100 protein-coding genes (2 of these 100 running past the window's edge) are annotated in these 115343 nt (G+C 43.3%); 19 read left to right on the top strand and 81 right to left on the bottom strand.

What is annotated here, in order from left to right; all coding sequences use genetic code 11:
- From ACFSMW_RS10455 to ACFSMW_RS10405, 11 genes are all read right to left on the bottom strand, one after another.
- On the bottom strand, positions 1-540 hold the beginning of the coding sequence (locus ACFSMW_RS10455; RefSeq protein ID WP_390355413.1) for a sensor histidine kinase. 867 nt of this gene lie to the left of the window's left edge; only the first 540 of its 1407 coding nucleotides appear in the window; its start codon is at positions 538-540; its stop codon lies beyond the left edge, outside the window.
- A 21-nt stretch (positions 541-561) separates the two neighbouring features.
- Complete coding sequence (locus ACFSMW_RS10450; protein ID WP_390355412.1) at positions 562-1155, bottom strand: DUF6305 family protein; 594 nt, start codon at positions 1153-1155, stop codon at positions 562-564.
- Positions 1156-1292: 137 nt separating this feature from the next.
- A complete protein-coding gene (nikC, locus tag ACFSMW_RS10445; protein ID WP_390355456.1) occupies positions 1293-2174 on the bottom strand; it encodes a nickel transporter permease in 882 nt (293 codons plus the stop codon).
- A gap of 90 nt (positions 2175-2264) precedes the next feature.
- On the bottom strand, positions 2265-3269 hold the full coding sequence (locus tag ACFSMW_RS10440; protein WP_390355410.1) for an ABC transporter permease: 1005 nt from the start codon (positions 3267-3269) through the stop codon (positions 2265-2267).
- 176 nt (positions 3270-3445) lie between these two features.
- Complete coding sequence (locus ACFSMW_RS10435; protein WP_390355409.1) at positions 3446-5071, bottom strand: ABC transporter substrate-binding protein; 1626 nt, start codon at positions 5069-5071, stop codon at positions 3446-3448.
- 244 nt (positions 5072-5315) lie between these two features.
- A complete protein-coding gene (locus ACFSMW_RS10430; protein ID WP_390355408.1) occupies positions 5316-6308 on the bottom strand; it encodes an ABC transporter ATP-binding protein in 993 nt (330 codons plus the stop codon).
- Entirely contained in the window at positions 6305-7303 is a 999-nt protein-coding gene (locus ACFSMW_RS10425; protein WP_390355407.1) for an ABC transporter ATP-binding protein, read from the bottom strand. Before ACFSMW_RS10425 ends, ACFSMW_RS10430 begins: the two co-directional genes overlap by 4 nt.
- Before the next feature lie 168 nt (positions 7304-7471).
- On the bottom strand, positions 7472-7672 hold the full coding sequence (tatA, locus tag ACFSMW_RS10420) for a twin-arginine translocase TatA/TatE family subunit (protein ID WP_390355405.1): 201 nt from the start codon (positions 7670-7672) through the stop codon (positions 7472-7474).
- 29 nt (positions 7673-7701) lie between these two features.
- Entirely contained in the window at positions 7702-9441 is a 1740-nt protein-coding gene (locus ACFSMW_RS10415) for a GMC family oxidoreductase (RefSeq protein WP_390355403.1), read from the bottom strand.
- Positions 9442-9462: 21 nt separating this feature from the next.
- Positions 9463-10212 (bottom strand): gluconate 2-dehydrogenase subunit 3 family protein, encoded by a 750-nt coding sequence (locus tag ACFSMW_RS10410; RefSeq protein WP_390355402.1) that lies wholly within the window; start codon positions 10210-10212, stop codon positions 9463-9465.
- A gap of 185 nt (positions 10213-10397) precedes the next feature.
- On the bottom strand, positions 10398-10988 hold the full coding sequence (locus ACFSMW_RS10405; RefSeq protein WP_390355400.1) for a hypothetical protein: 591 nt from the start codon (positions 10986-10988) through the stop codon (positions 10398-10400).
- Positions 10989-11282: 294 nt separating this feature from the next.
- Here ACFSMW_RS10405 and ACFSMW_RS10400 point away from each other — a divergent pair, with 294 nt between their 5' ends.
- Entirely contained in the window at positions 11283-12401 is a 1119-nt protein-coding gene (locus ACFSMW_RS10400) for a hypothetical protein (RefSeq protein WP_390355398.1), read from the top strand.
- Positions 12402-12730: 329 nt separating this feature from the next.
- Here ACFSMW_RS10400 and ACFSMW_RS10395 read toward each other — a convergent pair whose 3' ends face one another.
- From ACFSMW_RS10395 to ACFSMW_RS10385, 3 genes are all read right to left on the bottom strand, one after another.
- A complete protein-coding gene (locus ACFSMW_RS10395) occupies positions 12731-13357 on the bottom strand; it encodes an SGNH/GDSL hydrolase family protein (protein ID WP_390355397.1) in 627 nt (208 codons plus the stop codon).
- Between the two features lie 62 nt (positions 13358-13419).
- The gene (locus tag ACFSMW_RS10390; RefSeq protein WP_390355395.1) at positions 13420-14136 is read right to left on the bottom strand and encodes a glycerophosphodiester phosphodiesterase; all 717 of its coding nucleotides are present in this window, start codon (positions 14134-14136) and stop codon (positions 13420-13422) included.
- A gap of 90 nt (positions 14137-14226) precedes the next feature.
- On the bottom strand, positions 14227-14964 hold the full coding sequence (locus tag ACFSMW_RS10385; protein WP_390355393.1) for a Cof-type HAD-IIB family hydrolase: 738 nt from the start codon (positions 14962-14964) through the stop codon (positions 14227-14229).
- A 98-nt stretch (positions 14965-15062) separates the two neighbouring features.
- On the opposite strand from ACFSMW_RS10385, the gene ACFSMW_RS10380 reads away from it, so the two are divergent.
- Positions 15063-15647: a glycerol-3-phosphate responsive antiterminator gene (locus tag ACFSMW_RS10380; RefSeq protein ID WP_390355392.1), complete on the top strand. Its 585-nt coding sequence runs from the start codon at positions 15063-15065 to the stop codon at positions 15645-15647.
- Between the two features lie 122 nt (positions 15648-15769).
- On the opposite strand, the gene ACFSMW_RS10375 is transcribed toward ACFSMW_RS10380, so the two are convergent.
- The 11 genes from ACFSMW_RS10375 to ACFSMW_RS10325 form a co-directional block, all read right to left on the bottom strand.
- Positions 15770-16579: an HAD-IIA family hydrolase gene (locus ACFSMW_RS10375; protein WP_390355390.1), complete on the bottom strand. Its 810-nt coding sequence runs from the start codon at positions 16577-16579 to the stop codon at positions 15770-15772.
- Positions 16563-17339 carry a sugar phosphate isomerase/epimerase family protein gene (locus ACFSMW_RS10370; protein WP_390355389.1) on the bottom strand — a complete coding sequence of 259 codons (777 nt, stop codon included), beginning with the start codon at positions 17337-17339 and terminating at the stop codon, positions 16563-16565. Before ACFSMW_RS10370 ends, ACFSMW_RS10375 begins: the two co-directional genes overlap by 17 nt.
- A 128-nt stretch (positions 17340-17467) precedes the next feature.
- The gene (locus ACFSMW_RS10365; RefSeq protein ID WP_390355388.1) at positions 17468-18790 is read right to left on the bottom strand and encodes an ABC transporter substrate-binding protein; all 1323 of its coding nucleotides are present in this window, start codon (positions 18788-18790) and stop codon (positions 17468-17470) included.
- Positions 18791-18806: 16 nt separating this feature from the next.
- Positions 18807-19616, bottom strand: a complete 810-nt coding sequence (locus ACFSMW_RS10360; RefSeq protein ID WP_390355386.1) for a carbohydrate ABC transporter permease — start codon at positions 19614-19616, stop codon at positions 18807-18809.
- Positions 19613-20533 carry a carbohydrate ABC transporter permease gene (locus ACFSMW_RS10355; RefSeq protein ID WP_390355385.1) on the bottom strand — a complete coding sequence of 307 codons (921 nt, stop codon included), beginning with the start codon at positions 20531-20533 and terminating at the stop codon, positions 19613-19615. Before ACFSMW_RS10355 ends, ACFSMW_RS10360 begins: the two co-directional genes overlap by 4 nt.
- Positions 20534-20914: 381 nt before the next feature.
- Complete coding sequence (locus ACFSMW_RS10350) at positions 20915-22525, bottom strand: Na/Pi cotransporter family protein (protein WP_390355384.1); 1611 nt, start codon at positions 22523-22525, stop codon at positions 20915-20917.
- Positions 22526-22540: 15 nt separating this feature from the next.
- The gene (locus ACFSMW_RS10345) at positions 22541-23182 is read right to left on the bottom strand and encodes a phosphate signaling complex PhoU family protein (RefSeq protein WP_390355383.1); all 642 of its coding nucleotides are present in this window, start codon (positions 23180-23182) and stop codon (positions 22541-22543) included.
- 425 nt (positions 23183-23607) lie between these two features.
- Positions 23608-23742: a YvrJ family protein gene (locus ACFSMW_RS10340; RefSeq protein ID WP_390355454.1), complete on the bottom strand. Its 135-nt coding sequence runs from the start codon at positions 23740-23742 to the stop codon at positions 23608-23610.
- A gap of 166 nt (positions 23743-23908) precedes the next feature.
- Positions 23909-24124, bottom strand: coding sequence for a DUF2922 domain-containing protein (locus ACFSMW_RS10335; RefSeq protein WP_390355382.1), 216 nt, complete (start codon positions 24122-24124; stop codon positions 23909-23911).
- Between the two features lie 65 nt (positions 24125-24189).
- A complete protein-coding gene (locus ACFSMW_RS10330) occupies positions 24190-24408 on the bottom strand; it encodes a DUF1659 domain-containing protein (RefSeq protein WP_390355380.1) in 219 nt (72 codons plus the stop codon).
- 165 nt (positions 24409-24573) lie between these two features.
- Positions 24574-25305 (bottom strand): WecB/TagA/CpsF family glycosyltransferase, encoded by a 732-nt coding sequence (locus ACFSMW_RS10325; RefSeq protein ID WP_390355378.1) that lies wholly within the window; start codon positions 25303-25305, stop codon positions 24574-24576.
- Positions 25306-25643: 338 nt separating this feature from the next.
- On the opposite strand from ACFSMW_RS10325, the gene ACFSMW_RS10320 reads away from it, so the two are divergent.
- Positions 25644-26852 carry an LCP family protein gene (locus ACFSMW_RS10320; RefSeq protein WP_390355377.1) on the top strand — a complete coding sequence of 403 codons (1209 nt, stop codon included), beginning with the start codon at positions 25644-25646 and terminating at the stop codon, positions 26850-26852.
- A 105-nt stretch (positions 26853-26957) separates the two neighbouring features.
- Here ACFSMW_RS10320 and ACFSMW_RS10315 read toward each other — a convergent pair whose 3' ends face one another.
- The 4 genes from ACFSMW_RS10315 to ACFSMW_RS10300 all read right to left on the bottom strand — a co-directional run bounded on the left by ACFSMW_RS10315 (position 26958) and on the right by ACFSMW_RS10300 (position 31281).
- Complete coding sequence (locus tag ACFSMW_RS10315; RefSeq protein WP_390355375.1) at positions 26958-27728, bottom strand: sugar phosphate isomerase/epimerase family protein; 771 nt, start codon at positions 27726-27728, stop codon at positions 26958-26960.
- A gap of 4 nt (positions 27729-27732) precedes the next feature.
- Positions 27733-29067: an MFS transporter gene (locus tag ACFSMW_RS10310; RefSeq protein ID WP_390355373.1), complete on the bottom strand. Its 1335-nt coding sequence runs from the start codon at positions 29065-29067 to the stop codon at positions 27733-27735.
- Positions 29068-29351: 284 nt separating this feature from the next.
- Complete coding sequence (locus ACFSMW_RS10305; protein ID WP_390355371.1) at positions 29352-30032, bottom strand: uracil-DNA glycosylase; 681 nt, start codon at positions 30030-30032, stop codon at positions 29352-29354.
- A 193-nt stretch (positions 30033-30225) separates the two neighbouring features.
- Positions 30226-31281, bottom strand: a complete 1056-nt coding sequence (locus ACFSMW_RS10300) for a glycosyltransferase family 4 protein (RefSeq protein WP_390355369.1) — start codon at positions 31279-31281, stop codon at positions 30226-30228.
- Positions 31282-31630: 349 nt separating this feature from the next.
- On the opposite strand from ACFSMW_RS10300, the gene ACFSMW_RS10295 reads away from it, so the two are divergent.
- From ACFSMW_RS10295 to ACFSMW_RS10280, 4 genes are all read left to right on the top strand, one after another.
- Entirely contained in the window at positions 31631-32704 is a 1074-nt protein-coding gene (locus ACFSMW_RS10295) for a glycosyltransferase family 2 protein (protein WP_390355367.1), read from the top strand.
- A gap of 331 nt (positions 32705-33035) precedes the next feature.
- Complete coding sequence (locus ACFSMW_RS10290) at positions 33036-34928, top strand: DUF5693 family protein (protein ID WP_390355365.1); 1893 nt, start codon at positions 33036-33038, stop codon at positions 34926-34928.
- A 5-nt stretch (positions 34929-34933) separates the two neighbouring features.
- The gene (gene csaB / locus ACFSMW_RS10285; protein ID WP_390355363.1) at positions 34934-36016 is read left to right on the top strand and encodes a polysaccharide pyruvyl transferase CsaB; all 1083 of its coding nucleotides are present in this window, start codon (positions 34934-34936) and stop codon (positions 36014-36016) included.
- A gap of 280 nt (positions 36017-36296) precedes the next feature.
- Entirely contained in the window at positions 36297-38048 is a 1752-nt protein-coding gene (locus ACFSMW_RS10280; RefSeq protein ID WP_390355361.1) for a glycoside hydrolase family 26 protein, read from the top strand.
- Positions 38049-38121: 73 nt separating this feature from the next.
- Here ACFSMW_RS10280 and ACFSMW_RS10275 read toward each other — a convergent pair whose 3' ends face one another.
- The 6 genes from ACFSMW_RS10275 to ACFSMW_RS10250 form a co-directional block, all read right to left on the bottom strand.
- Entirely contained in the window at positions 38122-39147 is a 1026-nt protein-coding gene (locus ACFSMW_RS10275; protein WP_390355359.1) for a LacI family DNA-binding transcriptional regulator, read from the bottom strand.
- Positions 39148-39294: 147 nt separating this feature from the next.
- Positions 39295-40716, bottom strand: coding sequence for a C4-dicarboxylate transporter DcuC (dcuC, locus tag ACFSMW_RS10270; protein WP_390355357.1), 1422 nt, complete (start codon positions 40714-40716; stop codon positions 39295-39297).
- A 17-nt stretch (positions 40717-40733) separates the two neighbouring features.
- Positions 40734-41654, bottom strand: a complete 921-nt coding sequence (rihC, locus tag ACFSMW_RS10265; RefSeq protein ID WP_390355355.1) for a ribonucleoside hydrolase RihC — start codon at positions 41652-41654, stop codon at positions 40734-40736.
- Between the two features lie 12 nt (positions 41655-41666).
- A complete protein-coding gene (gene rbsK, locus ACFSMW_RS10260; RefSeq protein ID WP_390355353.1) occupies positions 41667-42572 on the bottom strand; it encodes a ribokinase in 906 nt (301 codons plus the stop codon).
- A 267-nt stretch (positions 42573-42839) separates the two neighbouring features.
- Positions 42840-44369: a sodium:solute symporter family protein gene (locus ACFSMW_RS10255; protein WP_390355351.1), complete on the bottom strand. Its 1530-nt coding sequence runs from the start codon at positions 44367-44369 to the stop codon at positions 42840-42842.
- Positions 44370-44488: 119 nt separating this feature from the next.
- Positions 44489-45358 (bottom strand): N-acetylneuraminate lyase, encoded by an 870-nt coding sequence (locus tag ACFSMW_RS10250; protein ID WP_390355349.1) that lies wholly within the window; start codon positions 45356-45358, stop codon positions 44489-44491.
- A gap of 302 nt (positions 45359-45660) precedes the next feature.
- Here ACFSMW_RS10250 and ACFSMW_RS10245 point away from each other — a divergent pair, with 302 nt between their 5' ends.
- Genes ACFSMW_RS10245 through ACFSMW_RS10235 form a run of 3 tightly spaced genes read left to right on the top strand, consistent with a single transcriptional unit; the run spans position 45661 to position 47899 of the window.
- Positions 45661-46377 carry a FadR/GntR family transcriptional regulator gene (locus ACFSMW_RS10245; protein WP_390355348.1) on the top strand — a complete coding sequence of 239 codons (717 nt, stop codon included), beginning with the start codon at positions 45661-45663 and terminating at the stop codon, positions 46375-46377.
- Positions 46355-47026, top strand: a complete 672-nt coding sequence (locus ACFSMW_RS10240; protein ID WP_390355346.1) for a FadR/GntR family transcriptional regulator — start codon at positions 46355-46357, stop codon at positions 47024-47026. The genes ACFSMW_RS10245 and ACFSMW_RS10240 overlap by 23 nt, the downstream gene beginning before the upstream one ends.
- Positions 47027-47035: 9 nt before the next feature.
- Entirely contained in the window at positions 47036-47899 is an 864-nt protein-coding gene (locus tag ACFSMW_RS10235; RefSeq protein ID WP_390355344.1) for an ROK family protein, read from the top strand.
- A 96-nt stretch (positions 47900-47995) separates the two neighbouring features.
- Here ACFSMW_RS10235 and ACFSMW_RS10230 read toward each other — a convergent pair whose 3' ends face one another.
- The 7 genes from ACFSMW_RS10230 to ACFSMW_RS10200 form a co-directional block, all read right to left on the bottom strand.
- Complete coding sequence (locus ACFSMW_RS10230) at positions 47996-48433, bottom strand: YhcH/YjgK/YiaL family protein (RefSeq protein ID WP_390355452.1); 438 nt, start codon at positions 48431-48433, stop codon at positions 47996-47998.
- On the bottom strand, positions 48414-49550 hold the full coding sequence (locus ACFSMW_RS10225) for a Gfo/Idh/MocA family protein (protein WP_390355342.1): 1137 nt from the start codon (positions 49548-49550) through the stop codon (positions 48414-48416). The genes ACFSMW_RS10230 and ACFSMW_RS10225 overlap by 20 nt, the downstream gene beginning before the upstream one ends.
- 30 nt (positions 49551-49580) lie before the next feature.
- A complete protein-coding gene (locus ACFSMW_RS10220) occupies positions 49581-50408 on the bottom strand; it encodes a carbohydrate ABC transporter permease (RefSeq protein ID WP_390355340.1) in 828 nt (275 codons plus the stop codon).
- Complete coding sequence (locus ACFSMW_RS10215; RefSeq protein WP_390355339.1) at positions 50408-51307, bottom strand: carbohydrate ABC transporter permease; 900 nt, start codon at positions 51305-51307, stop codon at positions 50408-50410. Before ACFSMW_RS10215 ends, ACFSMW_RS10220 begins: the two co-directional genes overlap by 1 nt.
- An 11-nt stretch (positions 51308-51318) precedes the next feature.
- On the bottom strand, positions 51319-52650 hold the full coding sequence (locus tag ACFSMW_RS10210) for an ABC transporter substrate-binding protein (protein WP_390355337.1): 1332 nt from the start codon (positions 52648-52650) through the stop codon (positions 51319-51321).
- 110 nt (positions 52651-52760) lie between these two features.
- Positions 52761-53579 (bottom strand): AraC family transcriptional regulator, encoded by an 819-nt coding sequence (locus ACFSMW_RS10205; RefSeq protein ID WP_390355335.1) that lies wholly within the window; start codon positions 53577-53579, stop codon positions 52761-52763.
- Positions 53580-53704: 125 nt separating this feature from the next.
- Entirely contained in the window at positions 53705-54502 is a 798-nt protein-coding gene (locus ACFSMW_RS10200; RefSeq protein ID WP_390355333.1) for a MurR/RpiR family transcriptional regulator, read from the bottom strand.
- A 106-nt stretch (positions 54503-54608) separates the two neighbouring features.
- Between ACFSMW_RS10200 and ptsG the strand changes: the two genes are divergently transcribed.
- Positions 54609-56159, top strand: coding sequence for a glucose-specific PTS transporter subunit IIBC (gene ptsG / locus ACFSMW_RS10195; RefSeq protein ID WP_390355331.1), 1551 nt, complete (start codon positions 54609-54611; stop codon positions 56157-56159).
- A gap of 97 nt (positions 56160-56256) precedes the next feature.
- Positions 56257-56925 carry an N-acetylmannosamine-6-phosphate 2-epimerase gene (locus tag ACFSMW_RS10190; RefSeq protein ID WP_390355330.1) on the top strand — a complete coding sequence of 223 codons (669 nt, stop codon included), beginning with the start codon at positions 56257-56259 and terminating at the stop codon, positions 56923-56925.
- 29 nt (positions 56926-56954) lie between these two features.
- On the opposite strand, the gene ACFSMW_RS10185 is transcribed toward ACFSMW_RS10190, so the two are convergent.
- The 7 genes from ACFSMW_RS10185 to ACFSMW_RS10155 all read right to left on the bottom strand — a co-directional run bounded on the left by ACFSMW_RS10185 (position 56955) and on the right by ACFSMW_RS10155 (position 62797).
- Positions 56955-57077, bottom strand: a complete 123-nt coding sequence (locus ACFSMW_RS10185; protein ID WP_390355328.1) for a hypothetical protein — start codon at positions 57075-57077, stop codon at positions 56955-56957.
- A gap of 11 nt (positions 57078-57088) precedes the next feature.
- The gene (locus ACFSMW_RS10180; RefSeq protein WP_390355327.1) at positions 57089-57616 is read right to left on the bottom strand and encodes a hypothetical protein; all 528 of its coding nucleotides are present in this window, start codon (positions 57614-57616) and stop codon (positions 57089-57091) included.
- Positions 57617-57857: 241 nt separating this feature from the next.
- Complete coding sequence (locus tag ACFSMW_RS10175) at positions 57858-59093, bottom strand: sensor histidine kinase (protein ID WP_390355325.1); 1236 nt, start codon at positions 59091-59093, stop codon at positions 57858-57860.
- A gap of 1 nt (position 59094) precedes the next feature.
- Entirely contained in the window at positions 59095-59775 is a 681-nt protein-coding gene (locus ACFSMW_RS10170; RefSeq protein ID WP_390355450.1) for a response regulator transcription factor, read from the bottom strand.
- A 132-nt stretch (positions 59776-59907) separates the two neighbouring features.
- Complete coding sequence (locus ACFSMW_RS10165; protein WP_390355324.1) at positions 59908-61074, bottom strand: ABC transporter permease; 1167 nt, start codon at positions 61072-61074, stop codon at positions 59908-59910.
- Positions 61065-61763, bottom strand: a complete 699-nt coding sequence (locus ACFSMW_RS10160) for an ABC transporter ATP-binding protein (protein ID WP_390355323.1) — start codon at positions 61761-61763, stop codon at positions 61065-61067. Before ACFSMW_RS10160 ends, ACFSMW_RS10165 begins: the two co-directional genes overlap by 10 nt.
- Entirely contained in the window at positions 61763-62797 is a 1035-nt protein-coding gene (locus ACFSMW_RS10155) for an efflux RND transporter periplasmic adaptor subunit (RefSeq protein ID WP_390355322.1), read from the bottom strand. Before ACFSMW_RS10155 ends, ACFSMW_RS10160 begins: the two co-directional genes overlap by 1 nt.
- Positions 62798-63012: 215 nt before the next feature.
- On the opposite strand from ACFSMW_RS10155, the gene ACFSMW_RS10150 reads away from it, so the two are divergent.
- On the top strand, positions 63013-63378 hold the full coding sequence (locus tag ACFSMW_RS10150; RefSeq protein ID WP_390355321.1) for a hypothetical protein: 366 nt from the start codon (positions 63013-63015) through the stop codon (positions 63376-63378).
- Positions 63379-63577: 199 nt separating this feature from the next.
- Here the strand turns inward: ACFSMW_RS10150 and ACFSMW_RS10145 are convergent, their stop codons facing one another.
- The 3 genes from ACFSMW_RS10145 to ACFSMW_RS10135 all read right to left on the bottom strand — a co-directional run bounded on the left by ACFSMW_RS10145 (position 63578) and on the right by ACFSMW_RS10135 (position 69678).
- The gene (locus ACFSMW_RS10145) at positions 63578-66223 is read right to left on the bottom strand and encodes a sialidase domain-containing protein (RefSeq protein ID WP_390355320.1); all 2646 of its coding nucleotides are present in this window, start codon (positions 66221-66223) and stop codon (positions 63578-63580) included.
- A 397-nt stretch (positions 66224-66620) separates the two neighbouring features.
- Entirely contained in the window at positions 66621-68018 is a 1398-nt protein-coding gene (gene uxaC / locus ACFSMW_RS10140) for a glucuronate isomerase (protein ID WP_390355449.1), read from the bottom strand.
- Between the two features lie 166 nt (positions 68019-68184).
- Positions 68185-69678, bottom strand: a complete 1494-nt coding sequence (locus ACFSMW_RS10135) for a tagaturonate epimerase family protein (RefSeq protein WP_390355319.1) — start codon at positions 69676-69678, stop codon at positions 68185-68187.
- A 275-nt stretch (positions 69679-69953) separates the two neighbouring features.
- Between ACFSMW_RS10135 and ACFSMW_RS10130 the strand changes: the two genes are divergently transcribed.
- The 3 genes from ACFSMW_RS10130 to ACFSMW_RS10120 all read left to right on the top strand — a co-directional run bounded on the left by ACFSMW_RS10130 (position 69954) and on the right by ACFSMW_RS10120 (position 73375).
- Entirely contained in the window at positions 69954-70952 is a 999-nt protein-coding gene (locus ACFSMW_RS10130; protein ID WP_390355317.1) for a LacI family DNA-binding transcriptional regulator, read from the top strand.
- A 138-nt stretch (positions 70953-71090) separates the two neighbouring features.
- On the top strand, positions 71091-72287 hold the full coding sequence (locus tag ACFSMW_RS10125; RefSeq protein WP_390355315.1) for an ROK family protein: 1197 nt from the start codon (positions 71091-71093) through the stop codon (positions 72285-72287).
- Positions 72284-73375 carry a Gfo/Idh/MocA family protein gene (locus ACFSMW_RS10120; RefSeq protein WP_390355313.1) on the top strand — a complete coding sequence of 364 codons (1092 nt, stop codon included), beginning with the start codon at positions 72284-72286 and terminating at the stop codon, positions 73373-73375. The genes ACFSMW_RS10125 and ACFSMW_RS10120 overlap by 4 nt, the downstream gene beginning before the upstream one ends.
- Before the next feature lie 63 nt (positions 73376-73438).
- Here the strand turns inward: ACFSMW_RS10120 and ACFSMW_RS10115 are convergent, their stop codons facing one another.
- The 13 genes from ACFSMW_RS10115 to ACFSMW_RS10055 all read right to left on the bottom strand — a co-directional run bounded on the left by ACFSMW_RS10115 (position 73439) and on the right by ACFSMW_RS10055 (position 90176).
- On the bottom strand, positions 73439-74896 hold the full coding sequence (locus ACFSMW_RS10115) for a hypothetical protein (RefSeq protein ID WP_390355312.1): 1458 nt from the start codon (positions 74894-74896) through the stop codon (positions 73439-73441).
- A 114-nt stretch (positions 74897-75010) separates the two neighbouring features.
- Positions 75011-75844: an ATP-dependent sacrificial sulfur transferase LarE gene (gene larE, locus ACFSMW_RS10110; protein ID WP_390355310.1), complete on the bottom strand. Its 834-nt coding sequence runs from the start codon at positions 75842-75844 to the stop codon at positions 75011-75013.
- A 43-nt stretch (positions 75845-75887) separates the two neighbouring features.
- Positions 75888-77357 carry a gluconokinase gene (locus tag ACFSMW_RS10105; protein ID WP_390355308.1) on the bottom strand — a complete coding sequence of 490 codons (1470 nt, stop codon included), beginning with the start codon at positions 77355-77357 and terminating at the stop codon, positions 75888-75890.
- A 51-nt stretch (positions 77358-77408) separates the two neighbouring features.
- Entirely contained in the window at positions 77409-78179 is a 771-nt protein-coding gene (locus ACFSMW_RS10100; RefSeq protein ID WP_390355448.1) for an SDR family oxidoreductase, read from the bottom strand.
- 583 nt (positions 78180-78762) lie between these two features.
- Complete coding sequence (locus ACFSMW_RS10095; RefSeq protein WP_390355307.1) at positions 78763-80667, bottom strand: glycoside hydrolase family 28 protein; 1905 nt, start codon at positions 80665-80667, stop codon at positions 78763-78765.
- 333 nt (positions 80668-81000) lie between these two features.
- Positions 81001-82284 carry a TRAP transporter large permease gene (locus ACFSMW_RS10090; protein ID WP_390355305.1) on the bottom strand — a complete coding sequence of 428 codons (1284 nt, stop codon included), beginning with the start codon at positions 82282-82284 and terminating at the stop codon, positions 81001-81003.
- Positions 82285-82287: 3 nt separating this feature from the next.
- On the bottom strand, positions 82288-82785 hold the full coding sequence (locus ACFSMW_RS10085; RefSeq protein ID WP_390355304.1) for a TRAP transporter small permease: 498 nt from the start codon (positions 82783-82785) through the stop codon (positions 82288-82290).
- A 56-nt stretch (positions 82786-82841) separates the two neighbouring features.
- On the bottom strand, positions 82842-83855 hold the full coding sequence (locus tag ACFSMW_RS10080) for a TRAP transporter substrate-binding protein (RefSeq protein WP_390355303.1): 1014 nt from the start codon (positions 83853-83855) through the stop codon (positions 82842-82844).
- Between the two features lie 162 nt (positions 83856-84017).
- Positions 84018-85016 (bottom strand): Gfo/Idh/MocA family protein, encoded by a 999-nt coding sequence (locus ACFSMW_RS10075; protein WP_390355301.1) that lies wholly within the window; start codon positions 85014-85016, stop codon positions 84018-84020.
- An 87-nt stretch (positions 85017-85103) separates the two neighbouring features.
- Entirely contained in the window at positions 85104-85934 is an 831-nt protein-coding gene (larE, locus tag ACFSMW_RS10070) for an ATP-dependent sacrificial sulfur transferase LarE (protein WP_390355299.1), read from the bottom strand.
- Between the two features lie 672 nt (positions 85935-86606).
- On the bottom strand, positions 86607-87869 hold the full coding sequence (gene larA, locus ACFSMW_RS10065; RefSeq protein ID WP_390355297.1) for a nickel-dependent lactate racemase: 1263 nt from the start codon (positions 87867-87869) through the stop codon (positions 86607-86609).
- 14 nt (positions 87870-87883) lie between these two features.
- Positions 87884-89020, bottom strand: a complete 1137-nt coding sequence (locus ACFSMW_RS10060) for a 2-keto-3-deoxygluconate permease (RefSeq protein ID WP_390355295.1) — start codon at positions 89018-89020, stop codon at positions 87884-87886.
- Entirely contained in the window at positions 89004-90176 is a 1173-nt protein-coding gene (locus tag ACFSMW_RS10055; RefSeq protein ID WP_390355293.1) for a glycerate kinase, read from the bottom strand. The genes ACFSMW_RS10060 and ACFSMW_RS10055 overlap by 17 nt, the downstream gene beginning before the upstream one ends.
- A 266-nt stretch (positions 90177-90442) precedes the next feature.
- Between ACFSMW_RS10055 and ACFSMW_RS10050 the strand changes: the two genes are divergently transcribed.
- Positions 90443-91567, top strand: a complete 1125-nt coding sequence (locus ACFSMW_RS10050) for a CdaR family transcriptional regulator (protein WP_390355291.1) — start codon at positions 90443-90445, stop codon at positions 91565-91567.
- A gap of 48 nt (positions 91568-91615) precedes the next feature.
- On the opposite strand, the gene larC2 is transcribed toward ACFSMW_RS10050, so the two are convergent.
- From larC2 to hutG, 10 genes are all read right to left on the bottom strand, one after another.
- Positions 91616-92083, bottom strand: coding sequence for a nickel pincer cofactor biosynthesis protein LarC2 (larC2, locus tag ACFSMW_RS10045; RefSeq protein WP_390355289.1), 468 nt, complete (start codon positions 92081-92083; stop codon positions 91616-91618).
- Between the two features lie 19 nt (positions 92084-92102).
- Complete coding sequence (larB, locus tag ACFSMW_RS10040; protein ID WP_390355287.1) at positions 92103-92855, bottom strand: nickel pincer cofactor biosynthesis protein LarB; 753 nt, start codon at positions 92853-92855, stop codon at positions 92103-92105.
- A 38-nt stretch (positions 92856-92893) separates the two neighbouring features.
- Entirely contained in the window at positions 92894-94168 is a 1275-nt protein-coding gene (locus ACFSMW_RS10035; RefSeq protein ID WP_390355285.1) for a nickel pincer cofactor-dependent isomerase, group 22, read from the bottom strand.
- Positions 94169-94305: 137 nt separating this feature from the next.
- A complete protein-coding gene (locus ACFSMW_RS10030; protein WP_390355283.1) occupies positions 94306-95226 on the bottom strand; it encodes an AEC family transporter in 921 nt (306 codons plus the stop codon).
- A 53-nt stretch (positions 95227-95279) separates the two neighbouring features.
- The gene (gene larC, locus ACFSMW_RS10025) at positions 95280-96188 is read right to left on the bottom strand and encodes a nickel pincer cofactor biosynthesis protein LarC (RefSeq protein ID WP_390355281.1); all 909 of its coding nucleotides are present in this window, start codon (positions 96186-96188) and stop codon (positions 95280-95282) included.
- Positions 96189-96305: 117 nt separating this feature from the next.
- Positions 96306-97709, bottom strand: a complete 1404-nt coding sequence (gene uxaC, locus ACFSMW_RS10020) for a glucuronate isomerase (RefSeq protein ID WP_390355279.1) — start codon at positions 97707-97709, stop codon at positions 96306-96308.
- A gap of 424 nt (positions 97710-98133) precedes the next feature.
- The gene (locus ACFSMW_RS10015; protein ID WP_390355447.1) at positions 98134-99447 is read right to left on the bottom strand and encodes a YjiH family protein; all 1314 of its coding nucleotides are present in this window, start codon (positions 99445-99447) and stop codon (positions 98134-98136) included.
- A gap of 31 nt (positions 99448-99478) precedes the next feature.
- The gene (hutI, locus tag ACFSMW_RS10010; protein WP_390355277.1) at positions 99479-100771 is read right to left on the bottom strand and encodes an imidazolonepropionase; all 1293 of its coding nucleotides are present in this window, start codon (positions 100769-100771) and stop codon (positions 99479-99481) included.
- Complete coding sequence (gene hutU / locus ACFSMW_RS10005) at positions 100768-102450, bottom strand: urocanate hydratase (RefSeq protein WP_390355275.1); 1683 nt, start codon at positions 102448-102450, stop codon at positions 100768-100770. The genes hutI and hutU overlap by 4 nt, the downstream gene beginning before the upstream one ends.
- Positions 102451-102483: 33 nt before the next feature.
- Positions 102484-103428 (bottom strand): formimidoylglutamase, encoded by a 945-nt coding sequence (hutG, locus tag ACFSMW_RS10000; RefSeq protein WP_390355273.1) that lies wholly within the window; start codon positions 103426-103428, stop codon positions 102484-102486.
- Positions 103429-103549: 121 nt separating this feature from the next.
- Between hutG and ACFSMW_RS09995 the strand changes: the two genes are divergently transcribed.
- On the top strand, positions 103550-104437 hold the full coding sequence (locus ACFSMW_RS09995; RefSeq protein WP_390355271.1) for a LysR family transcriptional regulator: 888 nt from the start codon (positions 103550-103552) through the stop codon (positions 104435-104437).
- Between the two features lie 177 nt (positions 104438-104614).
- Here the strand turns inward: ACFSMW_RS09995 and ACFSMW_RS09990 are convergent, their stop codons facing one another.
- From ACFSMW_RS09990 to ACFSMW_RS09975, 4 genes are all read right to left on the bottom strand, one after another.
- Complete coding sequence (locus ACFSMW_RS09990; RefSeq protein WP_390355269.1) at positions 104615-105064, bottom strand: YkvA family protein; 450 nt, start codon at positions 105062-105064, stop codon at positions 104615-104617.
- A 300-nt stretch (positions 105065-105364) separates the two neighbouring features.
- Entirely contained in the window at positions 105365-105532 is a 168-nt protein-coding gene (locus tag ACFSMW_RS09985) for a hypothetical protein (RefSeq protein WP_390355267.1), read from the bottom strand.
- Between the two features lie 218 nt (positions 105533-105750).
- Positions 105751-108144 carry a transglycosylase domain-containing protein gene (locus ACFSMW_RS09980; protein ID WP_390355265.1) on the bottom strand — a complete coding sequence of 798 codons (2394 nt, stop codon included), beginning with the start codon at positions 108142-108144 and terminating at the stop codon, positions 105751-105753.
- Between the two features lie 674 nt (positions 108145-108818).
- Positions 108819-110012 (bottom strand): ElyC/SanA/YdcF family protein, encoded by a 1194-nt coding sequence (locus tag ACFSMW_RS09975; protein ID WP_390355263.1) that lies wholly within the window; start codon positions 110010-110012, stop codon positions 108819-108821.
- 419 nt (positions 110013-110431) lie between these two features.
- Between ACFSMW_RS09975 and ACFSMW_RS09970 the strand changes: the two genes are divergently transcribed.
- On the top strand, positions 110432-113239 hold the full coding sequence (locus tag ACFSMW_RS09970) for a penicillin acylase family protein (protein ID WP_390355261.1): 2808 nt from the start codon (positions 110432-110434) through the stop codon (positions 113237-113239).
- Positions 113240-113523: 284 nt separating this feature from the next.
- Here ACFSMW_RS09970 and ACFSMW_RS09965 read toward each other — a convergent pair whose 3' ends face one another.
- Entirely contained in the window at positions 113524-114609 is a 1086-nt protein-coding gene (locus ACFSMW_RS09965) for a Gfo/Idh/MocA family protein (RefSeq protein WP_390355259.1), read from the bottom strand.
- 160 nt (positions 114610-114769) lie between these two features.
- Positions 114770-115343: the 3' end of an MFS transporter gene (locus ACFSMW_RS09960; protein ID WP_390355257.1), read on the bottom strand. It continues 794 nt past the right edge of the window; only the last 574 of its 1368 coding nucleotides appear in the window; its start codon lies off the right edge, out of view — the gene reads right to left on this strand; the stop codon is at positions 114770-114772.

The following is a 115343-nucleotide window of genomic DNA, read 5'->3' as shown; positions in this document are numbered from 1 at the left end:
TTTGATCGCCGCCGCAATATCATCAGAGCCAAAACCAAAAGGTGTCACCAGCGGGACAAGCTGCAGCCATTGGATGGCGCTCAGCAATAACAGAAGCACGACTGTGAAAATGGCCATGTAATTTTTTTCCCGCGGAAGGTATATGTGAACAAAACTGCTCAGCCCGATGATCAAAAAGTGGGCAGCAAATGAAAAATTTTCATGATACAATTCTTGGAAAGCGAGCATACCAAACGTTGTCAGCAGCATGTAACAAAATATAAAAACACTTTCGCTCAGTTTATAGCAAATACTCTTCACAAACACATATGCGCCGCCATACATGAGAAAAAAAATCAGTACATATTTGGCGATATACGAAAAAGAAATGACAAGCATCAACCCGCTGTCCTTCGTCTCAATGCTTTTTTGCAGATTTTCCATGATGTAGGCGGTCCATCCTGGAACCCAAACTGGAACAAGTTCACCGCAAAGCCAAATCAAAATACCGGCCGCCCCGAGCAAAAACTGTTTCGAAAGCAGTCTGGCTTCCTTTGCCATGCAGCCACCCCCTGAGGCCTTTTATCGAAACGCAGCATTAAATGGAATTTTAAAACGGTCACGCTCTGATACGAGTGTTACCGGTGTATGAAAATCCGCCAGCACTTTCTGGTATTCCCCTACATCTTTCATCGTTTTCAGGCCGATGAAATAGTCCGTGCTTGCCGCAATCTCCTGAAACATGGCGAATGTTTGCCTGTCATTACGGTAATCCCCGGAAATATGGACCGCAATCAGCGGTAATCTTGTCCGCTTTGCCTCTTTGGCAATCGCACGAATCCTTGTGAGCTCTTCCTGGTAATCATGCGTGGTATACCGTAATCCGTTGGCACTATATCCTAGTACGATGACAACACTCTCATAATCATATAAATCCGAATCTAATGCACGCGGACGGTAATCGGCCTGTAAATTCAGCGATTCGGCTATGGAGTGGACAATGACGCCGTCTGTGGCCTGCCCGGCAGACGTGATAAGAATTTTTTCTTTGCCAATGGGAGCAGGGAGATTAGGGTAGGCACTGACATGCTGATTTTGTCTGGCCGGCGAGGAATTTACGAGCATCAGAATGAGCAATATGGAAAAACAAACACCAAGCGGGATGAATTTTTGCACTCGTCCTCCCCCTTTACAATGACGTTTAAAAAGCAATTATGTATAAGTCCGATACAAGCGAAAAAGGCAAAGCCGCGTACAGGCTTTACCTCATTTTACTACATTATGCACTTTTATGAAAATTAATTCTAAACTAATTATTGTTTTAATCTTGGATCCAGTGCATCGCGAAGCCCGTCTCCAAATAAATTGAAGCCGAGTACGACAAGAAAAATCGCGATTCCTGGGAAGGTGATAACCCATGGTGCCGTTTGCAATGCAGATCTGCCATCACTTAGCATGGCGCCCCATTCTGGTGATGGCGGCTGTGCGCCCAGCCCAAGGAAGCTCAATCCTGCCGCATCTAAAATAGCTGTTCCGATCCCAAGCGTAGCCTGGACAATGATCGGTGCCACACAATTCGGCAGAACATGCTGACCCAAAATCCGTGCATTTTTCGCCCCGATCGCTCTTGCCGCTTCGATGTATTCTGTTTCCTTCACAGACAGCACTGCCCCTCTGACGATCCTGGCAAACTGCGGGATACCGACTATCCCGACTGCAATCATCGCGTTGCGCAAGCTTGGCCCCAGCACTGCAACCAATGCAATGGCTAACAGGATGCTTGGAAAAGCCATCATGATATCGATGATACGCATGATGATTTGATCCAGCCAGCGGCCGAAAAATCCGGCAATCCCGCCAAGCAGCACTCCGATCACAAGTGAAATGCCGACTGAAATCAGTCCGATTTGTATGGAAATACGCGTTCCGTAGACAATTCTGCTGAAAATATCGCGCCCGAGTTCATCCGTCCCCAGGATGTGCTTTCCAGATGGCGATTGATAACGATCCACAATCGACTGGGCAGTCGGATCCTGTGTAGCGATCAGCGGCGCAAACAATGCCGTGACCAATAATATGACAATGATCAGCAGGCCGATGAACGATGTTTTGCTTTTCACGATTCTGAGCAAAGAATCGATCCACATTTTCTTCGCTTTCATTTCATGCTTTTCCGGCTTTGCAACAGGTGCCATATCCTGTACTGGTTCTGGCTGAAGTGCCATGATCATTCACGTCCTTTCTGTGTTTCATTTTCGTCAAAAGGTCTTCCTTCGCACACGTGCTTAATCGTACTTGATGCGTGGATCGACATATTTGTATAGAATGTCTGTCAGCAAATTTACCAGGACGAAAATGACCGCAATAACCAAAATCGCACTCTGCACAATCGGATAGTCACGCCCAAGCACTGCCAGATAAACATATCTGCCTACTCCCGGCCAAGAGAAAATCGTTTCCGTCAGTACGGCTCCCCCCATCAACAGGCCGAATTGCAGACCGATGACCGTCAAAACCGGCAGAAAAGCATTTTTCAAAGCGTGCTGGAAAACGACCAGGCCTTTCTTCAAACCCTTTGCATTCGCTGTACGAATATAATCCTGGCGCATGACCTCCAGCATACTGGATCGTGTCATCCTGGCGATGATCGCCATCGGAATCGTCGCCAATGCAATGCCAGGCATAAGTAAATGGGAAAATGCATCTTTAAATGCAGCCCAATTTCCAGTTAATATGCTGTCAAGCAAATAAAAATTCGTAATACTGTGCAATGAAACGCCCGAGGTCAGCCGCCCTGACGGAGGCAGGATGTTGAATTTCACCGAAAAGATCCAAATCATCATCAAACCAAGCCAGAAAATCGGTATGGAAACCCCGAACAACGCCCCGGTCATACTGAGATTATCAAACCAGGAATACTGTTTGACGGCCGCAATCACACCGGCCAAAACCCCGATGACCACTGCGAGAATCATGGCGAATATCGCCAGTTCCATCGTCGCAGGCAGTTTGTCAAGCAGTTGTGTAGCAATGTTTTCCTTCTTCTGAATCGACGTTCCCAAATCTCCCTGCAGCACGTCCCCTAAAAATTTGCCGTATTGCACCATAAACGGATCGTTCAGCCCTAATTCTTCACGCAATAATTCAAGCTGCTGCTCTGATGCCTTTTCACCGAGCATGCTTCTCGCAGGGTCGCCCGGAATCATATGGATGAGGGAAAATGTGATGAGGGAAACACCAAGCAATACGGGAATCAACATCGCCAGTCTGCGAATAATGTATTTTAGCATGGGTATCAGTCCTCTTGAATGAATTTATAAAAACGGTATGTAACGGCAGGGACGAAATTGTCCGCCCCCGCCACAAAATATCAGATAAAAGAACTTGCCTTTGACTAAGCTGCACTCACATCAAGTACACTATCCGCTATGCGGGTAACGGCACTTTCACCTGGTCGTTGATCCGTCTATTCCACATCGACCAGATTCAATGCTTCACTTCCAGTCGGGTGCGGCTGGTAGTTGCTTACATTTTTATTCGCTGCAAGCGGTGGTGTCGTATGGGCAATCGGCAGCCAAGGTGCATCATCATGAATGATTTCCTGAGCTTTCATGTAATAATCTGTCCGTTTGTCCTGATCCATTTCCACTTGTGCCTTTTTGAAAAGATCATGGACTTCATCGTTTTTATAGAAAGCGATATTTCCAGCTGAACCCATTTTGGCATTATCTTTATCAAGCAGCACATACATAAAGTTATCCGGGTCGCCATTGTCACCTGTCCAGCCAAGGAAAGCCATATCATGCTTGCCATGTTCGGTTAATTCCAGATGCGTGTCCCAATCACTCTCCACAATTTTGACGTTGATATTGACCTTTTTCAGCATTTCCTGAATTGCCTGCGCCGTCACTTTCGGCTGGGGCATATAATCCCGCGGGTTGGAGAAAATATTTAATTTCACATCGAATCCATCAGGATATCCTGCCTCCGCTAGAAGTGCTTTTGCCTTATCCGGGTCAAAGTCATAATCTTTCACATCGTCATTGTAACCCCAGAGCGATGGCGGGAGCGGGTTCTTTGCAGCTTTACCAACTCCTTCGAATAATGTGATCAACTGCTTCTTATCCACCGCCATATTGATCGCCTGGCGGACTTTTTTCTCAGCCATCGGGCCGTCTTTATCCGTATTCATTGCCATGTAAGCAACGTTCATCGATGGTCTGCGAATAATTTGCAGATTATCATCGCCTTCAACAGTTTGAATATCCTGCGGGTTCAACCCGTTCATCAAGTCGATTGTGCCAGCCTGCAATTCCATGAAACGTGCACCATTATCCGGAATCGTTTTGAAAACGACCTGATCAAGCTTTGCAACGTCTCCAAAGTAATCGCCATTTTTCTTCAACGTGATTTTGTCGTCCGGTACCCACTCTTCAAACACAAAAGGTCCCGTACCGACTGGATTTTTGAAATAATCATCCCCATACTTTTCAATCGCTTTCGGACTGGCGATTCCAAATGGCGACATCGCCAGCGTATACAGGAATGGCGCATTTGGCTCGGACAAAGTGAATGTCACTTCATATTTATCTGTTGCCTCTACTTTGTCGATGATCCCTTTGAGATTGTCCTCTGTAGCGCCGAACATGTATCCATAATAAATAAAGTCCGCTGAAGTAGCCCAGCGCTCGAAATTATATACGACATCTTCTGCAGTGAAATCATTGCCGTCATGGAATTTCACATCATCGCGCAGCTTGAAGGTCCACTTCTTGCCATCGTCAGAGACATTCCACTCCGTTGCCAATGAAGGCTGCACCTCCGTGTCCTCTTGCTTGTATTTCACAAGGGTGTCATAAATCTGGATGGTCACGTTCAGTGACTCACCGTCTGTAACTTTGGACGGATCCAGCTGAATGGAGTCCGTGCCACGTCCGAAAACCAATGTCTTGTCTCCGGAGGCCCCGCTTCCTTCGGCTTCCGCTTTGTCCTTATTGTCCCCTTTGCTGCCAGTATCATTGCTGCAAGCTGCGACAACAAAAAGCAAAGAACAGAAAATCGCTAATAAACTTAGCCATGTCTTCTTTTTCAACTCGTTTCCCCCTCGTTCGTGTTTTAAGCATGATAAAAAAGCAGATATCCAATATTGAATATTCAAATATATGTGGCTGCAAATGGTTATTCTTTCGCCAGCCTGCCCCCGTCACCTCCTTTAGGTAAAACTCGCATGTTCCTCGCCAAGGTCTCTGTTTCTTTGTCAAAGTGGCTGTTTTTGGCCATTGTGAGGCGCTTCTTCTCCAGAAGTTGCAATCTTGTTTCTTCGGGGCTCCCTGATATCAGACCATCTCTGCAACAGCCACTTCTTTTGCAAAGTGACATGCGGCCATTTGGCCGCCCTCACTGACTGGCTTCAGCACTGGTCTTTCCATTCGGCAAATTTCCGCTGCAAATGGGCAGCGTGTATGGAATTTACAGCCTGTCGGCGGGTTTTGCGGCGATGGCAAATCGCCCTTCAGGATGATACGTTCCTTCTTTTGCTCCGCTCCGGCTTCCGGCACGGCTGAAAGCAATGCCTGTGTGTATGGGTGTTTCGGGTTTTGATACAGCTCGTTGGCTTCACCGATTTCGACCAGTTCACCCAAATACATGACCGCCACCCGGTCGCTGATATGGTGGACAACGCTCAAATCATGGGCGATGAAAACATAAGTGAGATCGAACTCCTTCTGCAGATCTTCCATCAGATTGATCACCTGTGCCTGGATGGATACATCGAGTGCAGAAACCGGTTCATCACAGATGACCAGCTCTGGTTCCAGAGCCAACGACCTTGCTATGCCGATGCGCTGTCTTTGCCCGCCGCTGAATTCATGCGGATATCGCTGTTTATGAGAAGCATTCAACCCGACGACATCCATCAGCTGCTGCAATTTTTTACGCCGCTCCGCTTTTGGGATTCCGAAGATCTTCATCGGTTCTGTGATGATGTTTGCAATCGTTTTGCGTGGATTGAGTGATGCGTATGGATCCTGGAATATCAATTGCATCTGCCGGCGCAGCTTCCTTAGCTTTTCACCCTTGAAATTCGTGATGTCTTCCCCATTGAACAGGATGCTTCCAGCGGTCGGCTCCAGCAGCTTCAATATGGCCCTTCCTGTTGTCGATTTCCCACACCCGCTTTCTCCGACAAGACCTAGCGTCTCTCCTTTTCGAACAGTGAAGGATACACCATCCACTGCTTTCAACACTGGTTTTTCTTTGGTGAACAATTTATCGCTTTTCACTGGAAAATGCATTTTCAAGTCCTTTACTTCTAATAATGGCTTCATGTCGTAACCGCCTTCGTAGATTCGATGTCTTCATATAAAAGACAACGGACCTGATGATTGTCGCCCACTTTCCGCATCTTGGGATCCTGGGTCAAACAGCTTTCCATCGCTTTGCTGCACCGGGGTGCGAAGCTGCATCCCTGTGGCAAATGCCGCAAATCCGGCGGCTGTCCTTCGATTGCTTGCAGCTTTTTCTTATCCGGTGTGATTTTCGGGATGGAATGAAGCAGTCCTTCGGTGTACGGATGCTTGCTATTTGTAAAGATTTCTTTGGCATGGGTGAACTCAGCCGGCTTCCCGGCATACATCACCATCACATCGTCACACACTTCAGCAACAACGCCCAGATCGTGGGTAATCATGATTGTCGCCATATTCAATTCCCTTTGCATGTTCTTGAACAATTCAAGGATTTGCGCCTGGATCGTCACATCCAGGGCGGTTGTTGGTTCATCGGCGATCAGCAGAGATGGGCTGCAGGATAATGCCATAGCAATCATCACGCGCTGCCGCATCCCCCCGCTGAATTCATGTGGATACGTCCGCAGCCGTTTAGCAGGGTCCGGGATGCCGACAAGATTCAGAAGCTCTATTGCCCGTGTTCTTGCCTGCTTTTTCGTCATTGTTTCATGGGTCATGATCGTTTCCACCATCTGTTTTTCCACCGTAAATACGGGGTTTAAAGAGGTCATTGGATCCTGAAATACCATGGAAATTTCTTTTCCACGTATTTTGCGCATTTCTTTTTCTTTTTTATGTAACAGGTTTTCACCCTTGAATAAAATCTCCCCATCGACGATTTTCCCTGGCGGAGAAGGAATCAGCCCCATGATGGACATCGCGGTGATACTTTTGCCCGATCCGGATTCGCCCACGATACCTAGCGTTTGGCCGGCATCGATTTTGAAATTGACTCCGTCCACAGCCTTCACGACACCCGCTTTCGAAAAGAAATGTGTGCAAAGGTTACGTACCTCCAGCAAAGGTGTAGCCATGAAATCCCCCCTTCATTATTTTCCAATTTAGTGATTATTGTACATTATACATATATTCTGTTTAATTTGAAGTTTTTCTCATATTTCTCTAAAAAAAAGAACTTCTTCTTTTTTGAAGAAATTCTTTTCAAAGTCGTCTTATACTAAATGTATACTAAAGCTTTTTTTCTATAACTGATTGTCATGCTTGGTTTCACTTGCCTTTTCTCCGGTTTCATGGTCATTCATCATATCATTCGTTGATTTTTTAAATGATGCAAGCGTCTCTCCGAAAGCTTTACCTATTTCAGGGAGCTTTTTAGGGCCAAAGATAATCAAAGCTAACGCCAAAATAAGAATCAACCCGGGAATTCCTATATTAGACAACATATGATGACCTCCTTTTCATCTGCCAGATATCAAACCAATTGCTTCGTACGTTTAGCCTCAGTCAGCTGACCACCTTTATCCAAATATTTTTCGATGCCCTCTGCAGCGCGGTAAGACAATGCGCCAACGGTACCGGTCGGATTATATCCGCCATTGTGAGCGAATGCAGATGCTCCGACGACAAATAAATTGTCCATATCCCACATTTGCAGATAATTATTTACTGCAGAGGTCTCCGGATTATCACCCATGATTACACCTCCAGTATTATGAGTTGACTGGTATGGCGTGATATCATAGTGATCACTCATTGTTTTTTCCTCGACCTTATCTGCTCCCATTTTCTTTAAAATTTTGCCAGCTTGTTTAGAAATATATTTATGCAACTCTCGATCCTGGTCCGTAAAGTCATATGTCATTTGCAGCAGTGGAACACCGTACGCATCCTTGTATGTCTTGTCCAGACTCAGATAATTGTACCGATGCGGCATGGAAGCACCTTGTGCGCCGACAGACAGGGAACGATTAAAATATTTTAGAGATTGCTTTTTGAATTCTTTTCCCCATTTTGGTGTGCCTTTTGGAACCGGATTATTGCCAATCGGTCTTCTTCCAGTCTGCGTGATAGACAGCGAGCCACCATGAATGAATTTCAAATCCTTGTGATCGAAATTATCGCCATTAAAATCATCTACTGTTGCTCCGAGTGAACCTGCACCCATGAATGTGTTGAATTTTTCATGATCAAAAAATCCTGTTGCACCTGCTGTAATTTGATAGCAATAGTTTTTTCCGACAACACCTTTTTTAGTCTTGGGATCATAGGGCTCTCCGATATTGGAATGTAAAAGCAAGCGTGTATTATTCAGAACAAAACTCGTCAAGACGACTACATCTGCAGGCTGCTCGTACGTCTCACCGGTTTTTACATCAATATATTTGACGCCGGTAGCCTTTTTGCCATCATGAAGGATTTCTACGACATTCGCATCCGTTCTCAGTTCGAACTTTCCGGTCTTTTGTGCCGTCGGAATCACCGTAATGTTTGGTGATACTTTTGCGCCATATTCACATCCGAATCGTTCACAGAAACCACAATACTGACAGGCATTGATTTGCTGGCCGTCAGGGTTCTTGTAGGATTCCGACAAGTTGGCTGAAGGCATTTGGAAAGGATGAAGTTTCATGTCTTTGGCTGCCTTTTTGAAGCGGTCCAAAATGGGAGTGCTTTTCATAGGCGGGGTCGGATACTTATGTTTGCGCGGTGCTCCCAAAGGATTATCTTCACCACTGATGCCCGATGTCAATTCATATTTGTAGAAATAGGGTTCTAACTCATCGTAAGTAATGCCCCAATCCTGCAGCATATAATCCTTGCCTAGTTTATCTTTTCCGTATTTCTTCTCTGTTTCCGTCTTTATTTGAAAATCATAGGGGAGGAAACGCCACGTCTGGCCATTCCAGTGGATTCCAGCACCGCCGACACCGGTTCCAGGCAGAAACGATCCGAGTTGCCGCATTGGCAGCGCCCGTTCATCAGGGCTGTTGCGGAAAGTGACCGTTTCTTTGGATAAGTCCTGCATCAGGCCGTAGCGCATGGCATATCGATATTCATCATGAATCATCTGGAAATCTTCCGTTGAACGATCTTCCCCGCGCTCCAAACCGACTACCTTCTTGCCTTTTTTTGTTAATTCAGCTGCAATAATGCCCGCTGTCCACCCGACACCTATCGTGACCACATCCACTTTGTCCATTTTTTTAGCCATTTGCCTTTCCTCCTTGTCAGTTTATTGATGTTCGTTCAATGCTTTCGGCTCCATCTTTATAAAATCTTTACTTTCTATCTTATCGGTATAACTCATTTGGCTGCCAGGAAATTCCTTCATCTTCCATCCCTGCATGTCGATATTTCCGCCATATAAAGGATCAGAATAAACGCCTGCAAGTGTCGCACTCAACAATAGATTGAAGAAAAAGGACGATTGGACACCTTTCATTTTCACTTTATCTTTCTCAAAGGCTTCGAGGATTTTATCTTGTTGATCCGTATCCAAATCGATAAAAGATGATTGATAGTCCTTCTGGCTTTGCTTTTCCAGCGATTTTATCCCCTCCATGAAAACTTCGTGCCGTTTCAAAGAAGTTTGGTAACCCTGAAAATTTGTCCCTGGATGAAAGGGCGCCTGCATGTATTCCTGTGTATTGTTTCCATATGAACCTGCAAGCTGGTGGTCGATAAAATAAGGAACTCCAAGTTCTTCCGCTCCAGGTCCGTTCTCATCTTTCGGATAAATGCGTTCGGTTGCTTTGCTAAGTACTTTAAAATCTTTCTGCTTTGTGAAATACATCAATGCCTGATTGTAATTAGGGCCTGCTTTCGTTACTGGGGCGGATGTCTGCTGAGAGCCGCCATCAAGGTTAACGCCAAATATCGAGCCGATAAGGCCTCCGCCAACCACTCCACCTGCTACATAAGCGGAATTTTTCAAAAACTTACGGCGAGACATGTCTACATCCTGGTTCTTGTTTTCTGCCATGATAAGTATCCTCCCTCCATTTATTCCACAGGTTTGTACATATACGTCGTAGTGTTCATGGTGACAAGGTATATTTTCCCTTCCAGTAACGTAGTAAACATGTTATACCAAATTTTTCCACAGAATTTCATTAAAATAAAAAAAGAACTTCTTCACCCGCGAAGAAATTCTTTTCAAAATATAAATTATGTTGTTTTTCTCAACTGTAAATACTGCCGGAAAAAAGTAAACATCATATAAATGGAAAGCAATCCGAGCAAAAACAGTCCGAACACGATCAGATGCTGCCAGTATGCGGTATGTTTCCATGATAGATGGTATATGTCGTAAACGAGCACAGGTGTGACAAAAATGAACAGCCAGAAGAAATCTATTTTCCCCGCTTTATCTCCCGCCCGTTTCGGCCGGTAAGATATCATCGCAATGATAAATGCGATATAACCAATGACGGCTGTTGCCAGCAGCACGGTTCCGTTCATATGGAGTCCATAACGGGCCTGCTTCCAGGCAGCGGCCAAAAACAGCAGCATGCCGACAAACCCGCAAAAACTGCTAAACAATTTTTTGTTTGTTTGGGTGGAACCCGCGTCACGCCATGACAGCACAATTGCCCATACATGGATGATCACAATGAATGGCAGCATTACCCAAAATGCTCGTTTCATAAATGGATCTATCATCATCGGTATAAAGCCTAACAAGTCAATGACAAGAGCGAACAACCAGATCGTCGACTTCGGATTGAGCGTGAACGTGAATGTTTGGAATTTTTTCATAGAATTATAGTTAACTCCTTTTAAAAACAAAGTAAAAAACGAATACCCCATTGTTTACCACAACAAAACTTCTATACAGACTATACAAAAAAACACTAGTAAAATCCAATCAAAAGAGCGGTGGAAAACTTTACCTCCAAGTACAAACATAGTAGATTTTCAGCCTTGCACCCATATCTGCAGGTAATAATAAGCCGTTCGTTGCCCCCTCATCATCATTTTTATCGATTATATAGTTGGCAGGGAAAACTGACATTCACTGCTGCCAACATAAAACGAGAGAGGAAGGATTACATGGCAAATCCAGAACAAATCACCCAACAGCAAGTTACGGTAAAAAGGGAGAGGCAGCTGCAGTATGAACGTTATTTTCAATATGCAAAAATGGGGCCCGTCATTCCCGGGCTGCATCAGGATCTTGTACCACAGGGTATTACCTATATGGCGGAAAATGATTGGCTGATCATGTCTTTTTATCGCACAAGCAACCAAGCAAGTGTCCTGGCGATTGTAGAGGCGGCATCAGGAAATTATGTAAAGGCCGTGCATTTGCAAAACGAAGATAACACGCCGTATCATGGACACGCTGGCGGAGTCGCTGTCAGCAGCCAATTTTTATTCGTGACCTCAGATCACACATTGTTCTACGCACCGCTGGATGCGCTGGTAAATGCTGAAAATGAGACATCTGTCCAGTTCACGGGCAGTTTGCCGATGGAAACACGCGGCTCATTCACCAAAGTAGCAGATGGCGTCCTTTGGGTAGGTGAATTTGCTTTCAGCGGTTCATACCTCACAAGAGAAAAACATCATCTTTATAATAGAAATAATGTGCTTTACCAAGGATGGATGATGGGATACGAGCTGGATCCGGCAACAGGCTTCATTCCGGTAAATACACCTTTGGACGATGACGGACAATACGTACCGGATTATATTTTATCGATTCCTTATCGTATCCAGGGAATGTCCATTTCGCAAAAGGACATTGTTTTGAGCCAATCCTACGGCAGAACAGCCGACAGCCATCTGTTCATTTACAACAATCCATTGGGGGCGCCCCCCCATCAGTATGTGGCACTCGGCGGCAGACAAGTGCCTGTCTGGTTTCTCGATAATACCATCCAGAAAGATACGCTGCTTGCCCCGCCAATGTCGGAATCTATCGTTCTCAAAAACAATGACTTATATATTCTCTATGAATCGGCGGCAGACCAATATGTGCATGACTGCAGCTACCCGCTCGACAGGCTTGGCGTCATTGACATGAATCGACTGGACGAAGCAGACAGTGATGATAATTGTGACGAGATACCAAGAAAGCATGCAGGCAAACATATCCTGATCGGTAATAAAAAAATTGGCAAACAAATCATCAACCATATCCAAAACATGCATGATCTGAATATGTAAAGGAAGCAATGGTTGGCCGCTGCCGCCGCGCTCAGGGACTGCTTGACCTATGAACCACGCTGCATGGGGTTAATGCCATATCGAGCTGGGTCATACGGTCGATGAAACACTCTTCACAAGCTTGATCGTCATACTCTGTGGGTCATACGGCCGATGAATCATTCTTCACAAGCATTATCGCCATACGCTGTGGGTCATCCACCTTATAGCTTATAGAGCGCGCATCGTGAGAACCATTTAAACAGCCAAAAAAAGCCAGAGGGTCTCTTTTACACTGCACCCCCAATTGTTAGACAAACAACAATTGGGTTGCAGTACAGTCCCTCTAGCTATACTTTCAATGCTTCCAGCCAGGCAGCGGCCATTAGCTGCCTCCCGCTGTCGTTCATATGTACACCATCTGTTGTCAACCGCTGATTGGGATATCTTTGCAAATGACTGGTAAAGATATGATGCAGCGGTACAAGCGCCGTTTCATAGGCCAAACTCATTTTTTTCACAATAGCTACGTAATCCTGCAACAGTCTGTTCCCTTTGGTATCGGCATCTTCCCCGATAATCGTCGGTTCCATGAGAATCACTTTGGTATTTGGCCGGTCCTGCAGTGATGTTAACAAGGCATGATAGATTTCCTCGAATTTTCCTGGGTCAATTTGTTCCATTTCAGGGCGGTCGAGCTGCCGCCACACATCATTGACCCCAATGGAAATCGACACCACCTCTACCTGCTGTTCCAGTATGTCCGCCTGCCAGCGTTCCTGCAGATCTGTTATCCGGTTTCCACTGATCCCTTTGTTGATGATTTTTAGAGTATTATCCGGGTACTTCGCCTGTAAATAATCATGAATGATTCGTACATATCCTTCACCAAGCATATTTTCATCTTGGAAACGCCCATCTTCTGTGATACTGTCTCCAATGAAAACGATGCTTTCACCCATCTCTCGTACTGGCAATGTCACCCCTCCTCACTCTGCATTCTTATCGTCTTCCAGTGGGGAAGTTGTATTCCAGGCCGCTACAGAGCTTTCATCTCCGCTGGAAAATTCGTGATCAACCCGTCTACTCCCATATTTCGGTATTGCTCTGCCCACTGGCGGTTGTTGACGGTGTAGGCATTGACTTTGATGCCACGCTGATGTGCTTTTGTGATCATATCTTCTGTGATGTAAAAATGGTTCGGGTGGATACTATACGTCGGAACACCTGTGTTTGCAATATAATCAAACAGGTTAATCAAGTTCATATGGAAAATGAAACCGATCTTCGCACTCTGGTCTAGTTCATATAAACGCTTCAGGCTGAAGTGGTCGAAAGAAGAATACATGACCCTGTCTTGCATATTGTACTTATAAACCAGTTCTAATGTATTCACTTCCAAATTCATCGGCATATCGGGGCCATTTTTTGTCTCTATATTCAGCCGGATCGGCTCATGCTGGACCAGTTGGAGCACTTCCTCAAATGTTGGTATTCTTTCCCCTTTGAAATCGGAAGAAAACCAGGAACCGAAATCATATTTTTTCAATTCATCCACCGTCAATTCATGGATAAAAGCCTTGCCATTGCTCGTTCGTTTTATTGTTGCGTCATGGCAAACGACCGGAATACCATCTTTGGAAAGTCTCACATCCAGCTCGATAAAGTCCGCCGCTGCCTCCACAGCTCCGCGAAATGATGCCATTGTGTTTTCCGGACAATATGCCGAGTTTCCTCTATGCGCCATGATATCCATACGCTATCCCTGCTTTCTGTCAAAGTTTGAAACAAAGACTGTAAGCGCCGCAGACTTTGTTAATGCCAGGCCTTCAAAACAACCTGGCCATTACCGCAAAAGGTATTTGTCAATCGCCTTGGCGACACCAGCTTTATTGTTTGTATCTGTTACAGCATCTGCAATTTCTTTCAGTTTCACATCCGCATTTCCCATCGCGATGCCCGCTCCCGCCGATTGTATCAAACTGAAATCATTCAGATTGTCTCCAATAGCCATTACTTCTTTCATCTCATAACCAAACCGCCTGCAGATTTTCTCCACACCATACCTCTTCGTTATTCCTCTTAAGGAAATCTCCAAATTCGTCGGTGCAGAGCTGGTAATCTCGATATGATGCAAACTGCCAATCTGCTCTCGGATACGCGCGATTATTTTCGGATCGTGGTGGCGTATACCGAATTTCAACCAACTTCTATAGAACATAGCAGCGGTCCATTCACTGTCCTTTGTGAAGCTTTCCACACTGTATCCCCAAAAACGCGCACCGGCAGCCTGCGCAGCATCGTGAAGGAAAATGATATCTGCCTGACGGATAAAATTTCTGGCGAGCAGCACTTCTTTATCCTGCCATACCTCCGCCCCATTGGTCAAAACCATCGGTCCCTCCAGACCCGCTTCTGCCTGCAGATGCGCCACACGCTGCATCCCCCTGCCAGTCGTGAACATGACAGTGATGCCCGCTTCTGCGGCCTGTTTAATCGCTCGCTTGTTTGCCCGCGAGATTTGTTTGTCATCATTAAGCACTGTGCCGTCCAAATCAAGTGCCAAAAGCCGATAATTGTTCATGCAGCAATGTCCTTTCTGTATCAAACCGTCTTGACAGCAATCTTCACACTAGTATAATAAGTGAAACAACACGCAAAATTTGAAGGAGTACATAAGAAATGAACCCACTAAAATATGCTTTGAAAAAGAATCCCATCATCGTATCCCTTACAGAGCCTGATGATTTGGAAAAAGCGCTCGCAACCAACAGCAATATCATCATCCTTATCCAGGCAGACCTTTGCACGCTGGGAGAAACTGTCGAGCGTATCAAGGAAACGGATAAACTGATTTTCGTCCATATGGATTTGATCAAAGGCCTGAAGAGAGACGCATCGGGCATCCAATTTCTTGCTGACCATATTGGGATCGACGGCATCGTGACCACCCATTCCAACCTGATTCAGACAGCGAAGCAGCTTGGTCTGCTGACCATCCAGCGTGTTTTCATCCTGGATACCGCATCCATCAAACAGGGCGTCAAATCCATCAAGGCGTCCCAGCCCGATGGAGTCGAGATTCTTCCTGGTATCGCTGTACCGCATATCCAAAAGCAAATTAAGTCCGAAATTAAGCAGCTGATTATCGCCGCAGGCCTGATCAATTCTCATGAGGAACTGCAATACATTCTGGAAAATGGCGCCCAGGGCATATCCAGCAGTTCTTTTGAAGTTTGGCGCGCTGCATCGAAAATGGAATCATAACCGATACATGGGGGAAATGCGCATTATCCTTACTGACGTTTTCCCTCGCTGTTACGTCTGTTATTCTCTGATTCTATATTTGCAGCCAAATATTGCGAGGGAGCAGATTTGCAGAACCAGCTTTATTTCATTTCTGTTCGCACAGTGCCGACTGCATCACACAACACTTCCGGCAGTGCTTTGATCGATTCAATCATATAGTCCGGCTTATTATGTGATTCTGTCGGTATTTCTTCTTCATGCGCTCTGATCCATACTGTTTGCAAATTCGCCCTTTTGCCAAGCTGGATATCCGTATTGAGACGATCGCCGACTACTACACAAGATTCCGGAGCGACGCCCATCTGTTCCACCATCAATTCAGCAAGCAATTGGGATGGCTTGCCAAACACTTTTTCAAGCTTTCTTCCGGTTGCAGTTTCCAATGCCGCAATAATGGCCCCTGCATCCATCAGTCCCCCGTCCGGAGTCGGACAAACAGCATCCGGATTGGTAGCGATAAAATGAGCACCATTCTGGAGCGCGCGATAAGCGTTCATCATTTTTTCATAGGTCAGTGTCGTATCAAAACTGACAAGGACTGTATCGGCATGATCATGCTGCACCACGTCGACGTTCGCGTCTGCAAGCTCCCTTAACAGCTGTGATTCTCCAATTACAAACACACTGCCAAAATCCTGATGCTCTTTTAAATATTTCGCTGTCAGCTGTGCAGAAGTCACCACTTCATGTTGTTCAGCCGGCAGGTTCAGGCGATTCAGCTTTTCCAGATAAAAAGCCCTGCTGAACCGTGGGTTATTGGTTACAAACCTTACTTGCAAATGACGCTCGCGCACCCACTTCAGTGTCGCTTCTGCTCCTGGAATGGCATGATCACCCAAATACAAGGTGCCATCCAGATCAAATATGATTCCTTCAATCTTCCTCTTCATGCTGCTGCACCTCACTTGCCACATTTAAAATATCTTTCCATGTATAATGTGATGGATGGACTTCAAAGGTGAATGTCCCGCTGTATTGAATTTTTCGCAGCATCGCCAACAATTCCCGCAGGTATGATGTATCCTTTTCAGCCATCAGATGAAGATCGCTGACGCCATCATTTTCCGAGTAATGAACAGCATATAGGCGCTCTCCCAGCTGTGCGAGAGCCGACTTCAAATTTCCTCCCGCTATACGAAGATGACCGACATCCAGACAGGCATGCAACCCTGTTTTTCCTAATAAATATTGCCAATCAGCAAAGTTGGAGGCGACCACCCTCTGATCCGCCTCCGGTATCAGGTTTTCCAGGAGCAATGTCACTTGCGCTGCGGCTGCGGTCTTTTGCAGCTTGCTTAAACGTGCGGCCATTTTATCAAGCACGACATTCCAGTCTCTTTTCCCGGAGTCTTTCCCTCCATGCAGCACTGCATGTTCACAGCCGAATGTGCCCAACTTTTCCAGCAGCTGTGTCAACATCCCAACCGCCTTATCTGCTTTTTCATCATTGTCATCCGCCAGATTCAAATCCGAAAAGGGTAAATGACAGCCAGTTTTTAGTCCGATTGTGTTCGCTTTGGAGACCGTCTCGAAAATATTATCATGCTCACCCCAGACTTCGATGCCCACAAATCCGGCAGCCTTGATACGTTTCCATGTTTCTTCGTTTACATCCGGTCCAATTGACCACATGCTTAGCCACTTTTCCATAAAAATTGTTCCTCCAACTTTCTTTTATCTCACTTCTTCCAAAAGGTTCTTTTACTGAAAAAGACCGCAACTATCCCGTAAAGGAAGTTGCGGTCTCTCTATTCTCGACCTGATATGGATTTGGAATACTATTTCAGCAATTCATCAATTTTTTTCGCAGCACCTTCCAGTGCCTTTTTCCAATCATTGCCTTCATACACTTGCTCTTGGGCCGTTTCAATGATTGACCTGAATTGCTCGCCTTCATCAGATAAAGGACCACTCATTTCCGGGGTCGCGGACGTGTTGGAATTCACCTCGACAGCTGTTTTCATCTGAGGATACTTCTCATACGCTTTCTGCAATTCAGCCTCATCATTCGCTTTTTTAGTGACTGGGAAGTATCCTGTCGCAGCTGCCCACTCTGCCTGTACTTTAGGGCTGGCAGTATACTTGATGAATTCCCATGCGGCCTTCTGCTCTTTATCCGAAAGTTTGTTAGTAATGTACAGCGAGTTGCCTCCTACTGTCGCCCCATGCGGATCTACTCCTTCTGGCACAGGCAGTGGCGCTGTTCCTACTTCAAACGGCGCTTCGTCGACCATTTGTCTGACATTGGCAGAGGAGTCCAAATACATGGCAAGCTGACCCGCCAAAAACGGTGCGCGCGGATCCTCATAATTCGAACCATAGTTCTTGAAAGTACCCGCTTTGTTCATATCATCCAGCCATTTGAAAATCTTTTGGCCGCCTTCCTCTGCGACCAATGTTTTTGTTGGTTCGCCGCTGAAGCCATTGTCCTTATCCAGGTATAATTCCCCCTGATTGGCAAGCAGCTCTTCGAAATACCAGCCGATTGTAGCAAATGAAAAACCATAGTTTTTGGTTTTATCTTTTATTTTCTGGGATGCCTTTTCGATCTCTTCATACGTGGTAGGCGGATTTTCCGGGTCAAGCCCTACTTCCTTCAGCATATCCTTGTTGTACAGCATGATTGCATTGGACGAACTGAAAGGCATGGAATACAATTTGTCATCGATCGTATACCGATTGAGCACGTTCTCCTCAATGCCGGATGTATCAAATTTTTCTTTATCCATGACTTCTTGCAGCGGCTTTACAAAATCACTTTCAGCAAGGTATTTTCTATTCGTGCCTGAAGCTTGTAAAATAGCCGGCACTTCTTTATCTCCGACGGCGCGGATTTTTGTGATGGCGTCGGTGTAACCGCCTTGATAAACAGCATTCACATGTACAGAATCAGATTCTTTATTGAAATCATCTACAATCTTCTCAAAGTTTTTTCCGTTGTCACCGCTTAAAGAATGCCAAAGATCAATATTCGTTTTGTTTTTATCACCGCTATCCGCTGAACCGGAACCAGACGATGTATTTTTATTACTGCATCCCGCCAGCGAGAATGCCAATACGGATGTGAAAGCAACCAATAAAAACACTAATTTCTTCATCATATTTCACCCCTTTGATTTAACCTTTTACCGCTCCGGCCGTCAATCCTTCGCGAATGTACTTAATACCGATAAACAGTAACAGCAATGTCGGCAATAATGTCATCACGACTGCCGCCATGACCATATTCCATTGGGACGATCCTTCTTGGGCTATCAGCATCTTCAAACCGATTTGCACCGGCCGCACGCTATTGTCATTCGTCACAAGCAACGGCCATAAGTATTTATTCCATGTAGTCAAAAATCCGTAAACAGCCAAAGCGCTTAAAGACGATTTAGACAGCGGCAGTACGAATTTGAAGAAAAACTTCAACCTGGAACACCCATCCACCTGGGCTGACTCCCATAGTTCCTTCGGCAATGTCAGGAAATGCTGTCTTAATAAGAAGATACCGAATGGCAATGCAAAAAACGGAAACGTCAATCCTTGATAGGTGTTCACCCAATTCAAATGCAGGATTGTCAGGAAGTTAGGGATGATGGTGGCTTCCCACGGAATCAGCATTGTCGACAGGAATAAAAAGAAAATCAGATTCCTGCCTTTGAAAGGAATGAACACGAACGCATATGCCGACAGACTGCAGACCACTAATTGACCTACCATGACAAAGAACGACATCAAGAAACTGACCCATAAAAAATGCAGCAGCGGTATACTGTCCATCACCTCCTTATAAGCATCAAAGTTGAATTGGGAAGGAAAGATTTTACCTGCATATATATCCTTTGGAGACATGAAACTTGCTGAAATAGCATATAAAATCGGTGCGAATATCAACAGAGCAGAGATAATCAGCAGCACTGATATAAGTATTTTTTTCTTCATTGATAATGCACCTTCCTCTCCCCGATTTGGAACTGAATGATGGTTACAATCAGGATGACAATGAACAATACGATTGCTTGTGCACTGGCAAATCCGAAATGGCCATAACTGAATGCTTGCTGATAAATGGAATATACAATCAGATTGGTTGAATTATTCGGTCCCCCGCTTGTCAGCAAGTCAATTTGGCCGAAAGTCTGGAATGAACCGATCACCGCGATGATCAGTACAAAAAACAGCACTGGCGATAATAATGGAATCGTAATCTTGAACAATCTGGAGAAGTACCCTGCCCCATCGATCTTGGCACTCTCGTACATTTCTTCCGGGATGTTTTGTATACCGCCAAGCAAGATGATGAAATTGATCCCGATATGCATCCAAATCGTTGTAATCGCTATGGAAACCAATGCCATTTTGGAACTGGTCAGCCATTCGATCGGCTCTATTCCTGCCATCCCCAACAGGTTGTTGATCGCTCCTAAAGAAGGGTGGAACATGAATAGAAACACTGTCGCTCCCGCCGCGACTGAAACACCCAGGGTCGATGAAAATACGGTGCGGAAAAAGCCCATCCCCTTCATCTTTTCACTCGCTATAATCGCCAGGAACAAAGAAATGATCAACTCTCCTGGAACAACGTATAATACAAATAAAAACGTCGCTTTCATACTCTGTAAAAATTCCTGCGAGCTTAATAACTTCGCATAGTTATCCAACCCTATGAATCCCTCAGTCACTCCACCGCCTGTCACGTTGAAAAAACTGAAATACAATGTTTTCGCCATTGGATAAAACAGAAATACGAGCAGCAAAATCAAGGCTGGAGCTAAATAAAGCATCCCGATCCCAAATAATTTCCATTCTCTTTTTTGTCTTTTCTTTTTCAATGAAATATGACGATCTGTCGTCTCCATGCTGACACTCCTTCCCCCTCACAAGAACCTTATAAAGTTTGGCATCCGTTACAGGCTGGCAAATGCCACTGTTGCATTGGTGCATCAGGAGAAATTTCTTTCCCCTTCCTACTGCCAAGTATAATTGGATTGCTGCCAATTACTAGATAACCAGCCAAGTTTTTACACCGATTTTACAATCGATTGAAATTTGGCAATTTGACAGAAAGCATAAAAATCCACATAAATCTCCCTACCCAGGGAAACTTACGTGGATCTCTTATTCTCCATCCGAAATATGAAGTTAATTCTTATTAAACCAAATATTGAAAGCGTTGTCAACATGATTTTCATATTATGGCAAGTTTTTCAGGATATTTTAAACAAGTTCAGCCTTGATGCTCAAATCAGCCCCAGCACTGTCCGCGAGATATTCATCGCATGATGGTTGACTTGCAGCAGCTGGTTGACAATATCTAAATATACAGCACTGATATCAGGATTATTTTCTTTATGATTGATCAGACTATTGTAATGCTCGAACTTGATATCTTTTTCAAACTGATCAATGGTAGATTGATATTGTATATTCCCCTTCGCCATCTTTGTATCGTCATTATCGAAAGCATGCAGTGAATTTTCATACGTGGTTTGAATATGGCCCATCAGCTTCCGTAACGCTTCTACATCATCCTCATTGAACACGACATTTTTCTGGCTTACCTTGTCTGCCACACCGATGAAACGCACGACAGTGTCGCCAATATGCTCGATATCATTTAAGATATTCAGCAGCTTCACTTCACGGTTGGATTGCTCACTGGTCAAATCCCGCTGTCCCAGCTTAAGCAAATACTTTTGGATCTGGATATAAGATTGGTCGATCAAGTCCTCGACCTGCCGCAATGCACCTCCCTCATGCCTGCCATCCAGATAGTCAGACAGACGCTGAATCATATCCTCGTGCACTTTGTTGGCGAGCTTGGTTATTTCCATCTTGCTCGCATTCAACGCCTCATCCGGCACCTGCAGCATACTTTCACTCAATCGCACTGTATACACTGGCTCTTCTTCCAGCTTTGTCGGGAAAATTTTTTCAAATACCCTTGCAACCAACGGCAGCAGAGGGAAAAACAATGCCGCGATGATGATATTGAATAATGTATGGAAGTTGGCAATCTGCCGCTCTGCGTTGCCAGGCAGCAAGTCGACATAATGGGTGAGCCAGGGCAGCAGCACAAATGCCAGTATTGCTCCTGAACATTTGAATACGAAATTGAAAATGGCCAACTTCTTCCCTTCCAAATTGGTGGTCAAACTGGTGACGATCACGGGAATCGTCGATCCGACATTGGCTCCGATCACGAGCGGCAGTATCGCGTGTACGCTTAGGACCCCTGTCGAGACGAATGCGATGCCGATGACGATCATTGCAGCACTGCTATGAAACAGTACCGTCAAGACCATCGCAATCAATCCGAAAAGGAGGGGGTTTTTGGAAATAGACGTCAGGCTGTGTAAAAAGTGCGGATTTTCACTAAGCGGCTCTAAAGAAGAGGAAATCATATGAATCCCGAAAAAAATAAAGCCGATACTAAGCAAAAGCAAACCAATCACTTTCCAATTGCTCTGTTTGACAAAGATAATGAACACTGCTCCAAGAAAGATAAAGATAGATGAATAGACTGATATGTTGAATGTCAAAATCTGCACCGTGAGCGTTGTACCGATTGCCGAACCGAGAACTACCCCGAATGCTTGGGACAGGGTAATGGCTGAGCTTCCAACCAGACCGACGATCAAAATGGCTGTCACCGTGCTGCTTTGCAGGAAAAAGGTGGTGACAATCCCGCTGAATACGCCTTTCAATCTTGTATTCGTCAGCTTTGTCAGATACATTCTCATTTTGGAGGCGGCCAGCTGCTGCAGACCATTACTCAATAAGTGTGTGCCATATAGAAAAATTCCCAGGCCCCCAAGGAAACCCAGGATGCTTTGCAGTATGAATTCCATCGCAATATGTCCTTTCTATTCTTCCCGTTCTTCACATACTTCCAGATAAGTCCTTGCGACATTAACCAGATGGTCGCCAATCCGTTCCAGAAATCTGCTGATGATGATCGTTTTCAAATTACTTTCAGTAATATGTTCCTTTTCATTGATAAGATGGACAAGATTATTATAAGTTCCTTTGTTGAGCTTATTTACATGCCTATCCTGCTTGATGACATTTTGGAGAATTTGTTTGTCCTTATTGGCAATACCCTGCTTCACCCAGTCGATCATCTCTCCTTCAATGCGGAAAAATGTCTTGATCATCGGCTGCAATTCTTTCGTATCATCTACATCACTCAAAGTGACGATATTCGTCAGCTGATCGCCGATCCTTTCCAGCTCCCGGATGATCCTGTTCATTCCAAGCAGCCATTTTATTTCTTTCACGTCCAGCTGCTGCAAAGAAATAATTTCCAATATGGATTTTTCAATCCGTTCTTCATATTCATTGACATCACCTTCTGCTTTGAGAATCCAAGCTAGTTTTTCTTCTGTCGGCTGCTGTAAATATTCCGTATACAGCTCTGTCATTTGCATCAGGTTATGAAGTACCTTCAACACCCGTTTTTCAATCTTCATTCTTTTTTCCTCATAATAGTTATGTCTGGTCAACATGAAAATCACCTTCTTTTATATATTATTCATTGGAATTGTTTTCTTGCTGTCAAGCATGTCAGCAAAAACGGGCAACTAGATGCGCGCTCCTTTTTCCACAAACAATCTCCCATTATATGCAGCCATCGGCAGCATTATTATACGCTGCCAGAAAGCCCGGCAGTCTGCCGGGACTTTCACTGCAAAAGTTTCATAATAAAAAACCACAAAACTCTCCCGCAGGGCAATGTTTTGTGGATCTCAATTCTCCATACAATTTATTAAGTTAACAATCATTAAAACATATTTTGAAAGCGTTGTCAATGTCTTGATAGAATCATAAAATGATAAATATGATCCCCGGCTTTATACACAGCATTTAACATGCATTCTTCATGCAAAAAGCTTTCCGCCTTTAGGCAGAAAGCCGACTTTTGCAGCTATCATTATTTCAGTTTTTCAGGTAAAGCGTGAATGGATTCAATCAGTTGATTCAGCTTCCCCTCCACACGGTGCAGCAAGTAAAATGTCACCGCGATCGGAAAGCCGATATCCTTGATGATGGAGATCCATGCCTCGATTTCCATGATCATTCCCTCCTTGGCAGATGCTCCTTCTTGATGAAAGCGGCCAGCTTGAAAGAGCTGGCCGGTCTTACCGAAAAGATATGGGATCACTGCATATTAGCCTCGGTTCATTCCTTACATGAACCGCTGCTGCAAGATAAATCATTTGCTGGCTTGCCGGTTAAAACAATGCGATGTCTTCAGCAGTCGTTTCTACAATGCGGGCACTCTTCTTTCCTGTCAATGTCCCGCCGGAAGTGATCAAAGCGTTTTGCGCTATAATCGTATCCATCGCGTCGTTCACCGCTGCCGGGTCTGCCGGTTCAACAGGATTATCCACTGAAAAGGTCACGATTTTCTTGTCATCGTTTTCAAATTTGAGCTCCAGTTTTTTCATGACTCCCCCTCCTTTCCTGTGACATACAAAGCTGACCTGATTCAACCGTCACGCCTTGCTGTTTGTTATGCCTTGATTTCCGAGCTGTCATTTCGCACCACATTATACAATGGGCGCTGCTGCAAGCCGGCAAAAGCTTCTGCAGTTTCATACAGCTGTTCGGCAGTTGCTTCAAGACGAATATTGAAGTTTTTGCCTTTATAGACCGGCTTTCCAGTTTCTTCATCCTCCCCGTCATAAAAGACAAGGCGTAATGTTGAACGCATCACCTCTGATGCCGCCATGTGAATCACCTCCTCACCCTTATATTCGTATAGAACAGCGAGGAAGGGGCAGGTGAGGAACAGAAACAGATGGAACATACATGAACCTTAGCCTGACCAGGCGGCGCCACCCGCAAAAAAAGCTGAAATCCCAGCAAGGATTTCAGCTTTTTCTCCATACGTCATTTATTCCCTTTTGAAAAGGATCAAGAACATAAAAGTGAATACCTTCAATATCCGCTTCCAGCGGAATGGCTGCTTAAGCAGACGGTAAAACCATTCCAAATTCAAGTCGATCCAAAATTTAGGCGCCCGAGGCACCTCTCCCGTTAAGGTGTCGAAGCTTCCTCCAACGCCCATGAACAAACCTTTATCAAATATGTCCAGATACCTGGCGATCCACTGTTCCTGCCGCGGGAGTCCCAATGCAACAAAAATCAAATCGGGTTGGGCCCGTTTGATATCGGCGGCAATCCGCTCATCATCCAGGTCAAAAAAACCATGGTGATGACCTGCAATCACCAAATCAGGGAAATTTTTCGCTACAGTTTGAACTGTTTTTTCAGATACATCCTCCCTCGCTCCAAGGAAATAACAGCGCAGCCCTTTTTCATCCGCATAATCAAGCAGATCCACCATCAATTCAAACCCTGGAATCCTTTCCTGCAATGGCTGTTTTTTGATGGCTGAAGCTTTAACGATACCGATGCCGTCCGCGATGACATAGTCTGCAGACTGCACAATTTGTTTGTATTCCTCGTCTTCTCTTGTCTTCATGACGATTTCCGGATTGGCTGTGACAATGAAGGTCTTTTCCTGCTTTTGCAATGCCGGTTCCAAATGATCCTTCAGCAGTGCTTGTTTTGTCGTATTCAAAAATGCGATATCCATCATTTCGACTTTTTTCTTCAATTCCATATTTTGCAACCTTTCCAACGTTTGCGCCGCGTTTCAAGCTTATTATAATACGAAATTTTGACTATGGTATGTCACTAAACTTACAAAATTGTAATATAACTGGCATTTACGAATGAGCCTAAACATAGTAGAATAAAGTTTAGTCTATAGATAAATCAATCTTAAAAATGGTGGCATTCGCCATAGCTATATTGTATTTCCTTGCTTTACAGGAAGGTAAACCACCTTTCCTGCGAATAATCGTGCGTAATGCATCAGCTTTCTACACTAATTATAGTTAGAAGCCCATGCATACGCAAACCGGAACTGAATCCAACAAAACAGGGGAGAAATAAATAATGTCGAAAAATAACACACCGCGCCAGCCGCATACAAGACGTGTCAGAAAACGTAAATTGCGCAAGCGGGTCTTTTTCATTCTTGTTCCGCTTCTTGTATTTGTGGCAGCATTTTCTTATGCAACATATCTTTACATCAAAGCAGACTCCGTATTCTCTGAATCCTATGTCGATGACGGCAGAAAAAAGTCGGATTTGCGCGATAAAGAAGTCGATCCGGATTTTGACAATGTGTCCATCCTGATCATGGGAATTGATGAAAGCGAAAAAAGAAATAACGCTAAAGATGCACGGACTGATTCCATGATGGTCGCGACACTGAACAAAGATGACAAAAGCGTCAAACTGCTGAGCATCCCGCGAGATTCTTATGTGTATATCCCTGAAGTCGGCTACGAAACAAAAATCAATCATGCCCATAAATTCGGCGGTCCAAAAGCAGCGATGGAAACAACGGAGAATCTCCTTCATATTCCTATCGACTATTATGTCACCATTAACTTCGAAGCCTTCCTGGAAGTCGTAGATGCCATAGATGGTGTGGAAGTCGACGTACCATATGAAATGAAAGAACAGGACTCCAAGGATAAAGCAGATGCCATCCATTTGAAGCCCGGCAAGCAAACATTGAATGGCGAAGAAGCCTTGGCGTTCGCGCGTACAAGACATTATGACAATGATATTGAGCGCGGAAAGAGACAGCAGGAAATTCTGAAAGCTGTCATGAGCAAATCCGCCAGCCTGAAATCTGTTCTCAAATTCGATAACATTATCGAAGCAGTCGGAAAGAACATGAAAACGAATATGACATTCAGCGAAATGAAAAGCTTCATTTCCTATGGCACAAGCGGCAAAAAACTTTCCATCGACACCAACTCCCTTGCTGGAGAAGATTGGTGGACATACAATTCCGCTGGCAGCAGGGTATATTACTTCAAGCTGGATGATTTGAAATTGGAAGAAACAAGAAAAGAATTGCAGAAGCACCTGGAGATCAATCCAGATACAAGTAAATTCAATGATGGTCCGCAAACAAACGATGGCACTGAAGATGGTACAGACAATGGTCAAGGCGAAAATGGCCAAGATCCGAATAATAGCCAAGACCAGAATCAATACGACGGCCAGGACCAAAATCAATATAATGACCAAAACCAAAATGACGGACAATATGATGACGGCTCACAGACAGACGACGGGCAGTACTAAAAACTCCCTCCAAGGCCGACTATACCAAAACCGGCGAAGCGCTTGCTTCGCCGGTTTTGATGATTATCGTGTTTTGGGATGACGATGTCATGATGCCCCTTATCTTCATATCTCCATTTGCAGCAATTCTTGGACGGAAGTACTTTCCAAAATATCTTTCAGCGAGTATTTATATGGATTAAGTTCATATACGATTGGCCCCTGGTAGTCGATTTCGCGTAAGGCAGCCAACAGTTCTGCATGATTTTCCGGTATCAAATGCAAATCAGCGACAGCATCGTTAGCGGAATAATGGACAGATGCCAGACGTTCCCCCAAAAGGTTAATTGTTTCAGGCAGCGAATCCCCCATTACCGCCAAATGTCCTGTATCCAGGCAGGCTTGAATATCCGTCCCCTTCAGAAGACCGCACCATTCAGCAACGGTCGATGCTACAATATGCCCATAGTTAAGTTTATCCGGTATCAAATTCTCCAACAGTAATGTCACATGGTTTGCTTCAGCTATTTCACGAAGCTTTAGAAGCCTGTGTCTGACATTTTCCAAAGCAGCTTCCCGTTCTTCCGAAGACCATGCTTGCCCACCATGTATCACCGCATGCTCTCCGCCATATTCAGCCAGCTTTTCCAGCCACTGCTGGTTCACTTCTAGCATTCTGTCTCTCACACTATCATCCGGGGTTGCCAGATTCATATCATGAAATGGCAAATGCAGGCCGATTCTTAAATCACACTGCCTGGCAAATTCCAAATAATCGTCTGCACATACATGCTCTGCCCAGATCTCTACTCCGACAAACCCTGCATCTTTGATTTGGCGAAATGCTTTCAAGTCTGCTTCCTGTCCGATAGACCATAAGCTTAACCATTTTTCCATATGATCACGATCCTTTCGCATAATAATTGATGTCTTCCAATTTTCTTCCTTTCGTTTCCGGGGCCAGCGCAACTGAAATCACCAGTCCGCAAAATCCGATGACGGTAAAGAACCAAAGTGCTGAACTGTTCCCCCACCAAGCTACAAAATTCGGAAACACCAAAGTCCCAAGAATAGAGCCAATTCTGCTCACAGAAGTTGCGAAGCCTGCTGCCGAAGCTCTGATGCTTGTTGGAAACAATTCAGTCGGATAAACGAAATTCAAGATACCGCCACCCATATTGGCGAACAAAACAGCCGCACTGAACAGAATCACTAAAAAAGCCAATGTCGGATGCGGATTGAGCGCCAGCAGCAGCAAGCCGATTGTCAATCCTGAAAAGGAAGTGATGATCAGCGGACGTCTGCCCCAATTATCAACTAAATTCGAACCGATCAATGCCCCAATCAAGCCGAGAACACTGACCACTGAAGACGCTAAATATGTTTCCTGCAATGACCCCTTCGTAAATGCCGACAGCAATGTAGGCGTATACATCGAAATGCCGTAATAAGCAATCGCATAACAGAACCAGAAGCCACAAACAAAAAACGTTCGCTTGAATAAAGTGGAAGAAAACAGATAACGCAATGGGTATTTCTTTTCTGTATCTGGTTCAATCACTGTTCGATGACCAGTCAACTCATACATAATGTTTTCTGCTTCCTTTTCACGACCCTTGGAAACCAGCCATCTTGGCGATTCGGGCAGTCCAAGCCTGAAAATGAAAATGATGATAGCGAAGACAGCTCCTAACAAAATCATGTAGCGCCAAGCATTATCCCCCATTGGCAGCATGAGAATTCCGGAAATATATGCAACAACTGCTCCCACAAACCACATCATGCCTAAAAACGTCCCTGACTTCCCCCTGCTTTTTGTCGAGCTGAATTCAGACACCAATGTTGCAGAAATCGGATAGTCGGCTCCAATTCCCACACCAAGCAAGAATCGGAATATCACCAGCTGCCATACACCTGTAGAAAAAGCAGATAGCGCTGCGAATACGACAAATGCCAGCAAATCGACAATATACATCGCTTTTCTGCCAAATTTATCGGTCAAATTCCCAAGCCAGGAGGCTCCGATAAACGAACCGACGATTGCCGAGGCGACAATCATGCTTTGTTCGCCGGCAGTGACATCCCAGTTTTTCAGAATCAGCGGCATGGCGACGGCAATGATGGTCAAATCGAAACCATCCAAAAATGTTCCCCCAGCGGATACAAAAGCTACCTTGCGCTGAAACTTCTGCAATTTCTTTGCATCAGCAGGCGTGTCCAATTTGTCAAAACTCATTATTTTTCCTCCCTCGTTTGATCATTTCCCTTTGAAACAAAAAACCTCCAAAACCATGTGAAACCTGTTGTATAGACAGACTTATCACATCGTTTTGGAGGGTTCTCTCATTCTCTGACCCGTTCATATGAAATTGAATGCGTTTCCATAGGATAATCACATTATATTCTTACAACACGGACATGTCAAATAAAAAATCACCCATTCAAGTTGGCGTCACAGCATGGTATCGACCCAACTAGGCCAGTACCCTACTGCAAAATTATAGAAGTTTTTTCAGCTTATCACTTGTCAGGTAATCGCCAGTCGATTTCTGTCAATCCGTTCTCCTTCAAAATCCGATTTGTTTTGGAAAATGGTCTGCTGCCGAAAAATCCGCGATAGGCAGATAAAGGACTTGGATGAGGACTTTTGATAATCGCATGCTTATTCGTGTCGATCAGTTCCTGTTTTCGTTGCGCTGCCGCTCCCCATAGAATATAAACGACAGGTTCTTCTTTTTGATTCAGCGTGCGAATCACCGTATCAGTGAAAGTTTCCCAGCCTTTACCTTGATGCGAATGAGCTTGTCCCTTTCTCACCGTCAAGACAGTATTCAACAGCAGCACGCCCTGCTCTGCCCACCGGACGAGATGACCGTGGTTCGGTGGTGAAATACCAAGATCCTGTTCCAACTCTTTGAATATGTTTTGTAATGAAGGCGGAGCTGGCACCCCCGGCTGGACGGAAAAGCTGAGCCCATGCGCCTGGTTCGGTCCATGATATGGATCCTGCCCTAGTATGACGACCTTCACTTGATGAAATGGTGTGAAATGCAAGGCATTGAAAATATCGTACATCTCCGGATAGATTGTAAAATTGGCATATTCTTTTTTGAGAAATCCTCGCAGCCTCAGATAATAATCCTTATGGAATTCCTCTTCCAACAGATTTCTCCAGTCATTTTTCAGTATTTGTTTCCCCATGATTCCACTCCTTTACAAACTGTACCCACTTTCTTATCATAACAATCTGACCGTACCAAATAACAGTGTCATGTATTCCATTAATCCGCTCCTGGGCATCGCCGCTATTCGAGGGAAAAGTACAAATGGACAACCCCTCCAGTTAGACAGGTTGTCCATTGTTTCTACAAAATTATTTCCCGGGCAATTATTTTCAGTCTTTATGTTTTAAACCCTTCAGAAGGTTTGTCAGCGGCTTATAATTCGCACTAATCAATTCGAGGTTTTCCACCAATATCTGAATAGCGAACAGCGAAATGAAGAAGATGAGCACGGATCCCCATGTCGTTGTCATGGAAAACATGAAGGCTGCCAAACTGAACATGATGCTCAAACCATAAATGAAAAGCACTGTCTGTGTGTGGCTGAATCCCATTTTGACCAGCCGGTGATGCAAATGGCTGCTATCCGGGCTTGATATCGGTTTTTTATGCACTTTACGCCGTATCATGGCGATCACTGTATCCGCAATCGGCACACCCAAAATAAAAATTGGAATGACAAAAGAGATCAGTGTCACGTTCTTAAAACCGAGCAGCGATAATACTGCAATCATATAACCAAGAAACAGCGCACCCGTATCACCCATGAAAATTTTTGCTGGATGAAAATTGTAACGCAAAAATCCAACCGTAGCAAAAAATAAAATCAAGGCCATAGTGGCAACGTAAATATTTTGCATGACCATCGCCATCCCGGCTAATGTCAGCAAGGCAATAGCCGATACTCCGGCAGCAAGACCATCCAACCCATCAATCAGGTTGATGGCGTTCGTCACGCCCACAATCCATAATATCGTAATGACTGAACTGAATAATCCGAATTCCAATGTCCCGCCAAATGGCAGATTAATGAAGGATACTTGCAATCCGCCCCAGAAAACAACCAAAACAGCCGCAGCGATCTGGCCGGCCATCTTTATTTTCGGTGACAGATCCCACAGATCATCAATGACACCGATCGCTACAATAATAAAAGCTCCTGCAACAATCGCCAGATGATACTTGTTGTCCGGTTGCAAAATCAGTAATCCAATCAGGAAACTCGTAAAAATAGCCAGTCCTCCCAATGTCGGCACTGGATTTTTATGCACTTTACGGTAGTTCGGTTTGTCAGTAATATTATATTTTTTTATAAAATGTATCAGCATCGGCGTAACTAGCAGCGATGCAAGCAATGTCAAGAAGGCAAGAAAAGCAATCCTAAACATTTGCCGTTCACCTCTTTTTTTGCAAGAAGGAAATTAAATGCATTTCCATACTGCGTAAGTGCAACGAAGGCGAATGCCACGTTATCCGTGAGCACGATGAACTAAACTTATTAGTATGCCCAGTTAAACCATATTATACACATTATAAATCTTATTGGCGAATTTCTCTACAGAAAACTGTAAAGATTTGTCTGTCATTTGTATTATTTCTTGAAGCCTGGAATCTATGCAGCCGCTCTCCACCAAAGAAAAATTAACTTGAATTGATTCAAGTGGAGGAATAACGGTACCAGTTAGGAGGCAATGCTAGAAATGAAAATAGATGCAGGATAAGAAAGGGTGCTGTTATATGGGTAAAAATAATGCAACTGTCAGTCTCATCGTACCAATCTTCCATACAGCTTCTTTGGTAAATTGTATAGATAGTATTGTCAATCAGTCATATCGCGATCTGGAGATCATTCTTATCAATGGTTGCTTATCAGAAGAAAGCGTGATGATTTGCCAGACCTTTGCGGAAAAAGACACCCGTATTGTATTGCTTGAAGCTGAAACTCCTCACATTGTCTCCGCCTTAAACTACGGTCTGGCATATGCAAGTGGCGAATTCGTACAATTTGTCAGCGCAGAGGATTACATCGATGGGGAAATGACAGAGAAATTGGTTGCGAAGATGGATTGTGATACACAGTTGGTCTTATGCGGGTACCGGGAAATTGAATATAGGAATCGACGTTTTTTCACCGAAGAAACTATTCCTCAGACAGCAGGACGCTATCTAAAGCATGAATTTATGGAACGTATCGACTTGCTTCCTCACCAATTTTTGCTTTTCTCGCCGAATAATAAACTATATCGGAATGAAGTCATCCAGAACAATCAAATAAAATTCCCTGGTTCCCTTTATTTGGAGGCTACAGCATTTTTCAATCTGGCATATTGGGAAAAGACAGTGGGTATGCATGCCATTGCTGAACCGCTGTATCATTTTACGTCCTCAGCTTACGAATCTGGTCAAATCCCGCTTCACAGTCAATTTGAAAGCCGGCAAAAGCTGTATCAGCAAGTGGAAAATTTACTAAAGGCCAACAATACTTTTCACGGGAAAAATAAAGTATTGCTCCAGCGGATGCGGGCAAATTTTACACTGAGCATGCTCGATAGCTTGTTCGACCCTGCAAATACACTAGCAAGCATCCAAAAAAAAGGAATCATTTCGGAATGGTTAATGAATAGCGATATGCAACACAGCATGCAATATCCGAATAACAGCATGCAGGAAAAAGCTGTCGCCTCCATGTTGAAAACACACAATGTGCAAGGTATATATTCTTACTTTAAGACAAAGCACCTCCTAAAACGACCAATGTCACCGTTTTATCATTTATGGAAAAAGTCCCGATCTGCCCGCAAATTATCTTAGAAGCACTGCTCGCACCGGGAAATCTTCTTCCTGTCCAATATCCCGGATGGAAGTGGGCTGCCTTGGTAACACTAACCGTATACTTTCTTTTGTACATGGCAATCATCATTTTTCTCCTTTCATTTTTTGAAAAGAAGTGCTGAAAGATGCTGCTGGCTTTGATGGGGGCTTTCACGCTGTGTCCGCCTTTTGAAGCTTGGGCCTCAATTCATCCTATTTGCAGCAGAGATGGATGCCATATCTACTTTTGCGACTACCTTAAAAACATGAAAAATATCATTACGCAAGGGAGTCCTTGTTCCGGCTGGATAACGAAAGGCAGGTTGACGTATTGAAAAAGATTTGGCTTTGGGCGCTTGTTGTGCTCCTGCTGTTGGTAAGTATACCAGGACTTGTACATAGATGGACATTGGAAACAAAACACCATACATATGAATTGGTTATCCCCTATGAAGAACTCATGACTTCATTCCAGCGAACGGACATGGAACGAGTGCTTCAACAATTACGAAAAGCTGGAGTGAACACTGTCAGCTTTCAGCCACTATCACTTTCTGATCTCGAGCAGCAGCAACGGATATCTATTTACAGTAAGCAGCAGTTACTGGAAGCGCTCCGCTTCGGAAATAGCAGTTTGGATGAGATTAAGCTTCGCGATGGTTACTATGTGCCAATTCCTGAAAATTCCCAGGACGAGCAATGGATTCAGAACTATCTGCACCCGCAAAAATTACATATTGCTGACAATGATTTTTATTTTATCAGTGAACGTCTCAGGTATAACAAATCAACAGCCCTCGGTTATGATCCAACTGCAGTGCAAATGATCGAAGGAGCAGGGATGCAGCCTATCTTCAGAATGGATAATACCGTTTCAGCAAGCCGAAATCAGCAATTGATCAAACAGCTCCTGCACATGAAGCAGGATTTGCATACCGGGATTCTCTTTTCAGGAGAGGAAGTATCGGGCTATCCTGATCTGGAAACAATAGACACATATGCAAAGAAACTGTCCGCATCCGGTTTCCTTTTTTATACGATCGAGTTTGCGAAGCAAAAGGGCCTGACAGCCATTGCAAAAAGCACCAATTATGCTGTCATCCGCCAGCACAGTCTGGATTTGAATGCAGATACATTGGGAAACAATACAGACCGGGCCATCCGCGCCATCAAAGAGCGAAATATACGATCTCTCTTCATTCATATATCTGACGAATCGAAAAGCATAAACCAAGTTCTTGCGCAAACCGCCCAATTTTCCCGGAATCTCCAACAGGGTCTACCGGAGAAATTCGTCCTGGGTCATCCCACCCAGTATGCTCCGCTGGATGTTCCTTTATGGGCAAAAGCCGCAGTCATGCTGGCGGGTATATTATTTATTTTTCTTGTTACGGTGCATATACTCTGCCAAAAAAACCGTATCCTGCTCGCCGGATTGCTTTTGCTGTTAGCAATTGTCTATTTCTTAACTCAGCAAGTCGCATGGCTCAAAGCGTTCACCCTTCTCATTGCCATTGTTACACCAATAACTGCCACCATGTTTGCCTGGGATGGTGCACGCTCCATGCTCGCCATTTCATTCCGTTACCTCCAGGCTATTTGCGTGACGGTCATCGGCATCGTCATTGTGACCAGTCTTCTGAATAATAACGGATTCATTACCGGCTTCGAGCTTTTTAGAGGCGTCAAGCTGGTATATATCATCCCCATCCTGGCAGTGGCATACTTTGTTTGCAAAGCATTCCTGGCCAAACGTTCCGAAAGCAATTCCTTGATTCAGTTCCTGCATATGCCTGTTACCTTTTGGCATTTACTGGTAATTGGTTGTATGGCGGTCATTGGCCTTTATTATATTTCAAGAACCGGTAATGGAGGCAGTGTAAGCGGAATAGAGTTGTACATTCGGCAGGCGCTGGAAGAAATCCTTTATACACGCCCGCGAACGAAAGAAGTGTTGATCGGTTTTCCTGCGTTCATTGCTGCACTTTACGCGATCGGCAGCGGAAAAAAATGGGGGCGTGTACTGCTTATCCCAGCGAGCATCGGATTTTTATCGACCATAAACACGTTTACCCATTTTCATATTCCTTTATTTGTTTCGACACTGCGTTCGTTCTACGGGATTTTATTCGGATACATCGTCGGAGTGGTCATTATTTTCCTATGCAAATGGATCGGAAACTACTGGAACAAATACCAAGCTGCGAAATCCATTAAGAGGTGACTCACATGCACATCGTACTGTCAGGTTATTATGGCTTTGACAATGACGGAGATGAAGCCATTCTGTATGCCATCATCCAAGCATTGAAGCAATTCAAGCCAGATGCCCGTATCACTGTACTATCTAATGATCCGGAAGCCACCAGTAAATCATATGGTGTGCAAGCAGTGAACCGCTGGCGCCCGCGAGAAATTTATGCAGCAATCAGGCAATCGAATGGGCTTTTAAGCGGCGGAGGCAGTTTGCTTCAGGACCATACCGGAATCAGATCCATTCCATACTACACTGGCATCATGAAGGTCGCTCAGTGGTTGAAAAAACCTGTCTTTGTTTACGCACAGGGAATGGGACCGATTCAACGCCGACACAATCAGTGGATTGTAAAGCGCGTGTTGAACAACGCTTCGCAAGTCACCGTTCGTGATGCCGCCTCCATGAACCTATTGAAACAGCTTGGCGTCAGCCGGCCGATTCAAGTAGTGCCCGATCCAGTCATCGGTCTGGATTGCACCGCATTTAAAAACGAATGGCTCGAAATAAATCAGGTTGCAAGTCCCATCATTGCAGTGAGTGTCAGAGATTGGCCGGCCGCGATGGATTTCAAAAAGCGGATTGCCTTGTGCCTCGACCAGCTAGCCAATGACGGCAATACGATCATCTTTGTACCAATGCATGGAAAATTGGATGAAGCCGTTTCTGAACAAACCGCCACATTGATGGAGCAAAAAAGTTATCTGGTGCCAAGTTCTTTATCATTAAAGGAAAAGATTTCTATCATTGGCTGCGCAGATTTATTAATTGGCATCAGACTCCATGCTCTCATTTTTTCTGCCATTACAAACACGCCATTCGTAGCAATTTCCTATGACCCGAAAGTGGATTCCTTCGCCTCCATGTGCGACCAGCCCGTCATCGGCCACTTAGACCAAGATAATTGGTGCGACAAAAAACTATTGCAGAGTGTGAACCACATCATGAAAAACGCTGATCTGCAGAAAGAAAAGCTGGACAGCCGTATACGCAGCATGCAGAAACATGCTACCCACAGCTTCCAGCAAGCTGTTACAGAACTGTTCACTGGAACGTGACTCGTATGCGATTTGCGGCTGGGACAAGTATTTTTGTTCGAGTGACAAGTTAATTGCGCGAAGTGACAAGTAAAATGCACAATCTGACAAGTATGTGCTCCGAACTGACAAGTAACCTCCACTTGGTGACTAGTATTTGCGTCCAGGACAAGTATTTTCGCCCAAGTGACAAGTTAATTGTGCGAAGGCTCCAATTTGATTAGTATTCACGGCCTGCAGCAACAGCAACGGGCAACCACCTGCGGGTAACTTACATTAGGCACAGAAACAGAGGGATATCATGAAAAAAAGACATGCCATCATGCTTTTATTGATCATGACAGGCTGCTTGGTCTTCTTTTTCCTAAGTGGGCCGGCGATGATTGTCGACAGTCTGAAAAACAAGCTTCGTCCAACCGGCCAGAGTACTGGATTTTCCGATGATGTTGTATTCGATGGCAGCCATTATAAGCTCTCACACGCCCTTTTAGAAAAAAACGATACCGTTTATTTTTCGTTGCGAGATTTGGAAAACATCCTTTCCATCCATCGAGTAAAAAAAGGCGACACGCTTTCCATATCTTTTAAAGGCCGCAGCCTTACATATCAAAATGGTGAATTGGCAAATGTGCAATCGGATGAAATCCAACCGTATCTGGAAAAACATGGCACAATTTATCTTCCCGGCTCTCATTTGGAAAAATTCCTGGGGATCAACATCGATTTTTATTTGCATAAAAAAACACATACGGTTGCCTTATCCAGCCCGGAAGAACAGCAAAAACCGCCTATCGAACAAAATATCGGTGCAAGCTTGTTTTTACATAAGCGCGATGTGCCCCGCTCACCTTACGAACCGAGAAATGGCCTTTATGCAGGGGGGTATGTGTTACAGGATGAACATATTCAAACAAGCATGGAAAAGTTCAATTCGTTGACAGGGAAACAGCACGCCTCCTTTTTTAAATATGTCGGCTATGGCAAACCGTTTCCAAAAAAGTGGGTGGCGGGAGTCAAACAGGCAGGCGGGTTTCCGCAAATCGCTTGGGAGCCGAATAATGGATTGGACGAGGTGAAAGATGATGCGTATTTGCTGCAATTTGCCAAAGAAGCCGCAAAAGCTGATGTCCCTGTGCTGCTGCGTTATGCGAGTGAAATGAATGGTACGTGGACTTTTTATTCAGGTCACGCCAAGCAATACATTGAAAAGTGGCGGCTTGTCCACGAGGTAATGAAAGCAAACGCACCGAATGTCATGATGTTATGGAATGTGTTTACAATGCCAGAGAAAACCATCAAGGAATTTTACCCTGGAGATGAATATGTCGATTATGTCGGCGTCAATATTTATAATGTGGTTTACCACAATGACCAAGTGCAGGAGAAAGCGGATTTTGAGGATCCTTTGCATCTGCTTGATTATGTATACAATACTTTCAGTGCCAGAAAGCCGATTGTCATCGGAGAGTTCGGCGCGAGTAATTACACGACGACAGATGGCAGGCATCACACTAAGTTCGCTGAAGAAAAAATAAGCAGAATGTATCGTTTGTTGCCTAAGTTGTATCCACGGGTGAAATTCATTTATTACTTTGATGTCAATAATCTGGTGAACGCACCGGAAGGAAGAAAAATCAATAACTACGCCATAACAGAAAATAAACATATTTTAAATGCCTATGCTAATGCAGTGAAAGACCCTGCTTATCTGTCAACAATTGCGCAGAATGATAGGGTCAGTGATGCTGAAACCTTCACATACCGCGATTTCATGTTCCGTTATGAGGAGAAATTATATGTTGATGCCTCCTTTGTGAAGGACTATCTTGGAATGCAAACGGCAAAGGGCTCGGACAGCAGCCATTTGCAGCTCATCTATAACGGAAAGACAGCAAGTTTTCGCACTGAAAAACACCAAATCGACAAAGCAGCCTTTTTTGAAAAAAGAGCGCTGACCGGCCTCCCCATCATCGAAATTTTGGAAGCCTTCCATATAAAGTACGAACATAAAGATGGCGACCTTCACATATGGGAAGACACTTTAATTCAATAAAGAGACGGAGGGGGCAGTTCACTGTCCCTCGCCTCTTTATTGTGATAAGCATCACTGGTGGACTAACTTTTAATTACTGTCTTACTGTTAGTACACTGGTATTCTTAATTAGTTTTGGAATTAGGCAAATCTCCTCTGGAATTTTATTCTCTTTTTCTAATTGTGAAAATAACAATCTAACTGCATGATTACTTAGGCTGCACACATCCTGTTCAATTGCCGTAAGTTCAACTCCAAATATATAAGAATTAATCGTATTATCATAGCTGATAATGGATATGTCATTGGGAACCTGCATATTTTTTTCATATACCGCTTTTAATAAGCCCAAGGCCATCATGTCATTCGTTACAAACACAGCTGAAATATCCTGATTTAGTAGTTTTTTCCCTGCCCGGAAACCACTGTCCATTCGATAGTCCCCTTCAATGACAAATTCAGGGTTTATCTCACAATTATACTTTTCCATCGCACGGTAATAACCAGTCAATCTAGACTTCCCATTTAATGAATCGCTGCTGTTGGCAATACAAGCTATTTTTTGATGGCCACTTTCCAATAAATGCGAAACAGCAAGATTAGCTCCCTCTTCATTATCAAACCATACTTTATTGCAGGGATGCTCGGAAAATATCCGATCTATCATCACGTAAGGAAATTTCGCATTATCTAAATTTCGAAGTTGATTGATTAGTTCTGTATTATTTTCGTATGATTCGTCACTGGGAATCAAGAATAAGCCATCAATGGAACGTGACTTTAATAACTCAAGCAACTCTAAATCATGCTTATACTTATTATCCGAGTTGACGATAATCAACATATAGCCTTTTTGGCGACATCGTTCTTCAATATGCTTGGCAAGAGAAGAAAAAAAGATATTTTCAATATCGGGGATGAGCAGACCTATTGTTTTACTTTTTCTAGTAACCAAACTTCTGGCAATCTGGTTTGCAGCATAATTATATTCTTTGGCAATGCGTTTAATAGTCGCTTTTTTTTCTTCAGACACACGACACGGCCTGTCATTAAGCACAAGAGATACGGCACTTGGGGACACATCAGCCATTTTAGCTATATCTTTAATCGTTACTCGCATAATTCATATCCCGCTTTCCCTCAATCGATGTGATGTTCGTTTCATCTGTAAAATATACTTCTATTATCACATCATTTCTTACGTATTTGCAATATTATCGCAAAAAGATGAGCCGTGAAGAAAAACGGCTCATCTCAATCTTCATTATCATAGGTACATAATCATGGATAAAATAAACATGAATACGACACCAGCAAGCATTGGAACGGATGTCCTTTTAATAATTGCCAATGGGTCTATTTTTAAAGTGCCAGCGATAATCAATACAACCGCTGCTACCGGCGATACAGCTCGGAATAGCCCACCAGCTATTCCCATCGGTACAGAGAGGGCGATCGGGTTGATTCCAGCTGCAGCTGCTAGCGGCACAACAAGAGGTACCATGGCGAAAAACAAAGCGATGCCACTCCCACTTAGCAAAACAATCAGAGCCGTGAAAAGAACCATAAGCAATGGCAAAATAAAATTGAACCCATCTCCTTGAATATGTTGCATAGAAGCTTGCAACTGTTCAATTAATCCAATTGACTGTAATCCAGCTACAAATACAGAGGCCGCAACAATCAAGGCTACAATTGGAATAGCATTTCCCATACCTTTAAAAAAGGTTTCAGTATCAGCAAGCACTTTTTTATTGCCTTTGTTTCTGATCAATTCACAAATTATGGCCAAAACTAACGACACCAGAACTGAGATTTCTACACTGACTGTAACGGAAATACCCGTTGACAGTTCAAGTACAAACGAAATAAGCAACAAAATGATAGGAAAGATAGGCAAAATCGCATAAACCGTTTTGAACCATTTTCCCCCATGGATTTCCTTCACCTCTTTCAAATCAACGTTTTCAATCTCAGATTGAGTAAGTTGCTTTTTATCCATTCGTTTTTGCCAAAAATAATGCATCAATGCAATAAACAGCAAGGTTGGTATTGATACAATGGCATGGTAATCGAACACATAATTGGTGACCGTCATATTTGCAAATTGAGAGTGTTTAGCAAGTTCTCCAGCTATTGCTACATTGTCACTGCCCAGTGGAGTTGGGATAATTGTTGCAGATGTTGCAATAATAGCAGCTATGCTCAATGTCGACATTCCGGCCCTTTTCAAGACAGGATATAGCGTAGCCAGCAAAAGGATAGCCAATGTGGATGCACTAGGAATAACGACTGACAATAAATTCCCCAATAAAAACACGATGGGAACAAGAATATAAACCGACTTTATTTTTCCAATCGGTTTGGTCATCACTTGGACAGTCACATCGTTCGCACCGATGGAGGACATATAGGCAGTGTATCCACCAAGCATCAGTATGATAAGCCCTGAACTGGTTAACGTTGATTTAAATTGATCAACAATAACTTGAAGTGGATCGAATAAAGCCGAACCTGTTGATTGAAAATCTGTTACAGCAATTGTATTGCCCATTGCCAGACTAATAAACAGCAACACGACGCCCATAAGAAACAAAGCTATTTTTATGTCCATTTTTTTTATAAGCATGTAAACAACTACTACCACTGCCAAAATGGCGGAACCATACATGATAATATCGTGCAGCATAACAAGCACTCCCCTCTTTATTTACACTTCCCTATGCTTGCAACAAACCATTCTTTAAACTGGGCGGTATCAATATTTACTGCCACCTTAGCATTAGGCGCTTTTCCAAGGTATCCCTTTAAGTCAACGACTGTACAGCCTTTTGTCAAGGGACCATTTAATTCGATGTCGACATATGTTTCTGCGATTTCAAACATATCGGGATTAAGCAAATACCCTACTGCAGTACTGTCATACATTTTCAACCCTTTTCTCAAACTGCCGCCCCGATAATGCTGGAATAATTGGTAAATCATATCTCCAGTTTCATTCATACCCTTAATAATTCGACTGTCTTCCGGGTAAACAAGCGCTTTCAAACCAATGTCAAGTCCGACCATAACTAGTGGTATGTCAGAGTCAAAAACGATTTTAGCCGCTTCTGGATCCGCGAAAACATTGAATTCAGCCATCACCCCAGCATTGCCGCGCGCTGTCGATCCACCCATCATTACGATCTCTTTAATGTTATCGCTTACTTCTGGATGAAGCCTTATCAGCAACGCAATATTTGTGAGTGGCCCAATTGCTAAAATTGTAACAGGTTGTTCACTATTCATAATTTCTTTATACATTGCAGTAACTGCATGTTCCTTCAAAAGCAAACTTTCATCAGGCTCCTCAAAATCATAGCCCCCCATACCAGTTTCCCCATGGACATTGCTTGCATCTATTGCTTCTTTGATTAAAGGCCGATTGGCTCCAGCTGCTACAGGAACATCCATTTCAAAAAATCTCACTAATTTTAAAGCGTTATTTGTAACTTTTTCTAAGCTTACATTTCCCGCAACAGTTGTGATCAGACGCACTTCGAGCGTTTCATCGTGGAGTGCAATAGCAATTGCTACTGCATCATCAATTCCCGGATCCGTATCTATAATAACTGGTTTCTTCATCATCTGAACTCCTCCTTAGAATTTCTCTATGTCCTTTTTATACGGAATAGATTCCTGCGCACCTTGCTTCGTTATAGATAATGCCGCTGCCTTTGTTGCATATATCATCGCAGCTTTTATTTCCATATCGGCCGACAGTCCATAAGCCAATGACCCGATATACGTATCGCCCGCAGCAGTTGTATCAACAACGGTTGTCTGACTGCTCGGAATGAATAGATATTGATCACAATTACCATAGGTGCTTCCTCCGGCTCCCATCGTAATAATCACCGACCTTGTTCCTTTATCTATTAACAGCCGAATAGCCTTTTGGCAATCCTCCTCATTTTTCGGATAGATCCCTGTAAGCATTTCACTTTCCCATTGATTTACGATTAATAAATCTATACTTTTATAAATTTTTGCTGGGATTATTTTTGCTGGAGCAGGGTTGAAAATGGTAAAGAGTTTCTGTTGTTTTGCTTTGGTCATAGACTCTAAAACTACTTCGTAATCGTTTTCAAACTGTGTTAGAAAAATGTCATTCGTGTGTGATATTTTACGAATTGCCTCCTCAACGTGCTCTACTGTCACATCATGGTTAGCACCCGCACCTAGAATAATACGGTTATCCCCTTTATTGCGGATAATCATTGCTATTCCAGTTGATACATCTTTTTCTTTTAAGATAAAATCACAGTCTATTTTTTCTCGTTCCAAGGAGGTTGTAAGTTGTTTTCCAAAAACATCATCGCCTACACTGCCAATCATGTATGTATGTGCACCACTTCTTTGAGCTGCCACCGCTTGGTTAGCGCCTTTTCCTCCTGGAGAAATAAAAAATGCCCCCCCATCTATTGTTTCTCCGTTTCGTGGAATGTCATTTGCTTGAATGGATAAATCCATATTTAAGCTGCCAAACACGAGAATTTTTTTCATTGTTTTGCTCCTCTCGATGTTGGTAAAACGTTTTACCAGTTCATATTACACCCTGTTATTCAAATCGTCAATATCTTTTTTGTATCGAAAAACTTAAAAGACCATTTAGACTATGAAAGAAAATATGATATTTCATAGGGAATGCTTATTTAGATGACTAGAAGTACGTGCAGCCTTTCCCTCTATCACATAACAATTTCCACCAACCAAACTAAAAAAAGAGAAAAGAACCAGAGGTCTGTCCCTCTAGTTCTTTTCGACTCACTTTCAAGCGCCTTTATAATCTTTTCTGGCATCGCTTCTGATATATTCTTCATTCTTCGTATAAATCGTAAGCCCGTTGATATTTTTATTCGCATTCGGAAAGAACAGACTGATGATATACCCAAAGATGAATGAGCTGAAGAATGACACCATGCTGACAGCGAATGGAGTCAGACTTGTTTTTCCTACAAAATAAGAGGTTATAGCTGCCAGGACCAGACCAATCAAGACACCTGGTGTATTCGCACGCTTGGTGAAAATCCCCAGGGCGAAGATACCGGCAATCGGCACACCGAACAGTCCGGTAATTGCCAAGAATAAATTCCAAGTTTCCGCACGGTTGGTGGATACCAGATACAATGCAGCACCTACACCAAGAATACCGGCGATAATGATTGCCCAGCGTGCAAGCAGCACATCACTTTTTCCATGATCCTTGCCAAAGAAGCGCTGTTTGAAATCCGTAACGACACAAGCAGAAATACTGTTCAAGCTGGATGAGATCGTAGACTGGCAAGCAGCGAAAATGGCTGCAATCATCAACCCGGCAATACCGGCCGGCAGGCTTGTGACGATGAAATAAGGAACAACTGCAGATGTGTTGAATCCTTCCGGCAGCGCCTCTGCATGTGTGTAAAAACTGTACAAAACTGTACCCATGCCATAAAAAATCGGGATGGTGATCAATGCTAGAAAACCGTTTGTCCACAAGGATTTATTTGTTTCCTTGACGGAGCTTGTTGTCTGATAACGCTGCACGACATCCTGGCTTGCGGTATACTGGTGCAGGTTATTAAAAATGGAACCAAGGAAAATAATCGGAATCGCGGCCGCCGCAGTACCGAATTTCCAATTGTCAGCAGTGAAGAATTTGCCATCGCTGACAGCATCATTCACGACTGTAGAGAATCCGCCGTCGACAAGTGAAATACCAAGTATCAAGATTAAAAGCGCACCGCCTAAAAGGAGGATTCCCTGAATCACATCGCTCCAGATAACTCCTTCCATGCCGCCAAGGAAAGTATAAATGATACATAAAACGCCTACTGCGGCTGCAATTAAAACGGGATTGATATCAGAAACCGAAGTGATAGCAAGTGTCGGCAGATATACGACAATAGCAACCCTTCCGATATGGAACAGTATGAAAAGCAGACTGCTGATTGAACGCATGGAGACACCAAAACGCTCTTCCAAATATTCATACGCTGTCGTTACGTTCAACTTCCTGAAAAATGGTATATAGAAATAAATCAGCACAGGAATAATGGCGAAAATAGCTAAGTTTCCTGCAGCATAAGACCAGTCAGTCAAAAAAGCTTGCTCTGGTGTCGACATGAACGTGATTGCGCTAAGTGTTGTAGCATAAATACTGAATCCAGCAGCCCAGGCGGGTATTTTTCCCCCGGCGGTAAAAAAAGCATCTGTATCTTTTCCGGAGCGTTTGGTGAAATAAATACCCACTGCCAGCATTGCCAGCAAGTATATAATCAAAACAATCCAGTTTGCTGTACCAAGACCTACCTTTTCCAATGTAATTTCCCCCTTGTGTCATCTATTAAAGTGCTTACATTTTCTATAAAGCGTTTCCATTGATTCCAAAAAAATTTAACTGTATGCGGCATTCTGCTGGAGAATGCCGCCATGTTTACTTACAGATTGAAATCTGCAACCAGTTTTTTCACTTCTTCTATTTTACTGCTGTCAAAGCCGCTCATCGGCTTTTTGCATGTACCGGCATCAAAGCCTTTTTGATTGAGCACTTCTTTCAATGTTTGATACAGTCCCAGATCAAGTACTTTCTCGATCAAATCATTGGTCACATGCTGCACTTCGTAAGCTTCGTCTACTTTCCCTTCATGGCAAAGCGCCATGATTTGTTTTGCCCGTTTACCATTGATGTTATAGGTACTTCCGATAGCACCATCCACACCGGAAATCACACCGTAAATGAGCATTTCATCAAAACCGGAATAGATCAGTTTATTCGGATAGCGCTTCCGCAGACGTTCCAGCATGAAGAAGTTGCCATCTGTATATTTGACCCCAATGATTTTTTCATTTTGGAAAAGCTCATCGAATTGTGCCACATCCATCGATACGCCTGTCAATGCAGGAATGGCGTAAATGATCATATTATTATTTGTTTCTGCAATGATTGTTTCATAGTAATGCTTGATTTCTTCAAAACTGAATTTATAGTAAAACGGGGTCACAGCAGACAAGCTGTCATAACCAAGTGAAGTGGCATATTTACCAAGCTCCACAGCCTCATCCAAGTTGATCGACCCTACTTGTGCAATCAATTTGACCTTGCCTGCGTTTTCTTCACTGACAATTTGAAAGATCGTTTTCTTTTGTTCAGTCGACAGCATGAAATTCTCTCCGGAACTTCCGTTGACATACAAACCATCAACCTGCTGGACTTCTATATTTTGTCTGACAATGTCACGTAATCCTTGTTCTTTTATATTTCCTTTTTCATCAAAAGGTACGAGTAGTGCTGAAAAAAGCCCTTTCATAAATGTAGCCTCCTAAGTATTGATTAAGTGGACTAACAAAGATATAATATTGTCAGACCAATTTTGTTTACAAGTTCATCATAAAAGCGTTTTCCAAAAAAGTCAACTATTTTTTTATGCATTCGTTCCTTGCAAAATCCCCTGGATGAACATCAGTATCAGATAGCCAATGTGGATTTCAAATTGGTAGATGTTCGGGATTCACGCTTCCTGAAATTCACGATATCGAAAAGGGTTTCACGAAAACGATGGACGATATGATATGATGAAAACAGAGATGAATAGTGTGAGAGGTGATTCATTTGTCGATTCAAAAGGAGTCGCTAGTCGATATTGCCATCAAGCGGATCAAACAGCATATCGCGGCAAGCGATCTGAAACCTAATGACAAATATCTTTCCGAAAAAGAACTAGTCAGTCAGCTGCAGGTGAGCAGGACTGTCGTAAGGGAAGCGTTGATTTCTTTGCAATCTGTCGGGATATTGAAGATAAAGCCCGGCGGCGGTGTGTATATTGATAATCCGAACCTGGATGCAATCAAGGGGATTTTGAAGCATCATTATGATACACACGGCGTGAAAATAAGAGAATTGGTGGAAATCCGCAAAGTCGTCGAACTTGGGGCATTGCGTTTAATCATTGAGAAAGATGTGCCGGTGGACTTTCAGCAATTACAGGCAATCAACGATTCTTATTATCAAGCAGTTATCCATAATGGAGATACACGTAAAGCGGACCGTCTGTTCCATCAGTTTTTGATCAAAGCTACAAATAATGAGACATTTTATCATTTTAGCGAAATCATCCATGAATACTTTTCCCTTGCAAAGATGGACATGATACAAAACGAAGCATTGCTGCTTCCATCCCATGAACAGCACGAGGCGATTATCGATTCTCTGAAAGTAAAGGATCTCTATCAGGCACAGCAGACAATGATCCAGCATTTGGAACCGATTTTCGTATTCACCAATCAAATGGAGGCGGACACACAAGATGGAACCCATTCAATCAGTTGAAAGAAAATCCTTAAAACAAACCGTCATTCAAGAAATCAAACGATATATACTGGATGAACAGCTGCATGCCGGTGACAAACTGCCAACCGAACGGAAATTCACAGAAATGTTCGGTGTAAGCAGATCCGTCGTTCGCGAGGCATTAAGTTATCTGGAAAATACAGGTGTCATCCGTGTCCGGCAGGGGCAAGGCGCATTTCTGAATGAATCCAACATTGCGAATCTGCTGGATAACTTTTTCTTTCTTTGGCAAATCAACAGCGGAAATATCAGAGATATTTTAGGGCTGCGCGTCATATTTGAATCAAGCGCTATTGATGAAATCATCACCAAAGGCGACGCTGAAGCAGTGCAAACACTGAGAAAAATAGTCGATGAGAACTTGCAGGCAACTACATTGGAAGCATACAGAGAAGCAGATACTGCCTTTCATAAACAGCTTCTGCAAGCGACGAACAACCAGCTATTCATCCAGCTGACCAATATGATCACCAGTTATTTTTTTCAGGTGCAGCATATCCAGCTATCGCTAGAGGAATACCGCTCTTTGACAATGGAGCATGTCGCCATTGTTGATGCGCTGGAACAGCGGGATGCCGCAAAAGCAAAAGCACTGCTTACCAAACATATTAATAATGCAAAGGCGTAGGAGGACATTATGGCAAACTACCTTTCTATCGATATCGGCGGCACTTTTATCAAATATGCTCTGCTAAATGAAAAGCAGGAGCTGGTCAGCCGCCAAAAAACACCAACAAAAGAGAATATCGACCAAGCTATCGCCAAGCAGGTAGAAGCGATCGTCTCTGATTACAGCTCGCGCAACAAGCTAAGCGGTATCGGAATTAGCACCGCTGGAATCGTCAACCGTGATCAAGGAGAAATCGCTTATGCTGGCCCGACCATCAAAGATTATCGCGGAACGAATTTTAAAAAGACCCTGGCAGCATTTGATTTGCCCGTACACGTCGAGAATGACGTGAACGCTGCCCTGCTTGGAGAGCGTTGGAAAGGTGCGGCGGCTGGAGAAGATAACGTGTTTTGCATCACCCTTGGGACTGGAATCGGTGGTGCCTGGTTTGATGGTGGATTGTTGGATGGTGCCCATTTCCAAGCCAATTCAGTCGGTTATCTCCTGTATGAACGAGATACGCAGACCAATTTTGAAATGCGCGCCTCCACCTCCGCTTTGAATCATATGATCAATTCGAAATTCGGCAATGATATGACAGCGAAAGAAGTGTTTAAGCAGGCGAAACAAGGCGATGGTCCATGTGAAACGATCCTTTCTGATTGGACACGTGAAATTGCAGCTGGACTCGCGCAAATCATCTTGATCGCTGACCCGGGGTGCATTATCATTGGCGGTGGCGTATCCGCACAAGGTGCGTACCTGCTCGAATATATTCAAAAACACATTCCAGCGTTTTTACCAGAAGGTTTCATGAAAACAGACATTCGCATTGCCCAACTATACAACGACGCCGCACTGTACGGCGCCGTATATCCATTTTTTAAATGAGAAGGCAATCCTGAAACAAATTCAGAGGATTTGTTAAGAAGCGAAATAAAATAGACAGTCCTCACGCAAGCATTTCATGCTGAGAACTGTCTATTTTTATTTATTTTCCCATGGGATTTTATATACTATCTTTTCTGCTGTTTCACCTGCACCTGTCTCAGAGAATCCTACTTTATGCCCCTCATGTGGGAAAAATAATATAAATTCCCCTTCCTTTAACTGCCCGTTTATATAGTCTTTATTATTCCCTTTACCAAAACCGATATCCCTCTCTTGATGGAATGGTCCTAATTCTTCTAATCGATCTGTGAAGGTCATTGCAAACTGTTCTACCCCTTGTATCATGACATGCAAGTCGATATGCTTACGGTGCATTTCAAAATCTTTGTCTGATGCAAGCCGGAAGGTAATATGATTCTTTTGATAACCTTCTAATGTTTGAGGTTCAAACAGCTGGTCATGAATATCAGCTATTATTTCAGCGGGAATAACATCCTTATATAAAAATATATTATCAATGCGATCGTATATCATCTTTATCACTCAAAACTTCTTTTACATATACTTTTCTATCTTCATGAATAGATCTAGTCAGTGCATCCGCGGTAGCGATGGATGCCATTGCGGCTGTTCCATCAAGAAGAGGCTTGAATTCTTCCTCCGCTTCCCCACCTTGCAGAATGCTATGAAAATAATTCATTTCCATTTCGATAATACCTTGTAACCATAATGGTGGCTTCTTGTGAGGATTTCCATACATAATGGCTCCATCCGTCTCACTGCCGAGATAGATATTCGTTCTATCGTCATCTTCCTCTTTCGTGCGATGCAGCAAAAAGGTCTCCGTGTGATTTGAAGTCTTCAGTACAACTTTCACATCTTGCATGTCAATGAGAATAGCGCCCTTTTCACCTTGAATTTTAACAAAATGATCAGCCCATCTGAACGCCGAGCCATACTGTAGCGTTGCAAATCGATTTCCTTCAAATTCCAAAGTAATAAATAACATATCATCTTCATCACCAAAGCTTTCACCTTGGTGAGCAACATTACCTCCTACCATGGTAGCTTGTTTTGCCGGCCCCATAATAAATTGGATGAAATCTAATTCATGGATATGATGGTAAAGATGCCCGCCAGAAATGTCTCTCATCTTTTTCCAACTCACATCCTGTTGCGGTTCTTCCCAGCCATTTCTTTGCGCATGGCAAAATAGGACATCACCAATCACCCCATCATTTATCAGTTCCTTTGCCTTCCTGACGCCATTCATGAAGTTCATCACATGTCCAGCCATAAAAATAACACCATTTTCTCTTGCTGAATCAATCATTTCCTTACAATCCTTATAACTCAAAGCAATTGGCTTCTCACAAAAAATATGCTTTTTATTTTTAGCACTTTTGATAACAGGTTCTTTATGATACCCATTTGGTGAGGCTACTATCACCGCATCAATATCTGCGCGATCGCACAACGAATCGATGGAATGATCTACTGCACAATTCAATTCTGCGGACAATTTCAATGCATTTTTTCTTTCCGGATCGTATACGCTTTTGATTGTTGCACCCTCTACTTTACTTAACACTCTTCCTAATTCTGATCCAAAATACCCTGCACCAATAACACCGTAGTTTATATTTCTCATTTCAATTCTCCCTTTTTATGATTTTTGAATTTATTTAACTGACCCATCCGACAAACCTCCAGATATCTTTTTCTGTATAAACATAAAAACAATAATAGACGGCAATACGACAATTACGGAAGCAGCCATCATCTGTCCCCAATCCAGAACTTCTGACCCGGTTAAAGAGTATAAAGCAACTGATATCGGCATTTTCTCGGATGAGTTTATTAGTAACAATGCAAAAAGAAACTCATTCCATGTATTGATAAACGTATAGATGGCTGTTGCGACAATTCCTGGTGTCACAACAGGCAGGACCACTTGCAGAAATACACGTAATTTCCCCGCCCCGTCAACCTTTGCAGCCTCTTCAATTTCCAATGGTACAGTGTTGAAAAAACCAATTAACATCCAAATGGCATACGGAATGGAAAAAGATAAATAGGTGATTATAAGGCCTGTCCATGTATTGATCATCCCCACTTTAACGATGATGATTGTATACGGAATAGCCAATAAAATAGGCGGGAACATATACGTTGTAATTAACAGCTTTGTCATCTTTCTTCCTGCATTAGGGAAAAATCTTACCACACCATAAGCCCCCAAAGAGGAGACTATGATTGTAATAACGGTTGCAAAGCAAGACACGATAATACTGTTCCTGATATTTGTTCCAAAACTTAAACCATGCAATACTTGATAGTAGTAATCAAATGTAAACTCCTTTGGAAAAAACGATAGCGGACTATCGGCCATTTCTCCCGGGGATTTAAAAGACGATAGTATAATCCAAACAAGCGGGAAAATCGCAATTATTGACATTACTATCAGAAATACATATATACCAATCATGGAAAGTCTGCGCTTGTTCATTATCTATCCTCCCTTTCCCATCGATTCAGTAATTTAAAGTAGGCGAAACAAACGACAAGTAAGAAAAACAATAATAGAATAGTGATGGCAGAAGCGACACCTAGTTGCTTTAATCCCCAACCTGCATGATATGCGTATATTGGCAGTGTTGTAGTAAGATCTGATGGCCCGCCGCCAGTGATCAAAAATAATAAATCAAAGTTATTGAATACCCAAATTGTTCTTAAGACAACCAGTAAGCCTATAACACCCCGAATATGCCTCAACGTAATGTTTAAGAATGATTGCCACGGACTTGCTCCATCCATTAGGGCTGCTTCGTACTGTTCCTTAGGTATTGTTTTCAAAGCGGAAAGAATGTTGACCATAAAAAGCGGCGTTCCAAACCAAATGTTGATAAACACTACTGCTAAAAAAACAAAATGAGCATCAGCCAGGAAATTTATATTTGTCTGTGTAATCCCGATTTGTGTGAGTAAATTAGGGAGAAATCCGTACACATCGTTGAAAACCCACTTCCATGAAAATGCGATTACTATGGCAGGAAATGCCCATGGTATAATTAGTAGTACTCTGAAAAATCCTGAGAATCTCGGTATTTTGTTCAGTGCTAACGCGCCAAGGAATCCGAAAACCAATTGCCCTGCGATAGAAGTAGTTGTCCAAATGACGGAGTTTATGAATGCCTTATAAAAAGCAGGACTCGTTAAAACGAAGATAAAATTATCCAATCCTATGAAACGATAATCACTTTTAATCAGATTTTTGGATGTAAAACTATAGAATATGCTCGAAATAATTGGATACAACAAGAGTAGTACCACAATAACTACAGCCGGTAATATGAAGGCCAGTCCAGCTTTATCCATTTTTTTAATACTACCTGCAGCGTTTTTCACTTATTTCCCCCCTACTTCGTAGATATTTCAAATAAACGATTCAATTCCTTTTCCGCCTTCTCTGAAGCTTCCTTGACACTTTCATCTTTTAAGACAATATCTTGAAACATTTTTTCTATAATGCTTTGGCTGGTGAGTATACCAGATTCTATATTTGGTCCATTTTCCATTCCAATAGCAGTACCGTTATTAACAGACTTTTGGATGGTATCTATGGAAGATTTAAATTGTTGAATGATTGGGTTTTCCAGATATTTCGGATTCTTAGCCACGTCTTTCAAGGCAGGCAGCATACCGCCTGGAACAGCGTGGAGAAACTTAATGTAATCTTCCTCGCTATACAATTTTTCAATGAACGCTTTTGCTATTGCTTTCTTATTGCTATGTTTCCAGATAACAATGGGGATGTTCGACGTTTCGATACCACGATCTGGATCATTTTCATTGATTTTGGGGATTGGAGCAGCTGCAATATCGTCCACAAGATTTGGTGAGTTTGTTGCCACCCCATCTATTTGGAATCCGCTGTTAAAATCAAAAGCTGTTTTCCCCTGATAGAAAAGAGTCGCCTGATCCAGCACTTTAAAATTAATTGATCCCTGTGGAGAAGTTTTCTTGTACATATCAATCCAATATTTAATACCCTCTTGTGCTAAATCACTTGTCAGATCAACTTTTCCATCTTTTAGCAAGGTACCCCCACCGCTTCGCACATAAAAATTTAAAAATCGTGTAGCCATCATGTCACCTTGTCCCATCGGAACGGAAAGACCATAGACAGAGGGCGGATTATTTATTTTGTCTGCAGCCTCCATTAGTTCCTGCCAAGTAGCCGGAACATCAAGCCCGTTTTTTTTCAATAAGTCCTTTCTGTACCACATTACTTGTGCATGGGAATACAGCGGGACTGAATAATGTTTCTTGTTCTGTTCTCCTTCCCTTAGAGGGCCGTCATAGAATCGATTTCTGCCGATATCATCAATTACATCATCTACGGGAGCTAAGGCATGTGCATCAAGCATTTCTACTACGTGGTTAGGAAGAGCTGTACTTGCATCAGGAACTTGCCCCGCCTGAAGTCCAGTGGTCCACTTTGTATAAAATTCCGGCCATGCAAAAGTTTCGATATTTATTTTGACTTTTGGATTCTCTGTTACGAATTCTTTTGCAACATCCTCAATATATTGCTTCCTGGGTCCTTGCGTAAAGGAGTGCCAAAAGGTAATTTCGCCCTCCAGTTCTCCTTGGCTATTTATCCCTTCATTTCCTGAGTCTTTTTCATTGCTGCATCCGCTTATAAGTATAGAAAACAAAACAATAGATATAAAAATCTTACATTTCATACGTAACCCTCCCTATATAAAGCGTTTTCAATGATTTCAATTATAAATTACATACGTTTTGATTTATATAATATAAACCAACGAAAAATAGCACAAACCGCCGATTTGTGCTATTTTCTAATTTTGTTTCTATATTCTTTTGGTGTAAGCCCATAGGTTTTTTTAAAAATACGCGAGAAATAATTAGGTGATTCGTACCCTAGCATTAAAGCAATATCTGAGATTCGCTTGTTTGTTTTAATTAGTTCCTCGGATGCAATCTCCATTTTATTTTCATAAATAAAGGTCGAAGGTGATTTGCCTGTACTTTGTTTAAATAATAATCGAAATTGCGATATACTTAAATCAACCATTTTAGCTAAAAATTCTATACTTGGATTCATTCCAGGATTCGAGTTAACAAAATGAATCACCTGCATAATCCTATTATCCTGTTTGAAATTAATCGCTCCATCACTTAGTCTCCGCCCCTCTTCATTCTTGGAATGATTAAGCAGCAAACCGATCAAAGAATAAAGTTGCCCTAAAACAATATAGTTCTTCCCTTTTTCTTGAGAATTGAAAGCAGATAAAATTTCAAAAAATACTTCTCTCATATTATCATCAACAGCCTTAATCCTTAAAGATATCGGTAAGTGCTGATTTGAAAATCCTGTACCCATTTTTTCAGAGGAATTAAAGAAACGAATACTTAAAAACTCAAGCGTACCACCTAAAGCGTAACACTCAATGGAACTACCTTCCGGAAAATATATAATATCATCTTTCTCAATATTGAATGCTTTGTCATCCACCTTAAATCTAGCTTTTCCATTAGTAATGTATCTTAACATCGAATAGGGAATATCTCTTTCTATATAACTCCAGGGAGTTGAAAATTTATATGAGGCAATATAAAGAAAATCAAGATTTAAAATGAAAGATATCATGTTTGTACTTCTCACACCCCCATGCTTTCTAATTTCATCAAAGTTGATGACTCAGCACCATTCCACCTAATCCTTTATCTCCCTAGGAATCCGAGCAATATAATTGCTTTCATAATTTCTTCGTTTCAACCATATCTATTGATAGAATCAAGCGTTTTTTTCCTGTTTTCCATCCATTTGTCATTCTCCAGAAGTGTGTATGTGAGTATATCAAGCACAAATAGACTGGCGATTTGTGTATTAATGAACTTTTCATCATCCATATAAATATGACTGGAGATCAACACTACCTCATCAGCAATTCTTGTAAGCTCTGTTTCATCATAATTGGTGATCACTACCACTTTTGCCCCATTATCTTTTGCAATCCTTGCCGAATCAACCACTGACTGTGTCCGTCCAGTATATGAAAAACAAAAAAGCACGTCTTGGCTGTCCATCAAAGTACTTTTGATCAGCATCGCATGCGAATCGGTTATCGACTGCGAGTTAATGCCCATCCTTTCTGTCCTGCTATTGAATTCCTCCGCAATCACGCCAGAGTTTCCCATCCCGCAAAATATCACATTATTTGCATGTGACAGGATGGCAATGATTCGGGATATTTGCTTCTTTGTAATAAACTGTTTGGTCGATTTGATAATGGTTTCATAATAATAAAAAATGATATCCGAGATGTCTTTCTTTTCCTTTTCTTTCGGGACAGACGTGGCTAATGCATATTTCATCTGCTGAAAGTTTTCGAACTGCAGTTTTTTACAAAACCTGGTAATACCTGCCGGTGAAACATGTACTTCTTTCGATAAATCGGTGATAGATTTATGAATCGTAGTAGATTTATGAGCTAATAAATAAGCGATGATTTTTCGGTCATTTTCTGTCAGGAGAGAATTATATTTTTGTATCCGATTCTCTAAGTCCATTTTTTGCCCCCTCTGCGCGTTTTCCACTACATCATACCATAATTGACAAACTTGTAAGCGTTTGATACTATTTATATGAAAATAATTTTCAAAGAGAGGTGTAAATATGAAAAATCTTTTCGGAAAAGCGCAACAATTTGGCAAGTCATTCATGCTGCCAATTGCTATATTGCCTGCAGCCGGTCTTTTACTGGGGATTGGCGGCGCGCTTTCTAATCCAAATACAATCAGCACTTATCCTGTTTTAGACCACGCCTGGCTTCAAGCCATTTTTACGGTAATGAGCAGTGCGGGAAATATCGTCTTTGCAAATCTCCCTGCCATTTTCGCAGTCGGTATTGCGATTGGCTTGGCAAGGTCCGATAAAGGTACTGCCGCTTTGGCTTCGTTCGTTGGCTATCTGGTCATGAACGCCACAGTCAATGCCATTTTAAGTATCTCCGGCAGTCTGGCAAAAGATAATCTTTCAGCTGTGGGCCAAGGAACAGCTCTTGGTATTCAAACATTGGAAATGGGTGTGTTTGGTGGTATTCTGGTTGGAATTATGGCCGGAATACTGCACAATCGTTTCAATAAAATTGAATTACCTCAGTATCTCGGCTTCTTTGGAGGATCCCGGTTCGTGCCGATCATTACGGCACTTTCAGCTATCATCCTGGGAACCATCATGTATTTCGTTTGGCCGTTCTTCCAGGATATTATTTCACACCTTGGAAATATCGTGAATGCTACCGGTGTGATCGGAACCTTTTTCTTCGGATTCATTTTACGATTGCTTGGCCCATTCGGTCTGCATCATATTTTTTATCTTCCTTTCTGGCAAACCGGTCTTGGCGGGTCTCTGGAAATCGGAGGACATTTAGTACAGGGTACACAGAACATATTTTTTGCCCAGCTCGGTGACCCAAACGTCAAGCATTTCTTTGAAGGTACTTCACGTTTCATGTCGGGAAGATTCATCACGATGATGTTTGGTCTGATTGGAGCCGCTCTGGCTATTTATAAAACAGCCAAACCTAAAAATAAAAAAGTTGTTGGCGGTTTGATGTTATCAGCCGCTCTGACATCGTTTTTAACAGGTATCACCGAACCGTTGGAGTTTTCATTTCTGTTCATCGCACCAGTGCTCTATGTCATCCATGCATTTTTTGATGGCCTGGCATTCATGATGGCGGATATTTTCAATATCACCATTGGACAGACTTTCTCAGGCGGATTCATTGATTTTATCCTGTTTGGTGTTTTACAAGGCGAGAGCAAAACAAACTGGCTTTATGTCATTCCAATTGGCATTGTCTGGTTCTTCCTGTATTACTTTGTATTCAGTTTCCTTATCAAGAAATTCAACTTTAAAACGCCTGGTCGCGAAGATGAATCAGAGACTTCCGTATCAGGAAATAAAAATGCGGTTTCTTCCAAAGGCGGACGTGCAACAACGATTATCGAGGCTTTAGGCGGAAAAGAAAATCTGGTTGATGTTGACAATTGCGCCACCAGATTACGCGTTACCGTCAAAGATGGCGAAAAAGTTGACCAGGAGGTACTGAAACAAACAGGGAGCAGAGGAGTGCTCGTAAGGGGAAGCGGTGTCCAAGTCATTTATGGCCCGCAAGTTTCCATCATTAAAAACGAAGTAGAAGAGGAATTAGAAAATTAATCCGGATCTGGGGAGACCCCGCGTTACACTAAAACAAATAGCGATTTAGTGATAACGCAACCGGGTTCTTTCCCCAACCAAAAGAGGAGTGATCACAATGTATTTACCAAATGATTTGATCGTATCGTGCCAGGCATTGGAGGATGAACCGCTTCATTCATCCTTCATCATGAGCAAAATGGCGTTAGCAGCCTTCCAAGGCGGTGCCAAAGGAATACGTGCCAATTCGAAAGAAGACATCATCGCCATCAAAAAAGAAGTAGACCTGCCTGTTATCGGTATTGTCAAACGAAACTACGCTGGCTCAGAAGTATACATTACTGCAACAACCAGAGAGATGGATGAATTGATCGAAAGCGGCTGCGAAGTAATTGCCATGGACGCAACGAAATACGAGCGTCCGGAAAAATCACTGGCAGAGCTCGTAGCGTATGTAAGAGAAAAAGCACCAAACGTCGAATTGATGGCAGACTGCTCCACCCTGGAAGATGCAATCGAAGCTGACAAATTGGGATTTGATTATGTTGGCACCACATTACATGGCTATACTGCCGATACAAAGGGACAAAAGCTGTACGATAATGATTTCCATTTTCTTAAAGAAATCATCCAATCTGTCAAAGCTCCCGTTATTGCAGAGGGGAATATCATCACACCAGAAATGCTTGAACGCGCTTTTGAGCTAGGTGTCCATGGAGTCGTTGTTGGCGGAGCAATCACCAGACCAAAGCAAATCACCGAACGCTTTGCCGAGAAAGTGAAATGACCGCCCGCTTAGCTAATTGTGTGAATGTATTATAGCGGATTATGGTATGACCCACCCATTTTAAATAGCAACATATCTCTTAAGGTTGCAAAAGCCGATTCCTCTACGTGTAAGGAATCGGCTTTTTGAAGCGGCTTATTTTCACATTTCAAACCGGAGCCTCCTATATCATCAGGTACCGAACCAATCCTAATATCGCAAAGCAGAAAAGTGCAGTACCAGCTCCGATACCCGTGATAGCACTGGCAGCAACATCCAGTTTTTTGGAAATCCACAATGAGGTTATTGAGACCAGAATAAGGATGATCGCTAAAATATATAAAGCAGCATCCGCAAAAATGGGCTTCAGCCAGAAAAAATGTATGCCAACTACAAAAGCAACCCATGGAGCAACATACGCAGCCTTTTTACGTTTTATCAAAATTAACGCACCTATCCCTGCCAGAAAAAATTCGAGATAGACAAAGAACAAATAGCTTTTATAGGTGCTTACGTCAGCTAAAGCAGTGGGTTCATGCCAGTTTACCACACTCAAATAAATGCCGGCCGAACCTACCAAAAGTCCGGCGACAGCAGCCAACCCAAGATATTTACGCCAACTTTTTTTGGGATTTTCCTGCGCCCAGCCGAACCAAGTAACACTGAATATACCAAAAATCGCCATATACATGACGCAATCTCTTAAGAACATCCTGACCTACCCCTATATTCGTATTTGGTATAAAGAGTTGGATTACCGTGCCCTTTGTTCTCCTTCCTTGTACTTCCCGTAATAGAAAAATATTCCGTTACATCGTTACATCCGTGTGCTCCGCGCATAGTATGTATGCGATAAGATTAACACATATGTATTACGTTTAGAAGACTAAAAAAGAGTCATAAGAGGAAACGTTTTAAAATACAGTAAACGTACCAAGCAAAAGAATTCCCACTTAATGCTTTTTGGGAAAAACGATTGTAAAACAGCTGCCACTGCCCCATTGGCTTTTAACCTTTATCTTTCCTTCATGCTGTTCGACAATCCAAACAGCAATGGACAAACCAAGCCCGAGACTATCTGTTTTAGACCGTGATTTATCTACTTGGTAAAAACGGTCGAATATGTTGGCCAGCTCCTCTTCTTTCCTCCCGATACCATTATCAGCTACCTCAATATTTATCGTATGCTTCGTTTCATATGCGGAAAGTTTCACAACACCATGTTTATCTGTATATTTCATCGCATTATCCAACAGGATGATGAGCAGCTGATGAATACGATCCCGATCCCCATAAAATGTGATAGCTGGCAATGGCGCCAGAGATATTTCTTTTCCTTGGAACTGAGCGAATTCTGCATAATGCCCGACTATATCCTGCAGCAGTTCGTTCAAGGCAAATTTTTTACGATCGAGTTGGATTGTGTTCGAATCTGACCTAGCGAGTGTCAATAAATTTTTTACAAGCTTAGTGAGTCTGCGGCACTCCTTTAGAATAACGGAGACATCATCCGCTTTCTCCTGAATTGTCGCTTGCGGGGATTGCAGCAGCACTTCTCCGCGCGACTGAATAACTGCGATCGGGGTCCGGATTTCATGTGAAGCATCTGAGACGAATTGCTGCTGCTTATCCCAAGCGTGTTTGATCGGCCGCAGCGCCCGGGCAGCTAGAAAGAAACCAGCAGCCACAGCGAATATGATACCAACCACACATCCGACAATCATGATATGCAGCAAACGCGACATGACTTGATTTTCCACATCGATATTACGAATGAACGTCACAGTAACGGGGTTGCCCTGAAGAATAGCTTCCACACTGATAACCCGGTATTTTACTTCCTGCAAGGCAACATCCTTCAAGACTTTTTGTTTTTCAGGAATCAGTTTCTTACGATTCTTTGTTATGATAGCCTCGTCAAATACATTATCTGGATTCAACAGCTGCCCATCTTCGCTCCAGACCGCAACCGAAACGGACTGTTGTGGATTGACGCCGGGCGGTTTCATATTCGGCATCAAACGATGTTCTTTTTCCAATTGCCCAACGGCGTCTAACAATGAATGATCTACATCTTTATAAATGTACGTATGAACATAATCATAAATTACAAATCCCATGACCAAAATAAACAGTGTAAACACAATCGAATGCAGCAAGGTCAGGCGCAGGCGGGTTTTTTTGAACATGTCAGTTCTCCTTTGGCTCTTTTAAAATATAGCCGATGCCACGTACATTTTGAATATCTTTATGATAAGAAAATGGCTCCAATTTTTTACGCAAATGGTGGATATATACCTCCACAATCGCCACCGTCGTTTCTGAATCGTACCCCCAGACACGGTCATATATTTGTTCCTTCGTGACAATTTTCCCGCTGTTATGGATGAGATATTCCAACAGTTCATACTGGGTGATTGTTAATTTCACTTCATTGCCATCAACAAAGATTGGCTGCTCTTTGCCAGATAGTGTGATCCCGCGATAACAAAGCGTATGGTCAATTGTCAAATTGCCGCTTCTTCTAAGCAAAGCCCGAATTCTGGCAATTAGCTCCGGTCCTTGAAAAGGCTTGACCAAGTAATCATCACCGCCCATTTCCAGACCTTTGACGCGATCATCTAACGCATCCTTGGCTGTGACAAAAAGTATCGGTACCATCATATTGGCAGCACGAAGCTTTTTTAAAATGGAAAATCCATCCAGGTCGGGAAGCATCACATCCAATAAAATGACATCATAAATATTTTGCATAGCCAAGTAGAGCCCTTCTTCCCCATTTGTTGCAGTCTCGATCGTAAACTCATCCTGCAGCATTTTTTGCATCGCTTCCAACAAATCTGTATGATCTTCCACTATCAATATCCGCATCATTCCAGCCTCCATTTCTTATATCATATCAAAATTGCCGCCGAGATTGAAAAAACAGTCTCAGCCATCATGCTTTTACCATCACAATAAGAGGAAGACTCCCCCATTTTCACAGGGAAAAGTCTTCCTTCACTATTCAGAACGCAAAGCATAGATTGGCTGAAGCTTGGACGCTTTATTAGCTGGAAAAACGCCAAATACAATCCCGACAAAAAGTGAAAATAAAAATGGTACAGCTGCAAGTGACAAATGGAGAACGAAGGCCCCGCCAGTTATAACGGCATACAGTTTTGCCGCTGTAAAGCCTATAGCCACACCAATAACACCGCCAAATGCACTTAAAACAATTGCTTCCATCAAAAATTGTACAAGGATATCTTTACGCCTGGCGCCGATTGCCTTGCGGATGCCAATTTCTTTGGTCCGTTCAGACACGGAAACAAACATGATGTTCATGATGCCAATACCTCCAACGAGCAGCGAAATGCTTGCTATTCCTGCCAGCAGTGTTGTCATGGTATCATTCACAGCATCCATTGTATCCATCACATCCTGTTGGTTCGTTATGGTATAGCTATCCGCATCCTGGTTAAAGAGGGAATAAAACAACCGTTCCAATTGCCCTTCGACTAAATTTATCTGCCCTTCTGTTGTTTGCACGGATAATGATTGAATCGAAAGCGTCTGCAAAAGCCGTTCTGCTGTATGGATAGGAATGATAATCGTGTTGTCCCCACTTTGGCCAATTGTACTCCCTTTAGATGCCAGCACACCAACTACTTTATAAGAGGTGCCATTCAGCTGGATTTTCTGATCAACCGGGTTATCTGTACCAAATAGATTTTCCGCAGTTTCTGAACCGAGAACAGCTATTTTTTGTCTGTATTCGTCATCCAGATCTGATAAGAATCTTCCGTTCGTTAAAGATAAGCCCTTGATATGCTGGTACGCAGATGTTGTCCCTGTTAAACTGACCTGGGAAGATGTATTTCCGCTTTTCGCTGTTACCCTGCCAGATACTTGCGGAGCGACATACGCTACCCCATTCAGCTTTTTTACCTGCTGGATATCGTCATTCGTTATATCTCCCTGATCTGCATCTGTTACATTGACAGTCAGCAAATTCGTTCCTAAACCATTAATTTGCTCTGTAACAGATTGTGTAGACGATTTGCCAATGGAAACAAGAGCGATGACAGATGCGACGCCGATGATGATTCCCAGCATAGTTAAAAAAGAACGCAATTTGCTTGTTTGTATATTCCGCAATGCCAATTTTACTGACTGCATCACCCCCATAGTAATTCGCTCCTTTGGTCATACAGCTTTCCGTCTTTCATTTGAATAATTTTCTTGGCCTGCTTGGCCACTTCCATATCATGTGTGATCATGACCAATGTGTGGCCCTGTTTTTGCAAGTCCTTTAGCATCTGAAGAATGTCAGCACTTGTTTTACTGTCCAAGGCACCTGTAGGCTCATCCGCCAATAAAATGGATGGCCGGCAAACAAGTGACCTGGCAATAGCCACCCGCTGCTGCTGACCGCCGGATAATTGTGCAGGAAGGTGCGACGCTCTATTAAGCAAACCTACCTTTTCCAGACATTCTTCAGCATTCTTTCTTCGCTGCCTGCTGTTGATGCCGTTGTACAGCAAAGGCAATGCTACATTTTCCACCGCAGTCAGTTTTGGCAGCAGATGAAAACTCTGAAATATAAACCCGATCCGCTTATTTCGAATAGCGGCCAGCTGGTTGTCATTCATCTTAGCTACCTGTTCACCAGCAAGTGTATATTGACCTTCATCAGGCTTGTCCAGGCAACCAATCATATTCATCAAAGTGGACTTCCCGGAACCTGATGGACCAATAATGGCTATGAATTCTCCCTCTTTGACAGTTAAGGATACATTATCTAAAGCTGTGATGGACGCATCACCAATATGATATTGTTTATTTAACTGCTTCATCTCGATCAATATCTTTTCCATTATTCACCACCCCTTCCTGGGCCTTGGCTGGAACCACCCATTCCACTGCCATTATTTCCTCCAGGCATCATGCCAGGTCCTTGATTACCATTGCCGGGACCTTGGCCGCCCTCTGGACCATCGCCGAGCCTCATGCCATCTCCCATTTCAGAGGATTCCTTGGTATCCCCCTTACTTCTCTCAATTGTCGGCAGCTGCACTTTTTGCCCTGCCTCCAAACCGCTCGTGATTTCAACATAGGTGTCATTATATATACCAGTTTCCACTTCGATCCGTGAGGTGGCCCTCCCTGCATTCGATTCCGCCGCATCACTATCTTTTTCACCATCTGCAAGTACAACATACTTTTGGTCACCACTCGTATGTACGGCTTCAACCGGCACATAAAGAGCATCTTCCGCACTCTCGGTCAGAATGCTCGCTTCCGTAGACATACCGACTTTCAGCTTTTTTGCATCTGTGATGCTGACCGTAACATCGAAGGTAGCCACCCCATTATTCGCCTCACCTTCACGAGCTACATTCGTTACTTTGCCTTTGAAGGTTTCATCCGGAAATGCACTGGCAGTTATGTCACTCGTTTGTCCAACTTTCACTTTGGAAATATCCAATTCATCCACTTTAATCGTTGTCTTCAGCTTCTTATAGTTAGTAATGTGAGCCACAGCTTGATCATTATTGACTTTATCACCGCTGGAAACATCCACTGAAGTGACTGTACCGCTTATAGGAGCGACAAGCGGATCACTCCCATCCGTGAAAGTGAGAAGTTCATCCCCTTTTTTTACGGTGTCATTTTTGGAAACCAATACTTCGTTCACTTCGTCCATGCTGCTTGTTTTAACATCCTTGCTGCTGGCTGATGCGACTGATCCGGAACCACTTATTTCCACATTCAATTCCCCTTGCTTCACAGTTGTTGTAGCATTCGCAGCCATGACAGGGTTTTGGTCGTGCTTGAAATGAAAATACACCCAACCTCCTCCCGCTGCCAAAACAACTAATATACAAACCGACATAATCCACTTCTTCATCGATCCAACATCCTTTCCTAAAAAATGATTAGCCCTACAATCTGCTAACCACATTATCCAACCCAAAACTTAAATTTTACTTAACAATGAAAAATAGACAAAAAAGAAACAGCCCCGCCGCTTATCACAAATTGTAACGATGGCGAGCACTGCCTTGTAAAATATCATCTATCAAAATTCCTTACACAAAGATTCAAGCTGAAAAAATTATCGACATGCTTGAAGGAATCACGGTAAGATTTGACGGGGTAGATAAACAGCTCAGCTCCATGGACAAACGATTTGACGGCATCGATGCAAGACTTGACGGCATGGACAAGCGGTTGGATACTGTAACCCATAGGCTGGACATGCAGGGGGAAACACTGAAGGAGCATGGACAAATGCTACGTCCACTTCAAACCGGACAAGAACACCTAAAGGCTGAAATAGACGGGATAAAGCTTTCCAACGAACGGGAGTTCAGTTCTTTGAAAGAGTCTCTCGCCGAGCATAATATTAAGTTAGACCTTCTACACGAGGACACTTGGGAACATAAAGTGGATATCCGCCGCATCAAAAAAACGATGGCTATAGAGTAGATGATTTTACACAAACAGCTTTTCAGCAACAATAAACCTTCATCAATTACACCGCAGCGCAATATTCCTCAAAGGCGTGCAAATGTCCGCTCTTTTCTTATGTTCCGTAATTTGCGGCCTCATAGTTTCTCCCACACATCCATAAAACAAAACAAGCACAGTCCATTACAGACCATGCCTGTTATTGAAAGCAACCATACTATCTATATTTTTCCAACAGGATGGATCCAGCTGACATTATCTCTCTAAATGCCTCATCCGACATCAACTTCTTATCATGTTTCTGTTCAAGTAACCGTTGAAAACCTTCCATATGTTTCACTACTTTTTTATGCATATCCTTCTTCTCATACTGCTCAACCGCTGTTAAATGCATTTCAAACAAATGTGCATCCTGGGCTTCTTTAATCTCACCAGCCTCTTCCATGTCGGCCACAAGTTCTTTTATGCTTGATGCAGTAACTTTTTGATTAATAGAAATCTTTTCAGATAACTTATTCGCTTCACCCGAAGCATCCAGTTCCTGACCATACACATTTCGTATTTTCAAATCATTCGAAAACGAAGCATTCAATTCATATTTGCCTGCCTGCAATTCTGGAACTTTCCCCTCAAAAACAAACGCTGTCCCAGACGTATTAGTTTCCACTAAATGCAGCACCACTTGTTGGCCGTCAATATCGCCTAACAACGACCGATCACCACTCAGCATGACATAATCGGCAAACTTCACTTGCACCCGGATTGAATCGCCAGGCAAGTAACTTTCTTCTTTTCCCTGCACAATACTTATCGATTTCAGCGCAGGCGCAGGAAACTCACCTTCTTTTTCCCATTTCAAGAATGCCGGGTTGAATTGAATGAAATCCATGTTTGTATCATTTTCATATAACAAACCGATATTGCCATGATCCAAATTGGTCAGGCTGGAATATCCGTAAGCCCCTTCTTTCACCAGTTGGGAGTATTTCCAATCAAACTTATATTGAATCCTGCCATTCGGATAAGTGCCATCTTCTTTAATCAACCCCGCCTTGACAGTTCCATTGACGCGAGAACTGGAATCTCCTGCACTGGCAAAAATCACTGCTTCCTGATTATCGATTTGGCCATTATATCTGATCGCAGTCATTTGTGAATACGGGGCAACCAAGCCATGCTCTGTAACTACTTCCGCATCCCACGTTTCACCGCCGTTAAAGCTGGTTGCAATTTGCGCATATCCCGAATAATTTCGCATAAACAGCTTAAGCTGCCCATCAGGCATTTCCACAACCTGGCTTTCAGTCAACTCGTTACTGCTTCCTGTGAATGTCCTTTCGTTCAGAACTTCGCCATCGACTATCCTGCCCTCATTCGGTGACTCGCCGCGTCTCCATGTCTTTCCGTTGTCATCACTATAGATGACCGCACTGGCTTGTGCATTGTTTTCATTGGTGAAATAAATCGGATATACCAGTCTGCCTTTGTGTGGTCCATTTTTCATTTGTATTCCTGTCCCAGGACCAGCCCCCAAAAACGCCATCCACTCTTCTTTTACGGCATCATTCAGATTCATAGGGCCATCCCACGTCTTTCCTTCATCATCACTGTGCCATAATTCCAAGTAAGATGTTTTTAATGGCTTCAAAGGCGATTCATCCACGAAAATATTACTTATTTTACTGCCATCCTGGTACAAATTTCTTTTTTCGTCTACTGTATAGCCTGTCTTCTGGCCATCTTGGTCGTAGACAACACCATCTTTTCGAATGGTATATTCTTGTTCGTCTTTATCATAAAGCACCATATAATCTTTACCGTCTATCGTTGCATAGCCATTTCCTTTTTGTGCAGTTGGAAATCCGCCGCCCTCCGGAAAACCTAATACAAGCGAATAAATTCTTTTCGTATCAGCATCCTGCAGTAAGGACTGATCAATGTTAGACGCAGCACCTGGATAATCGTTAACGAGGATACCATCTTTTTCCCATGTATCTCCTTGATCCAGACTCCTTCTCACCATCATATCAATGTTAGCTGGCGAATCACCCGCATGATCAATCCGTTTATCAATCCCGGCAATCAACGTACTATCCGCCGTGTTTAATAACGCTGGTATACGATATGCCTTTGAGTTGTAAAGTCCGGGATAAAAGACAGAATCAGGTTCTGTAATCAGCGCATCACCTGGTTTCGGATTCGTCACTGCTTCTGCGGCTGTCACCCCCGTCATCTTCTGCAATACTTGATCAGATAATGGTTTGCTGTAAACTTCCGCAAAATCGATTACACCATTGAATTCATAGTTGTTGCTATTTCCCGCTCTTTCTGTCCTGCCCAATTGTGCGCTGTTCGGCTCAAAAATTTGATCCATAAACTGCCGTTCTGCATTTTTATCATGTAACACCCGCTCCCCATCCAAAAAGAGCTTGTATCCTTCTTTCTTGTCTGCAGTCATCGCCATGGTATGAACCTGATTTTCTTTCACGTTCACATTCGTTTTAATATGAATGTTTTTAGCCGGTTTGCCTGGCTCCTCATATCTGTTTTCACTACCAATTGCTGAAGGTGTTACATACACATGGAAATGTCCATTGGCAAGTTTATTATTCGAAAGGGAAAATAAAGACATAATGCCGTTGCCTTCATAGAGAAACCTTACCACGATTGTACCTTCCTCAAGGTTTTTAAGCTGATCTACCTTGTCATTCAGGTTCGTAAAATGCTTTCGAGGGATGATCTGATTCTCTTGATGAAAAATCAAGGCATCATTCTCTTTCTTCAAGTTCTCTGCGAAAGTATTCGTTGAAAAACAAAGAAAAATAGTAACAAACATCGTCAACATGGTCAGTAATTTTCTCAAATGACACTCTCTCCCTATAGTATTTTTGAGGAATCGACTTTCAGCTGCAGCGTTGACAATCCACACCTCTTCAAATGCAATTTCCAATATTTGCTATTTTGTGCAGTATAGTATTTTCGAAACGCTTTCACAACACAAATCTTGCTTTTTTCTACAGCTATATTGCTATTTTTAAAGTATGCCAATTAACAATTATTTTAATTAGGACTTTCCTGCTACGTCTCCAACAATAACCGGTACGACGAGGAGTGGAACCTGTACGAAAATAAGCAGCGTGGCCCTCTTTAGACCACACTGCCAATTTGGGGATCATCCTCTTCCTATAACTGCGCTTGCAAAAGGCAGCCTTTAAGATTTTCCTCTTAAAAACTGCCTTATTCCGTTCAAAAAATCTATGTTATTCCAACCCGAAATCAAAATATGCTTTTGCATTTTCATAAGCTATACCTTGGACTATTTTCCCTAGAAAATCAATATCGTCCGGCACTTCGCCGTTTTCCACCCATTCCCCAATAAAGGAACAGACAAGCCGGCGAAAATATTCATGTCGTGGATAAGACAGGAAACTCCTTGAATCTGTCAGCATGCCAATAAATTGGCTGAAAACCCCCATGTTTGCCAGAGCCTGCATCTGGGCGAGCATTCCCGATTTGGTATCGTTGAACCACCATGCAGTGCCGAATTGGATTTTTCCTGGAATACCTCCACCCTGGAAGCTGCCAATAATTGATGCAATGGTTTCATTATCATTTGGATTCAATGAATAAAGCACTGTTTTTGGCAGCGCGTCTGCTTTATCCAGACTGTCCAGCAGGCTGACAAGCGGTTTGGCGATGTCTTCGTCATTCATCGCATCATATCCGGTGTCAGGTCCAAGCTTTTCAAACATTCTTGTATTATTATTGCGCAGCGCGTTAATGTGATATTGCATGACCCAACCGCGTTTGGCATATTCCTTGCCCAAAAATGTCAATGTATGAGAGCGGAATTTCTTTTCATCTTCCAGACTGACTTTGTTGCCTTTTCGTGCGTCAGCAAAGAATTGTGCTGCTTCTTCTTCAGTTGCCTTGGCATACATCATGGTATCGATCGCATGATCGGAAACCCTGCCGCCAACGGAATGGAAAAACGCCACACGTGATTGCAATGCTTTCAGGTACGCTTGATATGAATCTATCTCCATGTCAGAAGCTTTTTCCAAAGCTTTCACGTATGATGGAAAGCCATCTCCATTGATTGCCAATGCCTTGTCCGGGCGGAATCCTGGAACTACTTTGACAGGGAAATCTTTTTCTTCTTGCAGTTTATGATGGTATGTCAAGTCATCTACGGGGTCATCCGTTGTGCATACTACTTTGACATTGGACTTATGAATGAAGTCACGCGCCCCAAAATCGCCGCTATTCAGCTTTGCATTCACTTTTTCCCAAATAGCCGGTGCTGTTTCTTCATTCAGACAATCATATATATCGAAAAAACGCTGCAGCTCCAAATGTGTCCAATTATACAGCGGATTGCCAATGAGCATTGGAACTGTTTTGGCCCAGGCAAGGAATTTTTCATAATCGCTCGCATTTCCTGTAATATAGGCTTCATCTACTCCATTGCTGCGCATTGCTCGCCATTTATAATGATCACCGTACAGCCACACCTCTGCTATATTGTTGTATTGTTTGTTTTCATAGATTTCCTCCGGCTGCAAATGGCAATGATAATCGATAATCGGCATATCTTTTGCATAATGATGGTACAGTTTCTCAGCTGTGCTGTTGTGCAACAAAAAATTTTCATCCATAAATTTTTTCACTACAATCACCCTTTCCTATGTCTGGCCCCTGTCTCCGTGAAAAGGGCCCCGCGTTGATCATTTTCCCTGAAAACTTCGGCAACTGCGATATACCAGCATTGTCTCATATGCAGAATTGTTCATATGAACAACTGAACAACTGCTCTTAGCAGATTTATAAATCCAGCATATCCACATGGCGTCCAATATGACTCACCAATGCAGCGCGGTACGTATCTTCCTCATCGTCCAATGTTTGAAAGAATTCATCTTTGAATAAGAAACGGCCATCAACATCTTTCGCTGTCAATAACAGACCATATGTCACATGGATCAGCTGCCTCGCATTGTCATCATCCATATATTCCGTCAACTCACTGTCAGCTGCACAGTCAAGCGGCTTGATGGCCTCGAAGTCAGGTGTAATATGATAATATTTCAATGCTTCATCCACATGTTCGAGCGCATAAGCATGCATGCGCCGGTATAGCTCCGGATTTGCCTGAGCTACTACACGCACAGCTTCCAGCCAGTTTGTGCCAGCCGTTTTAACATGGAGTACACCGTTTGTATATTTGGCGATGATTGGAAATACGGAAAACTTGTCACTTCCGGAATGAATGCTTAATTTATAACCGAAATAGGCAGCGATTTGAGCATGCTCACATAATTCTTTTTCAAACTGCTCCAAATCGCCAATATAATCGATGCCTTTTTGAAATTCGCCGCAAAACCTTGGCGCAAGGCTTGCCACAGCAACATGCCGCAGCTTCAATTCATTAGCGACAAAAAAATGCTGGCTCGGTGTGGTGATCGTCTCCGTTTCATCGATAGAAATTTCAAAGTCGAAATCCCTGTCCAGCTTGCTGATATATGCATCATACACATGCGCCATATAAGTGATGGCATCACCGTAAAGCAGTACATTTTTCATGAGTGTCACTTCATCGAAAGTGATTTCCAGGCCGTCAAGATGGCATGTTTTGTTTAAATAAGCTTCCTTATAATGTGATTTTGTCGCTTCATCCAAGGCGTCATAGTCAGAGCGGATCTCTTCTTCTGTAGCTGATTCGTATTTTTTCTGAATCTGATCGGAGCAATCCAACGTCAGCATGGAAACACCTAACCCAAGCGCGTATTTAATATCTTCCTCTGTTTTAATATGGTCGCCGTCCGCCCCATAGCCATCCTTGTAACCTTCTTGAAAAACAGCGAAGGCAGCTGCATCCAGCATATCGTTCATTGTGCGGTTGGTCAGGGTCAGCTCCCGGATGCTTTGCTGTGCAAGTATCGGTTTCACACGACGGTTGCGGACAGTTTCGATATGCCCTGGCGATGCCAGCCCTAAACGATCCCCAAGACCCATGGTAGCCGCCTTGGTTCCGAAAGCCCGGGGTACTGTATAATCAAAGTAACGATTCAATACTAAACGGTTTGCATGCGATAAAGGGCATACTTTTCCAAGGTCGTTGACTGTGTCGCCTTCCAATGCATCATACAGCTCTCCTTCACCGGCTGCGAGCAGGTATTTTGCTTTGTGGTCGTTGATCATGAGCAATTTAGTATGCTCTGAAGTTGTCAAAGATTTTTCATAGATTTTGATGTTGTCATCGGAAGAAGGCAACTTGCCTTCTCCGAGTTCTTTCAACACTGATCCAACATGTTCCATATTCTGAACAGCTCCTTTTTGTGAACGGTTTCATTTTCAAGTCATTTTTTACCGGCTTCTCACCCTATTTTCCGGAAAATTTTCCGGAAAAATAAAATAACAACGTTGTTATAACAATCATAAACTATTTTTAAAAATACAACAACCGTTTTCAGTGAATTTGTTTGGTCGAAAAACTAATATTTACAATGCAAACGGCTTTTGATAGATGAAAATGTTCGTGTTGTATGATACCATTAGAAAAAACAAATGTTGCGGTACAGGGGATCATGACAATGCATGTGACAATCAAAGATATTGCCAAGACAGCTGGCGTCAGTTATTCAACTGTTTCTAAAGCATTGAACAACAGCCCGCTTGTCAAAGAAAACACAAAGCGTAAAATAGTTCAAATTGCAGAAGAGATGGGTTATGAGCCCAACTATGCTGCACAGCGGCTTGTTTCCAAAAATGCCAAAATCATAGGTCTGATTTGGCCGACCATCGAAAGAACTGTACTTTCAACGCTTGTCAGCAAAATCAGCGACGAGATGTCCAAAACACCATATTCCATGATCCTTTCCGTTGATCCACTTCAAAAATCAATGGAAACCTTCAAGAAATTCCAAGTGGACGGCATCATTCTGTTTGAAGAAAATATCCATCTCGATATCAAACCAAACAGTACACCCTTTATTTCTTACGGTGTATCAGGCAGAAATAACAACCTATATCCGATCATCGATCCCAATCATGAAAAAGCGATGAATGAAGCAGTCAACTATCTCTCTGGTTTGGGACACACTGATATTTTATATATAGGAAATGTTTCTTCTATCGATCCATTTCAAATGGAGAAGTATCTTGGGTTTAAAAAAGCGATGGAAAAACACGGCCTCCCCATTGATGACAGTCATATCATCGATACGGGCGGGCTGGATTGGTATGATGGCTATGTCACTGTGAAAAATGTTCTGCAAAGCGATTCCCTTCCTACAGCGATTGTAGGGGGCAGCTATGATATCAGCGGCGGAATCATCCGCTGTCTGAAGGAAAATAATATCAGTATTCCAAAGGATATTTCAGTCATCAGTTATGATAATATCCCGCAAATGGCTAACATGGAAATACCGCTGACATGTATCGGCGTCAGAATAGAAGAACTTGCAGCATCAATCGTAGAATCGATCATCCAACTGGTAGAACAAAAGCATTTAGGCTGGCAGACGAAAAGGATGACTCCGACACTTACCGAAAGAGAATCATGTGCGTATAAAGGAATCGATCCAGCTTGACTTGTATCTTTATTCCCGACTACCATTGAAAACCCTTTCACAAAACAGCCAAGGGCTGTGTGTCAGCAGTTTTTCTTTTTTCTTTATTTGTTTACTCAACAAATATGAACATCACATGATAATAAGGGGGATCTATGCATGGTTACCGGAGACGGCGCATACATCAAAAAAATTAACAGAAGCTTGATCTTGCAAAAAATAATGGAGCATGAATTTATATCACGCGCAGAATTGGCAAAAATAACCGGGCTCAATAAAGCGACCATTTCCGTGCAGGTTGCCGATTTACTTGATGAAGATCTTATCTATGAAACACAGCAAGAACATAATGCGATCGGAAGACGCCCGATCATGCTTTCCATCGATGAAGATACAGGCTTCATCCTTGGCATTGATTTGGATTATAAGCATATCCAATTTGCAGTTTCCAATTTGAAAGGTAATATCGTGGAAAGCAAAAGCATTGATTTGACTACAGACGATTATGAGGAAATCATAGCCCTGCTGGTGGAACAAATCAGTGCTTACCAGAAAAAATATGCTTTCAGCCGCTATGGCTTGGTCAATGCCATCATTGGCGTCCATGGCACTGTAAATAAGGAAGAAATGATTTATTTCATTCCGAAATATAAATGGCAGCATAAAGATATGAAAACCGACTTGAAAAAACAGCTGGACCTGGATATTTTCATTGAAAACAATGCCAATCTGTCTTCTTTAGCAGAAAAAGTATACCAATACCACCATAGCAGCAACCTGATGACAATCATTTTGCGTTCTGGTATTGGCGCAGGCATGATGGTCGATGGAAAGCTTGACAGAGGTTATCACGGATATGCCGGTGAAATGGGACATATGATCATCCTGCCGAATGGCAAACCTTGCAATTGCGGTAATCACGGCTGTTGGGAGCTTTATGCCGCTGAGCCGCAGTTGTTTGCCACTTTGTCCGAAAAACTGGGAAGAAGCATTGAAAACTATGATGACATCGAACAGCTGATTGCTAAAAATGATCCTGCTGCCAATGAATTGCTTCATACATTCATTTTTTACCTGGCTGTTGGCCTGAACAATGTGATCAACCTGTACAATCCGGAAACACTGGTGCTAAACAGCCGGGTATTGGAGCTTTATCCGAACGCGATTGCTGAAATAAAAAGCCACTTGCATTCCAATGTCAGCCAATACGGTGAAATTGCCTTGTCCAAGCTGGGCAGCCAGGCATGCATGATGGGAGCATGTGCTTTTGGAATCCAGCTCTTCCTTGAGTTTTCCGAGTTGTACTTGGCAACGAAACCAATTGCCATCCAGCAAATAAAGGAGGACATTTCATGATAACTGCGGCCGATTCTACGATTACCCAGGCTGAAAAACCAAAGGTGAATTTCGCCATTGCTGGCTGCGGTACAATTGCCAGGACACATATTGAAGCTATCAAGCTGCATCCAAACGCACAGCTGGCTGCACTCTATTCCAGCAATATGGAAAAAGCGACGCAGTGGGGCAAAGAATTCGAGGTCAGTTGCTATACAGATTATGAAAAGATGCTGCAATCACCCGCGGTTGATGCTGTCATCATTCTAACACCAAGCGGCAGACACGCCGAATTTGGCATCCCTGCCGCGCGGGCTGGTAAGCATGTCATTGTGGAGAAGCCGATTGATACAACACTTGAAAAATCCCGACAGTTAATCGAAGCGTGCCACCAAGCAAACGTCAAACTAAGCTGCATTTTCCAGCATCGCTTTGATGAGGCAATTATGGCCTTGAAGCATGCCATCGAAACAGAGAAACTCGGTCCATTGCATTTTGGCTCCTCACGGACAACCTGGTACCGGCCGCAGGAATATTATGACAGCGGAAAATGGCGTGGGACAATGGCTTTGGATGGCGGAGGCGCCTTGATGAACCAGGCGATCCATTATATCGATCTGCTGCTGTACACGATGGGTCCTGTAGAGGAAGTCCATGCATACTGTGCGACGCGTGCCCATGAGCGGATCGAGGTAGAGGATATTGCTGCCGCTGTCTTGAAATTCAAATCCGGGGCGATCGGCATGATTGAAGGCAACACCGCCGCATATCCTGGATTTGAGACAACGTTGGATGTTTTCGGCCAAAATGGAAGTGTACGCATTGTTTCTGATGAAGTGTCCGAATGGCATGTCAAAGGGGAAGAAAATGAGCAGAAACACACCGAGGCGGAAGTTCAAGCAGCAGCTGCCGGTAGAGACACACAGAAAAACATCTCTGTAAAGTCTTTTGTCCGTCAATATGCCGATATCGTGGAAGCCATTGTCCAAGATCGTGAACCGCTTGTTAACGGCAAAGAGGCCCTCAACTCCCTCGCATTGATACTGGCAATCTATCAATCTGCCGAATCCGGCAAACCTGTAGCACTTGATGCATTTGCCAGGAATTGAAAAAACTGCGCCATCGAGAGGTGCAGTTTTTTTCATGCAATGGTTAGATCGAAAATCGCGTATCTACAGCAACAGATACGCGAAAAAGATACTAATCGCCCCGAACATGAGTGAGTATGGAAGATTATACCAGGTGATTTTATACGGACTTGCGCCTGTATTGACTGCCGTGATAGTCACAACCAATCCATAGGTTCCAATCGGGATGATGCCAATGGCACTGCAGGCCAGCATGATTGCCAAGCTCAGCGGACTCATCACTTGCAGCAGGACACCGCTGATGCCGCCAAAAATCCCCATTGTTGCTAATGGATGGACCCCTAGAATACTCAATACAATAAAAAATAACAGAATGAAAATCATAATCAATAATGGATAGTCCGCAACCATGACAATCGGCTTTTGCAGCATTTCAAGCATTGGCGACGCATTTAGACTATTGGAGAAAAAAGCCATCGTCACAAATAACACGATAAAATTTTGCATCGTATTAGTTTTGTCCTTCCATGTGTTCCACCCAATGATCCAGAAGCTTCTCCCCCTTTTCATCAGCAGTGCCCAGATAAATGAAAATGGGAAAATCGCTATCGTGACAGCAAAAATGAAATCCAAGCCAAACCCATTCGCTAGCAAAATAACAGAGAGCAGGAATAAAACGAGTGAGATGAGCAGAACCGTCATTTTACGGATTTTGCTTTTCGAAACAGATACCTTTTTTTCCCCATAAAATACATTCTCGTCCCCGGAAGGGATGCTTGCCGCTTCCTGTGTCTCCATTCCTTGCCCCGTTTTTTCAAGCGTGACTGCCACTTTATCCGCCTGGTAGGGAAATTTCTTGAAATAGCGCCAGCCCCAGCATGCATCGATTGCGAACACAATAATGGAAATAAGCAATGTCCAAGGCAGCAGGGTCACGAAGTCTACACCCGTGATAAATATGGATGTAATCAGTAATATTTCCAGCGGGCTCCAAAGCAATGCCAGAGAATAACCGCGCAAGGTCGACATCATGATGAAGGAATCACCAAGCTTTTTCTTTACACGCTTCAAATTATCCTTTAACACATCTTGCGCGATAGTAGCGGCGGAAAGATTTAAAAACGCGGTTAAAAACAGCATCGTGATCGTACTTCTCGGATAAAGTGTGCCGAGATTTTTGACATTTGCCTGCAGCAAAGAGTGCAGCAGCCTGTCGAATCTACCTGCCTTTACCACACTGTTCATCCATGGCAGCATGGCAAGCAGTGTCAGCAAAGACATATTCGATGTTAAAATAGCTGGGGTTTCCCATACAGACATCCCTGATGAGGCAAACAAAAAGCCGCCTGCAATGATGAAACACGCGCCAAGTATTTGGAACAGCCGCGGCGCCAATGGAAAAGATACGAGCAGCATCAGCAGGCCAAACACACCAATGAAATAATTCAGCGAACTATTTTCCAAAAACACATTCATAATATGTAGCACGAATACAAAGGCGTAATAGATATATAGATAATTGACAAAACGAGGTCGAATCATTGCTTTCCTCTCTTCCCCAAAGTGATACAAAGTAGACAGACGAAGAGAAACGACTGCTTTTCAAGCCGTTTCTCTCATTTTCTATGCATTACATCACGGATCATGTACCTTTGCTCAGCCGATATGAGATGGCAAGGATTCCTCCGTCAGTGTTTCATTCATGCTGCCAGTACGGTAACCCCGCAAGTCCATTGCGATGTATGAAAAACCGAGCCCTTTCAATGCCGTATCAATCTGTTCAGCGCGGGCAATCAAATTAGCGGCTTGTTCAGATGACACTTCGATACGCGCGATGTCGCCATGATGGCGGACACGTACCATATCAAATCCCAGGCTGGCAATGAACCTTTCGGCTTTGTTTACTTGATCGATTTTCTGCTGATCCAGACGGACGCCATACGGTATCCGTGATGCAAGGCTGCAGGATACGGGTTTATTCCATACCGGCAAATCCAGTTCCTTGGACAGTTCACGAATTTCTTTCTTATACAACACAGCTTCCTGAAGGACACTGCGGACGCCAGCTTCCGTTCTTGCCCGCAGTCCCGGGCGGAAGTCAAGCTTGTCATCCATGATCATGCCATCGAGTACATATGGATAGTCAAGCGCCATCGCCATTTCATTTAACCGGCTATAAAGCATTTTCTTGCTGTGATACCAGCTTTCCGGTGTATTGGCAACAATCGCTTCGTTTTCCAGTTCTTTCATCGCTGTCTGCTTCACAGGAATGCCGAGCTTCTCAGCTAAAGCTATCGCGCCGTCGAATTCTTCTTCGCGGAATAACTCTGATGCGACAACAACAGCTAACACATTATCTGCTCCCAGTTCCTGCTGCGCGCGTCGAAGCAAAAATGCACTATCCACGCCACCAGAAAATGCGACCAATACTTTTTTCATCCCTTGCAGGATTTCGCCCAGTTGAGCATTTTTTTCTGTCATTTCCATCATTTTTTTCCTCCCCTACATCATGCCAAAGCCAAAGCAGTTTCGCTTACTCGTAAAAGTCGGACATTCTTTCTCCCAAACCAGTATATTTTATATAAATACCCCTATATTTCTCATGATGCTGCATATTCGGTTTTACAATTCTTCTGATTGGGATATGATCTTTGATTGCAGCAAAGGACTTCACATATCCTATCCCTACCAGGGCCGTCCACGCCGCACCCCAGGCGGCACTGTGGTGTGATTCGGAAAGATGAATCTCTCTGCCGAAAACATCTGCCAAAATTTGCACCCAGATTTCCGACTTGGACAAGCCGCCATTCACAGTAATCCGTTTTGGCGTACCGGCCAACTTTTCCAAAGACAAACCGATTTGATAAAGATTCAGTGCAATCCCTTCCAACACAGCCCGTACCAGGTGCTGTTTCCGGTGGGCAATGGTCAGGCCATAAAAAGAGCCCTTTGCCGCCTGATTCCACAAAGGCGCCCTTTCACCGTTGACATACGGTAAAAACAAGACCCCCTCCGCACCGGGAGCTATGTCCGCTGCCCCGGCCAGAAGCTCCTCATGGCTGCCTTCAAATTCGAGCATTTCTTTTAACCATTGCAGTACGATACCGCCATTATTTGTCGGTCCGCCGATGATCGATGTATCTTCTGTAAATGCATAGGTAAAGGTTGCCCTATTTTCGTCTATCGGCGCACCTTCCGTGAATTGCCGGATAGCTCCACTTGTTCCTACCGACACAGCCACCTCTCCAGGTTCGATTGCCCCATCGCCAAGATTGGCAAGCTGTCCATCAGCCGAACCTGCAACAAACGGTACATCAGCTGAAATACCGAGCTCGGCAGCCACCTCCGGCTTGAGACCATTTAAAACCGTGTCAGGCGGGACAATCTCAGAAAGCTGTTCTTTTTGAATACCAGCCAGCCGCAATACTGTTTCATCCCATTTTTTTGTTGTGACATTGTACAGTCCTGTGGCTGATGCCATCGCGTAATCGATCACCCGTTTACCAAACCAATGCCAAAGGAGATATTCCTTCATGGATAGAAAATAAGCTGCCTCCTGATACGGCATAAAGGCCGTTTCCCGCATCCAATGCAGCTTCACAAAAGGAGACATCGGATGGATAGGGGTGCCCGTCCGGGAATACACTTCTTTGCCGGCCCCGCTGTTCAATTTTACCGCCTGTTCACTGCTGCGCCCATCTGACCAAATCAACATATTGGACAAAGCCCTTTTGTTTTTATCAACGCAAATCAGTGAATGCATGGCGCTTGAGAACCCGACAGCAAGCAACGTATTCCCTTCATCACGGATTGCTGCTGCAGCACTCTTCAGCACCTGGCGTGTTTTTACTAAAATTTCATCAGGATCCTGTTCTGCCCAACCGGGTACCGGATGAAGAGTCGTTATCATTTCCTCTGCTTCTGTGAGAAGATTGCCATTTGTATCGTATACGACTGCTTTTACACTGGTTGTACCTATGTCTAAACCTATCACTGTTTTCATCAGATATGCACCTTCCATTAGACTTTCTCTGAAAAAGTTCGATCATACTGATTATATAGTCATATTCCCAAAGCCGCCATCAACGCGCAACAAAGAACCTGTGACAAAGCCACTTGCTTTATCCGAGGCAAGATAAATGGCTGCCCCTTGTAATTCCTCGGGCTCTCCAAAGCGATCCATAGGCGTATGGCTCATAATGGAAGCAATCCGTTCTTCACTAAGAATTTTACGGTTTTGTTCCGCAGGAAAAAAGCCTGGAATGATCGCGTTTACACGGATCCCGTTTGGAGCCAATTCTCTCGCCAAAAACTGGGTAACATTATTGATTCCCGCTTTTGATGCGGAATAGGTGAATACTTTCGATAATGGGGTGGTCGACGAAACAGATGAAATATTGATGATGCTGCCTTTCCTTCCCTGCTCAATCATCTTTTTGGCAAATAACTGGCATGTGAAGACAATTCCGCGTAAGTTGACGCCCATGATTTCATCCCATTCTTCTGGCGTCAATTCAAAAAAAGGCGTAGAGCTGTTTGTACCAGGTGCATTCAAGACAATATCCCAGCCGCCGGACCATGCTTCAATTTCTTCAGCAACTTTTTTCACAGTCTCTAAATCACTTACATCAGCCTGAAACGACTTTGCAACGCCACCATTCGCTGCTATATCTGCTGCTACTGCTTCCGCTTTTTCCATATTGCGTCCAACAATTGCCACTTTCGCTCCTTGGCCTGCCAATCCCTTTGCCATAGCGCTGCCCAGTACACTATTCCCCCCCATTGCAACTACAGTTTTTCCTGTCAAATCGAATAAATTTCCCAATGATGATCCCTCCGTAAATCTTGCTTCAGGTTTATTGTAAACCCTTACAAACGTCGTTATGTTAATTTGTTTGACAAACAAATTAATTACCAAATCAAGAATAACACGCAGATAGCTAATCGTCAATGACAAAAAGACTTGTCTTCAAGCGTTCAGACGATATCAGACTTGTTTTCTTTTTTCCGCTGGAACGATATTTTCATGATATCGCATAAATAAATCAAAAGGCGCGCGAAAACTGATACAAAACAGCTTTCGTCCTTTTTTATCAACTGAATTATATGCAGTAATGTTACACCATCCCATTTGTATGGTACACTCCCGTATTCTTGCGTTCGTACGTATGCTCCCCAAAAAAATCACGCTAGGCCTGCATCAGATTGGCAGAAAGATTTTCACTGCGATAGCTGTGTCAAAATATGCGATCGCACTGGAGAATGCGAAGCGATTATATATGCGAGTGCTTTATTTCTCCAGCACTCGCTTGTAATAACAGAAAAACTTGAGGTACATTCTATGTTTCAAAAATGGTCAAAAATCGTCCCTTGCATGTGGAAATAGCAAGGGACGCTGTGGCACAATGTTACTTGAGTAAGTGATGAAGCATATTTGTCAGGTCGTTTTTTACCTCATGTGGAATCTGGGTTTCCTTTTTATGTTGGACATATTGTATCAGGTTTTGCAGTTTTTTGTTTCCAGATTGAACCTTTCCTTTTTTAAAATCAGCTTCCGCATTTTCCAATTTCTTATGAATGGCGTTTTTAATACCGCCTGGACGAATATCAGCTTTGGAAATATAGCCCTTTACCCCGGAAAAATCAGCCTTTGTGATACGAACATACAATGTTTGCTGGGACTCCCTGTTCCCAGTACGATCAACAGCATAATAACGCACAAAGTTCTTTCCGCTCTTCTTTACCGTGATAGGGGCTTTATATGCTTTCCAATCACCGTCCTGCAGTTGGTACTTGATATGGTCTATTCCATCCTTGTCAGATGCTGCTAATGCAACGGTCGCCTTTCCAAAGTAGCTGCCATCTGACAGCAATTGTCCCTTCACCTTTGTGGCTGTTTCTGGAGGTGTGTTGTCATAGTTTTCCCCATTGATGGTTAGGTTCGACAATTGCATGTTCTCGACATTCTCAATCAACGTAGGTGTCTTCACACCGTCAAAACTGGAATTGGTTATTTTGAGATTCTGTACAGGAGCCCTATCGTAGGCTCTGATATAGATACCGTAATTTCCACCATTGCTGTGCAGGTTATCCACTTCAATATTGCGAATGACAGGCGTGTAATCTCCCGCATCTCCTTCTTCATACTGCATATTGACGCGTATTACCTCACCGCCGACCTCATCAACAAGGTTGTCCCGCAAGTAAATATTTTCGGCAAAGCCGCCACGGACAGAGTTTGTTTTGATTCGCAATACACGGTCCAGGTTCGGGCTGTTCATGACATTGTTTTCCGCGAACACATTCCTGACACCGCCAGTCATCTCACTGCCTACGACCACGCCGCCATGGCCATCCCGCATTTCATTTCCTTGGATCACAATATTTTCCGAAGGGACATTTATCCTTCTTCCATCGGCATTCCGTCCGGATTTGATCGCAATACAGTCGTCCCCTGTATCAAAATGAGAATCCTTGATGAGCACATTTTTACTGGATTCCGGATCGACCCCATCGTTATTGGGGCCATGACCCACCACCGTCACATCTTCTATTGTCACATTTTCCGATAGAACCGGGTTGATGAACCACATTGGAGAATCAATTAATGTAACGCCCTCGATAAGAATATTTTCACTCTCGTATGGCTGGATAAAACTTGGCCGCAAATAAGAATCCTCGCCAAATTTCCTGTCTTCTACCGCTACACCATCCTCAGCCATCTGAAACAATTCATCTCTAGCTTCTGCCTGATTCGGCTCCCCTTCTTTCCAGCCATATTCCGTTTTTCCCTTCCAAGGCCACCAGTGTTCGTTGTCGGCCTGTCCATCTAATACACCCTTTCCAGTAATCGCGATATTTTCTTGATTATGGGCATAGATTAAAGGAGAGTAATTATACAGCTCTACTCCTTCCCATCTTGATTTTACAAGCGGTAAATAGTCTTTTGGATCCTGGCTGAATTTGATTGTAGCTCCTTCTTCCAGGTGAAGATTGACATTGCTTTTCAAATGTATTGCACCAGTCAAATAAGTGCCACTTGGTACTACTACCCGGCCACCGCCAGCATCATTCGCAGCAGAAATGGCTTTATTGAATGCTTCAGTCGACTTTTTGGATTCATCACCTCTCGCACCGTAATCTACCACATTAAAGTCCCTGTCTGGGAAAGCAGGCTTTTCTATTTCAGCAAGTATGCCTGGCAATTCGTCCTCCCACACCGATTTTCCTTTTGCTTCTGCCCCAGTGGGGGAACCTCCAAGCTGGAAGAGCACGATAAACGCACATGCCAGCCCCGCAAAATACTTTTTCATCTCATCCCACTCCTTCATAAATTGCAGTATTACACAAATAAGGCTGCATGCTTTCCTTATTAAATGTAACCGCTATCATTTCATTTATAACAACGTTGTTAATTTGAATATTAACATATTTATCTTACGATGCATACCCGTCTTTCGGATTAAAAATCTATCCTCCTTGACGCAAAAATATGTCTTTTTAACTAGTTTTACAATGAAAATTGGCTAAGCAGCACTGGTTACTCACTAACTCATCAGCTCACTTTATTCGTCCACTTTGAGTCTCGGCATCACAGGAAAAAACCCTTTCGGCTGATTCAATCAGGGAAAGGGTTTTCATGTTAACTATTTGAAAAAACTTGGCAGCCATAGAGAAATACTTGGTACATAGGCTACTAATAATACGATAACGATCATCACTCCATAAAACGGCAGCATGGCTTTGGAAACTTTTTCAATCGACAGCCGCCCTATTGCCGATCCTACAAAGAGCACCGAACCAACCGGCGGTGTCAACAATCCGACGCCAAGACAAAGGATCAATAATACACCGAAATGTACCGGGTCCATCCCTGTCGTTGTAGCTACAGGCAACAGGATTGGTGTTGCGATTAAAATCAGTGGGGCCATGTCCATGACGCAGCCAAGCAACAATAAAATAATCACAATGATCAATATCGTCACAAAATCATTTGGGGAGATGCTGATCAGCCCTTCTGATACCAATTGCGGCACACGAAGCAAGGCAAGTAAATAACCGAATGCGGAAGATGCCCCGATCAAGAACAATACCATTGCCAATGTGTTGAATGTTCGATGCAAAATGGCTACCATTCGTGTTATCGGAATTTCTCTGTAAATGAAAAAGGTGATTATGAAAGCATACAGTGTACCAATTGCAGCTGATTCAGTCGCCGTGAATATACCACTCAAAATACCGCCCATGATAATGACGACTGTTAATAATCCCAGCAAACCTTCCCAAACGATTCTTGGAATTTCTTCCTTTTTAACTGGTTCGCCTTTTGGATATTTCCTTTTGACGGCCAGAACGTACGACAGAACCAACACTGCAAAACCAAGTAACAGCCCTGGGCCGAGCCCCCCCATAAACAGTGCACCAACTGAAACCCCGCCGGCAGCAGTAGAATAGATGATCATGTTATGACTTGGCGGAATCATCACACCCTGGATGGATGCCGAAATGGTGACAGAAACGGAATAATCTTTATCATATCCTTGTTTTCTCATCATCGGAATCAACACGGAACCGAGGGAGGAAGTGTCCGCCAGTGCTGAACCAGAGATACCGCCAAAGAAAGTACTCGCTAAAACGTTCACCATAGCCAGTCCACCACGGACTTTTCCGATAATGACATTAGCCAGGTTGATCAACCTGCGGGAAATTCCCCCCTCGTTCATTATCTCGCCAGCAAGAATAAAGAAAGGAATAGCCAATAAAGAAAATGAATTCAGCCCGCCGACCATGCGCTGGACGATAGCCGCAGGATCAATTCCCAAATAAATTCCTGTAATTAAGGAAGATGCGACAAGTGTAAGCGCGATAGGAACCCTTAAAATCAGTAATAAAATAAAACTGCCGATCAATACAATTACTCCACTAGTCATAGCTCAACCCTCACTTACATCGTTAAAATCCTGATGCATGCCTTTTTTGAATAATAACTCAATCCCATAGAACGTTACATAGAATCCTGTTACTGGGATGGCACCGTATAATACACTCGAAGGAAGGCCAGTTCCTGGCATGGACGAATTGCCCATCAGCACAGTGAAGTGCCAGCCATAATACATCATGATCACGCCGAATCCGATGACAAGCACTTTTGAAAAATAGTCACACACATCTTGTATTTTTTCCGGCATCGCATCCACTACTAACCCAAGAGCGATATGCAATTTCGATTTAAACCCATATGCAATTCCCAGGAAACTGATCCAAACAAAAAACAGCTTTGATAACTCTTCTGACCATGATGGCGTGTAACTGAACAATTGCCGCGAAAATACTTGCACAATAATCAAAATGACCATCGCCAATATAAAGGCAAGTGCAAATCCCAACAATACCCAGTCCAATATTTTTTTAATCGTTGACAGGACTTTCATTTTTAAACCCTCCTGGAAAGGAGAAGAGGGTATAAACCCTCCTCTCGTCCATTATCCTATTTTGACAGTTTATCGATCCAATCCCCGTACTGGTCGCCATATTTGTCATAAACCGGCTGTACTGCTTTTCTCCATTCTTCAACATTGTCTACTTCAACAATTTTGCTTCCAGCTTTTTCTACTGCCTTTTTGGATTCCTCTGTCAACTTCGCCCAAGCTTCACGCTGTGTATCAACTGACTCAAGTGCTGCTTCCTGAAATGCTTTCTTGTCCTCATCAGACAACGAATCCCAAAGCTTCTTTGAACCAATAACCACTTCCGGTGTTCCTGTGTAACCATTCGAAGTAAAATGCTTTGCCACTTCATAATGATTGGAAGTATAGTAGCTTGGGAAATTATTTTCTGCCCCGTCAATGACGCCTGTTTGTAGACTCGAGTAAACTTCGCCATATTCCATCGGGGTAGCAGATGCACCTAAAGCTTCAACTACACTGATTGACATTTCCGAATTTTGAACTCGGATTTTCAACCCTTTCATATCAGATGGCTTTTTGAGAGGGCGCTTCGTGTCATAAAAACTTCTTTCCCCAGAGTCATAGAATGCCAGTCCAACCATATTGCTTTCTTCTAGCGTATCTAGCAATTCACGGCCAACTTCGCCATTTAGTTTTTCCCACTTTTCTTCTTCATCTGTAAACAGGAACGGCATGCTTGTCACGCCGATCGTTTTGGAAAACTGCGACAACGGAGAAGCATTCACCCTTGCCAAATCGATAGAACCAAGTTGTACCTGTTCAATAGTATTTGTTTCTTCACCAAGCTGTCCGCCGGAATATACTTCCACTTTGTAGCGGCCATCTGTTTTCTCTTCTACCAATTTCGCAAACGCTTTATCTCCGATTGTTGTCGGATAGTCATCCGGCTGGTTTTCAGCCATCTTCAATGTAACCGTCTTACCGGAACCTTTTTTATCTGATGAACCGGAAGCCTTCTCATCTTTACCACATGCAGCAAGCAGAAGAACTGCTGAAATCATCACCATCAAAATTGCCAGCGCTTTCTTTTTCACTCTTTTTCCCCCTTTGTTTTTTGTCAGTAGCATACAAAATAAATAGAACGCTTTCAAACTCTTTTATTTTGTATGGCAAACAAACTAAATATCCTTACGAACATTATATGTGTAAGCGTTTTATAAATCAAGTCTTTTTTGAAAAATTTACAACGTTGTTTTTCAGTTCAATTGTATGGTTTTATTCTCCCTTAATGACTTGAGACAAGCTGTGATCACCCTTAGGTTGTTTATTGCATCCCGGAAGTGCATATCACCCTTCCCGCCGTTCTCCAATACTCTTTTGGAAGCGTATTCTACTTCTGCTTTATACTGGTCGGCCACTATTGTTTCTCTTCTCGTCCCGCTTTCTGTTTCTATGTCGACGATACCTTGTCCCTCAAACCAGTCCGGACGAAATGCCCTTGGAACCACGACTCTTCCCTTTTCTCCGATCACTTCATATTCGGCACGCCTCGCCATGGAAAAGCTGGCATCAAAAACAGCCTGCACATGGTCTGGAAAAGTCATGATACCGGTGGCAGCCGTATCCACATGGTGCTTCGTGTCCATGATTCCTTGTACGAATACAGATTCCGGTTCCATTCGAAGAATATTCCGTGTCGCATGAATCCCATAGCAGCCAACGTCATAAATGCTTCCGCCACCCTGCGGATTCATTTTGATGCTGCCTGTTTTACTTTCGAGCAAGAAAGAAAAAGACGCGCGCATGAATCGGACTTTGCCGATTTCTCCTGAATCAATGATTTCTTTTACACGTTCATGTTGAGGATGAAATCGATACATGAATGCTTCTACGAATTGAACATTATGTTTCTCACATGCCGTCTGCATTTCAGCCATTTCCTCTGCATGCAATGCAGCAGGTTTCTCACAAAGGATATGCTTGCCTTTTTCCGCTGCTTTGATGACCCACTCCTTATGCAGATTGTTTGGCAGGGGAATATAGACGGCGTCGATTTCCTCGTCATCCAATAAAGCCTCATAGCTGTCATATACCTTTTCAATATCGAAATGCTGCGCGATTTCTTCTGCCTTTTGATTCTTAGTTCTGCTCGCAATTGCTGTCACTGTTGCATTTTCCGCTCGTGAAAAAGCGGGCAACAGCTCTTTTTGGGCAATTTTTGCTGTGCCAAGCACTCCCCAGCGTATCCTGTCCATTGTATTACCTCCCCTAATAATTCGTATATTCAAACAAGTGGAACCCAAAGGCCTGTCAAGCACCTTTGGGAAAAGACCATACTGCTATTAACCTAGTTCCTTCACCTCATTCTCCTGAGATAATACTTCATTCATACTGCCAGTCCGATAGCCCTTCAGGTCTACTGATACGTAAGAAAAACCGAGAGATTTCAATTTCAGCTGGATTTTTTCCCGCTGCTCCACCAAGGACGCTATTTTGTCCGGTATTACTTCAATACGGGCCACCTCCCCATGGTGGCGCACCCTTGCCGGATCAAATCCAAGCTTTGCCAAAAAGCGCTCTGCTTCTTCCACCTGAGCGATTTTCTCTTTTGTCAACGGAATGCCGTAGGGAACCCTAGATGCCAGACTGCATGATGCCGGCTTGTTCCATACCTGCAAATGCATATCCTTGGATAGCTGGCGAATTTCCTTTTTATAAAGCGCAGCCTCCTGCAGCACGCTGCGAACGTTTTCTTCCGTTCTTGCCCGCAGCCCCGGGCGAAAGTCACTTAAGTCGTCCATGATCATGCCGTCCAGCACATATGGATAACCCATTTTTTCTGCCAGACTGTTTAGATGAGAGTATAGCAGCTTTTTACTGTGATACCAGCTGTCCGGGGTATTTGCAATAATATCCGCATTCTCCAGTTCCTTGATTTCCGTTTCATGCACGCTGACGCCCATCGTTTTTGCCAATTCGACAGCTTTCCTGAATTCTTCTTTACGGAACAATTCGGATCCGACAACCACTGCAAGCACATTGTCACCAAGCTCCTGCTGGGCCCGCTTTAAGAGAAAAGAACTGTCAACCCCTCCGGAAAATGCTACGATGACACGTCCCATGCCCTTTAATATTTCTCCTAACTGCTCATTCTTTGTTTCTATTGTAAGCATGTTAATCCTCCTCATTTTATTGAACACATATCTTGCATTCAGTTTACGTTCCTTTATACATGAAGTCAAATTACCTTATTGAAAATTCACACACCTTAACTCTCATAGCAATAACTGCGCTGAAATAGCTTTGTAGTTGTTGATAGCGCTTCTCTATGAACATTAACTTCCCTGAAATTGCAATGAAATTGTTGATAGCGCCTCTCTATGAGCATTAACTTCCCTGAAATTGCAATGAAATTGTTGATAGCGCCTCTCTATGAACATTAACTTCCCTGAAATTGCAATGAAATTGTTGATTGCGCCTCTCTATGAGCATTAACTTCCCTGAAATTGCAATGAAATTGTTGATAGCGCCTCTCTATGAGCATTAACTTGCCTGAATTAGCGCTGTATTTGTCGATAGCGCCTCTCTATGAACATTAACTTCCCTGAAATTGCAATGAAATTGTTGATAGCGCCTCTCTATGAGCATTAACTTATCTGAAATAGCAATGAAATTGTCGATAGCGCCTCTCTATGAACATTAACTTCCCTAAATTAGCGCTGTATTTGTTGATAGCGCTCCTCTATGAGCATTAACTCCCCGGAAATGGCAATATAATTATTGATAGAGCTACCCTAAAAGCAATAACTTCCGAAAAATCACTTCCAAACTGCTGTTAGCATCTTTCATTCTTCGACAAATGGAATTGTTAACGGCCCTAAAGGCAACACGGCAACGGTCATATCTTCGCCGTATTTTTCTTTCAGCTGCGCTAGTGTTTTTTCAATATCGTCCGTCGGTTTCAGCATGGCTTTCTCTACTAAATTATCCTGGAGTTTGGAATAGATATATACGTCAGCCCAAACCTGGATCACCGCCTGCTTCTGTACTTGCCATTGGTCGAACATTTTAAAATCAGGACTGTTGATCAAATCAAGCAATCCTTGAGGACTGCTGGCCATATCGAATATTTTCGCGTAATTCCCATGATCCGGCAGACCGTCTGAGCATTCAGAGGCAACAATAATGGCGCCCCCTTCTTTGACTATTTTATGTGCCGCACTCATCCCTTTGACGGCCTGGTATAAATTTTGGTCCAGCGGGTAGCCGGAATTGGAAGTGATCACCACGTCAAAGCGCTGATCACATCGGAACATCGCATGTTCCTTTACAAATGCACAGCCCCGGTCATGCGCCTCATACAATTCTCCAGCGAATACGTTCGTAATCTCTTTTTCTCGATTCAGGGTCACGTTCAGCATAAAGTCCGGCTTGCACAGCTTATTGATTTCCCTTGTCATGTCCTGTACAGGGTTATGTTCCATATTTCCCCATGTTGAGAGAGGATCGCCAATCATTCTGGCATTATGGAAGGTTAAGATGGTCTCAATCCCAGCAATTCCTGGCATGATTCCCTTAGGCCCTCCGGAGAAACCGGCAAAAAAATGTGGCTCAATGAATCCAGTAACAATACGAAAGTCAGATTCAACGTACGCTTTATTCAAGTACACATCACAGCCGAACTTGCTTCGGCCAAGGTTGACATGTTCTTCTTTCTCATGACAATGGTTATTGATGATTTTGATATTGTCGACGACCCATTCCCCGAGCATTTGCACGAATTCTTCCCTTGTCTGGTCGCGATGTGTCCCTGTTCCGTTGATGATGACGAAGTTTTCCAATGGGACATGGCTCAGCTCCTCAATCAGCAGTGGAACAAGTATATGGTTTGGTGTCGGCCTGGTGATATCGCTGATAACGATGGAAACTTTGTCGGTCGCCTTCACACTTTCTTTTAATGAGCTCGTTCCAATTGGGTCACGTAATGCCGCGGTAATCGACTCTTTCACATTTTCAAGCTCTGGAAGATTCGTTGGTTCAATCAATAGGGAATCGGCTGGCAAATTTAGTTCCAGCCCTTCCTTCCCATATAGTAACTGCGTCCTCAAATGAAACACTCCAATCAATTATTTACTGCTTCAGTTGTTGTCGTGGTCGTCTCTGTCGTATCTCCTTGCAGGCCCAGGTCTTCTCTCGTTGCGATGATGCCTCTTTTGCGTTGATATTTATCCATCAAAATGACGCCAAGCGGGCAAAGCAAAGAAGTTGTGATCGTAGAAATGGAAATCTGGGCTGTCGCAATCGGGACGATATTTTGAATGGCCTCGTATTCCGAAGCGCTCATTGCACCCGATCCGACCGCCACAGCAGCGGCTGCGGCAACTGCTGCCGGGGTAGCTGCTGCATTTCCAGCTGTAGATGCTTCTGAGATGGGAGCAATAAAGCTCTTTTCTTTGAAAAGCTTGAATACGAGAATGCCCATTCCGCCTGTCAGGAAAAATGTCAATGCTGCGAGCGTCAGCCCGCCTGTCAGCACATCCGGATTGAAAAAGTTAGCCAAATTCATACCGGCGCCCAGTGCGAATGCAAAAAACGGTATCGTGATCGATTCTCCCGGTTTTAGAAACGTCCGTATTTTCGGATCCAGGTTGCCAAGCAGCATACCGATGCCGATCGGCAGCAATACAGCGATGAATGAAATCAATGGAAAAGCTGTCCCAAGTATCCCTAATGACATCAATGTGAAAAATGGACCATCGTTGATTGCCAGGATGGACAGTCCGCCGACATCCGATCTGTTGCCATATTGTCCGGTCAATGCAGCATACATGCCGCTGTTGCTGTTGGTCATACCGGCAATGATAGCAAGTGTGGACAAACCGAACAATCCGCTCATCGGATCGAAAAAGTATCCGAATGCCATGCCGATAGCCAGCCCTGTCAAATATTTGGATGAAGTTGTCAACACCCCTTTTTTCAGTGCTTTCCCTCCAACCCGCAAGTTCATCTGGCTGCCCACACAGAATAAGAACAAGGCAATGAGGACAAGCGCACTATCTTTAAACAGCTCCTGTGAAAACCCGCCAATCCTTAAGAACTCATAATACCCATCATCAGTTTTCGCCGTGCCTAAAAACTTCAACACGTCCATGACTGCCGGAATATGAAGCTGATCAATCGTGTTCAAAGTGGCGCCAAGCAGCAGCGGGACCACCATTAATCCTCCTGGAACTTTTTCCACATTATCCATTATTTTCAATCTGATAACCCCCTTGGTGGATCTTCGTCTGGTAGAAATATGTCCTGATAATTTGTTCGGCTGTAAACGCAAGCAGGTCTGAAGCGTTGGCGATCGATTCCTCAACAGACATCGGCCTGTTGGCAATAGAGTGGATACTCACAATGCTGTCCCCTATCAGCTCTGTGATCCCTTCCTCTACAGCTCCGGCAATGATTACTGTCGGCACACCATGCTTCTGTGCGGCTTCAATCACCCCCATCGGAGTTTTCCCGGAAAGGCTTTGAGAATCGATTCTGCCCTCACCGGTCACAACGATGTCCGCATCTTTCAAATGCTTGTCAAGTCTGCTGTATGACTGTACTACTTCAATCCCGCGTTTCATTTCGGAAGGGAAAAATACTTGGAAAGCACCGCCAATACCGCCAGCAGCCCCTGCCCCCGGACAATCATGCAAATAAGAACCAGTCGTGTCGGCCACCATGTCTGCCCAATGCGTAAGCCCCTGGTCCAACACTTTTACATGCGCAGCAGTGGCTCCTTTTTGCGGGCCGAATACATGTGAAGCTCCGTTTGGTCCGACAAGCGGATTTTTCACATCAGAAGCGATCAAAAAGTCGCAAGTTGGAATCCGTGCGTCAAATTCACTTAAATCAATAGCGTGGACGCGTTTTAATTCTCCGCCGCCAAAGCCGATTTCCTTGCCATCGGCATCCAGCAGCTTCGCCCCCAGCGCCTGCAGCATGCCGGCACCGCCGTCATTCGTCGCCGACCCTCCCAAACCAATGATGAATGTGGTGAATCCTTCATCAAGTGCAAGCTTGATCAATTCACCAGTTCCATAGGTAGTTGCCTCCAAAGGAGCAAGCCGGTCTTTTGCAACGTGGTCAAGCCCGGAGGCTGATGCGACTTCTATGACACATGTCTTCCCATCTCCGAGCACGCCATAGGCAGCAGATACCTGCTCTCCTAAAGGCCCTGTCACGGATACATCCCGCTTCCGGCCGTTGGTAGTGCTTACAAGGATGTCCATCGTACCTTCCCCGCCATCAGCCATTGGAAGCTGGACTGTGTCCGCTTTTGGAAAAGCATTTTTGATACCCCGGTCGACAGCTTCTGCCACTTCTTTGGCGTTCAGGCTGCCTTTGAATGAATCAGGAGCAATAATTATTTTCATTTTTGTGCACCTCTTGATAACGCTTTCTTTTTGTTATCAAAATTATAGGAAACTTGACGATATTTATCTATGGTTATACCATATGAAATAATAGTGCAGATTTTATTATTTTTTGTCTATTCCAACTAAAAAAGGATAGCGTATACATTCCAAAAAACGATAAGCATAGATTATTCCCATTAAATACCAAAATTTTTCTGCCTTTGCCTGACCCATCACTTTTATCCCCCAACTTTTGGTCATAAATCAGAAATAGAGGCGATGTCATGTTAACTGTAAAAATCGCAGATGCGATTGTCGAAGAAACTTCTTCGCGAATCAACCGGAATGTCAACATCATGGATATCAATGGCTCCATCATCGCAACCCGGGATAAAAACCGGATCGATACGATCCATCAGGGATCATTGCAAGTCTTGAAGACCGGCAAACCAGTGATCATCCATGCAGCTGAAAATGAGGTATGGGAAGGATCACAGCCCGGTATCAATTTACCGATTGTTTTCCAGGAAAAAATCATCGGCGTGATCGGCATAACGGGGGATCCGCAGGAAATGGGTGATATTGGCGAGCTTGTCAAAATGACAACAGAGCTGATGATCAATCAAGCGTTTATCGCCTCCCAGCATGAATGGAAACAGCGGATGAAGGAAATGATCACCGAACAGCTTTTGAAAAAAGAACCATCCTACAGTGATATCGAACGGGGGCTGGAATCACTCTCCTTTACGTTAAAACCGCCTTTTACTTGTTTGTTGCTGGTACATGCAGCTGATACATCTGCACACCAGACGCTTATACAAAAACTGGAAGGGATATTCGGGGCAGACAAGGCCATTGTCAGCTATATCCGTTTCAACCAGATTTTTATTGCAACAACAGGTTTTGATTCTGCGCAAATCAAAGAAAGGCTGGAGGTAATCTCCAGCACACTGAAAAGACAGGACATATCTTTTCAAATTGCTTACAGCATGCCATTTTCGAGCCTGGCAGATTTTTATCAAGCATATACGGATTGTAAACTGGCCTTAAAAATTTGTCCGCCGGAGCAGGAAATCGTTTCTTTTGCAGCAAATGAAACAGAATCGTTAATTTACCATGTGAATGAAACAATCGGAAACCGGTTCGCGAGCAAGATTTTGCAACACCTGGATGATACAAAAATAAATACACTAAATAGCCTGTTTCACTATAATCTGAACATCCAGCATACTGCCGATGCACTATTCGTCCATCGAAATACACTTATCTACCGCTTGAATAAGATCACCCGGGAAACCGGTCTTGATCCCAGGAACTTTAAGGATGCCCTTGCCCTTCAAATTGCATTGTGGATACACCACAGAACGCAATCTGAGCAGCAGCACACCGCAGCGGACAACAAAAAATGAGAAAGACAAAAGCAAAAAAGCCCGGGATCGGGCCGTCGTGCAGACGGATCAATCCAAGGCTTTCCACACTTCTTCATACACTTGTTTCAACGGGACGTGATATGTTTCAGCTATCTGCCGGCATTCTTCATACTCCGGCGCTTGCTGGACTGCTTTTCCTTCATAAAACCCACGCTTTACTGTAATTTCTCCCCATTTGGTCCCGACTTTAATAAAATCTCTTTCCGCACGGTAAACGGTCAATGGATAATACCTGATACCCAGGGTTGTCGTCTCCTCTAGTAAAATCTTTTTCATTTCCGACAGCTTTTCCTGGCTGCAAAGCAATTGCAGCATGATACCCGGCCGGTTCTTCTTCATGTAAATCGGCGCATAAAAAACATCATTTGCGCCGGAAGCGAACAATAACTCCATTACATAACCCAACCACTCCCCTGGGGTATCATCCAGGTTCACTTCCATTTTCACCATATCCTCGTCGGTATGTGCATAGCTTGGTGGATGTTTATCTGTCATAGCTGATGCCTCTTTTCGTTCATTGTGGTGCATTGGCATTACGGGCAATGCGGTCAATCATGACTGCATTGTACGCAGCCCCGAATCCATTGTCAATATTGACCACACTGATTCCTGATGCACAGGAATTAAGCATCGTCAACAGCGCAGATAACCCATGGAAATTGGCACCGTAGCCGACACTTGTCGGTACTGCGATTACAGGATGGGAAACAAGACCGCCAACAACACTGGCAAGCGCGCCTTCCATACCCGCGATGACAACAGACACGGAGGCATTCCGGATCCCATCGATATTATTAAATAAACGATGGATGCCAGCGACCCCCACATCATAAAACCGGCACACTTGACTGCCGAAAGCTTCCGCAGTCAATGCCGCTTCTTCGGCAACTTTCATGTCAGAAGTGCCAGCAGATACGATGGCAATATAGCTCCCGTTTTCATTTTCCCGGGGCTTTTGCCGGCTGTACAGCAGCTCCGCTGTTTCATTATATATCAGCTCCGGAAAACGTCCTTGAATCACGGCAGCCTTATCTCGCGCAACACGTGTCGCAAGAATATCACTGCCTTCTGTTTGAATCGATTGAATGATCTGCTCGATTTGATCTGCTGACTTGCCTTCTCCGAAAATGACTTCAGGAAAACCCTGGCGTTTTTTGCGATGATGATCTATTTTTGCAAAACCCAGTTCTTCATATGTAGCAAGCTGGGCCATCGCTTCTGCTACGCTCATATTCCCTGCCTGTACTTGCTTCAATATTTCTTCCATTTCTCTCATCCTATCCACCCTGCATTATATATCGCAAATTAATATAGATTGTCATCTTTGTCAAATGCCAGCTCATACAGTTCTGACGCTTGCTGCATATTTGCATGTTCTTTTACATGTTCCAGCAATGCTTCTGAAACCGCAATCTCACTGATTTGCAATGTGTTTTTGATACGGACCATTTTCACTTGATGGAAGTCGAGAATATTGCATGTTTTAATCGCAGCCTGGATGGCCATTTTATCATTCGGCATCGCGGTGGAAATATGTGTCGGCCCCACGACAGTCGATGTCAAACCATTGGCATACGTCGCTTCCCTGTCCATTTTATCGACAAGGCGCTGTGTCGTGAAGTCGGCTGTCCCGACTCCGTTCGCGTTACCCTCGGTCTCATCGGTCAAATCCAGTACTGCCATCTTTGTGACCTCTGGGCCTCCATATGCGTATGGCGTTGGATATCGTCCGGTAATGTTGGGATCCATGCCATCTCCGCTGATATTTTTCCCGATCTGGTCAATGATCAATACATCGATCTGATCGAAGAACAGTTTTGGCAGCATCTTCTTGGAAAGCTCCTGCAGTGCCGTTTCTTTTTCCATATTGTCAATCTCATCATTGGTCAGCACTTGCACTTTGGCAATCTTATCATAAGCGTTTTCCACAGTGGCGACGCCAAACAGGATCGGCATCTTTTTCAGGGCTACCTTTGCCATCGCCGGCACATATTCGGCCATATGTTTGAATCCAAGCTGATGGCAGGCCTCAGCGCCTTTTTGTTTGCCAAGTCCGATGCTGATCATCTTCATGATTCCGCTCTCTACCGGCCCGCGGAATGCAGTGTGCGGCTTGATACGGTTAATGACAACGATGCCATCCGCCTCTGAAGCAATTTTATCAATGTAAACGGGAAGACCGTTTTCAAGCTCGCCAATCTTGATGACCTCCATGGAGGAGCGAATTTCCGCGTGGACGCTTTCCTCTGTAACCCCCAGATGCTTCAGAACGTCCTTTTGCCCAGGAGCGGTTGCTCCGCCATGGCTTCCCATACAAGGGACGATAAATGGTTTTGCACCCAAATCTTGTAAAAATTTTACAGTGACCGCCGTCAACTCAGGCAGTCTGTCCAGTCCCCGGCTGCCGACAGCTACAGCGATTTCCATGCCAGGTTTAACAGAGGCTTTGACATCTTCTCTATCCAATTCCTTGTACAATGCAGTACTTAAATCATCAATCTGCTCGCTGGAAAATGTTTGTTTAACCTTGGCCATTTTCGGCAGCGGAATGTCTTGTACCAGTTCCTGAAGAATTCCCATCCCTTTCACGCTCCTTGTGTATATTGTTAGTTATATCGAATCCAAAGACTGGATACTTTAGCCGCGCTCTATTCAAATAATACTGCAAAGAACCCTCACACTTTTGTACGAAAATCACCCTTGGCAAAAGCGACACTTTACAAGAACAATCTGGCAAAATATATTGTCAAGGTGACGGTGATGCTGCTGATGAGCGTAGAAAATAAAACGATTTGGGCTGCCAATGCAGGATGGTTATCGTATTCCTGCGCAATCACTGAACTGTTTACGGAGGTCGGCATAGCTGATGCAATCAACAAAGCCTGTGCAATGACGCCCTCCATGCCAAACAGCTTGATAATCACGAAGGCAATGATCGGACCACCCATTAGTCTTAGCAATAAGCTGTAAGTTACTTTTGACAGTCCGGCAGTCAACCGCAAATTCGCCACTTGCGCTCCCAGAGTCAGTAATGCGACTGAAATCATTCCTTCTGCAATATAGTTTGCGGGTACCCAGATAAATTCCGGCAGCGGTACGTCCAGGACATTACAAAGAATACCAGCAAGCAACGCATATAGAACTGGCATCCGGAAATACCCCAGCAGCGCCTTCAGTTTACCGATTTCCGCTGACTGCAAGGAGAAAATGCCATACGAAAACAAAAAGATATTTTGTAAAGTCAGCATAATCACCTGCACTGACATGGCAACAGGGTCACTTTTGAATACAAGGTCATTGACCGGAACGCCATAATTTCCGGAGTTGAAAAACATGACACTGTTTGAAAAAGTAATTTTCTCTTTCTTATCCAAGTGCTGATATCTCGCGACCGGTATGGATAATACATACAATAAGACAACAAGCAAGATGAAAAAAAGAAATATACTGCCGAACAGCTGCATCGATATTTGCGTACTGTACAGCTTGACAAAAATAAATCCCGGCACGAAAAAATAGATGTTCATTTTGGCCAACGTCTGCACATTCAAAGCGAACTTCTTTTCCAGCACAAAGCCGATTCCCATGATGACGAAAATAGGCAGGATAATGTTTTTTAAAATGATCAAAATTTCCATCTTGTAAACCCCTCAGGCTGGCATTGCAGCATAAAGCATAGCAGGCAATGTCATCACTCGCCGATGACCACACGCAATACGTTCGGATGGTTCGGGAACGTTTTGGTCCCCGCTCCATACCCGATGGCCTCGACTTTCATTGTCGGGAAATTTTCAAATGTTTCTGTCATGACAGCCACAATGCCTGCCCCCGTCGGCGTAGTAAGCTCCGATTTCAGCTCACTTTTCTGAATCGGTACCCCTCTTAAAATCTCCAGGGTAGCCGGAGCCGGAACAGGATAAACGCCATGATCAATATAGATTTTCCCTGAGCCGACTGGTACCGCGGCTGATTTGACGGATGCAATACCAAGCTGGTCAAGTAAGATTGCTGTGCCGACAATGTCAATAATGGAATCGACCGCACCAACTTCATGAAAATGGACCTGATCCAATTCCATGCCATGAATCCGCCCTTCAGCCTCACCAATTTTCTTGAAGATTTTCAATGCGGCATTTTTTACACCATCGGAAAAGTCTGCTGTTTCAATCATCTTCACGATATCCTTATAAGAACGGTGCGCATGACTATGTCCATGATCATGCCCATGATGATGGTGATGGTGCCCGTGCGCCGGCTCCTTGTCTTCCTGTTCCTGATGATGTGCATGTGCTTCATGCGCCTCATGATCATGGTGGTGTGCATGTGCACCGTGGTTCTCCTGAGCATACGTATGGTCGTCTAAATGAGAATGCCCCGAATGATCGTGATTCTCTTCCTCATTCTTCAACACAACATCGAATTTCGTACTTGTAATACCATTTTTAACTACTTTTTTCATGTTCAGTTCATACTCGTCTGTGATGGCAAGTTTTCGCAGCTCTGTTTTAAGATGTTCAAAATCTCCGCCTGCATCCAGTAATGCACCAATCATCATATCTCCGCTAATTCCCGAAAAACAATCCAAATACAATGTCTTCAAAATGGGCAGCTCCCTTCCTGTTATGTGTCACTTCCAACTATGATGGCAAGCGTACCCGCCGCTTAGACTGGGAGTGCATATCACTTGATGCAATAAAGACAATGTTCTTTCCTTCTCTTATTGCAAATTGAAATAATGTTTAGCATTATCATAACAAATATTTTTCACATATGTTTCAAGCAAGTCCATATCCTTTGGAATTTTCTTTTCTTCTACCCAGGTCCCGAGAAAATTGCATAAGATCCTGCGGAAATAATCATGTCTTGAAAAAGATAAAAAACTCCGGGAATCAGTCAGCATACCGATGAAATTGCTAATGAGCCCGATATTCGCGAGGATTTTCATCTGGTTTTCCATACCATCAATCGAATCATTGAACCACCATGCTGTTCCAAACTGGACCTTGCCTGCAACCTCCGCATTTTGGTAATTGCCCGCCATTGCTGCCAGTACATGATAGTCCTTGGAATTCAGACTGTACAAAACCGTTTTCGGCAATTTTTCCTTTGCCTCCAAAGCATCGAGAAATCGGGATAATTTATTTGCGAGCAATGAATCGCCAATGGCATCATAACCACTGTCAGGTCCAAGCTTTGCGAACATACGCGTATTGTTATTCCGCAACGCGCCAAGATGTAATTGCATTGCCCAACCCTTATCCGCATACATTTCCCCAAGCGCGAGCAACAACTGCGTTTTGAATTTGTTTACTTCTTTTTCACTTAGCAGCTCTCCCTGCAAACGTTTTTGGAAAATCGCGTTCAGCTCAACGGCAGTAGCTTCTTCGTAAAACATGACCCCGATACTGTGATCCGAGCTCCTGCATCCTATTTCCGAAAAGAATGCTACGCGGCTTTCTAATGCTTGCAGCAGCTTGTCATACGTGTCAACTTTGTCCCCTGTACATTGCTCCAGCTTCTCAATCCAAGATGGAAAATTTGCTTTTTCAATCGCAATCGCTTGATCCGGGCGGAATGAAGGAGATACCTGAATGTTGAAACCCTTCTCCTTCGCCAATTGTTGGTGTGCCAGAAGATCGTCTGTCGGATCATCTGTCGTACCTATAAACACGACATTTTCTTTATCCAGAATGGATCTGACAGACAATTTTGGCGTGCGCAGCTGTCTGTTTGCCTCTTCATAAATGGCTGGCGCACTTTTTTCATTCAGTAATTCGTCAATACCGAAATACCTCTGCAATTCTATATGTGTCCAATGGTAAAGCGGATTTCCGAATGTATGCGGAACTGTCCTAGCCCATGCCTTGAATTTCTCTTCACTCGATTTGCTTCCGGTAATATATGCTTCCTCCACACCGTTTGCACGCATCGCCCGCCATTTATAATGGTCGCCGCCAAGCCAGATTTCCGTTAAGTTATCATACTGTTTATCTGCTAATATCTCATGCTGGTTCAAATGATTATGGTAGTCTATGATAGGCTGCTTCTTAGCAACATGATGGAACAAATCTTGTGCCGTGTCGTTATAAAGCAGAAAATCATCCGTTATAAAAGTCTTCATCTTTTTACCACCTCAACTATTTATTTTAATTAACTAATGTACAGTTACGACAGAAAGCTGTTGATAGCGCAAAGCGCAAGGGCTCACCAGCCGCCCACGGAAAGCGCAGTGTTTTTCCAAAGCGGATCCCCAGTTGAATACAACAGTTAACTGAACGTTTACCAATATGCATTGAGACGTCTTTCTTGCTAGCTTGCGAAATTTGAATTATTTATAATTTGGCTAGTAAACAAACAAACTAAACCTAACATCATCATAATTGCAAACGCTTTAATTTTCAAGCGCTTTCGCTGTTACATGTATAAAAAACATAAAGCGTATGGGACGGAAAACTATCTTCCAAGTGCTACGCAGACCAGCACACCAAAGGGCAGCCTTGTAAAGAGAGCTGCCCTTCGACTCAACCAATACCTGTCATTGTCCGCTACAACAGCAGATAGGCAATTGGAGTTACGATCACAATTGTCAATATCGTTCGCTCCACCCAAATTACTAATAGTTGAGGAATGCTGATTGGAATGTCTGTTGATAAAATACATGGCACCAAAGCTGAGAAAAAGATAATCGCGGATACAGATAATACAGCAATGACAAATTTTGTAACCAGTGAAGCACTCGTGACTAATAGTGCCGGCAAAAACATTTCCGCAATCTCAATGGCCGATGCCTTTGCAGCGAGCAGTGGCTCTGGCAAATGGACAAGCCATGTGAAAGGTAAGAAAATATACCCAAGTATATCAAAGAAAGGCGTATACGTTGCCAGCACCAGACCAAGTAAGCCGACCGATAAAATCGATGGTAAAATAGCACCTGTCATAATCAGGCCGTCCTTTAAATTCACCCCGATGTTTTTTAAGATAGGCAAAGCATTGTCTGCTGCGTCCATACCCTGTCTCCAGGCTTCACGTAGGCGGTTGCTTTTTACAATAACTTCCGGCTTCCCTTTTCCAGCGTAATATTCTTTACTGATCTTATTCAATGGCCACATACGAACTGTGATGGCTGTCACGAAAAATGTCACCACCAATGTCACCCAAAAATACGTATTCCAAATGTCCATTATTCCCAGTGTTTTTGCGACAACAATCATGAATGTTGCCGATACGGTTGAAAAACCGGTAGCAATTATGGCGGCTTCCTGCTTCGTATACATCCCTTCTTTATATACTTTGTTCGTGATTAACAAGCCAATCGAATAACTGCCGACAAATGATGCAACAGCATCGACAGCTGAACGGCCTGGTGTTTTCCATACCGGCCGCATGATCGGCTGGACAAGGACACCGATAAATTCCAGCAGGCCGTACCCGACGAGCAGTGCCAGGAATATGGCGCCAATTGGTACTAATACACCAACAGAAGTGACCAGACTATTAAAAAGAAATGGCCCCATATCCGGATCAAACAGCCATGCCGGTCCAAAATCAAATACAAGCATAAAGGCGACAATCATGCCAATCAACTTGAATATAGACAGTCCGATATTCACTGCATCTTTATTCCATGACTTGTTGATGAAAGGATATACTGCGCCGAAAATAATCACCAGTAAAATATAGTAAGGGATAACAGAAGGCACTGTATGCTGCACAAAAGTGACGATATGATCCAATAGTATAGTCGATTCTCCGTTTATCTTGATGGGGATAAAAAAAGTGAATGCGCCAATTGCGCTAAAGAACACGAATTTGGCAATATTTTTTCCGCTTGCATTCTTTTGCTTTTCTTCTATCATCATTGCCTGTGGATTTTCCATAGCAATCCCTCCATCATTTCGATGTGGTCCCAACACCTTCTTGCAATTGTTTGTGCTGTACAACAACATGGCCATTTTTAATGACGGTATCAATATGGTTCATGCCGTATTGATAGGAGAGCATATAATAATTCGGAACATCGAATATAGCGATATCGGCTCGCTTGCCAGCTTCAAGACTGCCGATTTCATGTGCTTTACCAATGGCATGCGCTGCGTTAATTGTTGCAGCCACCAGCACTTCCTCCGGTGTCATGCCCATTTTCAAACAGCCAAGGTTCATGATAAACTGCAAGGATAATGTTGGAGAAGAACCTGGATTGGCATCAGTCGACAGCGCGACGGCTACACCTTGATCAATCATCCTCCTTGCTTTTGCGAAATCTGCCATCAGGAAGAATGCCGTTCCGGGCAGCAGCACGCCAATGACATTATTTTCCGCCATTTGCTCGATACCTTTATCCGAAGCGCGCAGCAAATGATCTGCAGAAATGGCTCCTACTTCGGCTGCCAGTTCTGCTCCGCCATATGGTTCAATTTCATCGGCATGGATTTTGGCTCGCAAACCATGACGCTCCCCGGCAAGCAAAATCGCTTTAGATTGCTCCGGTGTAAAAACTCCCCGTTCGCAAAATACATCATTAAATTCCGCAAGCTTTTTCTCTGCAACGACTGGAATCATTTCCTCAGCCACACGCTGCACAAAATGATCCGCATCTTCTCCTGACGGTACGGCATGTGCGCCCATGAACGTAGAAACAATATCAATTGGATGGTCACTGTTTAATTGCCTGGCAACCTCCAGCTGCTTGCATTCATGTTCCAGCGACAGCCCATATCCGCTTTTCGCTTCAATTGTCGTAACCCCATATTGCAAAAATGTATCCAGGCGCTGTTTCGATTCTTGATACAGCTGTTCAAAAGTAGCCGCTCTTGTTGCCTCAGTTGTTGCGTGAATCCCGCCCCCTGCATTCATAATTTCCATATAGGTCTTCCCCTGCAGCCGCATGGCATATTCATTTTCCCGTGTGCCAGCGTGAACCAGATGCGTATGCGGGTCGATTAGTCCAGGTGTGACAATTTTTCCTGTGGCGTCAATCATTTTTGCCTCAGCTATTGTTTCCTTATAATCCCTTACCATTTGTTCATGGGGGCCAAGCGCCGTTATTTTACCGTTTTCGATAAGTAAGCTGCCATCTGTGAGAAGGCCTAATTCCTGCATGCCCTGCTTTTTGGCAGGCTCTTCTGTATGTCCATCGATTGTAATTAACTGGGATGCATGTGCGATAAATAATTTTTCTGTCATTTATTGATATCTCCTTTGTCTTGCAACATGGGGATATGAACCCCTTTGCTCTCGGCTGTCTCCTTTGCTTTGGCGTATCCTGCATCAACATGCCGGACGATTCCCATTCCCGGATCCGTTGTCAGCACCCTTTCCAGACGCTTTTCAGCTTCCTTGGTACCATCTGCAACAATCACCATTCCGGCATGAATCGAGTAGCCCATACCAACTCCGCCGCCATGGTGTACACTCACCCAGCTGGCACCGCCCACACTATTGATCAGTGCATTCAGTATGGGCCAATCTGCAACGGCATCGCTTCCATCCTTCATTCCTTCGGTTTCACGATTCGGTGAAGCAACGGAACCTGAATCAAGATGGTCACGTCCAATGACAATTGGTGCTTTGATTTCCCCCTTAGCTACCATTTCATTAATGATTTTTCCAAATCTAGCCCGCTCTCCATATCCCAGCCAGCAAATCCTGGATGGCAGCCCCTGGAATTGCACTTTCTCTCTGGCCATACGGATCCATTTGCAAAGTGCTTCATTATCGCTGAATTCCTTTAAGATGACTTCATCCGTTTTGTAAATATCCTCCGGATCACCAGAAAGCGCTACCCAGCGAAATGGTCCTTTTCCTTCACAAAACTGCGGACGGATATATGCTGGAACAAAGCCTGGAAAATCAAACGCATTCTCTACACCTTCGTCCTTGGCCACCTGGCGGATATTATTCCCATAATCAAATGTGATGGCAGATTTCCTCTGCATCTCCAGCATCGCCTGTACATGCAGAGCGATACTTTGTTTGGAAAGGCGGACGTATTTTTCCGGATCGTCCCCCCGCAATTTTTCTGATTCTTCCAGGGATAAGCTGGCCGGCACATACCCATTGAGTGGATCATGTGCAGACGTCTGATCTGTCAGCACATCCGGTATAAACCCTTTTTCAAGCATTTTGGGCAGGATTTCCGCCGCATTTCCCAGCAAGCCAATCGATAATGGTCTGCCTGCATTGCGGGCATCTTTTGCCAGTCGGATTGCTTCATCCAGAGTGTCCGCACGGGTATCCAAATATTTTGTTTCCAGACGACGGTCAATACGATGCGGATCCACTTCAATCGCTATACAGACCCCCTCGTTCAAGGTGACCGCCAAAGGCTGGGCACCTCCCATGCCTCCCAGCCCCGCTGTTAACGTGATAGTACCTTTCAGACTGCCAGCAAAATGCTGCCGTGCACATTCCGCAAACGTTTCATAGGTTCCTTGCAAAATCCCTTGACTGCCAATATAAATCCAACTGCCTGCCGTCATTTGGCCGTACATCATCAGACCTTTTCGATCCAATTCATGAAAATGCTCCCAATTGGCCCATTCCGGTACAAGATTGGAATTGGCAATGAGCACTCTTGGTGCGTCTGCATGTGTTTGAAAGACGGCTACTGGTTTTCCTGATTGAATCAGTAAAGTTTCGTCATTCTCCAGGCGTTTCAGTTCGTTGACAATCGCTTCGTAACAATCCCAATTTCTAGCCGCCTTGCCAATCCCGCCATACACTACCAATGCATCCGGATTTTCCGCAACATCCGGGTGGAGGTTATTGTTCAACATACGTAATGCCGCCTCCTGCAGCCAGCCTTTTGTGTGCAGATCGGTCCCCCTGTACTGCGCAACCTTGTCCTTTGCAATCATTGTCATGAAAAAGCCTCCCCTTTCAACGCAATATAAGTTTTACTTACAAAATCCATCCAGTGTTTCTGCTACAAGATATGCAGCCAGTCTTGCTGTTTTTTCACTCTCGTCTATTTCCGGGTTTACCTCTGAAATGTCAAAACTGATGGTTTTTTCGTTTGCGGCAATATATTTCAGCAATACTTTGACCAGTTTCGGGTTCATCCCCAGTGGTGAAGGTGCACTCACTCCCGGTGCTGCGGATGCATCGATAGCATCCATACATAAGGTGAAAATAATAAAGTCATGTTTTTTCGCAAAGCTATCAATCTGCTTGAATACATCACTTATCTGCGAAAAACGCACATTCTCTTCCAGTACGTATTCGCAGCCAAATTGAGCAGAAGCATCAAACAAAGCCTTGGTATTGCCAAACCGCTGGATTCCCAAACATAAATAGCCGGCATTGGCATCCCGCTCCAAAACCTGGCGAAACATTGTTCCCGAGGAAGGGATGTCATCATCGCGCAAATCAAAATGCGCATCGATGTTGATGATGCCTATTTTCTTTTCAACTCCCAGAAATTTACGGATACCGAGATAATGGCCATAAAATGTTTCATGTCCGCCGCCAAAAATAATGGGAATATTATGAGTGCTTAACTGCTCATGAACCTTTTCACCCAGTTCTCTTTGCGCTGCTTCCAGCAAACCATTATTACAATGGACGTCACCTGCATCATACAATTGTGCTTCCTCCGGCAGACAATATGGCAGCTTTGCCAACTGCTTTCGGATCGCATCCGGTCCTTTTCTTGCCCCGATTCTGCCTTGATTGCGGCGTACACCTTCATCGCTGGCAAACCCAATTATACTGAAAGCGCTTTTATTTTTGCTGACAGATTGATTTGCTTGCAGCTGAATCACCTGGTGAAACCTTCTCTCTTCGGGCAGGTCGCCATCTAAACGACCAGTCCACAGCTGCGTGTTAGGTGTTGTATACATTATGAATCACCTCCATATAAAAAGCTATTTCTTTATTGAAAATTATAAGTAGTCTATACTATAAAGACAAATACTTATTTATTATATTTTGATAGTTTTTGTCTATGAGTGGGGTGTCATCATGGATATCAAGCAGCTCAGCTACTTTGCTGCCATTGTGGAAAATAAATCGTTTACAAAAGCAGCGGAACAGTTGCATATCTCACAGCCATCACTTAGCGCTGCGATTAAAAAGCTGGAAGATGAGGTCGGTTTGATACTCATTGACCGCTCAGCGAAAATACTGCGCATTACCAATGAAGGGGAAATTGTTTACTCCGAGGCAATAAAGCTGCTGAAGCATTTTGAAAGTGTAACCGGGGAATTTTTCCGTCTGAAAGAAAATGGGCCGCATAAACTGGAAATCGGCCTCATTGAATCTTCCATGTTTTTCATTCCAAAAATCTTACAGGAATTCAAGCTGGCTTATCCTGATGTCCGCATCAGTCTTTTGGAAACGCTGAGTCTGAATGATGTGGAGAAAGCCTTGAATAATTTCGATATTCATGTAGCGATTACCAATCAGTATGTACAAAATGAGGATATTACGACCTTGCCAATTTACGATGAAAAGTTGGTCGCTCTGCTTCCGAAAGGGCATGCGCTTGAAAGCAAATCCTGCTTGCAGCTGGCGGATTTTGCGCAACAAGACTTTATTGTGTGCAAAGAAGGGTTTCAAACCAGGAACGACATTATGAGTGCCTTTCAAAAAGCAGGTATACCATTGCAAATCAATTGCGAAATTGAACGCTTTGAAACCTGCTGCAGTTTGGTTGAAAATAATCTCGGCATTTCTATCGTTCCGCAAAATTATGTACATTACAGCAACCTGCCGGGATGTATCGCTAAACCGATTCAAGACATTGGACTTTCACGCAATGTATATATCGCCTATGATAAAAACCGCTACTTGTCTCCGTTGGTACAGTGCTTTATCACAGCAGTGCTGGCGTATTTCAGGAGCAAATAGGAGGATGTATGAGGAGTGAGGAGCTTAACACGCATTCGCTTCACAGGAAACAAATAGCCGGGAGAGATTGACAAATCCTTGTTGGATATTTGCCAATAATTCCCCCTGGCTGATTTAGCAAGTCCCTTTTCAAAAAAAATTCTGGGCAAAAAAAGTGGAGCTACGTGCAGCTTCTATTTAATCCTCCGGTTTAAACTGATTATCAATCTCCTGCTCTTCATCATAAGCTTCTCCAAAAATCTTCTTCATTCGTTCATGGGCCTCTGATTTCACCTGATCATCAATATGCGAAACCACATGGTACACTGCATATAAAATGACTGCGGCATCATCTGTGAAACCGACGATTGGAATCACATCCGGAATGATATCAGCAGGCAAAATCAAGTAACCCAACGCTCCCGCAATCGTCAGCTTCGCCTTTTTTGGTGTGGCTGGACTTTTGAAGGCGTAAAATAACAGCAGACTGTAGTAAGATGTTTTCACCCCGATTTTCTTTGCGTATTTCAGCAGCTTGGCCACATATTCATTTTCTGTGAAATGTTTGCGATTCTCTTCTATTTCCTTCTCAGGTTTCAGAGACTGCAATTTCTGTTTAAACTTATCTATATTCAAACGCTTCTCCATGCGAAGCCCTCCTATCTGTAAACTTACTATATCCTGTTTTTCCGTTGCCTACACTTCGTTGTGAAACTGCATGATGGAACCAAACAGGACCACTTTCTGACAGCGAACCATGCATCCTCTTTCGTGACAGTGAATTTGACAAGCCAATCGAATAAAAGAGGAGGTTCGCTATTTTCTTTCTGTATACCCTATTGTACAAAAAGCACGCTGTAAATCAAAATCCGCATGTACACAGCACTTTCGGCAGGATGATAGTTACTGCCGAAAAAGCTTGTGTCCATGCGGGTGAAAATTTTACGGCTATTTGCTCCCTTCTGGCAAGATAACTGCGCTATCTAACAAGATACTGCTTCCACCTGACAAGATAACTGCGCTATCCAACAAGATACTGCTCCCTTCTGACAAGATAACTGCGCTATCTGACAAGATACTGCTCCCTTCTGACAAGATAACTGCACTACCTGACAAGATACTGCTCCCTCCTGACAAGATAACTGCGCTATCTAACAAGAGACTGCTTCCACCCGACAAGAGGTTGCTCCCATCTGACTAGATAACTGCGATACCTGACAAGAGATTGCTCCCATCCGACAAGATACGTTCACTTGCTGACCAGATTGGGGTGCCTTCAACGCCTACAAGTATGCAGGCTATCAAAGACACCCTCATCAAATCCCAACGTGCAGTCACCCATCCTTTTTAGGTGGAGTTCCCTTATCTTTGTTCTGATCACCGTTACCCGGACCATCATCTTTCTTCTGCTTGTCACCATTATCCGGTTGCTTCGAATCTGACTTTTTTTCATTTTCTTGACCAGGATCTTTTTTCTTAGACTGATCTTTGTCTTCCCCTTTAGGTTGATCTTGCTTCTTATCATCCTGCTTTGGTTGTTCCTGGTCCTTCTTGTCTTTTTCTTCTGCTTTTTTATCCTTCTCATCGTCAGACTGCTTCTCATCTTTCTTCTCTTCCTTGGAAGCATCTTGTTTCTCTTCTTCTTTTTTATCCTTTTCTTCCTGTTTATCTTGATCCTGATCGGAAGTATCCGGCTGTGTTTTTTCTTCAGGCGGCGGTGGAGGCGGCTGTGTCCCCTGTACATACAGCTCCGATCCGCTGGCAGCCACAGAGTCCGGCTTCTGGAAATCAGGTGTATTTGGATCCGAGATATCAGACATCAGCTGCTGGAAAATTTGCATGGCAATATTCTGCGAACCATCATATCGGATGTATTGTACCTCACCGTCTTTATTTTTCCAAGACGGATATCCGGTCCAAACCGACAATGCATACTGCGTTGTATATCCAGTAAACCACGAATCTTTCACACCGTTGCCAAGTCCGTATTGTTCCTTTATATCATTAGGAATATTGGTCGATCCAGTTTTTCCAGCTACTGGTATACCGGCAATATTAGCCTGTGTTCCTGTTCCGCTCGTAACCACTGTCTTCAGCATATCCGTAATCATATAAGCTGTGTAATCATGCATTGCTTTGTGTTTTTTTTGTTTCGGCTTCCACTTTTTACCGTCTGGGTAAATGACTTTCTTGACCGTATTCGGTTCATGATACGTCCCGCCATTACCAAACGCCGCATAAGCTGCAGCCATCTGTATAGGGGTTGCACCTTCAAAACCGCCGATAGAAGCCGATTCATATATCGGATCGATTTTTATTCCGAGACCTGCGGCAAATTGCTGTGCTTTATCGGTTCCGACAGCCTGAAAAGCTTTCAGCGCTGGTATATTCCTTGACCACTCCAGCGCACGCCGCATGGAAATATTGCCCCAGTATTGATTATCCCATTCGTTGATTGGTGTCCCGTCACTGTATTGATAATGTTCGTCATTCAGTGTGTAAGCCGTCGGCCAATTCAAATATTCAATTGCCGGCCCGTAATCCAGCACAGGCTTGATGGTGGAACCCGGCTGGTTTTTAACATTGGTGGCATAATTGGTGTAGCGAATCGATTTGAAATGTCGTCCTCCACCGACCGCTTTGACAGCGCCGGTTTTCGTATCCACCAGTGTAAGCCCTGTTTCAAAATTATCATCCGGATAAGGGATATCCTTCGAATGAAGCAAGTCATACACTTTTCGCTGTGCTTTTTTATCAAGGTATGTGTATATTTTCAGTCCATCCTGGAAAAATTGTTTGTCGGTAACGACCTTTTCTTTTTTGACCAGTTGATCATACACTGCGTCGATATATGCATTATATGGGTCATCATTTTCCTGTTTCTTTTCTTTCTTTCTCAGAATTTCTGAAATAGACTTGGCTTTAGCCTTTTCAGCTTCCTGCTGAGAAATAACATGATTGTTCGCCATAGCGGATAATACGAGGTCACGCCGTGCTTTTGCCCGCTCTGGATGCTTGAAAGGATCATCGGCTGATGGCAAATTGGGCATCCCGGCAAGCAGAGCCATTTGCGATGTATTCAATTTGGAAAGATTCTCCTGGCCAAAATAAGTGATAGCAGCTGTCTTGATGCCATACGCACCATGACCGAAATACACGTTGTTCAGATACATCTCTAAAATTTCGTCTTTAGAATATTTCCTTTCGAGCTGCAAAGCAAGCCATGCTTCCTGCACTTTTCGCGTCAACGTTTTTTCCGGTGTCAACACACTGCGCTTAATCACCTGCTGTGTGAGGGTCGAACCACCCTCCGCACCCCAGCCATTTTTGATATTGGCAAATATCGCTCCGGCCAATCTGCGGACATCGACACCATGGTGCTTACGAAATCGTTTATCTTCAATGGAAATCACAGCATCCTGCAGCTCTTTCGGAACTTCGTTAATAGAGACGCTGATACGATTTTCCTGGTGGAATAATGTGCTGACAAGCTTTCCGTTTTGATCATAAATTCGTGTAGACAACGGTGTCTGCAAATCACTTGCGTTTAAAGTCGGTGCATCATGAATCATGTTGGCGACCACAACCCCGCATACGATAACCACCAACATCACAAACGCAAGCAAACCTAGCAGAATCTTTTTCCACAAACCTTTTTTTGGATCCTTTTTCTGCTTTTTCTGTTGCTGCTGTTTTCGTTCTACTCTTGATGTGTATCCATTGGACATGTGAATCCCGCCTTATATCTATTAATCTATTAGAATTTACATCCTATATTCAATAAAATATGTAGAGGATATGAAATATATGCAAAATGTACAGATTGTTTCCCATCACCTCATCGTGTTCATTTTTGGTTACTAGTTTTAAGACTGGCAGCTGTACAGCAAAGTATGGTAAAAATTTCTCCCTTAAATAAGTCAATTTGAAAGAGTTTACCGCTAGTTCCATAACAAAATGCATAATTATATCATACGTTCCTGATTCTTATCTTATATACCCTTTTTGCAAAAAAAACAAGCTGAAACACGTTTTATCGTAGACCAAAAAGAATTGCTATATATATTATACTAGATTCTCACGTTGGAAATGATGATATATTTGTGAATACAGTCACAATTTTAAGGTCTTTTGAATTGTACGGCGTATACAAAAACCAGACAACAGAACATTATATGCCAGGGATTAATAAATATGCAGGTACTTTTCATTTTCTGGCGAAGCAACAGGATTAAAATAATGAATTTTTGCGGTGAATATGCACAAGTGTAATGACAAGGTTCGGATGTTTACGGATATATGTGTACACCTTCTAAAGGTGAATTTCTAATGATGAATATAAAATGGAGCCACTCACTTCTGAGTGGCCCTATGCTGTCAATATATATTCCTTTCGTATTTTCTACCGCTGCATCCCTGGAAAGGACCATATACCTGAAGCTCTCATTAAATCCCTATAAACAACCAGTTCTTCATCTTTTGTAAACTTTCTTGCTTCTTTTTCACTATCATAATCCATGTAAACCATATTTGTGATCTGACGTCCCGATTTTTTATCATGGACCTTTTCAAACATACGATCAATTTCATTAAAAATCACTAGTGCTCTGCGCATATGACTGGCACTGGAAATCACAGTGATATCATTTATATTTTCCTGATTGGCGATCTCCATCGAAAATAAGGCATTCTCGACTGTATCTGTTGCCAAATCTTCCTTTATGATTCTATCTTTATCTATACCATGATCTGCCAGCCACTCGTACATGACACTGGCTTCTGTGTTACCTTTTTTCGGTACCCCGCCTGAGACAATCATTTTCGATTCCGGGAATTCCTCAGCAGCTTTTTTCGCCACTTTCAATCTTTCTTTTAATGTATCTTCCATCTTGCCTTCATCAGACAAAGCATATCCCAGTACAACAAAAGCATGATTCTTTTTAGAAATATCATCAGGTGCTTCAGTATGAAGCGTTGCATCTTTCTTCTCATCCACAAGTTCTACCCTATGTCTGTATGCATCCGCTTTTTCTTTATTCAGTTCATCTAGTTTTTTAAAGCTTGATTGATAATCCGCTTCATTCCCTTGTACTTTTGAATAAATACCATACAAGAGCTGCGCATTAAATTGTTTACTGTCCAAATGCAAGATCTCCTGATAGGTATCTAAAGCTCCGGGTATATCTTTTTGGAGTACCTGTGCAGAAGCAATGGAATATCGTAAATCAAGATCGTAGGGATCTATTTGGGAAGCTTGTCGAAAAGCCTCTTCGACAACATCATAATCCCCATGCAATGTGATCCCTTTAAAGACATTCTTTTCCGCTTTCTTCACATCGCCGCCATACCAATAGTAATGCATAGCAATATCTTTTAAGGCATTGACTCTCTCACTGGTAGGCGAATTATTTTTCACACGTTTAAATAGATCTTCCACACTTTCTTCACTTGCATTTCCAGACTGTTCCGTCGTTGCCTTACTTGCTTTGGAGTCATTTTCTCCTTTACTGTTTTGACTGCTCCCTTGCTCACTGCAAGCTGCCAAACCAACCGCCAATAATAAAAGAACAACTAGCCTAAGTATGACTTTTCTCACGTTGAACCATCCTCTCATATTCGCTTATCTTCCAAATAAAATTGCTGTATGCACTTCTCTTATAACCTGCCCCATCCCCCCCTCTTAAGCTTAGGCGCCTCCCTTACAAAATCAAAAAAGACACAGCAGTAACATGCGGGAACGCTCCCTCACTTACCACCATGCCTTATCGAATAAGTAACATAGAGATTTATATCAATTAATTGTCAGAATAACATAAAAAAATAGAACATGCAATTTGTAAACCTTCAAAATGTGAAGCGAACGAATGATATGGAACGTAAGCTATTTTGTTCAGATGGCGACAATTGACCACAAATAGTACCTTATTCTCATTGTTGAAATTAAAACTTTCATACTATTCCATTTTATACATATAAATGTTAAAATTTGGTAAAATCTAAGGGAGGTATAGCAAAATGAGGAAGTTTTTGTCGTTCATGCTTGCATCAGTACTCTTCATTACATTGCCGCCTTTCCACACGAGTGCAGATCAGACGGCTAAGAACCAATCAAAGGAATCCCCTCATGCGACAATTTCGGACAAGCCTACTCAAACATTTAAATTGGATGGGCTAAAAGAACCTGCTGAAATACTTGTCGATAACTGGGGAGTACCGCATATTTATGCGAAGTCTCAAAAAGATGTTTACTTTGCTCAAGGTTTTAATGCCGCACGGGAACGGCTGTGGCAAATTGATCTCTGGAGACTCCGCGGATTGGGTAAACTATCGGAAGTCCTTGGTCCAGAGTACGTAGATCAGGATAGAGCTGCACGCTTATTTTTGTATCGTGGTGATATGGACAAGGAATGGGAAGCGTATGGAAAAGATACGCAAAAAAACGCAACCGCTTTTGTAAAAGGAATTAATGCGTATGTGGAAAAAACGAAGGAAAATCCAGACCTTTTACCTCAAGAGTTCCAAACGCTTGGTTATGAACCCTCGAAGTGGAAACCAAAGGACGTAGCGGTCATTCGGAGCAATGGATTGATTAAAAGCCTTAATAGCGAGGTTGCCCGTGCTCTTACTTTAAAAGAACATGGAAAAAAAGCTGAAAACATGCGTAAACAACTGGAACCTTCCCATAAAATAAAGGTACCAAAGGGACTGAATCTGGAGGATATCCCAGAGGATGTTTTGGATGTCTATAATAAAGCAAAAGAATCCGTTTACTTCGATAAAATGGATAATAAGATCAAAACCGAATCCCTCAAAGAGTTAAACGAGCAAGTTAATGATGAATCCGGTCTTGGAAGCAATAATTGGGTCATTGGCCCGGAGAAATCCAAAACCGGGCGCCCAATTTTGGCAAACGATCCCCACAGGTCAGTCACAGTCCCATCACTTCGTTATATGGCCCATCTGTCAGCACCTGGCATGGATGTCATTGGAGCCGGTGAGCCTGCTTTGCCGGGGATTTCTATTGGTCACAATCAAGATATTGCTTTTGGCCTTACCATTTTTGGCCACGACCAAGAGGATCTATATGTTTATAAAACCAATCCAAACAATCCATCTGAATATCTGTATAAAGGGAAATGGGAGACGATGAAATCAGACACCGAGAAGATCAGGGTCAAAGGACAAAAGGCAGAAAAAAGAAAACTAGAATTTACTCGCCATGGACCTGTCATTTACAAAGATGAGAAAAATAATCGTGCTTTTGCGGTGAAATCTGCATGGTTTGAACCTGGAACGGCGCCATATCTTGGGAGTATGTCCTATATGAACGCGAAAAATTGGGATGAGTTTAAAGAGGCAATGAATAAATGGGGATCACCTTCGGAAAATCAGATATATGCTGATACAAAAGGCAATATCGGGTGGAAACCAGGCGGTCTTACCCCTAAAAGAAAAAACTGGGATGGTGTTATGCCAGTACCAGGTGATGGAAAATATGAATGGGATGGTTTTCTCAACCAGGATAAACTGCCGAATGAATATAACCCTAAGCGGGGCTGGATTGCTACGGCAAATCAAATGAACCTCCCAGATGATTATCCTTATGAAAAGTATCAGATCGGCTTTGAATGGACTGCGCCTTTTCGCTATCAAAGAATTGAAGAGGTGTTAAATAATACCGATACATTTGGAATAAAGGACTCCCAACGTTTACAAAATGATTTCGTATCTTTACCCGCTAGACGTATTACCAATTTGCTAAAAGGAATTAAGTCCAAGGACCAAAAAGTGAATGAAGCATTAAAATTACTCAGGGACTGGGATAATAATTTAACAACCAATTCCTCTGCCGGAGCATTGTTTGAAGTATGGTATCAAAAATATTTACAAAAAGCTGTGGTAGCAAGCGTTTTACCCGAAAAAGCCGCAAATGATATTGGAAATGGAGATCCAGTTGTTGTATTGAACTTACTGGAAAAACCAGACCAACGCTTTGGGAAACATCCCAAAAAAACACGGGATAAAATATTGCTTCGCAGCCTGAAAGATGCCATTGGACAAACTGAAAGCCTGCTAGGTCCCGACATGGCACAATGGAAATGGGGAGATTTACATGTTGCATATTTAGAACACCCATTGTCTGATTTAACCGATCAAGAAAAACAAAAGAAAATGAATGTCGGCCCAATCCCTAGAGGCGGCAGCAGCTATACAGTAGGGGCTACTTCCTTTGATAAAGAATTTAAACAAACCAGTGGCGCTAGTTACAGACAAGTGATTGACGTGGGAAACTGGGATAACTCTGTTGCGATCAATACACCAGGACAATCCGGAGATCCGAACAGTAAACATTATGATGATTTGTTCAGTAAGTGGGCTGAGGGAAAAACATTTCCATTACTATTTAGCCGCAAAGCTGTAGAAGAAGCAACTGAAAAGCGGATCGAATTAGTGCCCGAAAAGGATGATTCAAAGGATTTGGCTATTAAGGATCTCAAACCGACGCAAAATATTTCTTTAAACGCTGGTGAAACAGTAAAGATAGAATTTGATAGTAAACCTGAGTTAAACGCTACCTTTGCTATTCGCATCCCGCTTACAAATACCTTAGGTTCAACGAATACCATCAAGGAGTCAAGTAATGCAACTGAACTTCCGTTAATGGAAACAGAACCTGGGCATTACGTGGGTTATTGGACAGCAATATCAAACGTGAATACAAAAGGAGCCGAAATAGAGGTGAAGGTAGCTGACCAAAACGGAAATGAAAAGCGTAAGACAGCAAAGGGAAAATTGGAGATTGGCGATAATTGCTCAAAATGACTAATAACAGTTATTTTGAACGATAACATTTTCACACCCCCAAACATACAAAAGCGTGTGTTGGGGGTGTAGAAATGTATCTCTATAATGTCATTTACCAGCTACCAGTGCTATTTGTATCTTTCGCTCACCTTTTGCACTTGCTTTTCTGTAAAGAAATGCTCGATATCATTTAAACAAATCAGGAATGATACCATGGAGTCAGCAAGAAAGCTTCCATTATCCCAAATATTACAACCAAAAAACTCGAATTTATTTTAGCATTGTCTATAGAGCCATTAAAATTAAAATGCAGGTAAATGAATTTCAACTTCTCTGTTCAATTTTGATGATCTCGCAATACCGTCAATAATTGCTTGGTTAATGATTATTTCATCTGCTGGTATCGGAGCTGGCTTGCTTTCCTTCATCGCATGAACAAAATCTTCTATTTTCGCTGCAAAAATATTAATGTCGTGCTTTTCGATAGGTAAATTTACTTCCTCATATCGCTCCTCGCAATCATGAAACATACTTATAGCGGCAATGCCGCCGTCCCACACACCACTCCATGGACCACTTCCTGCAGGAGTCAGTTTAAGTCCGGCATCCTTTCCAAGGAAAATAGCCGGCCCGAGCGTATCCATGTGCATAGCCCATGATATTTTGAAATTAAGAACGATTCCACCCTCTAATCGAATCATTGCTGCGCCAAAATCTTCCACCTCAAACTTGTCTGACTCCGGATGATAAAGCGGGTTTGTTCCAAAATGATTCGATGTATAAGCAGAAACCGTTAATGGCTTAGGATGGCCTAATGCATTTAGTGCTAAGTCTAATGAATATGTTCCTATATCCCCAGTCGCACCCACACCTGCAAATTCCTTATTAATAAAAGTTCCACCAGGCATTCCTCGACGACGGCCGCCGCCAACTTCTACGTAATAAACATCTCCAAGTTGACCAGATTGAACAATACTCACTATTTTTTTCATATTAGGATCGTACCTCGGTTGATAGCCAACAGAAAGCATTTTACCTGTTTCTTTTGCTATCTGAGACATTTCAATTCCTTGTTCGAGAGTAACTGCCAATGGTTTTTCCACAAGAACATGTTTGCCAGCTTTTAATGCATCAATACTAGTTTTGTGGTGAGCAAAGTTTGGCGTACAAACGCTTATCCCATCCATATCCAATTGTAGAAGATCATTATGATCTTCAAACGGTTGCGCATTTTTAATTTCCAATTCATCAATAAAATGTTGCGCTTTATTGGGAATAGTATCTGCAATGCCTACAATTTCTACATCTTTCATATTCATGTACGCTTTAGCGTGGTTCGCTGCAATTCTACCTGAACCAATTATTCCTATTTTAATAGTGTTTTCCATCATATTCCTCCCAATAAAGGATGTAGACAAACTTACCCCATTTATGCTGTATCTTCGTTAAACCTGTCTGTTTCTACAAACCCCATTTCACCCCAACCTTACCATTAAAACGCTTTCTTTCATTCGCTTGCTTGCTGCCGTTCCCTTCCAGAGATAATCGTTAGTTGTTTAATTCTTCTACAATCGATGCGTGGTGTTTATCTAACTTATAAAAAGCCAATGTAATCACTTGAAGAACAGAGAACACAATTGGAGCTATAAACATAAGACTGCTTATCATGTTTTTCGCCCCCTCCGTGATCGCTGTGGGATCATAGTTCACAAACCCTAAAGCGTAAGCAACTAAAACCGAACCAATTGCAACCCCGAATTTAGTTGAAAAACTATATGCGGAATAAAGTAACCCTTCCAATCTCTGACCGAATTTCCACTCATGGTAATCAATGGAATCTCCCAACAAAACAAATACCGATGCATTATCCACCCCAACAAACATATTTGCTAAAAAGAAAATTGTAGCGAATAGTATAGGAGAACCCCCCTGTATGAAAAATAACAGGATAAAGAAAACCGAACCAATTGCAATCGCAACTTGAGTTCCCAATTTATTTCCAACTTTTTTTAGAAGCGGCATTGCTAAGGCACCTCCTGCAAATGTCGCTCCATTAAGTAATGTTAGAAAGACTGGTACCATTCCAGGTTTGCCCAAAACATAGGTGACATAATAAATTAAT

The sequence above is a fragment of the Tigheibacillus halophilus genome (assembly GCF_042683165.1).
Lineage (GTDB): Bacteria > Bacillota > Bacilli > Bacillales > Amphibacillaceae > Tigheibacillus > Tigheibacillus halophilus.
This window is presented reverse-complemented; position numbering and strand designations above follow the sequence as displayed.

Coding starts and splice junctions, on each gene's coding strand:
- rbsK (WP_390355353.1), bottom strand. CDS start 42,572: ATGAAAAAAATTCTCGTGTTTGGCAGCTTAAATATGGATTTATCCATT.
- ACFSMW_RS10220 (WP_390355340.1), bottom strand. CDS start 50,408: ATGAACAAGCGCAGACTTTCCATGATTGGTATATATGTATTTCTGATA.
- ACFSMW_RS10165 (WP_390355324.1), bottom strand. CDS start 61,074: ATGGGGGTGATGCAGTCAGTAAAATTGGCATTGCGGAATATACAAACA.
- ACFSMW_RS10035 (WP_390355285.1), bottom strand. CDS start 94,168: ATGGGAATTCTTCAGGAACTGGTACAAGACATTCCGCTGCCGAAAATG.
- ACFSMW_RS10390 (WP_390355395.1), bottom strand. CDS start 14,136: ATGGATATCATGGCGCATAGAGGAAACTCGGCATATTGTCCGGAAAAC.
- hutI (WP_390355277.1), bottom strand. CDS start 100,771: ATGACAGAAAAATTATTTATCGCACATGCATCCCAGTTAATTACAATC.
- ACFSMW_RS10235 (WP_390355344.1), top strand. CDS start 47,036: ATGGCAAACTACCTTTCTATCGATATCGGCGGCACTTTTATCAAATAT.
- ACFSMW_RS10370 (WP_390355389.1), bottom strand. CDS start 17,339: ATGGAAAAGTGGCTAAGCATGTGGTCAATTGGACCGGATGTAAACGAA.
- tatA (WP_390355405.1), bottom strand. CDS start 7,672: ATGTTGTCTAATATAGGAATTCCCGGGTTGATTCTTATTTTGGCGTTA.
- ACFSMW_RS09970 (WP_390355261.1), top strand. CDS start 110,432: ATGAGGAAGTTTTTGTCGTTCATGCTTGCATCAGTACTCTTCATTACA.
- ACFSMW_RS10280 (WP_390355361.1), top strand. CDS start 36,297: ATGAAAAAAAGACATGCCATCATGCTTTTATTGATCATGACAGGCTGC.
- ACFSMW_RS10055 (WP_390355293.1), bottom strand. CDS start 90,176: ATGAAAATAATTATTGCTCCTGATTCATTCAAAGGCAGCCTGAACGCC.
- ACFSMW_RS10365 (WP_390355388.1), bottom strand. CDS start 18,790: ATGATGAAGAAATTAGTGTTTTTATTGGTTGCTTTCACATCCGTATTG.
- ACFSMW_RS09965 (WP_390355259.1), bottom strand. CDS start 114,609: ATGGAAAACACTATTAAAATAGGAATAATTGGTTCAGGTAGAATTGCA.
- ACFSMW_RS10300 (WP_390355369.1), bottom strand. CDS start 31,281: ATGTTTAGGATTGCTTTTCTTGCCTTCTTGACATTGCTTGCATCGCTG.
- ACFSMW_RS10030 (WP_390355283.1), bottom strand. CDS start 95,226: ATGGAAATTTTGATCATTTTAAAAAACATTATCCTGCCTATTTTCGTC.
- ACFSMW_RS10380 (WP_390355392.1), top strand. CDS start 15,063: ATGAACCCACTAAAATATGCTTTGAAAAAGAATCCCATCATCGTATCC.
- ACFSMW_RS10120 (WP_390355313.1), top strand. CDS start 72,284: ATGATAACTGCGGCCGATTCTACGATTACCCAGGCTGAAAAACCAAAG.
- csaB (WP_390355363.1), top strand. CDS start 34,934: ATGCACATCGTACTGTCAGGTTATTATGGCTTTGACAATGACGGAGAT.
- rihC (WP_390355355.1), bottom strand. CDS start 41,654: ATGATGAAGAAACCAGTTATTATAGATACGGATCCGGGAATTGATGAT.
- uxaC (WP_390355449.1), bottom strand. CDS start 68,018: ATGGATGAAAATTTTTTGTTGCACAACAGCACAGCTGAGAAACTGTAC.
- ACFSMW_RS10425 (WP_390355407.1), bottom strand. CDS start 7,303: ATGGCTACACCTTTGCTGGAGGTACGTAACCTTTGCACACATTTCTTT.
- ACFSMW_RS09995 (WP_390355271.1), top strand. CDS start 103,550: ATGGATATCAAGCAGCTCAGCTACTTTGCTGCCATTGTGGAAAATAAA.
- ACFSMW_RS10130 (WP_390355317.1), top strand. CDS start 69,954: ATGCATGTGACAATCAAAGATATTGCCAAGACAGCTGGCGTCAGTTAT.
- dcuC (WP_390355357.1), bottom strand. CDS start 40,716: ATGCTGCACGATATTATCATGTATGGTTCCGCCATTTTGGCAGTGGTA.
- hutG (WP_390355273.1), bottom strand. CDS start 103,428: ATGTATACAACACCTAACACGCAGCTGTGGACTGGTCGTTTAGATGGC.
- ACFSMW_RS10200 (WP_390355333.1), bottom strand. CDS start 54,502: ATGGACTTAGAGAATCGGATACAAAAATATAATTCTCTCCTGACAGAA.
- larE (WP_390355310.1), bottom strand. CDS start 75,844: ATGATGGAAATGACAGAAAAAAATGCTCAACTGGGCGAAATCCTGCAA.
- ACFSMW_RS10015 (WP_390355447.1), bottom strand. CDS start 99,447: ATGATGATAGAAGAAAAGCAAAAGAATGCAAGCGGAAAAAATATTGCC.
- ACFSMW_RS10330 (WP_390355380.1), bottom strand. CDS start 24,408: ATGGCGGCATCAGAGGTGATGCGTTCAACATTACGCCTTGTCTTTTAT.
- uxaC (WP_390355279.1), bottom strand. CDS start 97,709: ATGAAGACTTTTATAACGGATGATTTTCTGCTTTATAACGACACGGCA.
- nikC (WP_390355456.1), bottom strand. CDS start 2,174: ATGGCACCTGTTGCAAAGCCGGAAAAGCATGAAATGAAAGCGAAGAAA.
- ACFSMW_RS10400 (WP_390355398.1), top strand. CDS start 11,283: ATGGCAAATCCAGAACAAATCACCCAACAGCAAGTTACGGTAAAAAGG.
- ACFSMW_RS10430 (WP_390355408.1), bottom strand. CDS start 6,308: ATGAAGCCATTATTAGAAGTAAAGGACTTGAAAATGCATTTTCCAGTG.
- ACFSMW_RS10160 (WP_390355323.1), bottom strand. CDS start 61,763: ATGGAAAAGATATTGATCGAGATGAAGCAGTTAAATAAACAATATCAT.
- ACFSMW_RS09980 (WP_390355265.1), bottom strand. CDS start 108,144: ATGTCCAATGGATACACATCAAGAGTAGAACGAAAACAGCAGCAACAG.
- ACFSMW_RS10225 (WP_390355342.1), bottom strand. CDS start 49,550: ATGAGAAATATAAACTACGGTGTTATTGGTGCAGGGTATTTTGGATCA.
- ACFSMW_RS10405 (WP_390355400.1), bottom strand. CDS start 10,988: ATGAAAAAATTCCAAACATTCACGTTCACGCTCAATCCGAAGTCGACG.
- ACFSMW_RS10180 (WP_390355327.1), bottom strand. CDS start 57,616: ATGTTCTTAAGAGATTGCGTCATGTATATGGCGATTTTTGGTATATTC.
- ACFSMW_RS10315 (WP_390355375.1), bottom strand. CDS start 27,728: ATGGAAAAATGGTTAAGCTTATGGTCTATCGGACAGGAAGCAGACTTG.
- ACFSMW_RS10230 (WP_390355452.1), bottom strand. CDS start 48,433: ATGATATACGATCGCATTGATAATATATTTTTATATAAGGATGTTATT.
- ACFSMW_RS10175 (WP_390355325.1), bottom strand. CDS start 59,093: ATGTTCAAAAAAACCCGCCTGCGCCTGACCTTGCTGCATTCGATTGTG.
- ACFSMW_RS10090 (WP_390355305.1), bottom strand. CDS start 82,284: ATGACTAGTGGAGTAATTGTATTGATCGGCAGTTTTATTTTATTACTG.
- ACFSMW_RS10305 (WP_390355371.1), bottom strand. CDS start 30,032: ATGGGGAAACAAATACTGAAAAATGACTGGAGAAATCTGTTGGAAGAG.
- ACFSMW_RS10240 (WP_390355346.1), top strand. CDS start 46,355: ATGGAACCCATTCAATCAGTTGAAAGAAAATCCTTAAAACAAACCGTC.
- ACFSMW_RS10275 (WP_390355359.1), bottom strand. CDS start 39,147: ATGCGAGTAACGATTAAAGATATAGCTAAAATGGCTGATGTGTCCCCA.
- hutU (WP_390355275.1), bottom strand. CDS start 102,450: ATGACAATGATTGCAAAGGACAAGGTTGCGCAGTACAGGGGGACCGAT.
- ACFSMW_RS10415 (WP_390355403.1), bottom strand. CDS start 9,441: ATGGCTAAAAAAATGGACAAAGTGGATGTGGTCACGATAGGTGTCGGG.
- ACFSMW_RS10115 (WP_390355312.1), bottom strand. CDS start 74,896: ATGATTCGACCTCGTTTTGTCAATTATCTATATATCTATTACGCCTTT.
- ACFSMW_RS10095 (WP_390355307.1), bottom strand. CDS start 80,667: ATGAAAAAGTATTTTGCGGGGCTGGCATGTGCGTTTATCGTGCTCTTC.
- larB (WP_390355287.1), bottom strand. CDS start 92,855: ATGGAAGAAATATTGAAGCAAGTACAGGCAGGGAATATGAGCGTAGCA.
- ACFSMW_RS10150 (WP_390355321.1), top strand. CDS start 63,013: ATGCTTGAAGGAATCACGGTAAGATTTGACGGGGTAGATAAACAGCTC.
- ACFSMW_RS10295 (WP_390355367.1), top strand. CDS start 31,631: ATGGGTAAAAATAATGCAACTGTCAGTCTCATCGTACCAATCTTCCAT.
- ACFSMW_RS10355 (WP_390355385.1), bottom strand. CDS start 20,533: ATGGAGACGACAGATCGTCATATTTCATTGAAAAAGAAAAGACAAAAA.
- ACFSMW_RS10155 (WP_390355322.1), bottom strand. CDS start 62,797: ATGAAGAAGTGGATTATGTCGGTTTGTATATTAGTTGTTTTGGCAGCG.
- ACFSMW_RS10105 (WP_390355308.1), bottom strand. CDS start 77,357: ATGAAAACAGTGATAGGTTTAGACATAGGTACAACCAGTGTAAAAGCA.
- ACFSMW_RS10385 (WP_390355393.1), bottom strand. CDS start 14,964: ATGAACAATTATCGGCTTTTGGCACTTGATTTGGACGGCACAGTGCTT.
- larC2 (WP_390355289.1), bottom strand. CDS start 92,083: ATGACAGATAAACATCCACCAAGCTATGCACATACCGACGAGGATATG.
- larE (WP_390355299.1), bottom strand. CDS start 85,934: ATGCTTACAATAGAAACAAAGAATGAGCAGTTAGGAGAAATATTAAAG.
- ACFSMW_RS10335 (WP_390355382.1), bottom strand. CDS start 24,124: ATGAAAAAACTGGAGCTCAAATTTGAAAACGATGACAAGAAAATCGTG.
- ACFSMW_RS10075 (WP_390355301.1), bottom strand. CDS start 85,016: ATGGACAGGATACGCTGGGGAGTGCTTGGCACAGCAAAAATTGCCCAA.
- ACFSMW_RS10375 (WP_390355390.1), bottom strand. CDS start 16,579: ATGAAGAGGAAGATTGAAGGAATCATATTTGATCTGGATGGCACCTTG.
- ACFSMW_RS10250 (WP_390355349.1), bottom strand. CDS start 45,358: ATGAAAGGGCTTTTTTCAGCACTACTCGTACCTTTTGATGAAAAAGGA.
- ACFSMW_RS10050 (WP_390355291.1), top strand. CDS start 90,443: ATGTTAACTGTAAAAATCGCAGATGCGATTGTCGAAGAAACTTCTTCG.
- ACFSMW_RS09990 (WP_390355269.1), bottom strand. CDS start 105,064: ATGGAGAAGCGTTTGAATATAGATAAGTTTAAACAGAAATTGCAGTCT.
- ACFSMW_RS10440 (WP_390355410.1), bottom strand. CDS start 3,269: ATGCTAAAATACATTATTCGCAGACTGGCGATGTTGATTCCCGTATTG.
- ACFSMW_RS10085 (WP_390355304.1), bottom strand. CDS start 82,785: ATGAAAGTCCTGTCAACGATTAAAAAAATATTGGACTGGGTATTGTTG.
- ACFSMW_RS10205 (WP_390355335.1), bottom strand. CDS start 53,579: ATGATATCTTTCATTTTAAATCTTGATTTTCTTTATATTGCCTCATAT.
- ACFSMW_RS10320 (WP_390355377.1), top strand. CDS start 25,644: ATGTCGAAAAATAACACACCGCGCCAGCCGCATACAAGACGTGTCAGA.
- ACFSMW_RS10210 (WP_390355337.1), bottom strand. CDS start 52,650: ATGAAATGTAAGATTTTTATATCTATTGTTTTGTTTTCTATACTTATA.
- ACFSMW_RS10170 (WP_390355450.1), bottom strand. CDS start 59,775: ATGCGGATATTGATAGTGGAAGATCATACAGATTTGTTGGAAGCGATG.
- ACFSMW_RS10325 (WP_390355378.1), bottom strand. CDS start 25,305: ATGGAATTGAAGAAAAAAGTCGAAATGATGGATATCGCATTTTTGAAT.
- ACFSMW_RS10310 (WP_390355373.1), bottom strand. CDS start 29,067: ATGAGTTTTGACAAATTGGACACGCCTGCTGATGCAAAGAAATTGCAG.
- ptsG (WP_390355331.1), top strand. CDS start 54,609: ATGAAAAATCTTTTCGGAAAAGCGCAACAATTTGGCAAGTCATTCATG.
- ACFSMW_RS10410 (WP_390355402.1), bottom strand. CDS start 10,212: ATGGCAGAAAACAAGAACCAGGATGTAGACATGTCTCGCCGTAAGTTT.
- ACFSMW_RS10190 (WP_390355330.1), top strand. CDS start 56,257: ATGTATTTACCAAATGATTTGATCGTATCGTGCCAGGCATTGGAGGAT.
- ACFSMW_RS10360 (WP_390355386.1), bottom strand. CDS start 19,616: ATGAAGAAAAAAATACTTATATCAGTGCTGCTGATTATCTCTGCTCTG.
- ACFSMW_RS10135 (WP_390355319.1), bottom strand. CDS start 69,678: ATGGAACATGTTGGATCAGTGTTGAAAGAACTCGGAGAAGGCAAGTTG.
- ACFSMW_RS10345 (WP_390355383.1), bottom strand. CDS start 23,182: ATGTTGACCAGACATAACTATTATGAGGAAAAAAGAATGAAGATTGAA.
- ACFSMW_RS10125 (WP_390355315.1), top strand. CDS start 71,091: ATGGTTACCGGAGACGGCGCATACATCAAAAAAATTAACAGAAGCTTG.
- ACFSMW_RS10350 (WP_390355384.1), bottom strand. CDS start 22,525: ATGGAATTCATACTGCAAAGCATCCTGGGTTTCCTTGGGGGCCTGGGA.